The sequence below is a fragment of the Neorhizobium puerariae genome (genome assembly GCF_042429745.1).
Taxonomy (GTDB): Bacteria; Pseudomonadota; Alphaproteobacteria; order Rhizobiales; family Rhizobiaceae; genus Neorhizobium; species Neorhizobium puerariae.
In genome coordinates this window covers 114492-218934 of the sequence record NZ_JBHMAA010000018.1, presented here as the reverse complement: position 1 = coordinate 218934, position 104443 = coordinate 114492, and the positions used below count along the sequence as shown (strand labels likewise).

The 104443-nt window shown below is 63.1% G+C and carries 100 protein-coding genes and 2 pseudogenes (1 of these 102 running past the window's edge); 70 read left to right on the top strand and 32 right to left on the bottom strand.

The window, feature by feature from the left end:
* The 6 genes and pseudogenes from ACFFP0_RS17695 to ACFFP0_RS17670 all read right to left on the bottom strand — a co-directional run.
* A pseudogene (locus ACFFP0_RS17695) lies at positions 1-294 on the bottom strand (sugar phosphate isomerase/epimerase); the annotation flags it as partial.
* Positions 295-343: 49 nt separating this feature from the next.
* Positions 344-1084, bottom strand: a complete 741-nt coding sequence (locus ACFFP0_RS17690) for a TetR/AcrR family transcriptional regulator (protein ID WP_377263318.1) — start codon at positions 1082-1084, stop codon at positions 344-346.
* A gap of 226 nt (positions 1085-1310) precedes the next feature.
* Positions 1311-2507: an ABC transporter ATP-binding protein gene (locus ACFFP0_RS17685; RefSeq protein WP_377263317.1), complete on the bottom strand. Its 1197-nt coding sequence runs from the start codon at positions 2505-2507 to the stop codon at positions 1311-1313.
* A 22-nt stretch (positions 2508-2529) separates the two neighbouring features.
* Positions 2530-3369, bottom strand: a complete 840-nt coding sequence (locus tag ACFFP0_RS17680) for a carbohydrate ABC transporter permease (protein ID WP_377263315.1) — start codon at positions 3367-3369, stop codon at positions 2530-2532.
* Positions 3369-4256 (bottom strand): carbohydrate ABC transporter permease, encoded by an 888-nt coding sequence (locus ACFFP0_RS17675; protein ID WP_377263314.1) that lies wholly within the window; start codon positions 4254-4256, stop codon positions 3369-3371. Before ACFFP0_RS17675 ends, ACFFP0_RS17680 begins: the two co-directional genes overlap by 1 nt.
* Positions 4257-4318: 62 nt before the next feature.
* Positions 4319-5587 carry an ABC transporter substrate-binding protein gene (locus ACFFP0_RS17670; protein ID WP_377263313.1) on the bottom strand — a complete coding sequence of 423 codons (1269 nt, stop codon included), beginning with the start codon at positions 5585-5587 and terminating at the stop codon, positions 4319-4321.
* 152 nt (positions 5588-5739) lie between these two features.
* On the opposite strand from ACFFP0_RS17670, the gene ACFFP0_RS17665 reads away from it, so the two are divergent.
* The 5 genes from ACFFP0_RS17665 to mdlC all read left to right on the top strand — a co-directional run bounded on the left by ACFFP0_RS17665 (position 5740) and on the right by mdlC (position 12148).
* Entirely contained in the window at positions 5740-6243 is a 504-nt protein-coding gene (locus ACFFP0_RS17665; RefSeq protein ID WP_377263312.1) for a C-glycoside deglycosidase beta subunit domain-containing protein, read from the top strand.
* Position 6244: 1 nt separating this feature from the next.
* On the top strand, positions 6245-7240 hold the full coding sequence (locus tag ACFFP0_RS17660; RefSeq protein WP_377263311.1) for a sugar phosphate isomerase/epimerase family protein: 996 nt from the start codon (positions 6245-6247) through the stop codon (positions 7238-7240).
* Positions 7241-7293: 53 nt separating this feature from the next.
* Positions 7294-8919 carry a GMC family oxidoreductase gene (locus ACFFP0_RS17655; protein WP_377263310.1) on the top strand — a complete coding sequence of 542 codons (1626 nt, stop codon included), beginning with the start codon at positions 7294-7296 and terminating at the stop codon, positions 8917-8919.
* Between the two features lie 112 nt (positions 8920-9031).
* Positions 9032-10480 (top strand): aldehyde dehydrogenase, encoded by a 1449-nt coding sequence (locus ACFFP0_RS17650; protein ID WP_377263308.1) that lies wholly within the window; start codon positions 9032-9034, stop codon positions 10478-10480.
* A 36-nt stretch (positions 10481-10516) separates the two neighbouring features.
* Positions 10517-12148, top strand: a complete 1632-nt coding sequence (mdlC, locus tag ACFFP0_RS17645; protein WP_377263307.1) for a benzoylformate decarboxylase — start codon at positions 10517-10519, stop codon at positions 12146-12148.
* A gap of 55 nt (positions 12149-12203) precedes the next feature.
* Here the strand turns inward: mdlC and ACFFP0_RS17640 are convergent, their stop codons facing one another.
* Positions 12204-13358, bottom strand: a complete 1155-nt coding sequence (locus ACFFP0_RS17640) for an ROK family transcriptional regulator (RefSeq protein WP_377263306.1) — start codon at positions 13356-13358, stop codon at positions 12204-12206.
* A 195-nt stretch (positions 13359-13553) separates the two neighbouring features.
* Here ACFFP0_RS17640 and ACFFP0_RS17635 point away from each other — a divergent pair, with 195 nt between their 5' ends.
* The 34 genes from ACFFP0_RS17635 to ACFFP0_RS17470 all read left to right on the top strand — a co-directional run bounded on the left by ACFFP0_RS17635 (position 13554) and on the right by ACFFP0_RS17470 (position 47713).
* Positions 13554-14861, top strand: a complete 1308-nt coding sequence (locus tag ACFFP0_RS17635; protein WP_377263305.1) for an extracellular solute-binding protein — start codon at positions 13554-13556, stop codon at positions 14859-14861.
* A 65-nt stretch (positions 14862-14926) separates the two neighbouring features.
* Positions 14927-15817: a carbohydrate ABC transporter permease gene (locus ACFFP0_RS17630; RefSeq protein WP_377263304.1), complete on the top strand. Its 891-nt coding sequence runs from the start codon at positions 14927-14929 to the stop codon at positions 15815-15817.
* A gap of 3 nt (positions 15818-15820) precedes the next feature.
* Positions 15821-16735, top strand: coding sequence for a carbohydrate ABC transporter permease (locus ACFFP0_RS17625; RefSeq protein ID WP_377263303.1), 915 nt, complete (start codon positions 15821-15823; stop codon positions 16733-16735).
* A gap of 2 nt (positions 16736-16737) precedes the next feature.
* The gene (locus ACFFP0_RS17620; protein ID WP_377263302.1) at positions 16738-17856 is read left to right on the top strand and encodes an ABC transporter ATP-binding protein; all 1119 of its coding nucleotides are present in this window, start codon (positions 16738-16740) and stop codon (positions 17854-17856) included.
* Positions 17853-18713, top strand: coding sequence for a glycerophosphodiester phosphodiesterase family protein (locus ACFFP0_RS17615; protein WP_377263300.1), 861 nt, complete (start codon positions 17853-17855; stop codon positions 18711-18713). Before ACFFP0_RS17620 ends, ACFFP0_RS17615 begins: the two co-directional genes overlap by 4 nt.
* A 35-nt stretch (positions 18714-18748) precedes the next feature.
* Entirely contained in the window at positions 18749-19594 is an 846-nt protein-coding gene (locus ACFFP0_RS17610) for an inositol monophosphatase family protein (RefSeq protein WP_377263299.1), read from the top strand.
* A 59-nt stretch (positions 19595-19653) separates the two neighbouring features.
* The gene (locus ACFFP0_RS17605) at positions 19654-20685 is read left to right on the top strand and encodes an NADH-quinone oxidoreductase subunit B family protein (protein WP_377263298.1); all 1032 of its coding nucleotides are present in this window, start codon (positions 19654-19656) and stop codon (positions 20683-20685) included.
* Positions 20682-22124 carry a nickel-dependent hydrogenase large subunit gene (locus ACFFP0_RS17600; protein ID WP_377263297.1) on the top strand — a complete coding sequence of 481 codons (1443 nt, stop codon included), beginning with the start codon at positions 20682-20684 and terminating at the stop codon, positions 22122-22124. The genes ACFFP0_RS17605 and ACFFP0_RS17600 overlap by 4 nt, the downstream gene beginning before the upstream one ends.
* Before the next feature lie 237 nt (positions 22125-22361).
* The gene (locus ACFFP0_RS17595; protein WP_377263296.1) at positions 22362-23444 is read left to right on the top strand and encodes a hydrogenase small subunit; all 1083 of its coding nucleotides are present in this window, start codon (positions 22362-22364) and stop codon (positions 23442-23444) included.
* A 21-nt stretch (positions 23445-23465) separates the two neighbouring features.
* On the top strand, positions 23466-25256 hold the full coding sequence (locus ACFFP0_RS17590) for a nickel-dependent hydrogenase large subunit (RefSeq protein ID WP_377263294.1): 1791 nt from the start codon (positions 23466-23468) through the stop codon (positions 25254-25256).
* Positions 25257-25266: 10 nt separating this feature from the next.
* Positions 25267-25986, top strand: coding sequence for a Ni/Fe-hydrogenase, b-type cytochrome subunit (gene cybH / locus ACFFP0_RS17585; protein ID WP_377263293.1), 720 nt, complete (start codon positions 25267-25269; stop codon positions 25984-25986).
* Positions 25987-26595: a HyaD/HybD family hydrogenase maturation endopeptidase gene (locus ACFFP0_RS17580; protein WP_377263292.1), complete on the top strand. Its 609-nt coding sequence runs from the start codon at positions 25987-25989 to the stop codon at positions 26593-26595.
* Between the two features lie 11 nt (positions 26596-26606).
* On the top strand, positions 26607-27182 hold the full coding sequence (hupE, locus tag ACFFP0_RS17575) for a nickel permease HupE (protein ID WP_377263291.1): 576 nt from the start codon (positions 26607-26609) through the stop codon (positions 27180-27182).
* Positions 27183-27280: 98 nt separating this feature from the next.
* Positions 27281-27577, top strand: coding sequence for a HypC/HybG/HupF family hydrogenase formation chaperone (gene hypC / locus ACFFP0_RS17570; RefSeq protein ID WP_377263290.1), 297 nt, complete (start codon positions 27281-27283; stop codon positions 27575-27577).
* A gap of 169 nt (positions 27578-27746) precedes the next feature.
* A complete protein-coding gene (locus ACFFP0_RS17565) occupies positions 27747-28196 on the top strand; it encodes a thioredoxin domain-containing protein (RefSeq protein ID WP_377263289.1) in 450 nt (149 codons plus the stop codon).
* Positions 28193-29041, top strand: coding sequence for a hydrogenase expression/formation protein (locus ACFFP0_RS17560; protein WP_377263288.1), 849 nt, complete (start codon positions 28193-28195; stop codon positions 29039-29041). Before ACFFP0_RS17565 ends, ACFFP0_RS17560 begins: the two co-directional genes overlap by 4 nt.
* Positions 29038-29253 carry a rubredoxin gene (locus ACFFP0_RS17555; protein WP_377263286.1) on the top strand — a complete coding sequence of 72 codons (216 nt, stop codon included), beginning with the start codon at positions 29038-29040 and terminating at the stop codon, positions 29251-29253. The genes ACFFP0_RS17560 and ACFFP0_RS17555 overlap by 4 nt, the downstream gene beginning before the upstream one ends.
* Positions 29243-29761: a [NiFe]-hydrogenase assembly chaperone HybE gene (gene hybE / locus ACFFP0_RS17550; protein WP_377263285.1), complete on the top strand. Its 519-nt coding sequence runs from the start codon at positions 29243-29245 to the stop codon at positions 29759-29761. Before ACFFP0_RS17555 ends, hybE begins: the two co-directional genes overlap by 11 nt.
* Positions 29758-30870, top strand: a complete 1113-nt coding sequence (locus tag ACFFP0_RS17545) for a hydrogenase assembly protein HupF (RefSeq protein ID WP_377263284.1) — start codon at positions 29758-29760, stop codon at positions 30868-30870. The genes hybE and ACFFP0_RS17545 overlap by 4 nt, the downstream gene beginning before the upstream one ends.
* A complete protein-coding gene (hypA, locus tag ACFFP0_RS17540; protein ID WP_377263283.1) occupies positions 30863-31204 on the top strand; it encodes a hydrogenase maturation nickel metallochaperone HypA in 342 nt (113 codons plus the stop codon). Before ACFFP0_RS17545 ends, hypA begins: the two co-directional genes overlap by 8 nt.
* On the top strand, positions 31204-32106 hold the full coding sequence (gene hypB, locus ACFFP0_RS17535; RefSeq protein WP_377263282.1) for a hydrogenase nickel incorporation protein HypB: 903 nt from the start codon (positions 31204-31206) through the stop codon (positions 32104-32106). Before hypA ends, hypB begins: the two co-directional genes overlap by 1 nt.
* Before the next feature lie 3 nt (positions 32107-32109).
* Positions 32110-34383 (top strand): carbamoyltransferase HypF, encoded by a 2274-nt coding sequence (gene hypF, locus ACFFP0_RS17530; protein WP_377263281.1) that lies wholly within the window; start codon positions 32110-32112, stop codon positions 34381-34383.
* Entirely contained in the window at positions 34374-34601 is a 228-nt protein-coding gene (locus ACFFP0_RS17525; RefSeq protein WP_377263280.1) for a HypC/HybG/HupF family hydrogenase formation chaperone, read from the top strand. Before hypF ends, ACFFP0_RS17525 begins: the two co-directional genes overlap by 10 nt.
* Positions 34598-35755 carry a hydrogenase formation protein HypD gene (gene hypD / locus ACFFP0_RS17520; RefSeq protein ID WP_377263279.1) on the top strand — a complete coding sequence of 386 codons (1158 nt, stop codon included), beginning with the start codon at positions 34598-34600 and terminating at the stop codon, positions 35753-35755. The genes ACFFP0_RS17525 and hypD overlap by 4 nt, the downstream gene beginning before the upstream one ends.
* A complete protein-coding gene (gene hypE, locus ACFFP0_RS17515; protein ID WP_377263278.1) occupies positions 35752-36804 on the top strand; it encodes a hydrogenase expression/formation protein HypE in 1053 nt (350 codons plus the stop codon). The genes hypD and hypE overlap by 4 nt, the downstream gene beginning before the upstream one ends.
* A gap of 9 nt (positions 36805-36813) precedes the next feature.
* Positions 36814-38496 carry an enoyl-CoA hydratase-related protein gene (locus ACFFP0_RS17510; protein ID WP_377263277.1) on the top strand — a complete coding sequence of 561 codons (1683 nt, stop codon included), beginning with the start codon at positions 36814-36816 and terminating at the stop codon, positions 38494-38496.
* Entirely contained in the window at positions 38496-39950 is a 1455-nt protein-coding gene (locus tag ACFFP0_RS17505) for a sigma-54-dependent transcriptional regulator (RefSeq protein ID WP_377263276.1), read from the top strand. The genes ACFFP0_RS17510 and ACFFP0_RS17505 overlap by 1 nt, the downstream gene beginning before the upstream one ends.
* A complete protein-coding gene (locus ACFFP0_RS17500; protein ID WP_377263274.1) occupies positions 39934-41307 on the top strand; it encodes a sensor histidine kinase in 1374 nt (457 codons plus the stop codon). Before ACFFP0_RS17505 ends, ACFFP0_RS17500 begins: the two co-directional genes overlap by 17 nt.
* Positions 41308-41600: 293 nt before the next feature.
* Entirely contained in the window at positions 41601-43571 is a 1971-nt protein-coding gene (locus ACFFP0_RS17495; RefSeq protein ID WP_377263272.1) for a PhoX family protein, read from the top strand.
* Positions 43572-43979: 408 nt separating this feature from the next.
* Positions 43980-44588: a TetR/AcrR family transcriptional regulator gene (locus ACFFP0_RS17490; RefSeq protein WP_377263270.1), complete on the top strand. Its 609-nt coding sequence runs from the start codon at positions 43980-43982 to the stop codon at positions 44586-44588.
* A 2-nt stretch (positions 44589-44590) separates the two neighbouring features.
* Entirely contained in the window at positions 44591-45391 is an 801-nt protein-coding gene (locus ACFFP0_RS17485; protein ID WP_377263268.1) for an enoyl-CoA hydratase/isomerase family protein, read from the top strand.
* Positions 45392-45427: 36 nt separating this feature from the next.
* Positions 45428-46963, top strand: a complete 1536-nt coding sequence (locus tag ACFFP0_RS17480) for a class I adenylate-forming enzyme family protein (protein ID WP_377263266.1) — start codon at positions 45428-45430, stop codon at positions 46961-46963.
* A gap of 2 nt (positions 46964-46965) precedes the next feature.
* Positions 46966-47364, top strand: a complete 399-nt coding sequence (locus ACFFP0_RS17475) for a MaoC family dehydratase (protein ID WP_377263264.1) — start codon at positions 46966-46968, stop codon at positions 47362-47364.
* Complete coding sequence (locus ACFFP0_RS17470; protein WP_377263262.1) at positions 47345-47713, top strand: hotdog family protein; 369 nt, start codon at positions 47345-47347, stop codon at positions 47711-47713. The genes ACFFP0_RS17475 and ACFFP0_RS17470 overlap by 20 nt, the downstream gene beginning before the upstream one ends.
* Positions 47714-47725: 12 nt before the next feature.
* On the opposite strand, the gene ACFFP0_RS17465 is transcribed toward ACFFP0_RS17470, so the two are convergent.
* The 7 genes from ACFFP0_RS17465 to ACFFP0_RS17435 all read right to left on the bottom strand — a co-directional run bounded on the left by ACFFP0_RS17465 (position 47726) and on the right by ACFFP0_RS17435 (position 54763).
* Positions 47726-48547 carry an alpha/beta fold hydrolase gene (locus tag ACFFP0_RS17465; protein ID WP_377263260.1) on the bottom strand — a complete coding sequence of 274 codons (822 nt, stop codon included), beginning with the start codon at positions 48545-48547 and terminating at the stop codon, positions 47726-47728.
* Entirely contained in the window at positions 48544-49605 is a 1062-nt protein-coding gene (locus ACFFP0_RS17460) for a branched-chain amino acid ABC transporter permease (protein ID WP_377263258.1), read from the bottom strand. Before ACFFP0_RS17460 ends, ACFFP0_RS17465 begins: the two co-directional genes overlap by 4 nt.
* Before the next feature lie 10 nt (positions 49606-49615).
* Positions 49616-50644: a branched-chain amino acid ABC transporter permease gene (locus tag ACFFP0_RS17455; protein ID WP_377263255.1), complete on the bottom strand. Its 1029-nt coding sequence runs from the start codon at positions 50642-50644 to the stop codon at positions 49616-49618.
* Positions 50641-51366, bottom strand: coding sequence for an ABC transporter ATP-binding protein (locus tag ACFFP0_RS17450; RefSeq protein ID WP_377263253.1), 726 nt, complete (start codon positions 51364-51366; stop codon positions 50641-50643). Before ACFFP0_RS17450 ends, ACFFP0_RS17455 begins: the two co-directional genes overlap by 4 nt.
* Positions 51359-52159 (bottom strand): ABC transporter ATP-binding protein, encoded by an 801-nt coding sequence (locus tag ACFFP0_RS17445; RefSeq protein ID WP_377263251.1) that lies wholly within the window; start codon positions 52157-52159, stop codon positions 51359-51361. The genes ACFFP0_RS17450 and ACFFP0_RS17445 overlap by 8 nt, the downstream gene beginning before the upstream one ends.
* 81 nt (positions 52160-52240) lie before the next feature.
* Positions 52241-53425: a substrate-binding domain-containing protein gene (locus ACFFP0_RS17440; protein ID WP_377263327.1), complete on the bottom strand. Its 1185-nt coding sequence runs from the start codon at positions 53423-53425 to the stop codon at positions 52241-52243.
* 387 nt (positions 53426-53812) lie between these two features.
* Positions 53813-54763 carry a LysR family transcriptional regulator gene (locus tag ACFFP0_RS17435; protein ID WP_377263249.1) on the bottom strand — a complete coding sequence of 317 codons (951 nt, stop codon included), beginning with the start codon at positions 54761-54763 and terminating at the stop codon, positions 53813-53815.
* A gap of 155 nt (positions 54764-54918) precedes the next feature.
* Between ACFFP0_RS17435 and ACFFP0_RS17430 the strand changes: the two genes are divergently transcribed.
* From ACFFP0_RS17430 to hpaD (ACFFP0_RS17395), 8 genes are all read left to right on the top strand, one after another.
* Entirely contained in the window at positions 54919-56103 is a 1185-nt protein-coding gene (locus ACFFP0_RS17430; RefSeq protein ID WP_377263247.1) for a cytochrome P450, read from the top strand.
* A 13-nt stretch (positions 56104-56116) separates the two neighbouring features.
* Positions 56117-56434, top strand: coding sequence for a 2Fe-2S iron-sulfur cluster-binding protein (locus ACFFP0_RS17425; protein ID WP_377263245.1), 318 nt, complete (start codon positions 56117-56119; stop codon positions 56432-56434).
* Positions 56435-56436: 2 nt separating this feature from the next.
* Complete coding sequence (locus tag ACFFP0_RS17420; protein WP_377263244.1) at positions 56437-57669, top strand: NAD(P)/FAD-dependent oxidoreductase; 1233 nt, start codon at positions 56437-56439, stop codon at positions 57667-57669.
* A 210-nt stretch (positions 57670-57879) separates the two neighbouring features.
* Entirely contained in the window at positions 57880-59043 is a 1164-nt protein-coding gene (locus ACFFP0_RS17415; protein ID WP_377263243.1) for an ABC transporter substrate-binding protein, read from the top strand.
* A gap of 116 nt (positions 59044-59159) precedes the next feature.
* Positions 59160-60197 (top strand): branched-chain amino acid ABC transporter permease, encoded by a 1038-nt coding sequence (locus ACFFP0_RS17410; protein ID WP_377263242.1) that lies wholly within the window; start codon positions 59160-59162, stop codon positions 60195-60197.
* Positions 60194-61951 carry a branched-chain amino acid ABC transporter ATP-binding protein/permease gene (locus tag ACFFP0_RS17405; protein WP_377263241.1) on the top strand — a complete coding sequence of 586 codons (1758 nt, stop codon included), beginning with the start codon at positions 60194-60196 and terminating at the stop codon, positions 61949-61951. Before ACFFP0_RS17410 ends, ACFFP0_RS17405 begins: the two co-directional genes overlap by 4 nt.
* Positions 61948-62673: an ABC transporter ATP-binding protein gene (locus tag ACFFP0_RS17400; protein ID WP_377263240.1), complete on the top strand. Its 726-nt coding sequence runs from the start codon at positions 61948-61950 to the stop codon at positions 62671-62673. The genes ACFFP0_RS17405 and ACFFP0_RS17400 overlap by 4 nt, the downstream gene beginning before the upstream one ends.
* A 204-nt stretch (positions 62674-62877) precedes the next feature.
* Positions 62878-63729: a 3,4-dihydroxyphenylacetate 2,3-dioxygenase gene (hpaD, locus tag ACFFP0_RS17395; protein ID WP_377263239.1), complete on the top strand. Its 852-nt coding sequence runs from the start codon at positions 62878-62880 to the stop codon at positions 63727-63729.
* A 1-nt stretch (position 63730) separates the two neighbouring features.
* Here hpaD (ACFFP0_RS17395) and hpaR read toward each other — a convergent pair whose 3' ends face one another.
* Both hpaR and ACFFP0_RS17385 read right to left on the bottom strand, forming a co-directional pair.
* Complete coding sequence (hpaR, locus tag ACFFP0_RS17390; protein ID WP_377263326.1) at positions 63731-64213, bottom strand: homoprotocatechuate degradation operon regulator HpaR; 483 nt, start codon at positions 64211-64213, stop codon at positions 63731-63733.
* Between the two features lie 151 nt (positions 64214-64364).
* Positions 64365-65219: a helix-turn-helix domain-containing protein gene (locus ACFFP0_RS17385; RefSeq protein ID WP_377263238.1), complete on the bottom strand. Its 855-nt coding sequence runs from the start codon at positions 65217-65219 to the stop codon at positions 64365-64367.
* 106 nt (positions 65220-65325) lie between these two features.
* Between ACFFP0_RS17385 and ACFFP0_RS17380 the strand changes: the two genes are divergently transcribed.
* The 11 genes from ACFFP0_RS17380 to ACFFP0_RS17330 all read left to right on the top strand — a co-directional run bounded on the left by ACFFP0_RS17380 (position 65326) and on the right by ACFFP0_RS17330 (position 76966).
* Positions 65326-66891 carry a 4-hydroxyphenylacetate 3-hydroxylase N-terminal domain-containing protein gene (locus ACFFP0_RS17380; RefSeq protein ID WP_377263236.1) on the top strand — a complete coding sequence of 522 codons (1566 nt, stop codon included), beginning with the start codon at positions 65326-65328 and terminating at the stop codon, positions 66889-66891.
* 10 nt (positions 66892-66901) lie between these two features.
* A complete protein-coding gene (locus ACFFP0_RS17375; protein WP_377263234.1) occupies positions 66902-67414 on the top strand; it encodes a flavin reductase in 513 nt (170 codons plus the stop codon).
* A gap of 117 nt (positions 67415-67531) precedes the next feature.
* Complete coding sequence (locus tag ACFFP0_RS17370) at positions 67532-67924, top strand: 5-carboxymethyl-2-hydroxymuconate Delta-isomerase (RefSeq protein ID WP_377263232.1); 393 nt, start codon at positions 67532-67534, stop codon at positions 67922-67924.
* Positions 67925-68016: 92 nt separating this feature from the next.
* Positions 68017-69534: a 5-carboxymethyl-2-hydroxymuconate semialdehyde dehydrogenase gene (gene hpaE, locus ACFFP0_RS17365; RefSeq protein ID WP_377263231.1), complete on the top strand. Its 1518-nt coding sequence runs from the start codon at positions 68017-68019 to the stop codon at positions 69532-69534.
* 108 nt (positions 69535-69642) lie between these two features.
* Complete coding sequence (gabD, locus tag ACFFP0_RS17360; RefSeq protein WP_377263230.1) at positions 69643-71094, top strand: NADP-dependent succinate-semialdehyde dehydrogenase; 1452 nt, start codon at positions 69643-69645, stop codon at positions 71092-71094.
* 11 nt (positions 71095-71105) lie between these two features.
* On the top strand, positions 71106-71978 hold the full coding sequence (locus ACFFP0_RS17355; RefSeq protein ID WP_377263229.1) for a fumarylacetoacetate hydrolase family protein: 873 nt from the start codon (positions 71106-71108) through the stop codon (positions 71976-71978).
* A 1-nt stretch (position 71979) separates the two neighbouring features.
* Complete coding sequence (gene hpaH, locus ACFFP0_RS17350) at positions 71980-72783, top strand: 2-oxo-hept-4-ene-1,7-dioate hydratase (protein WP_377263227.1); 804 nt, start codon at positions 71980-71982, stop codon at positions 72781-72783.
* 11 nt (positions 72784-72794) lie between these two features.
* Entirely contained in the window at positions 72795-73601 is an 807-nt protein-coding gene (gene hpaI, locus ACFFP0_RS17345; RefSeq protein WP_377263226.1) for a 4-hydroxy-2-oxoheptanedioate aldolase, read from the top strand.
* A gap of 95 nt (positions 73602-73696) precedes the next feature.
* Positions 73697-74773, top strand: coding sequence for a 3,4-dihydroxyphenylacetate 2,3-dioxygenase (hpaD, locus tag ACFFP0_RS17340; RefSeq protein ID WP_377263224.1), 1077 nt, complete (start codon positions 73697-73699; stop codon positions 74771-74773).
* Positions 74774-75062: 289 nt separating this feature from the next.
* Complete coding sequence (locus tag ACFFP0_RS17335) at positions 75063-76367, top strand: MFS transporter (protein WP_377263223.1); 1305 nt, start codon at positions 75063-75065, stop codon at positions 76365-76367.
* 188 nt (positions 76368-76555) lie between these two features.
* Positions 76556-76966: a DUF1403 family protein gene (locus tag ACFFP0_RS17330; RefSeq protein WP_377263222.1), complete on the top strand. Its 411-nt coding sequence runs from the start codon at positions 76556-76558 to the stop codon at positions 76964-76966.
* Between the two features lie 80 nt (positions 76967-77046).
* Here ACFFP0_RS17330 and ACFFP0_RS17325 read toward each other — a convergent pair whose 3' ends face one another.
* Entirely contained in the window at positions 77047-77262 is a 216-nt protein-coding gene (locus ACFFP0_RS17325; RefSeq protein ID WP_377263221.1) for a hypothetical protein, read from the bottom strand.
* 30 nt (positions 77263-77292) lie between these two features.
* Complete coding sequence (locus ACFFP0_RS17320) at positions 77293-78135, bottom strand: glycoside hydrolase family 3 N-terminal domain-containing protein (protein WP_377263325.1); 843 nt, start codon at positions 78133-78135, stop codon at positions 77293-77295.
* 676 nt (positions 78136-78811) lie between these two features.
* On the opposite strand from ACFFP0_RS17320, the gene ACFFP0_RS17315 reads away from it, so the two are divergent.
* From ACFFP0_RS17315 to ACFFP0_RS17300, 4 genes are read left to right on the top strand one after another with little or no spacing between them, the layout of a single operon-like run.
* Entirely contained in the window at positions 78812-79723 is a 912-nt protein-coding gene (locus ACFFP0_RS17315) for a hypothetical protein (protein WP_377263220.1), read from the top strand.
* Positions 79693-79902 (top strand): hypothetical protein, encoded by a 210-nt coding sequence (locus tag ACFFP0_RS17310; protein WP_377263219.1) that lies wholly within the window; start codon positions 79693-79695, stop codon positions 79900-79902. The genes ACFFP0_RS17315 and ACFFP0_RS17310 overlap by 31 nt, the downstream gene beginning before the upstream one ends.
* Positions 79903-79946: 44 nt before the next feature.
* Positions 79947-80822 carry an ABC transporter transmembrane domain-containing protein gene (locus ACFFP0_RS17305; RefSeq protein WP_377263217.1) on the top strand — a complete coding sequence of 292 codons (876 nt, stop codon included), beginning with the start codon at positions 79947-79949 and terminating at the stop codon, positions 80820-80822.
* Entirely contained in the window at positions 80809-81597 is a 789-nt protein-coding gene (locus ACFFP0_RS17300) for a dienelactone hydrolase family protein (RefSeq protein ID WP_377263216.1), read from the top strand. Before ACFFP0_RS17305 ends, ACFFP0_RS17300 begins: the two co-directional genes overlap by 14 nt.
* A gap of 324 nt (positions 81598-81921) precedes the next feature.
* Here the strand turns inward: ACFFP0_RS17300 and ACFFP0_RS17295 are convergent, their stop codons facing one another.
* The 4 genes from ACFFP0_RS17295 to arcD are packed head-to-tail and all read right to left on the bottom strand — an operon-like array spanning position 81922 to position 86582.
* A complete protein-coding gene (locus tag ACFFP0_RS17295; protein ID WP_377263215.1) occupies positions 81922-82833 on the bottom strand; it encodes a carbamate kinase in 912 nt (303 codons plus the stop codon).
* A gap of 1 nt (position 82834) precedes the next feature.
* On the bottom strand, positions 82835-83836 hold the full coding sequence (argF, locus tag ACFFP0_RS17290) for an ornithine carbamoyltransferase (RefSeq protein WP_377263214.1): 1002 nt from the start codon (positions 83834-83836) through the stop codon (positions 82835-82837).
* A 13-nt stretch (positions 83837-83849) separates the two neighbouring features.
* A complete protein-coding gene (locus tag ACFFP0_RS17285; protein WP_377263213.1) occupies positions 83850-85064 on the bottom strand; it encodes an arginine deiminase in 1215 nt (404 codons plus the stop codon).
* A 30-nt stretch (positions 85065-85094) separates the two neighbouring features.
* The gene (gene arcD, locus ACFFP0_RS17280; RefSeq protein WP_377263212.1) at positions 85095-86582 is read right to left on the bottom strand and encodes an arginine-ornithine antiporter; all 1488 of its coding nucleotides are present in this window, start codon (positions 86580-86582) and stop codon (positions 85095-85097) included.
* Positions 86583-86793: 211 nt separating this feature from the next.
* On the opposite strand from arcD, the gene ACFFP0_RS17275 reads away from it, so the two are divergent.
* The 3 genes and pseudogenes from ACFFP0_RS17275 to ACFFP0_RS17265 form a co-directional block, all read left to right on the top strand.
* A complete protein-coding gene (locus tag ACFFP0_RS17275; RefSeq protein ID WP_377263210.1) occupies positions 86794-87084 on the top strand; it encodes a BON domain-containing protein in 291 nt (96 codons plus the stop codon).
* 51 nt (positions 87085-87135) lie between these two features.
* Complete coding sequence (locus tag ACFFP0_RS17270; protein WP_377263208.1) at positions 87136-87375, top strand: BON domain-containing protein; 240 nt, start codon at positions 87136-87138, stop codon at positions 87373-87375.
* A gap of 647 nt (positions 87376-88022) precedes the next feature.
* Positions 88023-88265, top strand: a pseudogene (locus tag ACFFP0_RS17265) (bifunctional methylenetetrahydrofolate dehydrogenase/methenyltetrahydrofolate cyclohydrolase); the annotation flags it as partial.
* A 544-nt stretch (positions 88266-88809) separates the two neighbouring features.
* On the opposite strand, the gene ACFFP0_RS17260 reads toward ACFFP0_RS17265, so the two are convergent.
* From ACFFP0_RS17260 to ACFFP0_RS17240, 5 genes are all read right to left on the bottom strand, one after another.
* A complete protein-coding gene (locus ACFFP0_RS17260) occupies positions 88810-89409 on the bottom strand; it encodes a histidine phosphatase family protein (RefSeq protein ID WP_377263206.1) in 600 nt (199 codons plus the stop codon).
* Positions 89406-90446, bottom strand: a complete 1041-nt coding sequence (locus ACFFP0_RS17255; RefSeq protein ID WP_377263204.1) for an ABC transporter ATP-binding protein — start codon at positions 90444-90446, stop codon at positions 89406-89408. Before ACFFP0_RS17255 ends, ACFFP0_RS17260 begins: the two co-directional genes overlap by 4 nt.
* 11 nt (positions 90447-90457) lie before the next feature.
* Complete coding sequence (locus ACFFP0_RS17250; protein ID WP_377263201.1) at positions 90458-92188, bottom strand: ABC transporter permease; 1731 nt, start codon at positions 92186-92188, stop codon at positions 90458-90460.
* A gap of 45 nt (positions 92189-92233) precedes the next feature.
* Positions 92234-93346 (bottom strand): ABC transporter substrate-binding protein, encoded by a 1113-nt coding sequence (locus tag ACFFP0_RS17245; protein ID WP_377263199.1) that lies wholly within the window; start codon positions 93344-93346, stop codon positions 92234-92236.
* 80 nt (positions 93347-93426) lie between these two features.
* Positions 93427-94254 carry a MurR/RpiR family transcriptional regulator gene (locus ACFFP0_RS17240; protein WP_377263197.1) on the bottom strand — a complete coding sequence of 276 codons (828 nt, stop codon included), beginning with the start codon at positions 94252-94254 and terminating at the stop codon, positions 93427-93429.
* Between the two features lie 140 nt (positions 94255-94394).
* Between ACFFP0_RS17240 and ACFFP0_RS17235 the strand changes: the two genes are divergently transcribed.
* The gene (locus ACFFP0_RS17235) at positions 94395-94733 is read left to right on the top strand and encodes a hypothetical protein (RefSeq protein WP_377263195.1); all 339 of its coding nucleotides are present in this window, start codon (positions 94395-94397) and stop codon (positions 94731-94733) included.
* A 310-nt stretch (positions 94734-95043) separates the two neighbouring features.
* Here the strand turns inward: ACFFP0_RS17235 and ACFFP0_RS17230 are convergent, their stop codons facing one another.
* The 3 genes from ACFFP0_RS17230 to ACFFP0_RS17220 form a co-directional block, all read right to left on the bottom strand.
* Positions 95044-95760, bottom strand: coding sequence for a DUF6065 family protein (locus tag ACFFP0_RS17230; protein WP_377263193.1), 717 nt, complete (start codon positions 95758-95760; stop codon positions 95044-95046).
* 71 nt (positions 95761-95831) lie between these two features.
* Positions 95832-96584, bottom strand: a complete 753-nt coding sequence (locus ACFFP0_RS17225) for an anti-sigma factor family protein (protein ID WP_377263191.1) — start codon at positions 96582-96584, stop codon at positions 95832-95834.
* Positions 96581-97123 carry an RNA polymerase sigma factor gene (locus ACFFP0_RS17220; protein WP_377263189.1) on the bottom strand — a complete coding sequence of 181 codons (543 nt, stop codon included), beginning with the start codon at positions 97121-97123 and terminating at the stop codon, positions 96581-96583. The genes ACFFP0_RS17225 and ACFFP0_RS17220 overlap by 4 nt, the downstream gene beginning before the upstream one ends.
* A gap of 151 nt (positions 97124-97274) precedes the next feature.
* On the opposite strand from ACFFP0_RS17220, the gene ACFFP0_RS17215 reads away from it, so the two are divergent.
* Complete coding sequence (locus tag ACFFP0_RS17215) at positions 97275-98642, top strand: S8 family serine peptidase (RefSeq protein ID WP_377263323.1); 1368 nt, start codon at positions 97275-97277, stop codon at positions 98640-98642.
* 49 nt (positions 98643-98691) lie between these two features.
* Here ACFFP0_RS17215 and ACFFP0_RS17210 read toward each other — a convergent pair whose 3' ends face one another.
* Both ACFFP0_RS17210 and ACFFP0_RS17205 read right to left on the bottom strand, forming a co-directional pair.
* A complete protein-coding gene (locus ACFFP0_RS17210) occupies positions 98692-99597 on the bottom strand; it encodes a M23 family metallopeptidase (RefSeq protein ID WP_377263187.1) in 906 nt (301 codons plus the stop codon).
* Positions 99598-100076: 479 nt separating this feature from the next.
* Positions 100077-101465: an MmgE/PrpD family protein gene (locus ACFFP0_RS17205; RefSeq protein ID WP_377263185.1), complete on the bottom strand. Its 1389-nt coding sequence runs from the start codon at positions 101463-101465 to the stop codon at positions 100077-100079.
* Between the two features lie 40 nt (positions 101466-101505).
* Here ACFFP0_RS17205 and ACFFP0_RS17200 point away from each other — a divergent pair, with 40 nt between their 5' ends.
* From ACFFP0_RS17200 to ACFFP0_RS17190, 3 genes are all read left to right on the top strand, one after another.
* Positions 101506-102483 (top strand): LysR family transcriptional regulator, encoded by a 978-nt coding sequence (locus ACFFP0_RS17200; protein WP_377263182.1) that lies wholly within the window; start codon positions 101506-101508, stop codon positions 102481-102483.
* Between the two features lie 24 nt (positions 102484-102507).
* Positions 102508-103413: a LysR family transcriptional regulator gene (locus ACFFP0_RS17195; RefSeq protein WP_377263180.1), complete on the top strand. Its 906-nt coding sequence runs from the start codon at positions 102508-102510 to the stop codon at positions 103411-103413.
* 178 nt (positions 103414-103591) lie between these two features.
* Positions 103592-104443, top strand: partial view of an ABC transporter permease gene (locus ACFFP0_RS17190; protein WP_377263178.1) — the 5' portion only. It continues 93 nt past the right edge of the window; only the first 852 of its 945 coding nucleotides appear in the window; the start codon lies at positions 103592-103594; its stop codon lies off the right edge, out of view.

Below are 104443 nucleotides of genomic sequence, written 5' to 3'. Positions count from 1 at the left end.
GTCGAAGGCCTCGTCATAGGCCGGATGCACCGCGACGAGCTGGCCCTGCAGGTGGGTCGAAAGCTCCGTCACCTCGATGCCGTTCCGACGCGCCACGCCGGCGAATTCGTCGCAATAATCCTTCGATGTGGCAGCTTTCTTCAGATCGATGAGCCGGCCCGCCCACGTCGGCACCTGCACCCCGACATACCCCTTCTCCGAAGCCCACCGCGTGATCCCGTCCCAGCTGTCGAACGGTGCCACGTCCCCCGCAAACTGACCCAGAAACAAAGCAGGGCCCTTCATCGTCTTCATAAGTTCAAAATCCCCGCCAGATTGATGAATTGGGTTGCGCCGCGTCCGTTCATTTCTGCCTGTGCCGACGCAGCTCGAAGACTTCGCTCTTCGGATTGAGCCCGTTGAGGACAATCCTTATCTGCTGGGCAAACCGAATCTTCGCGGCGTCAGGATCGGGCTTCGAATGGCCGAGATAGGTGCGCACTTCCGTCTGGTATAGGGCGTAGATGATCGACGTCACGGTCTGGGCGTTATCGGTGGAGGCAATCGCACCGCTGGCCAGATTGCTCTCAACCACCCGGTGAAAAAGCGTGATGAGATTGTCTCTGCTCTTTTTGAAGCGTCCGACCTGCTTACCCGTCGAATAAAAGTACATTTCCCTGAGAGCATAACGGGAGATTTCCGGTCTCCGGGCGAAATGGATGAAGTGGTATTCCGCGATGGACAGAACGTTGTCGAGAAACGACAGGGCCGGGTCGATCCCCTGTTCCGCTTCGATCACCGTTGCTTCGAGCTCGTCGTTGCAGATAAGAAAGAGGAGGTCCCTCTTGTTCTCGGCGTAGTTGAAGATCGTCCCCAGGGCGACGCCCGCAATCTTGGCAATTTCTCTCGTGGTCGCGTCATCGAAGCCCTTCGTCAGAAAGAGGGCCAGCGCGGCGTCCTTTATCCGTTGGAGCGTTTCCGCTTTCTTGCGCTCCCTTTTCGAAACCTGTTCCGTGTGTTTGTTGCCGGCACCGGCAACGATGGCGAGATTGTCTGCGGGTATGCCTGTGGCGCTTACCTCTTCATTTGCTTCATCTCGACTCATTCTGGAATTCGTCCTTCATTCTGGCATGTCGTTCGTCTGAACCGGGGCTCGACGTTCCCTTCAAGGGCTTGCGCTCTGGAAAAAGTGCCGCAGCAGGCGCCAAGTCCCAAAAGGCGGTTTCACGCCGGGTTCCCCGCCCGATCCTCCGGGTTTTGCGATCATCATTCAAGAGCACTGCAGGATTGCCAAGCCGGGAGGCATCCTTCGCTCCGGTTGCGCGGTCGCCTCAACGCAAGACCTCGCCCGTGTCGGCATCGAAGAAGTGCAGATGGGCAACATCGATGGCCCATCGCGTTGTCTCTCCCTCGGCGTAGCGCCTGCCGCTCGGCAGCCTCGCCACCACATTCACCCGATGGTTTTTCGCCTGCAGGTTCAGATCCTGGGCGCTGGTCTTGTCCACGTCCGCGGCGAGCTCCAGCGCCGATGTCGACAATACGGGTTCTGCATCCAGTTCGAGGTGGACGAGCTGTTCGGGTGGCAGCAGCTCAACCAGCCGGGTTCTCGCGGCCAATCCCGGCAGCGACGGATCGGTCTTTTGCGGGTCCAGCAGATGTTCCGGGCGAATGCCGACGACAACCTTCCTGTTCCGATATCCCGCAAGATTTTCTGCTCCAGCCAGACCATCCGCAAGCGGTATCTCCTGGCTGCCGATCTCGCACACAATGCGTCCTTCCGTTTCCGCTATCCGGCCCTGAACGAGATTCATTGCCGGTGATCCGATGAAGGACGCGACGAACAGGTTCGCCGGCCTTTCATAAAGCTCGACCGGTTCACCGACCTGCTGGAGGACACCCTTTCGCATCACGGCTATGCGATGCCCCATCGTCATGGCCTCGACCTGATCGTGGGTGACGTACAGCGTCGTGATACCGAGATCCCGCTGCATGCGGGTTATCTCCGCACGCATTTGAACGCGCAGCTTTGCGTCCAGGTTCGATAGCGGCTCATCCATGAGAAACGCCTTGGGACGGCGCACGATGGCGCGGCCCATGGCGACGCGCTGACGCTGCCCGCCCGAAAGGTGCTTCGGACGACGGTCGAGATGTTCCTCCAATCCAAGCGTGCGAGCGGCGGCGCGCACCCGTTCCTTGATCTCCGCCGCGGGCATGTTCCGGTTCTGCAGCGGAAAGGCGATGTTCTCGAAGATCGTCATGTGCGGGTAGAGCGCGTAGTTCTGGAAGACCATCGCGATGTCGCGGTCGCGCGGTTCGAGATCGTTGACCACCTTGTCGCCGATCAGGAGCTGCCCGTCCGTGATGTCCTCAAGGCCGGCCGCCATCCGCAGCGCGGTCGTCTTGCCGCAACCGGAAGGGCCGACGACGATCATGAACTCGCCTTCCCGGATTTCGAGATCGAGGTTGTCGACCGCCTTGGTGCCGTCTGCATAACGTTTGGTGATGTTCTTGTAGATGATGGAAGCCATAATATTCAGCACCTTGTTTCGGTCAGCTTTTGACGCCGCCGGTAAAGCCTTGGATCAGTTGCCGCTGGGCAACGAGATAGAAGCCGAGGATGGGAACGAGCGACACCAGCACTGCGGCGAACACCATGTTCCACCGGGCCGTGAACTCGCCCACGAAACCGTAGATCGCCACCGGAAGCGTCGGCGACTGGCTTCCCGAAAGGAAGATCAGCTGCATGAAGAAGTCGTTCCAGATCAGCAGACCGGTCATGACCGCGACGGTGGCGGTGATCGGCCGCAATAGCGGGAAGACGATCCGGAAGAAGATCCGCGAACGGCTCGCGCCATCGACTTCCGCGGCTTCCTCGTAGTCGATCGGCAGCGCGCGGACGAAGCCGCTGTAAAGGAATACCGACATGGGCAGGAACAGCCCGGTATAAAGAACGATCAGGCCGATCTGGTTGCCCACGAGGCCCAGGCTGCGCATTGACGAAAAAAGCGGAACGACAGCGAGCTGGTAGGGCAGGATGATGCCGACCACGAAGAAGGTATAGAGCCACCCCGCCAGCCGCTGGCGGTTGCGCGAGATGACATAGGCCGTCAGCGAACCGAAGAAGATCAGCAGGGCTACGCTGCCCACGGTGACAATGATGCTGTTGGCGAGCGCCGTTCCGAGGGAGACGCCCGTCGTGCCCTGCCATGCGCGGCCGAAATTGTCCCAGCGCACTTCGCTCGGAAACGACATCGGCGCCGTGAAGACCTCCAGGTCGGGTTTTACCGAGACGATCGACAGATAATAGAAAGGGACGCACCACAATGCGGCCAGCGCGAGGAGCAGGAGTTCGAGCCCGTAGGTCTTGAGAGTGTATCGATGCGGTCCCATCACAGACGGTTCTCCCTGGCCCTGAGGACGAGAAGCTGGGTGCCGGAAACGGCGAGTACAAGGAAGGTCAGGACGAGCGCGAAAGCCGCGCCGTAGCCGAAGTTTCCGAACACGAAGGTCTGCTTGTAGATCTGCGTCGTGAGCGTTTCCGACGCGTAACCGGGTCCGCCGCGGGTGAGGGACATGACCTGGTCGAAAGCGCGCAGGCCCAGGATCGTCGTGACGCTGATGCTGATCGTGGCGGCAGGGGCCAGCAGCGGGAAGGTGATGCGGCGGAACCGCCGCCAGCTGCTCGCGCCGTCCACCGCCGCCGCCTCGTTCAGTTCGACGGGAATGCTCTGGAGGCCGGCGAGATAGAAAGCCATGCAAAGGCCGGCGAACTGCCAGACCATGACCAGCCAGACGGACCAGAGCGAAAAGGTGGGGTCGGCGGTCCAGACGCGCTGCAGGGACTGGAGCCCCAGAAGACCAAGCAGCGTGTTCAGCGGCCCCCGGGCCTCCAGGATGAATTGCCAGACATAACCGATCGCAAGCGAGCTGATGGCCACGGGCGCGAAGAAAAGGCTTCTCAGGAAAAACCGGCTGCGCAGCTTGGCATTGAGCGCCAGCGCCAGCATCAGTCCGATGACATTGGTCGCGATGACGAAGCCGACGGCCAGCGACAGCGTGTTGACAAGCGCGCCGACCGCATCGGGATTGGTCAGGATGGCGCGGAAGTTCGCCAGGCCGACATAGTTGGGCGTCGTCAGACCGTTCCAGTCTGTGAACGCGTACCAGCCGCCGGCTGCCACAGCGGCATAGTGGAAGAGAAATGCGACGACGACGGCTGGCAGCGCCCAGACAAGCGGAGCGCGCTGTCGCCGCGCTTTGCGCGAAGACGAGGACATGGTTGGCCTTTCAGAGAAAATGCGGGAGAGGCGAGATGGACCGGCCTCTCCCCGGACGGACGTCAGCGCCCGGCGAGGTCCAGATCCTTGAGGACCTGCTCACCGGTCTTCTGGCCGGCGAAAAGGGCATTGCCGCTGGCAATCAGCGCGGCCCGCAACTGCGGTTGCTGCCAGGTGTGATGCGGGATCTGCCGATCCCGGTCGGCGGCGAAGTACGGAGTCATTTCCGCCAGGGCGCCCTCGAACTTGTGAGCCGCCGCATCGGAGGGCGTCGTGCCGCCCGCGATCTTTGCGTAGGTCGCCTGCTGTTCGGGCTTGGACAGCCATTCGAGGAATGCGGTGCTCGCGGCAGCATTCTTCGATTGCGCATTCAGGCTCAGGGCGTCGTTGTAGAAGCCGATCGCCACGGTTTCGTCAGCGCTTTTCGCGGGGAAGGGGCGCATCCTCAGATCGAGCGTGGGGTTCATCGCCACCACGGCGCCCATGAACGTCGTCGGGCCGACCGCCATCAGGGCCTGACCGGAGGCGAGCTGCGCGAAGGCCTGCGGCGAGGTCGTCGCGGCGATGCCCGGGACGAAGCACTTCGCGTCGATCATCTTCTTGATCCGGTCGAAGGCGTCCTTCCAGCCCGCGGATTCGGCGAAGTTCACCTTGCCCTCGGTCCGCTTCTCGTTCCACTGAGGGTCCTTGTTGTATACGGTGCTGACGGCGACCGTTTCGAGGAAGTAGAACGGTGAAGCGCCGGAAATGGTCAGGGCGCTCTTGCCCTTTTTCTGCGCCAGATCGCAAAGGGCGATCAGATCGTCGAACGTTTGCGGTGCAGCGGCGCCGAGGGCGCTCAGTTCCTTGGCGTTGTAGATCAGGCCGACGTTCAGGAGCGCAAGCGGCAATCCGTACAATTTGCCGTCGGCCCAGAATTCGGGAACGACCTTGTCGCTGAAATCCTTGGCGAAGCTTGCCTTGGCCAGGTCGCCAAGCCGTTGCGCCTTCGCAAGCGGCTGCAGCGATTCAGGCGCGCCCCAGCCGCCGTTGGTGAAGATCAGGTCGGCGCCCGCGCCGGCCTGAAGCTGCGTCAGCAGGGCCTGTGCGTAAGCATCTCCTGACGGAAACTGCTGGACGACGACCTGAATGTCCGGATTGACCTTGCCATAGGCCTCGCCGAGAGCCTGGAAAGCCGTGCCCGACCCGCTGGCCGGTGCGAGAACGCGAATGGTGTCTTTCGCGGCGGCCGGAAACGCAGCGAGTGTCACGGCAGCCGCAACGCCCAGTCCCTTGAGGAAGCGGCGGCGCAGGCGACGTAAAGAAAGGGAATTGGCATTCGTGGCTATCATTTTATTTCCTCCCTTAAAATGATGAAATATATGAACACGTTCATTTATTGAAAGTCAAGCGGTGATCAGGGTGGATTGCAGGTATTCGATAACATTCAGCATTTTTTGGACGCCTTGGAAAAATTCTATTGACGATCGCCTGCGATACATAAATGATCATGTTCATTATGGCGAGGAACATGAGGCGCCGTAATGGAGGAAACTTCCGGGCAATTGCGCCCCGTGCGCATCCCGGATCGATTCTGCGCGGCAAGCGCGGACGGAGGGCAATCCGCATGATGTTTGACAAGGTCATAGACCCAGATACGCTCGTATCGACGCCCGAGGGCTTCACCATCGGTATTCGTATCCCGTGGTACAGGGCGCTGCCGCTGTCCACGATCGAAGTCGGTCTTCTCAAGGTGGACGGGAAGGATATCCCCCTTGAAGGGCTGGTGTTCAATCTCAACGGAAAGCGCCGGACGCTGGCCGAACTGGAGTCGATCGTCGATGAAACGTGGTTCATTACCGACACGGCCGTTCTGGAAGTGAAGGGTTTTCCGCTGGAGCGCGGCTCTGAGCATGAAGTCGAGGCCGTCGTTGCCGTGCGCCCCCCTTATCTCAAGGGCGGGATGCGCCGCGTCGGACATATCACCCGGACAATGAGGGCCAACTGACATGGCGCAGGCAGACATCAAGCTCGGCTCGACGCTTTACGCGTTCACAAACGAATTTCATCAGCGGAAGTACGATTTCGAGGGGCTGGTCCGTGAGGTCGCCAAGCGCAATCTCGGTCCCGGCCTCGAAGTTGTGGGCTTTCAGAGCTTTCGCGGCTTTCCCGAGATTTCCGACGATACGGCGGCCCGTTTCAAGGATCTGATCGCCGAGACGGGGCTGACGCCCACCTGCCTCGGGATCAATGCCGACAACTGGATTCGCCGGGACTACACCATGTCCCACGAGGAGTCGGTCGAGTACCAGGCCCGGCAGATCAGGGCCGCAGCCAAGCTCGGTTTTCCGGTGCTTCGCTACCAGTATGCCGCCGGCCCCGAAGCCATCCGCGAGCTCGCGCCGCTTGCCGAGGACCTCGGCGTGAAGCTCGGCCTCGAAGTGCATGCGCCGCACAGCATCAACCATCCGGAAGTCATGGCCTACCGTGAAATGTACGGCCAGGTGAACTCGCCCTATCTCGGGTTCATCCCGGACTTCGGCTCTTCGGCGAGGACGATCCCGCCGATCTACCTCGACTACTTCCGTTCGCGCAACGTGCCGGAAGACGTGATCACGCACGCCGTGGCGATGTGGCACGAGGACAGCGATCGCTTCGCCAAGCGGGTCCGTTTCCTCGAATGGGCGAAGGAAATCAATCTGCCCGATTCGCTGGCGGCCGAAGTGCCGATCATCTTCGGGCTGTTCAGCCAGCAGCCGCTGAGCAACTGGCTGGAAATCATGCCGCAGACCGTTCACGTGCACGGGAAGTTCTATGGCGTGGATGACAGCGGCGAAGACCCGTCCATGGACTACGAAGGCATTATCAAGGTTTTCCTGCAGGGCGGTTATCGTGGCTACATCTCCAGCGAATGGGAAGGTCATCAGGTGAGCGATGAGGACGGATTCGAGAAGGTCGCCCGGCATCACCAGATGCTCTCCCGCATTCTGGCGGAAAACCGCTGAGGCTACAGGGGCGGTGCCGGCGTGCCAGCCTGCCCGCAAGTCGAGAGACGTTCATGAAGACGTATGACTACGTGATCGTGGGGGCCGGTTCGGCGGGCTGCGTGCTCGCCAATCGGCTGTCCGCAGACAGCCGTGCGCAGGTGCTGCTCATCGAGGGCGGGGCGTCCAACGCCCATCCGTTCGTGAGCATGCCGCGCGGCTTCATAAAGCTTTTCGGCAAGCCGGGATTTTTCCGGTCCTTTCCCGTTGCCCCTCAGCTGGGGCGGCCGGCGGAAAACTGGAGTTACGGCAACGGCCTGGGCGGTTCGAGTTCGGTGAATGGGACCTGGTATCTCCGCGGCATGCCGGCCGACTACGATCGCTGGGAGGAGCTCGGCAATCCCGGATGGAACTGGCAGGAAATGCTGAGGGTCTTCAAAGGACTCGAGGACTACCGGGGCGAAGGTGCAGATCCGACGCGCAGCAGGACCGGCGAATTGCAGATCACCGCATCTCCCTATCGCTCTCCCGTGCTTGATGCGGTGCTCAAGGGAGGCGCGGAGATCGGCCTTCCGCTCCTGTCGGACATCAACAGGCCGAATACCGAAGGGATCGGCTATACGCAATCCACCGTTGACCGCCGTGGGCGTAGAGCGTCCAGCTACAAGGCGTTCGTGGAGCCGGTCCGCGGCAGGCCCAACCTGACCGTGCTGACCGGAACGGAAGTCAAGCGGGTCGTCTTCGAAGGCACGCGCGCCGTCGGCGTCGAATGCGACCAGGCCGGCAGCACGGTCACGTTCGGCGCAAAACGGGAGGTGATCGTCTCGGCCGGCGTCTACTCGTCGCCCAAGATACTGCAACTCTCGGGCGTCGGTCCCCGCAGCCTGCTGGCCGGGCTCAACATCCCCGTGGTCAGGGAGCTGGATGCGGTGGGCAAGAACCTGAGCGACCACACCATGATGACGCTCAATTTCCGCCTTCTCGGTCATCCCGGCCTCAACCGCGAATTCTCGACCTGGCGCCTATACCGCCATGTCCTGCAATATTATGTCGCCGGAAAGGGGTTGATGGCGTTCACCGGTCCCCCGGTGACGGCGCTGGTTTCGAGCGACGGTAACCGCCACTGGCCGGATATCCAGATCGGCGTGGCGCCGGTGACGATGAATTCGACCAAGGCCCGCAAGGCCGATCCCGGCCGTGGGCTGCTCGAAGACAAGCCGGGCATCATGTTCAATGCCTTTCAGCTGAGACCGAAGAGCAAAGGCGAGGTGAATATCCGTTCGGCCAGCTTCCGTGACAACCCGGAGGTGGATGCACGATGGTGGTCAGACGAATCCGACCGGAGGCTCGCCATCGAGATCGTCCGGCTCATCCGCAAATTCGCGAAAGCGCCCTCGCTTGCCCGTTTCATCGGCGAGGAAACGGTGCTTGGCGACCAGTACCAGACGGATGACGAGATCGCCCGGGAACTGACCTGGGTCATGAGCCCCGGATTGCATGGAACGGGCAGTTGCTCGATGGGCTCCGACGACAGGACATCGGTTGTGGACGCGCGGCTGCGGGTGCACGGATTGCAGGGGTTGCGGGTCGTGGATTGCTCGATCATGCCAACCCACGTTTCCGCCAACACCAACGGTCCGGCCATGGCAGTGGCCGCACGAGCGTCGGAGTTGATCATCGAAGACTGGGCGACAGTTTGAAACTGCGGCGCCCGATTGTGAATATCACGACCGGTGAACCTCGTCCCGGACAAGGCTCGCCCGCAACAATGAACGCTTTCGATAAGCAAACCGGATAGATGAGGAGGAAATCATGAACGTCAGCCTATTGATCGGTGACGGCCAGCCTGCCGCGAGCAATGGCAAGGTCTTCGCGCGTCTGAACCCGTTGAGCGGCGAGGTCGCGACCCGGGCGCCGGCCGCCACCCTGGACGATGCGGATGCCGCCGTTGCCGCCGCCGCTGCGGCGTTTCCCGCATGGTCGGCGCTCGGCCCGAATGCCAGGCGTGCCCTTCTGTTGAAAGCCGCCGACACGCTCGACGGCATGCGCGAGGATTTCGTCCGCACCATGATCGAAGAGATCGGGACGACCGAAGTCTGGGCCGCGTTCAACGTCAAGCTCGCGGCAGGCATGCTGCGTGAAGCGGCGTCGCTGACCACCCAGATCAGCGGCGAGGTCATTCCTTCGGACAAGCCCGGCTGCGTTGCCATGTCCGTGCGCCAGGCGGCGGGCGTGTCCCTGGGCATCGCTCCCTGGAACGCTCCCATCATTCTCGGCGTGCGGGCCGTCGCCGTGCCTGTCGCCTGCGGCAATACCGCAGTTCTCAAGGCATCGGAACTGTGCCCCGGCACGCACCGTCTCATCGGCGAGGTGTTCCGCCAGGCCGGTTTCCCCGCCGGCGTCGTCAACGTGATCACCAACGCACCCGAGGATGCGCCTGCGATCGTTGAACGTCTCATCGCAAATTCCGCCGTGAAGCGCGTCAACTTTACCGGCTCGACCCGCGTTGGCCGCATCATCGGCGAACTGGCGGCACGGCATCTGAAGCCGGTACTGCTCGAACTGGGCGGCAAGGCTCCGCTGCTCGTCCTGGATGACGCCGACCTCGATGCCGCCGTGGCGGCCGTCGCTTTCGGCGCCTTCATCAATCAGGGCCAGGTCTGCATGTCGACGGAACGCGTGATCGTCGACGAGGCCGTGGCGGACCGTTTCGTGGAAAAGCTCGCCGCCAAGGCTGCGTCCCTGCCGGCCGGCGATCCCCGGTCCGGACCGGTGGTGATCGGTTCGCTGATCGACGAGGCGCCGGCAAAGCGGGTGATGGAGCTGATCGAGGACGCCGTCGCGAAGGGGGCGAAACGGGTCGCCGGCGGAGACCGGTCCGGAACGATCATACCGGCGAGCGTGGTGGATCACGTCACAAGCGAGATGCGCATCTACAGCGAGGAGAGCTTCGGGCCTGTCGTATCGGTGATACGCGCCAACGGTGTCGAGGACGCCATCCGGCTGGCCAACGATACGGAATACGGTCTTTCGGCCGCGGTCTTCGGGCGCGACGTCGCGCGGGCTCTCGGCGTCGCCAGGCGGATCGAATCCGGAATCTGCCACATCAACGGACCGACGGTCCATGACGAGGCGCAAATGCCGTTCGGCGGGGTCAAGGGATCGGGTTACGGCCGTTTCGGCGGGCAGGCCGGGATCGCGGAATTCACCGATTTGCGCTGGATCACCATCGAGACGGAGCCGCAGCACTACCCTTTCTGACCCGGCTTTCGATTGGCTTTGATTGAGGCATTTTAGATGGTGAATCATAAACTTACGGTTCGTGAGGCAACCTTGGGCGTCCTGCGCTCCTTTGGAGTGGATCGGGTGTTTGGAAACCCCGGATCGACCGAGCTCGCGTTCCTGCACGACTGGCCGGACGATATCGAATACGTGCTGGGCCTGCAGGAAGCCTGTGTCGTCGGGATGGCGGATGGATATGCGCAGGCGACCGGGCGGGCGGCCTTCGTCAATCTGCATTCGGCTGCGGGTCTTGGCCATGCGCTCGGCAACCTGTTCACCGCGTTCCGTAACAAGACCCCGCTTGTCGTCACCGCCGGTCAGCAGGCGCGCAGCATCCTGCCGTTGAGGCCCTACCTCTTTTCGGAAGAGGCTGCGCAGTTCCCCAAGCCCTATGTGAAATGGAGCATAGAGCCGGCGCGCGCGGAAGACGTGCCGGCGGCAATCGCACAGGCGTTCCAGATCGCGATGCAGCATCCGCGCGGCCCGACCTTCGTGTCGGTGCCGTCGGACGACTGGGGCCGCCCGGGATCGGCTCCTCCGATCCGACGGATCGCGACGGATTTCGCGCCCGACGCTGCTGCCATCAAGCGTCTGGCCGATGCGATCGGCCAGGCCCGCGCTCCGGTGTTTGTGGTGGGGGCGGACGTCGACCGGAATGGCGCCGTCGACCAGATGGTCGACGTCGCGGAAAGAACCAATGCCGCCGTGTGGGCGAGCCCCATGTCAAGCCGGTCGAGCTTTCCGGAACGCCATCCTCTCTTCGCCGGTTTCCTGCATGCGGCACCCGGCGCGCTGGCGCAGGCATTGCGAGGCACCGATCTGATCGTTGTCTTCGGCGCGCCTGTCTTTACCTTCCATGTCGAAGGTTATTGCGATCTTCTGACGAACGGCACGCCCATCTGGCAAATCACGGATGACCCGACCGATGCCGCCGCGGCCCCGGTGGGCGAGAGCATTATCGGCACCATGAGGACGTCGCTTGACGCGCTCCTGTCCGTGCTGCCTGCAACCACGGGCCGGCGGAGGCCGGATGCCCGGCGGCTGTCGCCCGTTCCACGCGCCGCAAACCCCATTCCGCCCGGCTTCGCACTCCACCGGCTTTCGGAACTGCTGCCCGCTGATGCGATCGTGGTCGAGGAGGCACCGTCGCACCGGCCGGCAATCCAGGAATACCTGCCGCGTCCCGGCGCGGACAGTTTCTACACCATGGCGAGCGGCGGTCTCGGCTACAGCTTGCCGGCTTCGGTCGGCGTGGCTCTCGCGCGGCCTGAGCGGCGCATCGTCTGCCTGATCGGCGACGGGTCGAGCATGTATTGCATCCAGGCGATCTGGACGGCGGTGCAGCTCAAACTTCCGATCACGTTCGTCGTGATGAACAATTCGGGCTACGGGGCGATGCGGTTCTTCAGCCGCATCTTGCAGGCTGAACGCCCGCCTGGAATCGACCTGCCGGGGCTGGATTTCGTTTCGCTGGCGCAGGGCTTTGGCTGCAATGCGGAACGCGTCACCCGACCGGAGGGCCTGGACGAGGCGTTCAGGAAAGCCTTTGCCGGGGTCGGCCCCTCGTTGGTGGATATCGCAGTCGACGATGCCGTCGCGATGCTCTTTGAGGAAGGGGAGAGCAAAAGGGAAAAACACGCGGGATAGTAGCTGTATCTCCAGCATGGTTGGATCGGCGGAGTCTGGCTGGAGAGCGTGAAGGTCAAAAAAAGGTCAGCTTGAATGGCGTGACGGCCGCCCCCATGGCTGCGGCGTCGGTTGGAATTTCCGACACGAGGAGTTTAGGGCTCGCACGCCCGACACCGTACCGGGGCTTGCCGAAGAGCCGTGTCCGCTCGATCATCAGGTGAGCCAGATCCGGCGGAATCTGTCCGCCGAAGACGATCGCCTGGGGATCGTAAACGGCCCAGATCGCATTGATAAGCCGGTTGTACGCCGGCGTTATCTCGTCCAGCCATTCTCGGACCCCCGGCCATCTGGGATCGAAGTGTTTTCGAAGATAGGTGATCGAGGGCACTTCGACGCCGTTCTGGTTCAACCGTTCCATAATCATCTGCAGCGCGGGCCGCCGCGTGATTTCCTCGTCCTCATACATCTGGGAGAATTCGCCGGCATTGCCGTTGCCGCCGTGCAGCAGTTCGCCATTGCTGATCAGACCGCCGCCGAAACCGTAGTTGAAGCTGAGATAGGCGAAATCCTTGATGTAGCGCCCGACGCCGAACATCGATTCGCCGATCGTACCCGTCTTGCCGCCGTTCAGGGCCCAGACGGGCTTCTTGAAATAGCGCGTGAGAAGCGGACCGAGCTCGATCAGCGACCACGCGTGCAGCGGAAGGGACGCGTTGAAGCTGGTGCCGCTCACATGAAACCCGGCGATCCCCAGGCCTACCCCGAAAAATGCCTCGTCCGACAGACCCAGGACCTTCTGCTGCTTGCGCACCCACTCGTGCACGAGTTCAAGCGCCTGATCGACCGTGCGTTCGCGAATCTGCACGTCGGTTTCGCAGAGGACCTGCCCCGCGAAGTCCATGAGGCAGACATCGATGACGTCGGTGTTGACCGACATCCCGCAGGTATAGGCATAGCTCCCCTCGAGCCTCAGGATCGGGCTTGGCTGCCCCTTTCCGAGGCCGGGCTTGGGTGAGCCAAGCTGGACGATCCCGCGCTCCGCCAGCTGGTCGAGCAGCCTATGAATGGTCTGCTGGGCGAGTTCGCTGACACCCGTGAGTTCTGTGCGGGAGATGCCGGGATTGCGCCAGATCAGCCGCAGGATGCTCCGCTCGTTGGAGGAGGCGACCGCGTCGTCGGTCGCCCGGTAAAAGCGCGGGTCAATCAATGGCTCCGGCGAATATCCCATACGCCTTTCTCCTCAATAAGTTACCACGCCAAAGTATCAAAAGCCGATGACGGTTGGCCAGGAGGCATTACTAGCGTTGATTTTTTCCGGCCTCAAGGGCTTGCACTACGTCACATTATTGTTACTCTATCTGAGTAACTAAGACGTCGCCTAAGACGCCGAGGAGGGCTCGGCGATGTCAACGCGGAGGGCACCATGAAATTTTCCACATTAGCGGCCGCGGCCGCACTCCTGGCCGGCACGTGCCCGGCTCAGGCGGCGAATATCGACTTCTGGTACGGCAACACCGGCGCCGTCGAAACGGCCATCAAGGCGCAGTGCGACGCGTTCAACGCCGCTCAATCGGAACACAAGATCACCTGCATCGGGCAGGGCAGTTATGAAATCCTGATGCAGAAGGCGATCGCCAGCTATCGCGCCAAGAACGCTCCCGTCCTTCTCCAGGTTCTGGATGCCGGAACGCTCGACATGATGCTCTCGGACGCAGTCGTGCCGGTGCAGGATGAACTGCCCGACGTGAAGTGGGGCAGCTATATCGCCGGCGCGCGCGCCTATTACGAAACGTCGAAGGGCAAGCTGTTCGCCCAGCCCTATAACGCGTCGACGCTGCTGTTCTATACGAACAAGACCGAGCTGGAAAAAGCGGGCATCGCCAAGACCCCGGAGACGTGGGAGGACGTGATCGACGCCGCTCGCAAGCTGAAGGCTGCGGGCAGCACCTGCCCGTTCGTCACCAATGGCGAACCCTGGATCGTCTTCGAGCAATTCTCCGCCCGCCACGGCCTGCCGATCGCTTCGAAACATAACGGTTATGACGGCCTCGATGCAGAATATGTCTTCAACACGACCCTGGCCGCCAAGCACATGGTCAATCTGGCCGAGTGGCGGAGCGAAGGGCTGGTCAGGCTCGCCGCCGATACGAAGTCCGGCAATCTGAACACCGCTTTCACCTCCGGGGAATGCGCGATGCTGGAATCGTCCTCGGGCTCCTACACGACCTATACCAAGGCTTTCGAGGGCAAATATGAGCTATCCGTCGGCATGGCGCCGATGTACAAGGGCCATGAGCGCCACAACACCTTCGTCGGCGGCGCGTCGCTCTACATCATGAAGGGCCACGGCAAGGAGGAAGTCGAAGGCGCCAAGGCGTTCCTCGACTTCGTTCGCCGGCCGGAACAGCAGATGAGCTTCGCCGCCGCGACCGGTTACGTCCCGGTCACCAACGACGTGCTCGACGCCATCGGCAAGAGCGGCGAGTCGAATTCCCCGAAATACGCCACAGCCGCAATCGGCATCGTCTCGATGAGCGAGCCGGCCACGCCCGATACGCGCGGCATCCGTCTCGGCGCCTATATCCAGTTCCGCCAGATCTGGACCGAAGAGACGCAGAAGGCATTCGCCGGCCAGCAGACGATGCAGGTCGCCTTCGACAATGCCAAGAAGCGCGGCGACGAACTGCTGCGCCGTTTCCAGCAGACCTACAAGGGTGTTGCGCTTCCCTGATCAATTTCCATCCGGCGCGGGGCAGTCTTCGCCCCGCGTCGCTTCCTCAGGTCCCGGGGTGCCCAATGTCCTCAGAATCCTCTGTTTTCAGCAATCGCTGGCTGCCTGCTCTCCTGGTTGCGCCGCTTGTGCTGCTGGTCATGCTTTTCTTCTACGTGCCGATCTTCCAGGCCTTCTATTGGTCCTTCTTTCTGGAGCGGCCGTTCGGCGGCGGCTCCGAGTTCGTCGGCTGGGATAACTTCCTGCGCGTCTTCGCCGATCCCGAATTCTGGAAGGCGAGCTGGCGAACGCTCATCTTCATGGCGATCGGCTCGTCGCTTTCGGTCCTGGTGCCCCTCATCCTCGCGATCGCCGCCGACCGGAAAATCCGGCTGTCGCTGCCGGCGCGCAATGTGCTGGTCTGGCCGAAAGGCATCGCCGGGGTATCGATCGGCCTGGTCTTTTCCTTCATCTTCAATCCGTTCGTCGGGGTTCTGGCGCCTCTCAACAGCCTGGTTCCCGGCATCTGGAATCCGAATTTCGATGGTTTCGACGCCTGGGTGGCGCTGATCGCCGCGCATGTCTGGGGCGGCATCCCGTTCAATTTCGTCGTGCTTCTGGCGGGGCTTCGCGCGGTTCCCCACACCATCTACCAAGCGGCGGCGATGGACGGTGCGGGACCATGGCGGCGCATCTTCGACGTCCAGCTGCCGCTCATCATGCCGCAGCTCTTTGTCACGCTGCTCCTGGAGTTCACCGAGAGCGTGACCTCCGCCTTCTCGCTGATCGACACGATCACCAAGGGCGGCCCCGGCGGTGCCACGACGCTGCTGGTCTACAAGATCTTCCAGGACGGCTTCAGCAGCTACGATCTGTCCGGAGCCTCCACGCAGACGGCGATCCTCATGGTCTTCGTGCTCGCGATCGCCACCGCCCAATTCGCGCTGCTCGGCCGGCGCATCAGTTACGAGCGCTGAGCCATGGTCGAGAACGCACGCTCCGCAAACATCGTCGCGAACCTGGTCCTCCTGGCCGGCATCGCCTATATCCTCGTGCCGCTCTATCTGGCGCTGACGACGGCCTCGCATTCCTACCCGTTCATGCTGCAGAACGGGCTCGTCTGGTCATTCGGCGATCAGTTCCTCGTCAACGTGACGCGCATCTTTACCGAGACCTCGATACCGGTCCAGATGGCCAACAGCCTTGTCGTGGCCGTAGGAAGCGCTGCCGCGACCTGTGTCCTGTCGTTTCTGTCGGCCTATGCGGTCGTCTATTTCCGCATCCGTTGGGCAGGGCCGGTTTTCGCCCTCATCCTCGCAACCGTCATGCTGCCGCTCGACGTCCGCTTCATCACCACCTATCAGGTGGCGTCGAACGTGTTTTCGCCGCTCAACGCCGTCCTCGACGCCACCGGCCTCAACGAGCTGATCGCCGATGTCTTCGGCGCGCCCGGCGCGCTTCAATGGAGCATTCTGGACACCCGTTTCGGGCTGATCGTGCCGATCCTGGCGCACGGCATGGGGACATTCCTCTTCCGGCAGTTCTTCATGACCCTGCCGAAGGACCTGTTCAAGGCGGCGCGCATGGATGGGGCAGGGCCGATCCGGTTCATGGTCGATATCCTGCTGCCGCTGTCGCGCACCACCTTCGCATCCCTGTTCATCCTGATCTTCCTGACCGGATGGACGCAATATCTCTGGCCGCTGGTCGCGACCTCCACGCCGGACATGCAGACCGCGATCGTCGGGCTCGCCAAGCTTGTCCCAGAGGAGACGGCCGTGCCCGACTATCCCTTGCTGATGGCGGGCGCCATCCTTGTTTCAACCGTTCCCGTCCTGATGATCGCGTTCATGCAGCGCTATCTGACGCGGGGCCTGGTTCTTTCGGAGAAATGACAATGAACGCCATCAATCCCGCGATTCATGTCGCGGCCGCCAGCATCAGGCTCGGCGGCGTGACGAAGTCGTACGGCAGGCTGACCGTGATCCCCAGGCTCGACGTCGAGTTCAGGGCAGGCGAGTTCACGGTCGTCCTTGGTCCCTCCGGCTGCGGCAAGTCCACGCTCATGCAGATGATCGCAGGCCTCGAAAGGGTCGGCGGCGGAAGGATCGTCATCGGCGAGCGGGAGGTGCAGGACCTGGAGCCCAAGGAACGCGGCTGCGCCATGGTCTTCCAGAACTACGCGCTCTATCCGCACATGACCGTCTTCGACAACATCGCCTACAGCCTCAGGATCGCCGGAGTGACGAAGGGGGAAAGGCGCACGCGGGTCGAACTGGTCGCCAGGATGCTCGGCCTCACCGACTATCTTGGACGCAAACCCAGCCAGCTCTCCGGCGGGCAGCGCCAGCGGGTGGCGATCGGCCGCGCCATCGTCCGCGAACCCGCCGTCCTTCTCTTCGACGAGCCGCTGTCGAACCTCGACGCGCAATTGCGGCACGATACCCGCGTCGAACTGGCGGAATTGCATCGGCGGATCGGGGCGACCACCGTGTTCGTCACCCATGACCAGGTCGAGGCGATGACGCTCGCCGACCGGATACTGATCCTCAACAAGGGCGAGATCGAGCAATACGATACGCCCAAGGCGATCTATCACAATCCTGCCTCCGTCTTCGTCGCGAAATTCATCGGTTCGCCGCCGATGAACATCCTGGCCGTGAGCGGCGATGGTTCGGTGCTGCGCCTGTCCGATGGTCGGGCGATCGCCAAGTGCGGGCTGAAGGGGGATTTCCAGCTCGGTATCCGGCCCGAAGACGTCGCGGTCGACCATACGGGCGCCGCTTCGGCCCTCAAGGCCCATGTCCGGTATCGCGAGGATCTGGGGTCGCACTCGATCCTCGCCGCCGACCTTGCCGGCGCGACCGTCCGTATCATCACGCCGTTCGGCTCCGAAGCGCCGGAGCGCAGCGAACTCCTCCTCTCATTCCCCTTGCAGCGGCTCCACCTCTTCGACGCGATGACCGGCAAGGCGATCCCCGGCGCGTTCGGCGCCGCAACCAAGGACCAGAAATGAACTATCTCGAATACATGGCCGACCCCGATCGCCAATGCGCGATCGTCGCACATCGCGGCATCTGGAAGGATGCGCCGGAAAACAGCCTGCTTTCCATCCAGCGAGCGATCGATGCGGGATACGACGTCGTGGAGATCGATGTGCGCCGCACCGCCGATGGCGAGTTCGTGCTTCTGCATGACGATACCCTGGAGCGCATGACCGGCGTGAACCACGAGCCGGAGCGGATGACGCTGAAGGAACTGACGTCGCTCGCACTGCGCAACCGCGACGGGGGGACGGGAAATCCCCTGACGGGCGAAAAGCTTCCGGGCCTGCGGGACGTGTTCGAGCTGACGCGCGACAGGATCTTCATTCATCTCGACATCAAGCACCGGCACGTCATCCCTGAAGTCCTGGCTCAGGCAAAGACGATGGGTGTCGACCGGCAGGTCGATTTCTGGGCCGATCTGAAGAGCCATGCCGACCTGGAATGGATCAGAAGCAACATCATCGAGCAAAACGTGCCCTTCATCGCCCGCACGCACCTGGAGGACGCGGACTGGAGGAGGCAGGTGAAGCTCGTGTGTGAGCTGAAGCCGTTCGTGTGTGAAGCCTCGTTCAGGGACCTTTCCCAGGTCGACGCGCTTCAGCACCGTTTCCATGACGCCGGCATCGCACTTTGGGTTAACACGCTCGATTCCGTCGCTTCGCCGGGCTTCACCGACAGCGCGGCGCTCAAGGACCCCGATGCGATCTGGGGACGACTGCTCCAGGCCGGGTTCTCGGCGATCCAGACGGACGAGATGGAGGCACTGCGCTCCTATCTCGACACGAAGAATCCCGGGATTGCGGGCAAGGGCGTGGCAGCGGTGTAGAGGCCGGCCGCCGGACAGGGAAGAGAGGCGTACCGATGCAATTCGATCTTCGCGAGCTTGCTGACAAGCTCCGGCAGGCTGCCTGGCGGGAAATCCTTCCGCGCTTCCGGCAAGTCCGGGAACTGGAGGTCCGGGCAAAGGCGGATGCGACCGATCTGGTCACGGCCGCCGACGAGGCGGCCGAGCGTTTCCTGAGCCAAGAGATCGAAGGCATGATGCCGGACGCGCTGTTCGTCGGAGAAGAGGGCGCCTCGCAGGACCCTCATCTGCTCGATCGCCTCGACCGTGCCGAGACGGCGATCGTGGTCGATCCGCTCGACGGCACGGCGAACTTCGTGGCCGGCATGCCGCTCTTCGGGGTCATGGCCGCTGTCGTTCGCCACGGCAAGCCCGTCGCGGGCGTGATCTATGATCCGATGAGCGACGACTGGGTCATGGCGGAGGCGGGTGGCGGCGCCTTCCAGGTCGGAGCCGACGGAACAGAGAGGCGACTTGCCGTTTCCGATCCCGCGCCATTGTCCGAAATGGTGGGTTATGTCTCAACGGACTTCCTCCCGCCGGCAATCAAGCCTGATATTCTGGCCAGGCTGGCCAAGGCGCGGATGTTCTCAAGTCATCGCTGCGCCGCGCAAATGTATCGCGCCTTTGCAGGCGGCCACGGTCACTTTGTGATGCTGGACCGCCTGACGCCCTGGGATCATCTCGCCGGGGCGCTGATCGCCACCGAGGCCGGAGCCCATGTCGCGTGCCTGGACGGTTCACCTTACGACGCCCGCAAGCGAACCGGCGCACTCCTCGCGGCGACCGACCGGGATAGCTGGCATATCCTTCTGCGCGAGGTGTTCGCACATGGCGGCTGGGGATTTGAGCCGGCGAATTGAAGCCGGGCATAGGCGCTCGTGCTTGTGATTGACCGCCTCGTCCGAAGATGCGAGATTCGATGGCGATGTTTGCCAACTTGACCAGATCCGATCCACCCATGAGTCTGCTCTGGCTTCAGGCCGGCAGTTGCGGCGGCTGTACCATGTCGGTGCTCGAAAACGGTGCGCAGGGGTGGCCCCGGGAACTCAAGGCATTTGGCATCGAACTTCTCTGGCACCCCTCGTTGAGCGAGGATACAGGCGCCGAAGTGATCGAGATCCTGGAGGCCGTGGCGGAGGGCGCCAGGCCGCTCGATTTTCTCTGTATCGAAGGATCGGTCCTGCGCGGGCCGAACGGCACCGGGCTCTTCAACCGTCTGGCGGGCACCGGCCGGACCATGCTCGACTGGATCAGACGGCTTGCACCCCGTGCCAGATACTGTCTTGCGGTCGGCACCTGCGCCTCCTATGGCGGCATCCACGCTGCGGCGCCCGATCCGACGGAGGCGTGTGGGCTGCAATACGAAGGCGCGGAAGCAGGAGGTGCGCTCGGCGGCGACTACCGTTCGCTTTCCGGCCTTCCGGTCATCAATGTGGCGGGCTGCGCCCCGCATCCCGGCTGGATCATGGAGACGATCATCGCATTGCAGATGGGCGATTTCGACGAACGCGACCTCGACCGTCTCGCCCGGCCCAAATTCTATGCCAAGACGCTTGCTCATCACGGTTGCGACCGCAACGAATATTATGAATTCAAGGCAAGCGCCGAAAAGTTTTCCGATCTCGGCTGCATGATGGAGCATCTGGGCTGCAAGGCGACCCAGGCCGCCGGCGACTGCAACCAGCGCGGCTGGAACGGCGGCGGTTCCTGCACCCATGGCGGCTTTTCCTGCGTTGCCTGCACCGAGCCCGCTTTCGAGGATCGTACGGGGTTTCTCGATACGCCGAAGGTCGGCGGAATCCCCGTCGGTCTGCCGCTCGACATGCCCAAGGCCTGGTTCGTGGCGCTGGCCGCCCTGTCCAAATCGGCCACGCCTGACCGCGTGCGCGAAAACGCCACCTCGGACCGCGTCGTTCTCGATCCCGGGCGCAGCAGGAACCCGACCGAATGAGCCGCGTGATTGCCGGGCCGTTCAATCGTGTCGAAGGCGATCTCGAAGTCGCGCTCGATATCAGAGACGGGGTCGTCGAGCGGGCGGAGGTCACGACGACGCTCTATCGCGGCTTCGAGCAGATGCTGAGCGGCCGGCCGGGTCTGGATGCGCTGGTGATCGCGCCGCGCATCTGCGGCATCTGTTCCGTGTCGCAATCGATCGCCGCCGCCACGGCGCTGCGCGATCTCGCCGGCGGGCATGCCGCACCCAACGGCTATATCGCCGCCAATCTGGCGCATGCATCCGAGAACATCGCAGACCATCTTACCCACTTCTACCTGTTCTTCATGCCGGATTTCGCCCGTGACGAATATGTCGGCCGTGCGTGGTTCGGGCCGGCGGTGGAGCGTTTCAAGGCGGTGAGCGGGAGCGGGTCGGCCCAGTTCCTGCCGATGCGCAAACGGCTTCTGGAGGTCATGGGCGTTATCGCCGGCAAGTGGCCCCATTCGCTCGCTTTCCAGCCCGGCGGCACGACGCGCACCATCGATGTCGGCGAACGTGTGCAGCTCGCCAGCCTGCTGGGTGAATTCCAGGTCTTTCTCGAACAGGCGCTCTATGGCGCCTCGCTCGACACGATCCTCTCGATGGAAACGGAGGACGAGCTTGCGGCCTACGCAGCCGGAAGCGGCGGCGACTTCGGGTTCTTCCTCCGGCTGGCGGAGGATCTTGGGCTTTCACGCCTTGGCAAGGGGCCGGGCCGGCTTCTTTCCTACGGCGCCTATCATACGGCCGAGGCATCGTTGCTGCCATCGGGCATCGGCGAGCCGGATGGCACGATCTCGCCTCTCGATGTCGGCGGCATATCGGAGGATGTCGCCCATTCCTGGTTCATGGATACGGGCGACCGGCCCTGGAATGCCGAAACCGTGCCGACAGCCGAAAAGGAGCGCGCCTATTCCTGGGCAAAGGCGCCGCGGCTTTCCGGAACACCGGCGGAGGCTGGTGCGGTTGCCCGGCTTGCGATTGCCGGCCATCCGCTTGTCCAGGCCCTCATCGCGCGGGACGGTGGCACGTCGGTCAGAACCCGGATCGTTGCCCGGCTGATCGAGACCGCGCTCCTCGTTCATTCGATGCGCGGGTGGCTGCGGGATCTCAGGCTCAAGGACGAGTTCTGCAGCCATTTCGCGCTGCCGGAAGAGGCGGCCGGCGCCGGCCTGGTGGAAGCGGCCCGCGGCGCGCTGGGCCACTGGATGAGCATGCGGGAGGGTCGGATAGAGCGTTACCAGATCATCGCCCCCACCACCTGGAATTTCTCGCCTCGCGACGCCGCAGGTGTTCCCGGTCCGCTCGAGGCGGCGCTGGCCGGCCTCGATACCGGCGGACGGGGCGCCAGGTCCGCGGCCCTGCAGCATGTGATCCGATCCTTCGATCCCTGCATGGTCTGCACCGCCCATTGATGGGCCGCTGGCGGCGGTAAGAGAGTTTTCAGTGCCTGCAAGCCGGCTTTTCGGTCGCATCTCGCCGCGATGGCCGGCCGGCAAGAGGTGTCGCTAAAATAGATTAAATATTTCAGCTATATAGATGGAAAATGAGCGCCGGAAACTGAACTGGCCCGCTTCTTGCTGCGGACATTCCTGACGGAGCCCGATTTTCATCCGGGCGATGTGACGGGATGGGATTGCTGGAGGAGCAACATGGCCGCTGCCGAAACCTTTTATGACGTCATTCGCCGCCAGGGGATTACCCGGCGCAGTTTCACCAAGTTCTGCAGCCTGACGGCCGCGAGCCTCGGCTTCGGGCCGGGAGCGGCGACGGCGATGGCCGAGGCGCTGGAAACCAAGGAACGCGTCCCGGTCATCTGGATGCACGGGCTCGAATGCACCTGCTGTTCCGAGAGCTTCATCCGCTCGGCCCATCCGCTGGTCAAGGACGTGGTCCTGTCGATGATCTCGCTCGACTATGACGACACGATCATGGCCGCCGCCGGCCATCAGGCCGAAGCGATCCTCGAAGAGACGAAGGAGAAGTACAAGGGCAAGTACATCCTTGCCGTCGAGGGCAATCCGCCGCTCAACGAGGACGGCATGTTCTGCATCGACGGCGGCCGGCCGTTCGTCGAGAAGCTGAAATGGATGGCGGAGGACGCCTCCGCCATCATCGCCTGGGGCGCCTGTGCATCCTGGGGTTGCGTGCAGGCCGCCAAGCCCAATCCCACCCAGGCCACGCCGATCGACAAGGTGATCCGAGACAAGCCGATCATCAAGGTGCCCGGCTGTCCGCCGATCGCGGAGGTGATGACCGGCGTCGTCACCTTCATCACCACGTTCGGCAGGCTGCCCGAGCTTGACCGGCAGGGCCGCCCGAAGATGTTCTATTCGCAGCGCATTCACGACAAGTGCTACCGGCGCCCGCATTTCGATGCCGGCCAGTTCGTCGAGGAGTGGGACGACGAGGGCGCGCGCAAGGGCTACTGTCTCTACAAGATGGGCTGCAAGGGGCCGACCACCTACAATGCCTGCTCCACCGTGCGCTGGAACGGCGGCGTATCCTTCCCGATCCAGTCCGGCCATGGCTGCATCGGCTGCTCGGAAGACGGCTTCTGGGACAATGGCAGCTTCTACGACCGGCTGACCAACCTCCATCAGTTCGGGGTCGAGGCGAATGCCGACACGGTCGGTTTGACCGCAGCCGGCGTGGTCGGCGGCGCAATCGCGGCCCATGCCGCGGTGACCGCGGTCAAGCGCGTGATCACCAAACGCGAAAAAGCCGACGCCTAATATCCAGGGAGGAACGCCAGCATGACAATTCAAACTCCGAACGGCTTTACGCTCGACAATTCCGGCAAGCGTATCGTCGTCGATCCGGTCACCCGCATCGAGGGCCATATGCGGGTCGAGGTCAATGTCGACGAGAACAATATCATCCGCAACGCCGTGTCGACCGGCACGATGTGGCGCGGCATCGAAGTCATCCTGAGGAACCGCGATCCGCGCGATGCCTGGGCCTTTACCGAGCGCATCTGCGGCGTGTGCACCGGCACGCACGCGCTGACCTCGGTGCGCGCCGTTGAGAACGCGCTCGGCATCACCATTCCGGACAACGCGAACTCCATCCGCAACCTCATGCAGCTGGCGCTTCAGGTGCATGACCACGTGGTGCATTTCTATCATCTGCATGCGCTCGACTGGGTGGATGTGGTCTCGGCGCTATCCGCCGATCCGAAGGCGACCTCGGCGCTGGCGCAATCGGTCTCCGACTGGCCGCTGTCCTCTCCCGGATATTTCAAGGACATCCAGACCCGTCTCAGGAAGTTCGTCGAATCCGGCCAGCTTGGGCCTTTCAAGAACGGCTATTGGGGCAATGCATCCTACAAGCTGCCGCCCGAAGCCAACCTGATGGCGGTGGCGCACTATCTGGAGGCGCTCGACTTCCAGAAGGAGATCGTCAAGATTCACACGATCTTCGGTGGCAAGAACCCGCATCCGAACTGGCTCGTCGGCGGCGTGCCCTGTCCGATCAATATCGACGGCACGGGCGCCGTCGGCGCGATCAACATGGAACGGCTGAACATGGTGACCTCGATCATCGATCAGATCATCGAGTTCAACGACAAGGTCTATGTTCCCGACATCATGGCCATCGGCTCCTTCTACAAGGACTGGCTCTATGGCGGCGGCCTTTCGGGCAAGAACGTGCTTGCCTATGGCGACGTGCCCGAACACGCCAACGACTATTCCGAGGCGAACCTCAAGCTGCCGCGCGGCGCGATCATCAACGGCAACCTCGCGGAGGTGCATCCCGTCGACCATGCCGATCCCCAGCAGATCCAGGAGTTCGTGACCCATTCCTGGTATAAATATCCCGACGAGACCAAGGGCCTGCATCCCTGGGACGGCATCACCGAGCCACATTATGAGCTTGGCCCCAATGCCAAGGGCACCAAGACCAATATCCAGCAACTCGACGAGGCTGCGAAATATTCGTGGATCAAGGCGCCGCGCTGGCGCGGCCATGCCATGGAAGTCGGCCCGCTCGCCCGCTGGGTCGTGGGCTACGCGCAGAACAAGGCGGAGTTCAAGGAGCCGGTCGACAAGGTGCTCACGGATCTCGGATTGCCGGTATCGGCGCTGTTCTCGACACTCGGCCGCACTGCGGCGCGCGCGCTCGAATCGAGCTGGGCCGGTCATCAGATGCGCTACTTCCAGAACAAGCTGATCGCAAATATCAAGGCCGGCGACTCCTCGACCGCCCATGTCGACAAGTGGAAGCCGGAAACCTGGCCGAAGGAGGTCAAGGGCGTGGGCTTCACCGAGGCGCCGCGCGGTGCGCTTGCCCACTGGATAAAGATCAAGGACGGCAAGATCGACAACTATCAGTGCGTCGTGCCGACCACCTGGAACGGCAGCCCGCGCGACCCCGAAGGCAATATCGGCGCTTTCGAAGCATCGCTGATGGATACGCCGATGTCCGATCCGTCACAGCCCCTCGAAATCCTCCGCACCATTCATTCCTTTGATCCGTGCCTGGCCTGCTCGACCCATGTCATGAGTCCGGACGGGCAGGAAATGGCCAGGGTTCAGGTCCGGTGAGGGGGCGGTCATGACCATTCATGAATCCATCGCCGCCGATGCCCATGGCGAAAAGGCGACCGAGCGTCACAGCGTCTATGTCTACGAAGCTCCGGTCCGCATCTGGCACTGGGTCAACGCCTTTTCGATCCTGACGCTCGCGCTGACGGGCTATTTCATCGGGTCGCCGCTGCCCTCCGTGCCCGGCGAGGCGAGCGCCAATTTCCTGATGGGCTATATCCGCTTCGCCCACTTCGCGGCGGGGCAGATCCTCGCCGTCGCCTTGATCCTCCGGGTGTATTGGGCCTTCGTCGGCAATGTGCACGCGCGGCAAATCTTCTACGTGCCTTTCTGGAGCGGCCGTTTCTGGAAGGAATGGCTTCATGAGGTGCGCTGGTACACGTTCCTTGCGAGACAGCCCAAGAAATATGTCGGCCACAATCCCCTGGCGCAGTTCACCATGTTCCTGATGTTCACGCTGCCGCTTTTCTTCATGGTGATCACCGGCTTTGCGCTTTATAGCGAGGGCGCCGGCCGCGACAGCTGGGAATATGCCCTCTTTGGCTGGGTCTTCTCGATCTGGCCGAACAGTCAGGATATCCACACCTTCCATCATCTCGGCATGTGGGTGATCCTCACCTTCGTAATGATCCATATCTATGTCGCCGTCCGCGAGGACATCATGAGCCGGCAGAGCATCATATCCTCGATGATCTCGGGCGAGCGGCTGTTCAAGGACCGGGAGGACTAGATGACGGTCCCTTGCCCTCTCGAATCCGAGCCGACTCCTCGCATTCTCGTGCTCGGCATCGGCAATATCCTCTGGGCCGACGAGGGTTTCGGCGTCCGCGCGGTGGAGGCCTTTCACAAGGCTTACGAAGTGCCTGAGAACGTCACCGTTCTCGATGGCGGGACGCAGGGGCTCTACCTCGTCCAGTTCGTCAACGAGCACGACCGCCTGATCGTTTTCGACGCCATCGACTACGGCCTCGAACCGGGGACGATGAAGATCGTGGAAGATGATGAGGTGCCGAAATTCACGGGCGCCAAGAAGATGAGCCTGCACCAGACCGGTTTCCAGGAAGTGCTGAGCGCTGCCGATCTGATGGGGCATTATCCCGAGCGGCTGGCCCTGATCGGCTGCCAGCCGCTGGATCTCGAGGACTGGGGCGGTTCGCTGACCCAACCCGTCAGGGCGGTGATTCCGGCGGCGATCGGGACCGCCGTGCGGATATTGCGTGACTGGGGCGTCCCGGTGACCGCACGGCCCGAGGGGGCGGTCGCGCCGCCGCTCCTCGAAAACGATATCGACTTCGACAACTATGAGCGCCGTGGCGAGCCGGCTGCACTGAACCTCTGAGGAGAACATCCATGAAATACCAAAGGATCGCGGCGACATTGGCCGCTCTGGCGCTACCGGGCGTCGCGCATGCCCATGTCGGGCTGCATGCGGATGGAGCGCTTGCCGGCCTCGGTCATCCGTTCAGCGGCCTCGACCATATCCTCGCCATGGTCGCGGTCGGTTTCTGGGCGTCGACGCTCGGAGGCAAGGCGCGCTGGATCATTCCCTCCGCCTTCGTGGCCTTGATGGCCGTTGGCGGCGCGATGGGGATCTACGGGCTGCCGCTTCCCATGGTCGAGAGCGGGATCGCGCTGACGGTGGCTGTGCTTGGCCTCCTGGTGGCCTTCGAGGTGAAGGTTCCGACGCCCGTGGCGGCGGCGGTGGTCGGTGTCTGTGCGCTTTTCCATGGCCACGCCCATGGCACCGAACTTCCGGCAATGGCGCATGCAGGCGGTTATGTCGCCGGTTTCCTGGCGGCGACGATAGCACTGCACGCCATCGGTATCGGGCTGGCCTCGCTGAGGTTCGGTAAAGCCGGGCAGGCAGCGATGCGGATCGCCGGCTGGGCTGTGGCCCTTGCCGGCGCGGCCCTGCTTGCCGGCTGAACCATTTCCCAAGGCTGAGGCCTGTCGGGAGCCCTCGGGAAACCCTGCGCCCGGCGGCTCCCGATCTTGTTTGATATCGAGAATTGAGGAAAGGCGTCATGTGCATAGGCATTCCCATGCGGATCATCGAGAGCAACGCGTTCATGGCTCGGTGCGAGCGTCACGGCGAGGTCTTTACGATCTCGCTGATGCTGGTCGGTCCGCAGCCTGCGGGAACATATCTGCTCACGCATCTCGGCTCGGCCATCCGCGTGCTCGATGCCGCGGAGGCGCGCGCGATCGATGACGCGCTTGCGGGCCTGGCCGAGGCGGTCGAGGGAAGGGAGTTCGCGTCCCTGTTCGCCGATCTGATCTCCCGCGAGCCCGAACTGCCGGCGCATCTGCGCGACAACTGAAAAGAATATTTCCGCAATGGAAATTGACTTTCCACTCAGGGATGCTCGATACTGGGCCTCAGGCGAATATTTCCCTTCCAGATCAACGGAATCCAACTTTCCCCGGTCTGGCACGCCGTTTGCACATCATCATTCGGAACGTTTTGCATGGTGATATGTGGAGGAGACAATGCCATCTGCCCTGGTCCGCGCGTTAAGCGAGCGGTCGCGCCTGCCTGTCGTCGATGAGACGAACATCGACGCCTTCCTCGCCCCGGGGGCGAGCGAGCCCGACAATGCCGTGCTGTTCTTCACCGGCGATCCGGGACAGCGCCCCGAGGCGGACGACGTCGCCGTGGTTCTTCCCGAACTCCTGCAGTTCTTCCGCGGCCGTCTGCGCGGCGGGGTGGTCAGCCGCTCCGCGGAGGACAAGCTCAAGAGCCGTTTCAATGTCGTCGTCATGCCAAGCCTCGTCGTGACGCGCCGGGACCAGCCTATCGGCGTGCTCGGCAAGATTCGCGACTGGTCGGAATATGTCGAGAAGGTCGCCGCCTGGCTGGCCCCCGATGCGCCGGTCATGGTGCCCTCGGGCGGGCCGAAGGTCGAAATCACGCATGCCGGCAGGGAGATCGTGCGATGAAGGCTGGTTTCTGGGTCGCCCCCGAGGGTGAAGACGCGGCGATGACCGTCATGCCGATCGGCGCAGAGCCGCCTCTCCGTGCGCGCAAGCTCAATTTCCTTGCCACCAGCAGCGCCGAGGAGATGATCCGCCGATGTCGGCGGACGGCGATGCTCCTGCCGGAGCTCGCCGATGCGCTCGCTGTCCAGAAGGCCGACCAACCGGGCCGGCTGTTCGATATCACGGACTATCCGGACGATGACAGGGAACTGATCACCCAGACCCTCGGCGAGGGCGAAGTCGCGGGCGTTGCAGCGCTTTCGAACGGCATTACCGCCCAGATGCAGGAAGCCGTCATGGCCGGCGTCTGGCGCATCCGCTTTACCGATGCCGACGGCCGGCTCGTCGCCGATTATATCGAGGTGGCAAGCATTCCTGCCGCGGTCCAGCAGGCATGTTCGACCCTGCCTGCAACCATCAGCCACGGACCCGCGCCCGCCGGCGCGATGAACGTCATGCCCGTGCTGACCGAGATCGGCGACCGGATCGGCCGCTACCGGGATGGCGATCCGGCTCATATCATGACGTTCTCCCTTTTCCCCATGAGCCCGGAAGACATGGCCTTCCTGCAGGAGACGCTCGGCGCGGGGCCGGTGCAGCTCACCTCGCGCGGCTACGGCACCTGTCGCGTGGTGGCGACGGGCGCACGCAATGTCTGGTCGGTCCAGTTCTACAACGCCATGGACGCGATCATTCTCGATACGCTTGAGATTTGCGGCATTCCCTCCGTCGCACTGGCGGCCGAGGAGGATTTCCGGGACTCCGAGGCGCGGTTGCGCGAAATCGAGGAGGCTTATTTCAAATGAGCGCCTTTGAGAATTTCGGCAAGCGCGAGACCCTGTCGGACGACGACCGGATGGAATGCGGTATCTGCTGGCATGTCTACGATCCGGCGGAAGGCGATCCGGTCTGGCAGATCCAGCCCGGCACGCCCTTTGCCGATCTTCCGGAAGACTGGCGCTGCCCCAATTGCGATGCGCTTCAATCGAAGTTCATGAGGCTGGGCCATGGAGGCTGAGCGCGCCGGGTCTGATCCTGCCCTTACGCTCGGGCGGCGGCTTGAGGACTGCTACAGGCATATTCACGCCACCGCCATGGCCGACGTGCCGATTTGCAACCCGGCGCTCGGCGTCGCCGCCACCGGCTTCCGGGCCTATGGCGGCCGCGTCTTCGGGATTGTCACGACACCCTGGTTCATGAACCTCGTGGCGCTCCATCTTCCGGATGCGCCGCCCGCCGCGCCCGCTGCGATAGGCACGACCGTCCGGATCGGCCTGCCTGCGGGTGAGGTGGATTTCATCGCCGGAGAGCTTGATACGATCGGGCGTATCGCCTCCTGCTCGCTGTTCTCGCCCGTTTTCGAATTCGCAACCATGGAGACGGCGCTGGAAACCGCCGAGGAGGCCATTCGGGCCTTCTTCGATCCCTCCGCGCTCGAACCGCCGCCGGCCCCTCCGGCTCCCCTCAATCGCCGCGACCTGTTACGCGGCAAGTTCCGCAAGCACGAGGAGGCGATGCCGGAATGACCTATCTCCTCGGTGCAGGCACGATCCGGATCGATGTAACGGTGTCGCGCACGCTCGCCTGCTCGGTCGCCGTCACGGCGAACCGGCCCCGGGGGCTCGCCCGCATGTTCGTCGGCCGCCGGCCGGAGGAAGCGCCGGTTTTGGCGGGACAGGTCTTTTCGCTTTGCGGTTTCGCGCAATCGCTTGCATCCAGGATCGCCGTCCTCAACGCGGCGGGCATGCCGATGAGCGGTGAGGAGCGCATCGCCGCCGGCGCCGGCCTGCTGGCCGAGCGGATCTTCGAAACCCTTCGCGCCCTGATATTGCACTGGCCCACGCCTCTCCCCGGGATGATGGCGGCCGGGGTCGGCCGGCAACTGCGTGAGGCACTCGCGGCCTCGCAGGCGATCGTGTCGCAGGCGCGGAACGGACAGATTGCGAAAGACAGCCTGGGGACCGATGCAGTACGGCTTTCCGCTGCGGCGCATGCCCTGGGTATTCCCCAGGATGGCGATGCGCCGCCGGCCGGTTCCGTCCTTTCTGCAATGCTTGGGGATCTCGGCGATGTCGCGGCTTTCGCGCAATGCAGCCCGGACCCGCTGACGGCGGAAGACGACGCCGAGGTGATCGCCTGTCTCCGCAGTGAACCGGATTACGCCGGCATGCCGCGCCTGCCCGGCCGCGTCTTGGAGACGGGCGCATTCGCCCGCCACGGCGGCGGCGCCTGGTCCCAGGAGCCGCATCTGGCGCGACGCCTGCTTGCCCGCATCGGTGACGTTCGTGATTGCCTCGTCCAGCTCGTGCGCCTCGCGGCATCCGGCGAGCCGGACTGGCCGTCGCTTGCCGCCGGCGGGCCGACGCCGGGCGCGGGCGGTTATGGCGCGGTGGAATGCGCGCGCGGCCGGCTCTACCATCAGGCCGAGATAGGCGGTGACGGCCGGCTTGCCGCCTATCGCATCCTTGCGCCGACCGAGTGGAATTTTCATCCGGCGGGGCCTTTCGTCGAGAGGCTGCTGTCGTCGCGGATCGGTACGGGCGAGGCGGCGGCGCGATCGGTTTCCCTGCTTGCCCTGCTCTTCGATCCATGCGTCTCCTTCGAGGTCGGCATTCGCGAGGCCGCCCATGCATGAGATGTCGTTGATGGAGAGCATGATCGACATCGCCTGCAAGACCGCCCGGCAGCATGGTGCAACCCGCGTCAGGTCGATCAGGCTCGACGTCGGCGTGCTGAGCCATGCCGATCCCGATGCGCTGCTGTTCTGTTATGAGGCGGTGCGGCACGGCACGATTGCGCAAGACGCCACGCTCGAAATCAACCGGGTTCCCGGCGAGGGCTGGTGCCTGGACTGCGAAAGGACGGTGGCGCTGGCCGAACGCTTCGGCGCCTGTCCGGATTGCGGGCGGCACCGGGTTCAGATGACGGCGGGTGACGAATTGAAGATCAGGGACATGGAGGTGATCTGATGTGTACGGTATGCGGCTGCGGAACGTCGGCCATCGAGGGCCACAAGCACGAGGGCGGGGACCATGCCCATGCGCATGGCCACCACCATCATCACGACCATGGGCACGAGCAGCATCACGATCATGACCACGGCCATCACCACCATGGCGACCACCATCATCCCGATGACGGCAGCGTCCATTATGGCCAGGGCATTGCCGGTGTCCATGTTCCCGGCATGAGCCAGGAGCGGATCATCCAGGTCGAGCGCGACATCCTCTCCAAGAACGACGCCTATGCCGCCGAGAACCGGCGCTATTTCGATCGTAACGGCATATTCGCGTTGAACTTCGTGTCCAGTCCCGGTTCGGGCAAGACCAGCCTGCTTGTGCGCACCATCAACGATCTCAAGGGCCGCCTGGCGATCAGCGTCATCGAAGGCGACCAGCAGACTTCGAACGACGCCGCTCGCATCCGCGAGACGGGCGCGCGCGCGATCCAGATCAATACCGGCAAGGGCTGTCACCTCGATGCCCATATGGTCGGCCATGCCGTGGAGGATCTCGCGCCCGAGCACGGTTCGGCGCTGTTCATCGAGAATGTCGGCAATCTCGTCTGTCCCGCCGCCTTCGATCTCGGCGAGGCGCACAAGGTAGTGGTCCTGTCCGTCACCGAAGGCGAGGACAAGCCGCTCAAGTACCCGGATATGTTCGCCGCGGCCGACCTGATGGTCCTCAACAAGGCCGACCTGCTGCCGCATCTCGATTTCAATGTCGGGCTCTGCATCGCCAATGCGCTGCGGGTCAATCCGCGCCTGCAGACGCTGACGGTCTCCGCCAGAACCGGCGAGGGTATGGAAGCGCTCTATGCCTGGCTCCAGGCTTCTGCCGCCAGCCGGGCCTCGCGCTCCAAGGTGGCGTGAGCCATGGCCGGCGCGATCGCACGATCGGTGGCAAACCCCGTCCGCCGGCTCAGGCTGCGGGTTCGCGGCGCCGTACAGGGCGTCGGCTTCCGGCCGTTTGCCTATCGGCTCGCACGCCGGATGCGGCTGTCGGGTTTCGTGCTGAACGACGGTGCCGGCGTGCTGATCGAGATCGAGGGGCCGGATGCGGATCGTTTTCCCGACATGATCCGCAACGAGGCCCCGCCGCTCGCCCGTATCGACTCGATTGACGTTCTGGAACTCGATCCCGCCGGTGGCGAAGGTTTCGATATCCGCGAAAGCCTGGTTGGCCGGAGCGCGACCCGGATCGGTGCCGACGCTGCGACCTGCTCCGAATGCCGTCGGGAACAGACCGATCCGTCGAGCCGGTTCTTCGGATACGCCTTCGTCAACTGCACCCATTGCGGACCGCGTTTTACGATTACCCGTGCGCTGCCCTATGACCGGGCGCAGACGTCGATGGCTTCGTTTCCGATGTGCGCGGCCTGCGCCGCCGACTACGCCGACCCCGAAAACCGGCGCTTCCATGCCGAGCCCGTCGCCTGCCCGGATTGCGGGCCAAGGCTCAGCCACCCGATCGCCGGGGTCGCCGCGAAGATCGCGGAAGGCGGTATCGTCGCGCTGAAGGGGATCGGCGGCTTCCATCTTCTCTGCGATGCCCGCAACGATGCGGCGATCGATCTCCTCAGGACGCGCAAGGCGCGCGACCGGAAGCCTTTCGCCGTGATGGTTCGCGACATTGACGCGGCACGGGCGCTTGCACGGCTGACGGAAGCGGAAGAGGCGCTGCTGGCTTCGTCTGCCAGCCCGATCGTCCTTGTGGAGCCGCGTGCGCATGAACTCTCCGGTCTCATCGCGCCGGGACTTGCGCGAACAGGGATCATGCTGGCCTATTCGCCGCTGCACCATTTGCTGTTCGATGCGCTGGCGGAAAGCTCGCACTGTTTTCCGGCGCTGGTCGCGACCAGCGCCAATCCCGGCGGCCAGCCGCTCGTCGCCGACAACGCGGAAGCGGAGCGCCGTCTCGCCGCGATCGCGGACCTGATCGTGACCCACGACCGTGACATCGCCGTCCGGGCTGACGATTCCGTCATGCAGGTGATCGACGGTGTGCCAGCCTTCATCCGCCGTGCCCGCGGCTTCGTGCCTGAGCCTGTCGATATCGGCACGGACGGCCCTTCGGTGATCGCGGTCGGTGCCGATCTCAAGAACACGATCTGCGTCACGCGCGGCCGCGAGGCATTTCTGTCCCAACACGTTGGCGATCTCGACAATGCCGAGGCGATCCGGTTCCAGCGCGAGGCGGTCAGCCATCTCTGTTCGATCCTCGACGTGAAGCCGGAATTCGCGGCCTGCGACCTCCATCCTGACTTTCGCTCGGTGCGCATAGCGGAGAGCCTGAATCTGGCTGTCGTGCCGGTCCAGCATCATGTCGCCCATATCGCGGCGGTGACGGCGGAGCATCAGCTCTCCGGATTGGTCCTCGGGCTTGCGCTGGACGGTCACGGCTTCGGCGCCGACGGTACGAGCTGGGGCGGCGAAATGCTGGCTCTCGATGGTCATCGCTGGCATCGCGCCGGCTCCCTGGCGCCGCTGCCGCTGCCGGGCGGCGACCGTGCGGCGCGCGAGCCATGGCGCATGGGTGTCGCGGCTCTCCAGGCGGCCGGATGTATCGCCCTCGCACCACAGCTCTGGCCGGGCGACAGCGGCGTTGCGCAGCTCACGGCGATGTTCGAGCGCGGTACGCAGGTTCCGGTTACGAGTAGCCTGGGGCGGCTTTTCGATGCCGCCGCAGCGATAACCGGCGTCCGCCGCGTCCAGAGCTATGAGGGACAGGCGGCGATGGAGTTCGAGGCCCTGGCGCGCAATCCCAGGGTATTGCAGAGTGGTTTCGCGATTAGCGGCGGCAGGCTCGGTTTTCATCCGCTCATCCTGCATCTCGCTCTGCAGGATCAGGACGCCCCCGCCGCAGCCGACCTTTTTCACGGAACCCTGATCGAAGGGCTTGCGGAATGGGCGGCGGAGGGAGCGCGCAACCTCGGCACCCGGCGGATCGCGCTTGGCGGCGGCTGCATGATGAACCGCGTCCTTGCGGCCGGGCTCGCGCGATCGCTCCGGGAGCGCGGCCTCGATCCCTATCTGCCGCGACTGGCGCCGGCCAATGACGGCGGCATCGCACTTGGCCAGGCGGCTTTTGCGCGCCAGGTCATCGTCAACGAATACGCATCAGTGGAGGAGAGCCGGACATGTGCCTAGCCATACCGGTCCAGGTGAAGGAAGTGCTGCCCGACAACATGGCGAAGGTGACGCTCGACGGTGTCTCGAAGATCATCTCGACGGCGCTCGTCGATGACATCGAGGTCGGCGACTATGTCGTGCTCCATGTCGGTTACGCGCTGGCGAAAATCGATCCGGAAGAGGCGGAAAGGACGCTTGCCCTGATCCGCGAAGCTGCGATGGGAGATGCGGCATGAAATATATCGACGAATATCGCGACGGCAGGCTGGCCAGGGATATTGCCCGGCAGATCGCGGCGGTCGCCGACCCGGCGCGTTCCTATCACTTCATGGAATTCTGCGGTGGCCACACGCATGCCATCTCCCGTTATGGCCTGGAGGACCTGCTGCCGCCGAATGTCCGGATGATCCACGGGCCGGGCTGTCCGGTTTGCGTCCTGCCGATCGGCAGGATCGACGCGGCGATCGCGCTTGCCATGCGGCCCGAAGTCACGCTCTGCACCTATGGCGACCTGATGCGCGTTCCAGGCTCCAATGGATCAAGCCTGCTCAAGGCCAAGGCGGCCGGCGCCGATATCCGCATGGTCTATTCGACACTCGATGCGCTGCGGATCGCGGAAGCGGAACCCGGTCGCGAAGTGGTGTTCTTCGCCATCGGTTTCGAGACGACGACGCCGCCCACCGCGCTCGCGCTCAAGGCGGCGATCGCAAGGGGGCTCGGCAATTTCTACATCTTCTGTAACCACGTGCTGACGCCGGCGGCGATCCAGAACATTCTGGAGAGCCCCGACGTCCGCAAGCTCGGCACGATCAAGATCGACGGTTTCATCGGACCCGCTCATGTCTCGACCGTGATCGGCACGGAACCCTACGAATTCTTCGCCGAGGAGTTTCGAAAGCCGGTCGTGGTGGCGGGTTTCGAGCCGCTGGACGTCATCCAGGCGATCCTGATGCTCGTCCAGCAGGTCAATGACGGCAGGCACGAGGTCGAGAATCAATATATCCGCGCCGTCACCACGCTCGGCAACGAGAAGGCTCAGGCCGAGGTGGCGAATTTCTTCGAGCTGCGCGAAAGCTTCGAATGGCGGGGACTGGGACAGGTGCCCTATGGCGCGCTGCGGCTGCGGCCGCAATATGCGGCCTACGATGCGGAGAAACGGTTCTCCATGGTGACGCCGGCGGCGAAGGACAATCCGGCCTGCGAATGCGGCGCCATCCTGCGCGGCGTCAAGAAGCCCGCCGACTGCAAGCTCTTCGGCACCGTCTGCACGCCGGATACGCCGATGGGCTCCTGCATGGTGTCGTCCGAGGGCGCCTGCGCTGCCCACTGGACCTATGGCCGCTTCCGCGAGAAGGTGCGGAAAGAGGATGCAGGGAGGGCCGTCGCATGAACATGGTGGTCAAGGCCTACAAGCGTAAGCTCGACATCGCCAACGGCCGCGTCGATCTCTCGCACGGCGCCGGCGGCCGGGCCATGGGGCAGCTGATCGAGGGCATCTTCCACAAGGCCTTCGACAATGACTGGCTGCGCGCCGGCAACGACCAGTCGGCTTTTTCGGTGCCCGGCGGTCGCATGGTGATGACGACGGACGGCTATGTCGTCTCGCCGCTCTTCTTTCCCGGCGGCAATATCGGAACGCTCGCCGTCCACGGTACGATCAACGACATCGCCATGGCCGGCGCCGTTCCGCTCTATCTCTCGGCAAGCTTCATCATCGAGGAGGGTTTCCCGCTCATCGATCTCGAACGCATCGCCGAAAGCATGGGCTCCGCCTCGCGCGAGGCCGGCGTGCCGATCATCACCGGCGATACCAAGGTGGTCGAGCGCGGCAAGGCCGATGGCGTCTTCATCTCGACGGCCGGCGTCGGCATGGTTCCCGGTAGCCTCGACCTGCGCGCCGACGCCGCTCGGCCGGGTGATGCGGTGATCGTCTCCGGTTCGATCGGCGACCATGGCGTGGCGGTCATGTCGAAGCGCGAAAACCTGGAATTCGACACGGCGATCGTCTCCGACAGCGCGGCGCTGCACGGGCTGGTGGCGACGATGGTCGCGGCCGGCGGCCAGCATATCCGGCTGATGCGCGACCCGACGCGCGGCGGGATCGCCGCGACGCTGAATGAAATCGCCAGCCAGTCGAAGATCGGTTTCCATATCGACGAGGAGGCGATCCCCCTCAAGCCTGAGGTGGCCGCAGCCTGCGAATTCCTGGGACTTGACCCCCTCAACGTCGCCAACGAGGGCAAGCTGGTCGCGGTGGTCGCGCCGGATGGCGCTGACGCCGTGCTGGCGGCGATGCGCGCCCATCCGCTCGGAGCCGAGGCGACGCTTATCGGCCATGCCGTTGCCGACGAAAATTGCTTCGTGCAGATGGCGACCTCGTTCGGCGGCGGCCGCATCGTCGACTGGCTCTCGGGCGAGCAACTGCCCCGGATCTGCTGAGAGGAGCCGATGCGCATCCTGCTGCTCTGTCACAGTTTCAATTCGCTCTCCCAGCGCCTGCATGTCGATCTCAGACATGCGGGACATGAGGTATCGGTCGAACTCGACATCCATGACGACCTCACCCGCGAAGCGATTGCGCTGTTTGCACCCGACCTCATCATCGCCCCCTTCCTCAAGCGGCCGATTCCGGCCGATGTCTGGCGCCGGACGCTCTGTCTGATCGTCCATCCCGGCATACGCGGCGACCGTGGACCGAGCGCGCTCGACTGGGCGATCCTCGAGGGCGAAGCGACCTGGGGCGTGACGCTCATCGAAGCGCGGGAGGAGATCGACGCCGGTCCGGTCTGGGCCTGGGCGGAATTCCCGATGCGGGCCACCCGGAAATCGAGCATCTACCGGCACGAGGTGACCGAGGCCGCAACGGCTTGTGTGTTCAAGGCGCTCGGCCGCATCGAGCGCAGCGAAGGTCCCGTCATGCCGGCGAACTGGGGCAGGGGGCGCGAGCGGCCTGCCTGCCGGAAGTCGGATCGGGTTCTTGATCCCACGGTCCAGTCGGCGGAAGACGCGCTTCGCATCATTCATGCATCCGATGGCGATCCCGGAGCGTCACTGACGATTGGCGGGAACCCCTTTCTGGTGTTCGATGCCGGGCTGGCGGCGGGAGTGTCGGGACCGCCCGGTGCGCTGGTCGCGCGATCGCGGCAGGCGGTGGCCGTCGCATTCCGCGAAGGCGCCCTTTGGATCGGCCAGCTCCGTCGGCCGGAAGCGCGCAGCCTGAAGCTGCCGGCGCTTCACCTCGTTGGCGCGGATGCGGCGACGTTACCCGTCGTCAGCGGTCCCGGGCCATGCCGCTATCACGAGGAGGACGGCGTCGGCTTCCTCGATTTCCGCTTCCACAACGGCGCGATGTCGTCCGGGGATTGCGATCTCCTCCGGGAGGCGATCGTGGCCGCGAAGGCGCGTGCGCCTGGCGTTCTCGTGCTGCGGGGCGACGCCGACTGCTGGTCGAACGGCATCCATCTCGGCGTGATCGAAAGCGCTGACAGCGCAGCCGATGAATCCTGGCGCAACATCAACGCGATGAACGACCTCGTGCGTGAGATCATCGAGACCGACGACCGGCTGGTTGTCGCCGCCGTGACCGGCAATGCCGGGGCGGGAGGCGTCTTCCTGTCGCTGGCGGCCGACGAAGTCTGGATGCGCGACGGCGTCATCCTCAATCCGCATTACAAGGACATGGGCAATCTCTACGGTTCGGAATACTGGACCTATCTCCTGCCCGCCCGGGTCGGCGAGGATCGCGCCCGCCGCGTGACGCAGGCGCGCCTGCCGATGGGGATCGAGGAAGCTATCGATCTCGGATTGGCGACCCGGCGCCTGCCGGGCGATGTCGATGCCGCCGACGGAGAACTGCGTCGCGCCGCCGTCGCACTCGCGGCGTCCCCGGATCTTGCGGGACGCATTGTCGAAAAGCGGGCGCGCCGCGCCCGTGACGAGGCCGAAAAACCCCTCGCCGCCTATCGGGAAGAAGAACTGCGGCGGATGCGGCGAAACTTCTACGGGTTCGATCCGAGCTATCACGTCGCGCGCTACAATTTCATCCGCAAGACGCCGAAATCGCGCACGCCGGTGACCCTCGCAATCCATCGCGCCGGCGACGTGGAGAATGACCGCAGGAGAAGCATGTGATGACCAGCCCGCACGCCACCGTTCTCGTGGTCGACGACGAATTGCGCTCGATCGAGGCGATCCAGCGGGTGCTTTCCGACGAGTTCGAGGTCATCGGCGCCCGCAACGCCAAGGAGGCAGAGGAGGTGCTCGAGGGCGAGATGGTGCAGGTGATCCTGTGCGACCAGCGTATGCCGGGCGAATCCGGCGTCGAATTCCTGAAGCGCGTGCGCGAGCTCTGGCCGGACACGATCCGCATCATCATTTCCGGCTATACCGATTCCGGCGACATCATCGAGGGCGTCAACAACGCGGGTATCTATCAATACATCACCAAGCCCTGGAATCCCGACAAGCTGATCGACTGCGTGCGCGAGAGCGCCAATCTCTGGCGCCTGCAGCACGAAGTCGCCGACATGCGGATCGAGGTGAAGCCGGCGAGCGATGCGCTCAGGAAGGTCATCAGCGATCGTCGCCGCAACCAGGGCCATTCCTTCGGCTTCGACCGCATCGTCCACCAGGGCGACAGTCCGCTGGTCGATTCCATCGCGCTTGCCCGACGCGCTGCGCGCTACGACGTCTCGGTTCTGATCACCGGTGCCTCGGGGACGGGCAAGGAACTTCTCGCCCGCGCGATCCATCAGGAGTCTGGGCGCGTGGACAAGCCATTTGTGGTCGAGAACTGCGGCGCCTTGCCCGACGAACTTCTCGAAAGCGAATTGTTCGGCTGCAAGAAGGGCGCCTATACCGGTGCCTACCAGGACCGCATCGGCCTCTTCGAGCTCGCCGACAGCGGCACCATCTTCCTCGACGAGATTGGCGAGACCTCTCCCGCATTCCAGGTGAAGCTGCTGCGCGTGCTGCAGGAGGGCGAGATCCGCCCGCTCGGGGCGCAGCGGCCGCGCAAGGTCAGCGTCCGGGTGATTTCCGCCACCAACCGTGACCTTCTCGCCGAGGTCGCCGCCGGCCGGTTCCGCCGAGACCTCTATTACCGGCTGGCGGCCTTTCCAATCCACATGCCGGCGCTCAGAGACCGGGCCGGCGACATTCCGGCCATTGCCGCGCGGATGCTCACCCAGATCAACCAGTCGTTCAACCGCCAGGTGCCGGGCTTCCACCCGCGTACCCTCGACCTCATGACGGCCTATGTCTGGCCCGGCAATGTGCGCGAGCTCCACAACGAGATCCAGCGGATGACCGTGTTGTCGGACGACAATTCGCCGCTCCCTCCCGAACTTCTGTCACCCGCCATCCGCGACGGCGAAATGGCGCCGGCTGCGGCATCCGACGGCGCGCGGCGTCAGTTGAAGGATATCGTCGCGGAGATCGAGAGATCGGCGATCGAGGCGGCTCTTGCCCGCCATGACGGCAATATCAGCCGTAGCGCGGACGAACTCGGCTTGTCGCGTGTCGGATTGCGGAGCAAGATCGAGCGCTACGACCTGAGGCGCTATCGCGATGACGAAACTGACTGACAAGACGGAACGCCCGACCAGCGAAAACCTGATCAGCAAGATCTCTCTTCCCGAGGTCTTCGCGCTCGACGGTTCGAGCGAAGGCATGTGGGTCGACGTCATCCACCGTATGGACGAGGTCTATTCCGAGCTGCTGCGCAACGAGACGGATCTCGAGCGCAAGAACGCCGAGCTCGAGGAGGCGAAGACCTTTATCTCCAGCGTCGTGGCGTCCGTCTCCGATATCCTCATCGCCTGCGGCAGCGACGGGGTGATCCGAAAGGTCAATCCGGCGTTTCTAAGCCTGATCGGAAACTCGGAAGCGGCCGTCATCGGCACGCGGATCTTCGATTACGTGGTCGAATCCGACCGCAAGGAGGCCGGGAGGCTGATGAGTGCCGGCCACGAGGGCAGGGTGCTGGAAGGCGATTTGCATTTCCGGGCCGCGGGAGGGCATGAGAAATGCCTGGCGATGCGTTGCTCCGCCTTGTTCGACGGCCGTCGCCGGCGTTTCGGCGCAGTGCTGACCGGGCGACCGATCAGCGAGTTGCGTCAGGCCTATCAGGCGCTCCACCAGGCGCATCTCGAACTGCAGCAGGCGCAACGCGAGCTGGTCGAACAGGAGAAGATGGCAAGCCTCGGCCGACTGGTTGCCGGCGTGGCGCACGAACTCAACAACCCGATCAGTTTCGTCTACGCGAATATCTATACGCTCGACCGCTATCGCAAGAATCTCGTTTCCTATCTCAACGCCATCCATGACGATTCCCGTGGCGAAGACGTCACGGACCTTCGCAAGCGCCTGAAGATCGATGCAATCCTCGCCGATATCGCGCCGCTCCTGGAAGGCACCATAGAAGGCGCCGACCGTGTCAGTGACATCGTCAAGAACCTGCGACGTCTGTCGTTCAGCGAGAGCGGCAAACGTCATGCCGTGGATATTGATCGGGTGCTGCGCAATTCCGCTCAGCTTGCCATCCGCGCAAAGAATTCGCGCGCCAAAGTGACGATCGACAGTGAGCCCGGCTTGTTGGTGGAGGCGCATGAGGGGCAGATTCACCAGGTTGTGGTCAATCTGATCGACAATGCGCTCCACGCGGTCGCCCATCGCCCCGATGGAAAAGTCGACCTCAGCGCGAAATCGCAGGGCGGCATGGTCGAGCTCATCGTCAGCGACAACGGCCGGGGGATACCCGAGGAAGAGCGAGGAAAGATCTTTGAGCCCTTCTTCACGACCAAGGTGGTCGGCGAAGGCACCGGTTTGGGTCTCTGGATAACCTTCAACATCGTTCAGGACTACGGCGGCGAGGTTACTGCCGGCGCCAGCAGGGATGGCGGGGCGGAATTCCATGTGCGCCTGCCCGCCTTGCGGTCGTGAGCAGGGCTGAATCCGATGGGTGGCGCGACCGCGCGAATGTGCTTCGCGCCGGTCGGGGCTTGGACTGGCCATCGTCAATGCGATAGCAGACCATATTGAAGCCGGTCGACGTCGTGTCTCGTTCTGGAAGGAGCGAGGGCGTTGAGGTGCGCGTACGCTTGCCGGTCGCCTGAGAGCCGCGCTCACATGTGTCATTAAAGCTTCAAATGATCTGCCTAAAGCAGGCGTTGCCGGGTATGCGGCGCTTGATCTGCAGCATGCTTTATCGAAACGCATCACAATCAGGAGTCGATATGTCCAACCGTCAGAAGACGAGGCCGCGCCCCAATCCGCGCCGCGCATTCGCAGAAACCTACGGAGAGGTGCTGGCCACCGGCATCGAGCGCCGCAGCGTGCTGACCGGCCTGCTGGCGCTGGCGGGCAGCTCCGTCGCCATGCCGTTCCTTGGCGGCGAAGCCAGGGCCGCCGACACCTCCACGCTCAAGTTCACGGAACTCAAGCGCGTGCGCGACCGCGAGGACCACTGGCCGGAAGGCTATGGCCGCCAGATCCTGGCGCGCTGGGGCGACGCGCTGTTCACGGACAGCCCGGCCTTCGACGTGGCCAAGCTCGACGGCAAGGCCGCCGAACGTCAGTTCGGCTACAACAACGACTTCACCTACTACATGCCGCTGCCGTTCGGCTTAGACAGTTCCGATCACGGCCTCATGATCGTCAGCCACGAATATGCCACGCCCTTCCTGATGTTCCCCGGCCTGAAGGACGAGGACTATCGCGAGAAGCTGACCGACGACCAGATCCGCGCGATCATGGCGGCCGTCGGCATTTCCGTCTTCGAAGTGCGCAAGGCCGGCAACAAATGGGAAATCGTCCTTGACGGCAAGCTCAACCGCCGCATCCACATGGGCACCGAGATGGCGATCTCGGGGCCTGCCGCCGGCGACGACCGCCTGAAGACCAAGGCCGATCCGGCCGGCAGGACGGTGTTCGGCACGATTTCGAACTGCAACGGCGGCATCACACCCTGGGGCACCATGCTTTCCGGCGAGGAAGGCTCTATGGACGTGTTTGCCGGAGACTTCAAGACGCTGGCCAATCAGGAACTCGTTGAGCGCCAGGGCTGGGACGAGGAAGACAACGACATCTACGGGGTCGGCCGGATCGAACCGCGCTTCCGGTTCGAGGAGGAGCCGAACGAGTGGATGCGCTTCGACTGGGTGGTCGAGATCGACCCGCTCGATCCGACGGCAAAGCCGGTGAAGCGCACGGCGCTCGGCCGGTTCACCCATGAGGGTGCGCAGTGCGCCGTGGCTCCCGATGGCCATGTCGTGGTGTTCATGGGCGATGACGACGACTTCGAATATCTCTATCGCTTCGTCAGCCGCGATCCGTGGAACCCGAACGACCGCGCCGCCAACCGGGACCTGCTCGACAACGGCACGCTCTCGGTCGCGAAATTCTCGAGCGACGGCACCATGCAGTGGTTGCCGCTCGTCGCCGGAGAGGGCCCGCTGACGGCGGAAGCCGGCTTCGGGAACCAGGCCGACGTCGTGCTCAACACGCGCGGCGCGGCCGACCTTCTGGGCGCCACTCCCATGGATGCGCCGGAAGGTTTCATTGTGCACCCGAGGACCGGCAAGCTCTACGTCGCCATGACGGAGAACGAGGATCGTCTGGCCGCGGGCGAAGGCGAAGAGAGGGAGCAGGTCAACCCGGCCAACCCGCGCGGCCCGAACCCGCATGGCCATCTGCTGGAACTGATGCCGCCGGGCAGCCCGGACAAGCCGGATTACGCCGCTGCGAGCTTCAAGTGGGACGTCTTTGTGCTCTGCGGCAATCCGGCCGTGCCCGAGGAAGGCGCGATGTTCCATCCGGCCACGTCCGATAACGGCTGGTTCACCGATCCGGACAACCTCTCGGTTGATCCGGCAGGCCGTCTCTGGGTTGCCACCGACGGCCCGCCGCCGGCAGGTATTGCGGACGCCCTGTTCGTGATGGACACCGAAGGCGAGGGCAGAGCGCTGCCGAAGCTGTTCTACGTCGCGCCGGTCGGTTCCGAATGCTGTTCGCCGACATTCACGCCGGATGGCAAGACGGTGTTCGTCTCCATCCAGCATCCCGGCGAACTGCGCTTCGAGGATGACGAGGACGCGACCTCCATCGCCGATGCCGGCACCAACTGGCCGGACTTCAAGGAAGGCCTGCCGGCGCGCCCCGCCCTCGTCGTGCTGAGCCGCGACGACCAGCAGGCGCTCGGCAGCTGACCGGCTTTAGAATCTTTCCTCCTCTGCCGACGAAGGTTCGAGGTAACGCCCGCGTTTACGATCGACGGGTGTTGCAGGGGATCTTCTGGCGGCTGAGAACCGGCGCGCCGTCGGTTGACATTCCAGCGTCCTTAGGCCTTAGACGACCTATGTGAACCGTTTCAACCAATAGCGTCGTGCGGGGGATGGGTCGGGCGAAGAGAATTCTTCGCATCCATCCGACCCGCCTCAATTCGCATCTGGCCACGATCTTGTGAGCCGACGACCTTGTGCAACTCGGATTGCAGGAGCCGCCTTTGGTCGCCTGATTTGATCTAATTTTTCGATCTGCGAAGGGTAACAACGCGTCGGGACTTGCAACTCCGCTTCTTACATGAATACTGATTCATAATTCACAACGAGAATGCGATGATGCGAAACGAGAGCATACCCGCCGCCAAGGAACCGAAAACCGCAAAAGGCGAAGCCACGCGCAGAGCGATATTGGCCGCTGCCGAAATGGTGATCGGGCGTCTTGGCTTCAACGAGGCTTCCATAGGGGAAATCACCCGGGTCGCCAGAGTGGCTCAGGGTACGTTCTACATCTATTTCAAGAGCAAGGACGAGATATTCTCCGAACTCGTCGCGGAGATGGGGCGAAGCCTTCGTCATGAAATCAGCATGGCAACGCATGGGATTGCCGACCGCCTGACGGCCGAACGCGAAGGGCTTCGGGCTTTCCTGACGTTTGTCGCCGCGCATCCCGAGCTGTATCGGATCGTGCAGGAGGCGCAGTTCGTCGATCCGGAAGCATATCGCGCCTATTTCCGGACATTCGCCAACGGCTATCGGCACGGTCTTGCGGAAGCGGTGAAGGTTGGCGAAATACGGCCGGGCGACGCCGAAATCCGCGCGTGGGCGCTTATGGGCATCGCACGGTCTCTCGGAGAGCGGGCAGTCATCTTCGGTGAAAACACGACCATCGATGACGTCGTCCAGAGCGCACACGACCTGATCGTTCATGGCTTGAAGAGGTGACCGTGCCCAGGCTGGAGGAGGACCGTTCGCGGGAGCCGTTGGTCATCGTGGAGGAGGAGGGGGACGTTGCGCGGCTTCGGCTGAACCGGCCGTCACGTACGAACGCCCTGGTGCCGGAACTGCTGGAGGAATTCATCGCGGGCGTGCGGCAGGCATGTGCCGAACGCCCACGGTGTCTCGTGCTGTCCGCCACAGGCAGGGCGTTTTCGACCGGCGGAGACATCGCCGGCTTCCTGGAGCGGGCCGGGAATCTGGAAGCGTTGCTGGCATATTCCGGTCGATTGGTCGGACTGCTCAACGACGCCATCCTGGAATTGCTGGCGTTTCCCAACCCCGTCGTGGCTGTTGTCTCAGGGCCGGTTACCGGTGGGTCTCTGGGCTTCCTGCTTGCGGCGGATCTGGTTCTCATGAGCGAGGACGCGTTTTTGCAGCCCTATTACGTCGATATGGGCTTTGCTCCCGATGGCGGCTGGACGGCCATGCTGCCGGAGCGCATCGGCGCCCGGCGGGCGCTCGAAATCCAGCTTCTGAACCAGCGTATCGATGCGCAGCAGGCGGCTGCCTTGGGACTGGCAAGCTCTGTCGTGCCCGCCGGGGAGCTCGAAGCGAAGCTTCAGGAGCATCTGGCCGTTCTCCGGAAGAAGGAGAGGGAGAGCCTGCGCGCGGCCCGCGCCCTCATCTGGGACGAAAGTCGACGCATGGAGGTGGAAAGGCGATTGTCGGCCGAAAAAAGCAGCTTCCTGAAGCTGGTCGCCCGACATGAAGTGATCGAACGGATGCGGGCATTCATGGAACAGCGCTGAAGGTTGACCGGCTCGCGCCAAACGGAGGAGGATGACATGAAACGGGTCACCGATATGGCGGCCAAGCGGGCGGAGCTGACACCGGAACGGATCGCGTTTCGCGACCACGAAAGCGGTGCGCAATTGACCTTCAGGACCATCAACGAAAGGGCGGATGCCCTTGCCTGGGCGCTCGATTCCGCCGGTCTTTCGAGAGGCGACCGTGTCGCCATTCTCTGCCAGAACCGGCCGGAATTCTTCCTTCTCCTGTTCGCCGCCCAGAAAGCCGGCCTCGTCGTCGTGCCGCTGAACTGGCGCCAGCCGCCCGCCGAACTCGCGCCGGTGATCCGCCGCTCGGGTGCAAGGCTGCTTTTCTTCGATCGGCAAAACGTTGGGACCGCCAGGGAGCTTGCGGAGGAATGCGGCACGGTCCTCGCCGGTATCGAAGCCGGCGGCGATGCGGCCGGCACGATGCATGCGATGATCGAAACTGCGCCTCCCGGCCCCTTCGGGACAGGGCAAGCAGACGCGGAAGCCCCCTGGTATCTGCTTTACACGTCCGGTACGACAGGCGTTCCGAAGGCCGTTATCCAGACGGCTTCGATGGCCTGGGCCAACGCGATCAACTATTCGCAGGCCGTCGATCTCGTCTCCACCGACAAGGCCCTGAATTTCCTGCCGCTGTTTCACTCAGCCGGCATCAATCTCTTCACCTTGCCGCTTTTCCTTGCGGGCGGGACATCGACGATCCTGCGGAAGTTCGATGAAGAGACCGTGCTCGACCTCATCGACGCGAAGCAGGTCACGGCCTTTTTCGGCGTCCCGGCGATCTATCAGGCGCTCGCTCTCAATTCCCGTTTTCCTTCCATCGATTTCTCCGCCGTTCGCTCGCTCGGCTGCGGCGGCGCGCCGATTTCCGCCGCGCTTCTCAAGACATATCAAAAACATGGCCTCACCATCTGCAACGGGATGGGCATGACCGAGACCGGCCCGACCGTCTTTCTGATGGACAAGGAGAATGCGGCCGCGAAGATCGGCTCCGTCGGCAAGGCTCAGATCCTTGCGGAAGTCCGTCTCGTTTCCCCTGACGGAGCTACCATCGGCCACGAAGGTGAGGGCGAGTTGCAGATCCGGGGGCCTGGCATCACGCCGGGCTATTTCGAAGACCCGAAGGCGACCGGTGACTGTTTCGCGGAGGACGGCTGGCTCAGGACCGGGGATGTGGCCCGGCGCGATGCCGACGGGTATTTCTATATCGTCGACCGCATCAAGGACATGTACATCTCGGGCGGGGAAAATGTCTATCCGGCCGAGGTGGAGCGGGTTCTGACGGCCCATGAGGCGATCATCGAGGCCGTCGTCATCGGTGTACCGGACCAGAAATGGGGTGAGGTCGGCGTCGCGTATCTGATCGTCGCACCCGATCGGAAGGTCGATGCCGGTGAACTCACCCTCTGGTGCCGCGAGCGGCTCGCCACCTACAAGGTGCCCAAAGGTTTCCAGGTGGCGACGGAATTGCCGCGAACGGCCGCCGGCAAAGTGCAAAAACACATCCTGAAGCAAACCTATCTGCGGACCGTGGGAGAGACCTGACAATGGCGGATATGGCATTCGAGGCGGAATGGACGCCAAGCCAAACGGATTTCGACCGGTTTGCAAGGATTTCCGGCGACGACAATCCGATCCATGTCGATCCTGATTTTTCAGCGCGCACCCGTTTCGGGCGAACGGTGTCGCACGGCATGCTTCTCTATAGCCGGGTCTGGGCGCTTATCCGGAAGGCCGCACCGGCACAATCGCACGAGATGCAATCCCTGATGTTTCCCAACCCCGCCTATGCCGGGGAAGAGCTGGTGATCCGTGTCGGCAATGCGGAGGAAGCCGGGCCGGGCCGGCTGCAAGTCAGCGTGCGGCGGAAAAGCGACGACGCGGTGGTGCTGCAGGGAGAATGCATGTTGGAAGAAGGAGCAGGCAATGACGCTGGCCGTGGGTGACACCGCTTCCGTCACACGAACCTACAAGGCAGGAGACGCGGCTGATTATGCCGATCTGGCGGGGCTCGACAGCGTGCCGGATCGCGTGCCCGAGCCTCTAGTCGGGGGATTGTTCTCCTATCTTCTCGGCGTCGAGCTGCCGGGCTTCGGGACGAATTATCTGAAGCAGGAAATGCATTTCCTTGCCGCGGCGGCCTATGACGAGCCTCTGACCGCGCGGGTGACCATCACGCGCCTGCGGCCGGAAAAGCATCTGGTCGACCTCGAGACCATCTGCGAGACCGCTGACGGCAGGCGGATTTGCGAAGGGCGCGCCCTGGTATATGTCGAGGATGTCGAGAAGGGGTAGACCGGGCGCGTTTCAGAGGACGCCGGTGGCAAGATCCAGCAGCAGACGGTTGAACTTGCCCGGCTCCTCCAGATGCGGGGCATGTCCCGATGCCTCGAACGTATGGATCGTCGCGTGCCTGATGTGCTCTGCCTGCCATGACGCCACGCGCCGATGGTAAAGCCTGCTGCGCGCGCCCGTTACCAGATGCGCCGGAATGTCGATCCCGGGGAGCAGCGCCCGGAAATCCTGGGCTGTCAGGGAGGCCCACATGGCTCTCAGCAGTTTCGGGTCGGCTGCGCCGATTTGCGTAACGGCGAAGGCCAGCATCTCTGGATCGGTCTCGGCTTCCCTTGCGAATATGCGGTCCGCGATCCGATAGCTCAATTGAGGCCAATGAGATTCGATCGTACCCAGTATCTGCGCGTTTCGGGCGGAATCCGTGCCGTCGCTCGTGCCGAGCTTCCAGCCGTCGTCGTTCAGCACTTTCGCGGTCATGTCCTCGATGACGAGGCATGCCAGTCGTTCCGTTCCATGCCGCTCGACCAGGCTGTAGGCGACATGCGCGCCCATCGACCAGCCGGCAAGCACGGTGTCGTGCAGATCTTTTTCCGAAAGCAGAGCCGCAACCTCGTCGGCAGCTCCCTCTATCGTGAGTTCACTCTTGTCTGCGGTCCTGCCATGGCCCGGCAGGTCGGGTGCGATGACGATCGTTTCCCCGGCAAGAGCGGAAAACTGCGGATCGAAAAATCCGCTGTGGCAGGACCACCCGTGCAGGAGAACGACAGGCTTGCGTCCCGGGCGGATGTTTCCGGCGGACCGCACGGCCAGGCGGCAGGCGCGCTTCTCCATCATCCGCTCCGGCCCCTGAGCCGTCCGACTATGCCCGTGGGAAAGAAATAGACCGACAGGATGAACAGCACTCCGAGCCAGAGCAGCCAGCGCTCCGGCGCCACAAGTATGGGCACCAGCGGCAAACTCTCGGTCGCCTTCGCGGCCACGCTCATCGCATCCTGAAGATAGGTCTGGGCGAGAATGAAAATCGTCGCCCCGATCACCGCGCCATACATGGTGCCCATGCCGCCGATCACGACCATCAGCAGAATGTCGACCATGATTTCCATGGAGAGCGTGGTTGCGGGGCCGGTATACCCCAGCCAGATGGCGAGCAGCGAGCCTGCCAGTGCGGCCATGACCGCCGAAAGGACGGTCGCCGCCGTGCGGTACCAGACCGCGCGGTAGCCGATCGCTTCCGCGCGGAAGCCGTTGTCGCGCACCGCCTGGAGCGTACGCCCGAACGGCGAGTTGACGATCCGCAGCATCACCAGGAACAGGAAGGCCGACAGGAAAAGTATCAGGTAATATGCAAACAGCCGCCCGGTGACCGCCACGCCGAGGATCTTTTCCCTGGTCGGGCGAAAGGCCGGCGTGAGTTCCCGCGGTATGCGATAGGTCAGACCATCCTCGCCGCCCGTGATGCTGGACAGTTGCGACATCAGGACCGCGAAGGCGCCGGCGATGGCAAGCGTCACCATTGCAAAGAAGATCGCCTTCACGCGCAGCGAGAACAGTCCGATGGCAAGCGCGAAAACCGCGGCAACCACGGCCCCGGCGAGCGTGCCAAGGATGATCGCCGTGAAGCCTGGCCCCATGGAGGACAGCGCGAGCGCCGTTCCATATGCGCCGATGCCGAAGAACATGGTGTGGGCGAAGGAGACAATGCCCGTATAGCCGAGAAGCAGGTCGTAGCTTGCCACCAGCACGACGAAGATCGCGATCTTCGCCGCCGTGTCGAGGGATTTCGTGCCGGGATAGAGAAACGGTGCGAAGAGAAGCGATATGCCGATCACCAGCACGATGAGGCTGAGAATGCGGCTGCGGGGATAGTCACCGGAAAGAAGGGTCTTCAGCATCCTGTCCGCCTCACTTTGCCTTCACCACGGGAAACAGGCCCTGCGGGCGCCACATCAGAATCGCGACCATCAGCGCGATCGTCGAGACAAGGGCGATCTTTGGGGCGAGGAAGGCGGTGTAGTTCGACAGGAGACCGACCATCAGCGCGCCGATGAAGCATCCCTCGATGGAGCCGAGGCCGCCGATGATCACGACGATGAAGACCAGCACCAGGATCTCCGATCCCATGTGCGCGGTGATCGTCTCCTGGTAGAGCCCCCACATCACCCCGCCAAGGCCGGCGAGCGCCGAACCCGCGATGAAGACCAGCAGGAACAGACGCTTGATGCGGTAGCCGAGCGCCTCGACCATCTCCCCGTTTTCCACGCCCGCGCGGACCAGCAATCCGATCTTGGTCGAGCGCAGCACGTATCGCATCGCCAGGAAGAGGGCGAAGCCGATGCCGACCGCCATGATGCGGTACTTTTCGATGGCGGCGCCGGCGATGATAATGGAGCCCTGCAGCGTACTCGGCCGGGCCAGATGGATGGCGTCCGGACCCCAGATGACGTGAATGAGCTGCTGCGTGACGATGAGGCCGCCCATCGTCACGAGAATCTGCCTCAGATGATGGCCGTAGACGGGCATCACGATGACGCGTTCGAAGACGTAGCCCATGGCCCCCGTGACGAGGGCCGCCGCGCAGATCGCCAGAAATACCGCCGAAAGGTTGAGAAGGACGCTGGGAGACGCCGTCCAGCCGCCCATCCAGGCCAACGCCGTGAACCCGACGAATGCGCCGACGGAAACGAAGGCCCCATGGCCGAAATTGATGACGTCCATGAGGCCGAAAACCACGGTCAGCCCGGATGCCATGACAAAGATCATCAGGCCCATCGCAAGGCCTGCGACCGTGAGCGTGAGCCAGGTCGTCATGTCGCCGATCGCGGCAAAGCCCAGCGCGGCGAGAACCGGGACGAGAAGGATCGGCAGGGCGGTCTTCAGCCGGTCGGCCACCCCGGTCTGCTCCATCCTCGGTCGAATGGCGGTATCGCTCATTGGTGGGCCTCCAGGCTCAGTCCCATCAGCTTCTCCTGAAGCGTGGTGTCGACCGCCAGCGCTGCCATATCTCCCGCATGGGCGATGCGTCCGTCATCCATCACGGCGACGGTGTCCCCGAGCGCGCGGGCCATGGAGAAATTCTGCTCGACGAGCAGGATGGTGGTCTCGGTTTCCTTCAACTGTTTCAGGGCGCCCGTCATCGACTTGATGATCGCCGGCGCCAGTCCCTTCGTCGGCTCGTCGATCAGGATCAGGTCGCGCGGTTCGATGATCGCCCGGGCCACGGAAAGCATCTGTTTCTGGCCTCCCGACAGCGTACCGGCGGATGAATCCCAGAAAGTGCGGATCGGCGGGAAAAGATCGCAGATCCAGTCGAGACGGCGTTTGTCGGGCGCGCCTCTTGTCGCCGCCAGCGTCATGTTTTCCGCCACCGTGAGATCGGTGAAAATGCCCATGTCCTCCGGAACGAAGGCGATGCCCTTTCGTGAAATGGAAGGCGTGTCGCGCGCGGTGATGTCCTCGCCGCGAAAGCGCACCGCTCCCGTGCTTGCCTTCCACAGCCCCATGATCGTGCGCAGGGTTGTGGTCTTCCCGGCGCCGTTCCTGCCGAGCAGCATCGTCACGCCGCCCTCGGGTACGGCCAGATCGACGCCGTGCAGGATGTGATAGGGCCCGATATGCGTATGGACGCCGTCAAGCGTCAGGATCGGTTCAGGCATCGGCGGCCTCCCTGATCGCCGGCCCGGGTTCTTCCGGGTCCCTGCCAAGATATGCCTGCTGGACGACGGGCGACGCGATGACATCGGCCGGCAGCCCATCGGCCGCCAACGCGCCATTGTGCAGAACGATGATGCGGTCGGCCAGCGACCGGATGACGTCCATCTTGTGCTCGACCAGCAGAATGGTTCTGTCGGCGTCGGCCTTGAGGGTTCGGATGAGATCAAGGATCACGGGAACCTCGTCGACACTCATGCCCGCGGTCGGCTCATCGAACATCAGGACCTGCGGGGCGAGAGCGATCATCAACGCCACCTCGAGCTTGCGCTGGTCGCCGTGCGCAAGGGCTGCAACGGTCAGGTCCGCCTTCTCGATGAGCTTGACCTCGGCCAGGATATGTTCGGTGCGCTCGATCAGCTCGACGTGGTTCCCGGCGATGGAGAAGAAGTCGAACCCCTTGTGCGCCTTCGCCTGGGAAACGAGGCGGACGTTTTCACGCACCGTCAGCGAGGGAAAGAGGTTCGTGAGCTGAAATGCCCGGCCGATGCCCTTTTCCGTCCGGCTCGGCACGGAGGCGCGGGTTATGTCCTCGCCGTTGAGGATCACCTTGCCGGCCGTCGCGCGCAACTGCCCGGAAATCAGATTGAAATAGGTTGTCTTGCCGGCGCCGTTCGGGCCAACGATCGCCGTCAGCGTCCCTCGGTTGAAGGCGCAGGACACACGATCGACGGCGACGTGTCCGCCGAAGCGGATCGTCAGGTCGCGCGTTTCCAGGATCGGATGCTCGCTGGTCAAGGAAGTTCCTCCGTGATCCGGTCGCGGGAGAAAAGTCCGCCGGCGCGGCGCTTGCAGCCGCCGGCGGACTTCCCGGAACGGTCAGTTGCGAATGGGGACGTTCATGTCCTCGATCTTCAATTCGCGGACGAGCTCGGGAATTCCCCACTCGACGTTCGGGTCGACCTTGATCTTGAAGTGGTACATCGACTGGAGCGCCTGATGGTCCTTGGGGCGGAAAATCATCTTGCCCTTCGGCGTATCGAACTCCATGCCCTCCATCGCGGCGATCAGTTTTTCGCTGTCGGTGGAGCCGCCGGTCTTGCGAAGCGCCTCGACGATCGCCATGCCTGCGGACATGCCTCCCGCGGTGAAGAAATCGGGCGGCGAGTTGAAGCGCTTCCGGTGTTCGGCGACGAGCCAGTCGTTCGCCGGATTCTTCGGGATCTCGTAGTAATAATAGGTCGCACCTTCCATGCCCGGCAGGGCCTTGTAGGCCTGCATGGCGCTCAGGATATTGCCCCCGGTGGCGATCTCGACGCCAAAACGCTCGGGTTCCATCGCCTTGATTTTGCCGATCGGGTTGTTGCTGCCGGCCCAGATGACGAAGAGAACCTTGCGCCCCGGCTGGTTCTTCAAGGCATCGAAAATGCGCTGGGCGCTCGCCGTGAAGTCCTGGGTATCGGTCGGAGCGTATTCCTCGAAGACCAGCTTTGCGCCGGTATTCTGCAGCGCTTCCTTGAAGGCTGCGACGCCATCGCGCCCAAAGGCGTAGTCCTGGGCAAGGGTCGCGATGGAAACGCCCTTGCTGCCGAGTGCCACGGCGTTGGCGATGGCGTCCTGCGAGGAATTGCGGCCGGTGCGGAAGATGAAGCGATTCCAGTTCTCGCCCGTCACCGAATCGGCGACCGCCGGTTCGACGATCAGCACTTTTTCGTGTTCCTCGGCGACCGGCAGCATCGCGAGCGCGTCGCCGGAGGAAACCGGCCCGACAGCGATGTCGGCCTCGTCGTCGCCATACGCTTCGGCAAGGACAGTGCGGGCTACATCCGGCTTGAGCTGGGTATCCTTTTCGATAACGACGATTTTCCGGCCCCCGACCTCCATCGTGCCTTTCGTCGCATATTCGAGGCCCATCATCAGGCCATTGTGCGATTGCTTTGCGTAAGCCTCGAGCGCGCCGGTCTTGCTGTAGACATGCGCTATCTTGATATCCTCCGCCATCGCCGGGCCAAGCATGCCCACGGAAAAGGCAACGCTGGCCGCAAACGCGACCCTCTTGATCATTCGGTTCATTGCTGCTCCTCCCTATTTCGCAGCCTGTCGACATCTCCCATGCGCAACGCGGACCGATGTTCGCAGCGCGCATCCACAAATCTTGCACACGCCGGTGACGGTAAAGATTTGCAACCTATATGACGCATGAATCAGTCGTCATGTCAAACTGATCTGAGACCGAAATCCGGACCGCTGGTTTTCGGATTGACGTCGAACTGCGGAAAGGCCGAGTTCGTCACATGCGCGACGGATGCCCCTTCCTGAATCTGTTCGAGATCGGGCGGGGCTCAACGCGCGGACCGTAGACCAGACCGGGCTCGACAGGCATCCTTTCCAGCCTGCAGTCATGGTGGCGCATCTGCTCTTTTCCGTCGCAGATGCGCAGATCGAAACCTTTCATCCCGAAACGTCGACGGCCTGAAGCGGAGTGGCGCTTTCCGGCCCACCTGCAAAGCGGGAAAGGCAGAAGCGGCGCAGTTCCTCGCTGCGCTGCGTCGCGCGCAGGTAGGTGGAGCGGGCCAGCACGACATCGTAGGCGAAATCGAGGCCGGCGATTTCCCGGACGGCCAGCCGCTTCCCCTCATAGCTGAGATCGCCCGGCGGGTGATGTAGCAGCACGGCATAGCCGAAACCGTGGCCGACGAGCGAGCGCACCAGCTCGATGCTCGGCGCGCTCAGCCCCTGCCTCAGGGGCACGCCGAGGGTTTCGAAGATGCGCCGCGTATTACTCAGCGCCGGCTCCACGTCGAACTGCACCAGCGGCTCGCCGGCCATGGCGGCAAGGTCGATTTCCGGGGCGGCGGCCAGCGGATGCTCGGCGGGAAGAACGATGCGCGGCCGCACCCTGTAGAGCGGGTCGCAGGCGGTTGCCGCCGAAAGGTTGAAGTCGTAGACGAGGCCGAAATCCAGATGGCCTTCGTGCAGGCGCTGGCCGATCTCCTCTCCAGAGCCGTAGAACACGTCGAGTTCCACGGAAGGATGATGCGTGCGGAAAGCGCCGATCAGTGCCGGCATGACGAAGGGGGCGAGTGTCATGTAACAGCCGATGGAAACCCGGCCGGCAAGCGCGCTTCCCCGGTTTTCCGCCGCCGCCTGGAACTCCGCTGCCGCCGCCATCAGCGCCCGGGCATGGGCGATCAGTTCCCGCCCGCTGCGGGTGAGCGACACGCCATGCGCCCGGCGGCGGACGAAAAGGCGCACCGCCATCTGCCTTTCCAGCTCGTCCAGCGCCTCCGTCAGCGCCCCTTGGGAGATGGCGAGACGCACCGCCGCCTCGCTGATCGTGCGGGCCTCCGCGACGGCGAGGAAGTAGCGGATCTGGCGAAGCGAGAAGCGGGGCTGGTCCATGACGGCGCCTATAAATTGGATTTTCCGAAAAATAATACGGAAATATCTGTTTTACAAATGAATATGCCCGGCTGAAACTCGCCGCTGGGTTCCAGAGGAGGAGCCCGACGATTTGCCCCCGGTGACCTGACCGTGGGGACCTATGGGAGGAACCGATGACCGTACAATCCGTGACGGTCGGCGAGAACGTGCATCTTGCCGAACTTTTTGCCGATCCTTATCCGACCTATGCAAAGCTGCGCGAGAAGGAGCCGGTGTGCTTCGTGCCGGCCGCCAACCGCTATCTCGTGACGCGTCATGCGGATATCGTCCAGCTGGAGCGCGATCCGGAGACGTTCAGCGCCAACGAGGCGCAGTCGCTGATGAAGCGGGTGATGGGCCATACCATGCTGCGCAAGGACGGCGCGGTCCACAAGCGGGAGCGGGTGGCCTGCGAGGCGGCGCTTCGCCCCAATGTCATCCGCGGCCACTGGATGCCGGTCTTCCAGTCCATCGTCGATGATCTCATCGACCGGATGATCGAGAAGGGCGAAACCGCCGATCTGTTCGACAGCTTCGCCGCGCCCTGCGCCTCGCGTGCGCTCGCAGCCCTTCTCGGCCTTACCAACGTGCCGTGGCAGAACCTCGCCATCTGGTCGCAGGCGATGATGGACGGCACCGGCAATTACGGCAATGACGCGGAAATCTGGCGGCGTAGCGACGAGGCGGCGGCCGGCGTCGATGCGGCGCTGGACGAGATGATCCCCTATCTGCAGAAGAATCCGGACAATTCGATCATCTCCGCCATGCTGCATGCGGCCGACCCGCTGAACCGCGAGGAGATCGCCGCCAATGTGAAGGTCATCATCGGCGGCGGGTTGAACGAGCCACGCGACGCCATCGGCACCGCCGTGGCCGCCCTTCTCGAAAATCCCGACCAGCGGGCACAGGCGGAGGCCGACCCGGCCCAGTGGCGCAACGTCTTCGAGGAAACCGTGCGCTGGGTCTCGCCGATCGGCATGTATCCGCGCCAGACGACGAAGCGCGTCGAGTTGGGCGGCACGGTTCTGGAGGAAGGCGCCAGGATCGGCGTCGTGCTCGCTTCCGGCAACCGCGACGAGGCGGTGTTCGAAAATGCTGAAAAGTTCGACATCAACCGCGAGAAGAAGCCGCATGTGGCCTTCGGCGGCGGCCCGCATTTCTGTCTCGGCACCTGGGCTGCCCGCGTGCAGGTGGGCGAGGTGGCGCTGCCAACGCTCTTCCGCCGGCTGAAGGGGCTGCGGCAGGGCGAGGGGCCGGTGACCTGGGCCGGCTGGGTGTTCCGCGGCCCGACCTCCGTTCCGGTCGCCTGGACGAACTGAGGGAGGCGCGATCATGACGACGATCGTTTTCCGTCAGCCCGACGGTTCCGAACGGCTGATCGAGGCCGAAGCCGGCACGTCCGTGATGCAGGCCGCCATCCTCAACGGTGTCGAGGGTATTGTCGGCGAATGCGGCGGCTCGGCCATGTGCGCCACCTGCCACGTCCATGTCGAGGAGGGGGCCGATGGCCTCGACGCCATCGGCGACACCGAAAGCGAGATGCTCGATTGCACGGCAAGCCCGCGCGATGCCTGCAGCCGGCTGAGTTGCCAGCTCTTCGCCGGCCAGGTCGAGCGCATCGCGGTGCGCGTTCCGGAGCGGCAGGTCTAGCCATGATGCCGGATCGCATCGTCATCGTCGGCGCGGGGCAGGCGGGCTTGCAGGCGGCGGTCTCGCTGCGGGAGGTCGGGCATTCCGGGCCGATCACGCTCATCGGCGACGAGCCGGGCCTGCCCTACCAGCGTCCGCCGCTGTCGAAGGCCTTCCTGCTCGGCAAGATCCCGGCTTCGGGGCTCGACCTGCGCAGCCCGGATTTCCTTGCCGCGCAGCGGATCGATCTCGCCGGGGCCGATCCCGCGCTTGTTCTCGACCGGGCCGGGAAAACCGTCCGGCTGGCCTCGGGCCGGGAACTTGCCTACGACCATCTCGTGCTTGCGACCGGCGCGCGGCGGCGGGAGCTGGCGGCGTCCGGCTCAAACCTGCCGGGCATCCATTATCTGCGCAGCCGTGCCGATGCCGAGGCGCTGAAGGCGCGGCTTGGTGGCGCGGAACGGGCGGTGGTGGTCGGGGCGGGCTTCATCGGGCTCGAATTCGCCGCTGTCGCCGCCGATCTGGGGTTTGCCTGCACGGTCGTCGAGGCGGCTCCCGTGCTTCTCGGCCGCGCAGTGTCGCGGGCGACGGCGGACCATGTCCGGGCGATGCATGAGGCGCGCGGCACGCGTTTCCTGTTCGGCGAGGGCGTTGCCCGTTTCGAGGCGGGCGCGGATGGCCGCGTCGCCAAGGCGGTCACCTCCTCCGGCGACGCGCTCGAAGCGGATCTGGTTCTCGTCGGCGTCGGCGTGATCGCCAATGACGGGCTGGCGGCGGAATCGGGCCTTGCGACGGATGGCGGCATTGTCGTGGATCGGCGGTTACGGACATCCGATCCGGATATCTCGGCCATCGGCGATTGCGCGGTCGCGCCGCATCCGCAGTCGGAAAGGCCGCTCAGGATCGAAAGCGTGCAGAATGCCATCGACCAGGGCCGGCATCTCGCCCGCGTCCTGGCCGGTGCGGACGAGGCTTACGCAGCCTTGCCGTGGTTCTGGAGCGACCAGGGCGGCATCAAGCTGCAGATCGCCGGCCTGATCCATGGCCACGACCGCACGGTGCTGCGCGGCGATCCGCAGAGCGGGCGGTTTTCCGTCTTCTGCTATCGCGGGACGCGCCTGCTCGGCGTCGAAAGCGTCAACCGCCCGGCCGATCATATGGCCGCCCGGCGCTTCGTCGGCACGTCGCTCGCGCCTGTCTTTGCCGAGGCATCCGACGAAAGTCTCGATCTGAAGCGCTTTCTGCCTGCCGCCTGAGGCGGCTTGCCAGTCCTCTTGAATCCAGGGCGTTGAAGGCCGGGAGCCAGTGGTTCCCGGCCTTTTCCGTTTCGTCTTCACGAAACTGGCAAACCACAATCGGGCCGTTGATTTGATAAAATGAACATGTTAAATACTTTTTGCGTCTGGGAGGCGCGGGCGGAATCCAGGAAGGTTCCGTCTGGGGAGATTTCAACTAGGGAGGGATTCATGCGTCGTCTCGCGCATGTGGGGTTCATCGGTGTTCTCGCATCCACCGTCTTCATGGCATCGCAGGCTCTGGCCGAGATCAAGGTCGGCGCCATCCTGTCGCTGACGGGGCCGGCGGCCTCGCTCGGTATTCCGGTCAAGAATACGATCGACATCCTTCCGCGGAAGGTCGGCGGCGAGGAGATTCGCTACATCGTGCTCGATGATGCCAGCGATCCGTCGGCGGCGGTGCGCGCGGCGAAGAAGCTGATCGAGGAAGAGAAGGTCGACATCATCTTCGGGCCGTCCGTCACGCCCACCTCGCTCGCCGTCGTGGAAGTGGCCGGCCCGGGCAAGACGGCGATGGTTTCCGCCGCCGGCTCCGCCGTCATCGCCCGCCCGGTCGAGGGCAACAAGAAGTGGGTCTTCAAGACCGCGCCGGAAGAGCCGGCGATGGCTGCCCGCGTCTATGGCCAGATGGAGAAGGACGGCGACAAGACGGTCGGCTTCATCGGCTTCAACGACGCCTTTGGCGACAGCTTCATCGGCGCCTTCAAGAAGGTCGCCGAGACGAGAGGCGTCAAGGTGGTCGCCGACGAGCGCTATAATTCCAAGGATACGTCGGTGACGGCGCAGGTGCTGAGCGTGATCGCCGCCGCACCGGATGCCGTGGTCATCGGCGCTTCCGGCACGCCGGGCGTCGCGCCGGTGCTCGAATTGCGCAACCAGGGTTATGACGGCGCGATCTACATCAACCAGGGCATGGCCAATCCCGACGTGCTGCGCGTCGGCAAGAGCGGGCTGGACGGCGTCATGCTGGCCGTTCCCCCCGTCCTCGTCGCCGAGCAGCTTGCCGAGAATGATCCGGTCAAGCCCGTCGCGCTCAATTATATCAAGGCCTATGAGGGCAAATACGGCCCCGGCACGCGCTCGCTCTTCGGCGCGACGATCTGGGACGCCTATCTGATCCTCGAAAACGCCATCCCCCGCGCCCTGCCGGCGGGTAAGCCCGGAACGGAAGCGTTCCGCACGGCGCTGCGCGACGCCTACGAAACGACGCCGGAACTGGTCGGGACACAGGCCATCTTCAGCATGAGCCCGACCAACCACAACGGCACGGACGAACGCGCCGAGGTCCTCGCGAGGATCGAAGGCGGCAAGTGGAACTACGTCCCGCAGAAGTGAAATCATTCTGCTGAAGGCCGGGCCGCATGTGCGGCCCGGCGGAATGCCCGGCGCCGGCGGCACGGCGAATTGCCGGAACGGCCGGGTGTGGCTTTCTTTTCCAACGGGTCCAACAGATGAACAGCAATATCGCAGTTCTGCTTGCGCAGGACGCCCTGATCAACGGAGCGATCTATGCCCTGCTGGCGCTGACGCTGGTCATGGTCTTCTCCGTGACGCGGGTCATGCTCATACCGCAGGGTGAGGTCGTGTCGCTCACCGCGCTCAGCCTTGCGGCCATCGAAACGGGCGTCGTTCCGGGAACCGTCTGGCTGCTCTGCGTCGGTGGCGGGCTCGCCGCCCTGATGGAGCTTTATACCTGGCTGCGCGAGCGTGATCGCCGGGCCTTGCGCGCGGCATTTTTCTACATCGCCTATCCGGCGGCGGTCACGGCGCTGGCGCTCGCCACCGTGCCGCTCGCCTCCAGCGCCTGGTATCGCATGTTCCTGACGCTGCTCATCGTCGTGCCGCTTGGCCTGATGATCTATCGCGTCGCTTTCCGGCCGCTGGCGCATGCCTCCGTGTTGGTGCTGCTCATCGTCGCCATGGCGATCCATTTCATCCTGCTCGGCTTCGGCCTCATCGCCTTCGGCGCGGAGGGCGTGCGCACCGCGCCGATCTTTTCCGGCGTCATCCGGCTCGCCGGTTTCCCGATCAAGGCGCAGGCGATCTTCGTGGTGGCGGTGGCGCTTGCCCTCATCGTGGTCATGGCGCTGTTCTTCGGCCGCACGCTGATCGGCAAGGCGCTACGCGCCACCGCCTTCAACCGCACCGGCGCGCGCCTCGTCGGCATCCGCACGGAAAGCTCGGGAACGCTCGCGTTCTTCCTGGCGGGGCTGATCGGGGCGATCTCCGGCCTGCTCATCGCCCCGATGACGACGATCTATTTCGACACCGGCTTCCTGATCGGCCTCAAGGGCTTCATCGCCTCCATCGTCGGCGGGCTTGCCTCCTATCCGCTCGCGGCGGGCAGCGCGCTGCTCATCGGCCTCATCGAGTCCTATTCGTCCTTCTGGGCGAGCGCCTTCAAGGACGTCATCGTTTTCGCACTCATCATTCCCGTCCTGCTGTGGCGCAACTACAGTGCCGCGCATGCCGAGGAGGACGACGAATGAACCCCCGTTACCTGTCCCTGATCCCGGTTGCCGTGGCGGCCGTCGCGCCGCTCGTCCTGCCTGCCTATTACATCACGCTGATGAATTTCATCGGGCTTGCCAGCATCGTCGTCATCGGCCTGGTGCTGCTCACCGGCATCGGCGGGCTCACTTCCTTCGGGCAGGCGGCCTTCGTCGGCGTCGGCGCCTACACCACGGCTTGGCTCACCGCCAATTTCGGCCTGTCGCCCTGGCTCACGATCTTCGCAGCCGTCATCGCCACGGCCATTTCCGGCTGGCTGATCGGGCTTCTGACGCTGAAGCTTTCCGGCCATTACCTGCCGCTTTCGACCATCGCATGGAGCCTCAGCCTGTTCTTCCTGGTCGGCAATATCGCGGCGCTCGGCGGCCATGACGGCATTCCCGGCCTTCCGGGCATTTCGGTCTTCGGCCGGCCGCTTTCCGGCCCCGCCTATACCTGGCTGATCTGGATCTTCGTCGCGCTTGCCTTCCTCTCGGTGCGCAACCTGCTCGACAGCCGTAACGGCCGGGCGGTCCGCTCGCTGCGCGGCCGCACGGTCATGCTGGAGGCCTTCGGCGTCGACACCGCCGGGCTCAAGACGCTGATCTTCGTGCATGCGGCTGTGCTTGCCGGCATTTCCGGCTGGCTCTACGCCCATCTGGTGCAATTCGTGAACGCCACGCCCTTCGGCCTCAACAGCGGCATCGAATACCTGTTCATGGCGGTGATCGGCGGCGCGTCGAGCCTTTGGGGCGGCATTCTCGGCTCCGGCCTTTTTATCCTCATCCGCGACGGTCTCCAGGATATCGTGCCGGGGCTGATCGGCACGTCGGGCGCCGCCGAGAGCGTCGTCTTCGGCCTGCTGATGGTGCTCATCCTGCAAAAGGCGAGCGGCGGCCTGACGCCCTATCTCGCAAGGCTGCTGCCGCCCGCGCCGCCGCGCATCGTGAAGGACGACGCGGCCACCCTGCCGGCTCGACCGAAGCCCGCGGCCGGCACCTCGATCCTGAAGGTGGAGGGTCTCGTCAAGCGCTTCGGCGGCCTGACGGCGGTCAACGGCGTCGGCTTTAACCTTACCGCCGGTCATATCCTCGGTGTCATCGGGCCGAACGGCGCCGGCAAGTCGACGCTCTTCAACCTGCTGACCGGCGTGCTGACCCCGAACGAAGGCGTGATCGAACTTTCGGGCGAGCGCATGGACAGGCGCCCGCAGGCGGCCTTTGCGAAACTGGGCGTCGCCCGCACCTTCCAGCACGTCATGCTGCGCGGCGACATGAGCGTGCTCGAGAATGTCGCGGTCGGAGCGCATCTGCGCGGCCGGCGCGGCGCCTTCTCCGCCATCCTCGGTCTCGACCGTGAGGAGGAGGCGGCGATCTTCGCCAATGCCAGGCGGCAATTGGAGCGTGTCGGCCTCGGAGAATATCTGCATATGCCGGCCGGCAGCCTGGCGCTCGGCCAGCAGCGTATCCTCGAAATCGCCCGGGCGCTCGCCGCCGATCCCGTCGTGTTGCTGCTCGACGAGCCGGCCGCCGGCCTGCGTTATCACGAGAAGCAGAAGCTGGACGAGGTGCTGCGCCAGCTCCGCGAGGAGGGAATGACCATCCTGATCGTAGAGCACGACATGGAATTCGTCATGAACCTCGTCGACCGCCTCGTGGTGGTGGATTTCGGCCAGAAGATCGCCGAGGGCCTGCCGGAGGAAATCCAGGAAAACAGCCGCGTGCAGCAGGCCTATCTCGGAGTGGACGCATGACCGCCCTGCTCGAAGTCAACAACCTTTCCACCGGCTACGGCAAGGCTGAGGTCATTCCGGGCCTGAGCCTTGAAGTGAAGGCGGGCTCCATCGTCACCGTCATCGGGCCGAACGGCGCCGGCAAGACGACGCTGCTCAACGCCATCATGGGCCTGCAACCCTCGAAGGGCGCGGTAACCCTCGGCGGGCGGGACATTTCCGCCACCCCGGTCGAGGAGCGGCTCGTCGCCGGCCTCTGCCTCGTCGCCGAGAAGCGCGAGCTGTTCGGCCAGATGAGCGTTGCCGACAACATGGTGCTCGGCGGCTACAGCCGCCGCAAGGTGCGCGACGACAGCCGCGAACGCGATCTGGAGGAAGCCTACCGGCAGTTCCCGCGCCTTCTGGAGCGCAGGCATCAGGTGGCCAACACGCTTTCCGGCGGTGAGCGGCAGATGCTCGCCATCGCCCGCGCACTGATGTCACGCCCGAAGCTCCTGATGCTGGACGAACCGAGCCTTGGCCTCGCTCCGCTCATCGTCAAGGAGGTGCTGGAGAAGGTGAGCCAGTTGCGCGACACCGGCGTCTCGATCCTGATCGTTGAGCAAAACGCCCGCGCCGCATTGCAGATCGCCGATTACGGTTATGTGCTGGAATCCGGCACTGTCGCCATGGAAGGGCCGGCGGCGGAACTTGCCGGCGACCGGCACATCATCGAGACCTATCTCGGTGCCCGGAAGCACTGAGCGCCGCCCACCCGCTTCAGCCCGCCGGCTTCCACCATGACCGCCTCCGCTCCCTCCGGGACAGGGCGGTTTTGTTGACATCACAATATAATTAACATGTTTATCAGTTGATCTGGATCAAGACCCGCGGCGCGTTTCTGCTTTAATGTCGTAATGCGGGCGGTCCGGGAGAGCGCCTGCATCCCGCCATAGGAGGAGGAAACCATGGGCGAACTGTCGCTTGCCGCCAAGATCACGCATGTCCCGTCGATGTTCATTTCCGAAATGCCCGGCCCGAACCACGGCTGCCGTCAGGAAGCGATCGACGGGCTGAAGGAGATCGGCCGTCGCTGTGATGCGCTGGGCGTCGACACGATCGTCGTCTTCGACACGCACTGGCTGGTGAACACGGCCTATCACATCAATGCCCGCGCGCATTACAAGGGCATCTATACCAGCAACGAGTTCCCGCATTTCATCCAGGATCTCGAATACGACTATCGCGGCGCGCCCGAACTGGGCGACGAGATCGCCCGGCGGGTCTCCGCCGAAGGCATCCGGATGATGTCGCATCATGTCGATACGCTGGAGCTGGAATACGGCACGCTGGTGCCGATGCGCTATATCAACGCCGACGCGCGTTTCCGTGTGCTGTCCATCGCCGCTTGGTGCCCCTGGCACGAGATGGAGGAAAGCTTCCGCATCGGCCGGGCAGTGCGCGAGGTGATTGAGGCGAGCGGGCACAAGGTCGCGATCTTGGCCAGCGGATCGCTGTCGCACCGCATCCATGACAACAACGCCGCGCCGGCGGGCATCCACACGATCTCGGACGAATTCTACAAGCAGGTGGACCTGCGGGTTCTCGACCTTTGGCGTGCCGGCCGCAATGACGAATTCGTCAAGATGCTGCCGCTCTATTCGAAGCTTTGCCACGGCGAGGGCTTCATGCACGACACGGCCATGCTGTTCGGCGCACTCGGCGGCGACCATTACGGCGGCAGGGCGGAAATCCTGACGAACTATTTCACCTCGTCCGGCACGGGGCAGGTCAACGCGGTCTTTCCGCTTGCAGCCTGATTCACTCTTCCAGCAGGGATGAGCCCGCCTCGTTACGCAGAGAGACGAGCTCGTCCAGCATTTCCACGAGGTTATCCATCCGCTCGCGGCCGTAGCGCTCTTCGAGCCATTGATAGATCTTGCGGCTGTCGGGAAGCACTTCGCGAATCATCGCCTGACCGGCCGGCGTGATCTGCAGCAGCACGCGTCGCCCGTCGCCCTTGTCCTTGTGCTTGGAAATGAAGCCGCGCTCCTCGAGCGAGCGGATCATGCGGGTCAGGCTCGGGGCGAGGATGAAGGCGCGTTCGGCCACTTCCGAGGCATCCAGCATGCCGGCTTCGTCCAGCACGCGGATCACCCGCCATTGCTGCTCGGTGACGTCGTGCTGCGCCAGCATCGGGCGGAAATGGCTCATCACCGCCTCTCGGGCGCGCAACAGGGCGATAGGCAGCGACCGGCGCGTGGCGCGCGGCCCGGCGGTGCTTTCCGCCCCGTTGTTGACCATATCCTCTCGCAGCAGTCCGTCCGGCATCTCTCCTCCACGGCTTGGACCGAAACCATTAACACGTTCATTGTCTTATCTTGGAGAAAACTGCAAGATCATATGGAATACAATGCTTTTTTGCAGTTTTCACCCGATCGTGGCGAACGAAGTGTCACGCCGGCCTGTTCGCCTGCCCGGCACGCCATTCGCCGGGCGGCTGGCCGATGCGGGCGCGGAAGAACCGGGAGAAATAGGCCGGATCGCGGAAGCCGATCTCGTAGGCGACGTCCTCGACGGAGCGGACGGTGAAGAGCAGCAGCCGTTTCGCTTCCAGCAGGCGGCGCTCGTCGATGAAGGCCTTGACGGAAAGGCCGTATGCCTCCCGGCAAGCCTTGGCGAGCAGGTGCGGCGTGGTGCCGAGCGCTGCCACATAGTGCTCGACCGGCCAATTCTCGCGATAATGGCCGTCGACCAGACGCCGGAAAGCCTGGGCCAGTTCGTTGCCGCCCCGGGCCGCGCCCGAGCCGGTGCTGGCGAGGTTGGCGATGTCGTTGGTCACGACGGCGACGAGGGCGGAAAGCGACGTCGAGAGACCCTGCCGGTAATCCTCGTGGAGGCGTTCCATGATGTGGCGTAAACGGCTCCAGGCCGGATTTCCGGCCTGCCCTCGGACCATGACCGGCCCGTCGAAACCGAGTGCCGAGAGCATGCGGATCGGCGGCAGGGCGCTGTCGGCGATCGAGGCGACCAGCGCATCCGAGGCATCCGGAGCAACGGAGAAGCCATGCACGACGCCGCTCGGGATGAAGCTCACCGCCGGCGCGATAAAATCCAATCTGCGGTCCTCGATGAAATAGGTGCCGCCGCCGCTGGTCCAGAAGGTGATCTGCGCCATCCGGTCGTGTTTGTGCGCATCCACATGTCCATTGTGAATCTGGCGCCGCTCCATGATTGTTTCCACATGCATGAAGCCGATGTCGAGCGGTTTGTCCGGTTCGCCGTAGATGAAGAAGCTGGGGACTGCCATCAACGCCATTCCGCCGGAAAAAGTACAATCGATTTTGTCATTCTGTCCATGGTTGGCGTCGCTGGCAAGGGTTAGCTTTTGATCATCGTCAAGGGAGGATCAGATCATGAAGGCCGAAGACTTTCGTTCCGACAAGGCACGCCCGTTCACGGGCGCCGAATATATCGAATCGCTGCGCGACGGCCGCGAGGTCTATATAAACGGCGAGCGGGTGAAGGATGTCACCGCGCATCCCTCGATGCGCAATTCCGTACGGTCGCTGGCGCGGCTCTACGATGCGCTGCACGACCCGGCGAAGAAGGATATCCTGACCGCGCCGACCGATACCGGCAATGGCGGTTATACCCACAAGTTCTTCCGCCACGCCCGCTCGGTGGACGATCTCGTCGCCCAGCAGGCGGCCATCACCGAGTGGGCGCGCATGTCCTATGGCTGGATGGGCCGCACGGCGGATTACAAGGCGGCGCTGATGAACACGCTCGCCGTCAATGCCGAGTGGTACGGCGACTATGCCGACAACGCCCGCAACTGGCACAGGCGCACGCAGGAAGCGGCACTCTTCCTCAATCACGCCATCGTCAATCCGCCCATCGATCGCCACAAGCCGGCCGAGCACGTCAAGGACGTCTTCGTCCATGTGACGAAGGAGACTGATGCCGGCGTCTATGTCTCCGGCGCGAAAGTGGTCGCCACCTCCTCGGCCCTGACGCACTACAACCTGCTGGCACAGGCATCGGCGACCGTGACGGAGGACCCGTCGCTGTCGCTCACTTTCATCGCGCCGATGAACGCGCCGGGTATCAAGATGTTCTGCCGCACCTCCTACGAGGAGGCCGCCAACCGTCTCGGCCAGCCCTTCGACTATCCGCTGTCGTCGCGCTTCGACGAGAACGACGCGATCCTTGTGCTCGACAATGTCTTCGTGCCGTGGGAGGACGTGCTGATCTACAAGGATGCCAAGCGCATCCTGTCCTTCACCGTCATGTCCGGCTTTATGCACGGTTATTGCTTCCAGGGCTGCGCCCGCTTCGTGGTGAAGCTGGAATTCCTGGCCGGCCTGCTCGCCAAGGCGTTGCGCGCCACCGGCGGCGACGCCTTCCGCGGCAACCAGGCCATGCTCGGCGAGGTGATCGCGCTGCGCCACAAGTTCAGGTCCTTCTCCGATACGATGGCCCGCCATCCGATCGACTGGGCGGGCGGGGCGAAGCTTCCGAATCTGGAGGCCGCGCTCTGCTATCGCGCCTTCATGTCGGACGCCTATCCGCGCATCATCGATCTCGTTCGACGCGCCATCGCCTCCGGCCTCATCTACCTGCCGTCGTCGGCGAAGGATTTCGCCAATCCGGATATCGACCGTTATCTGGCGCAATATGTCCGCGGCTCCAACGACATGGGCCACAAGGAGCGCATCAAGATCATGAAGCTGCTCTGGGATGCGACGGGAACCGAATTCGGCGGCCGCCACGCGCTCTACGAGCTGAACTATGCCGGCACGCCGGAAGACGTTCGTCTCCAGGTGCTGAAGGGCGCTGAAAAGGGCACGATCCTGCGCGACATGGAAGCGCTCGTCGACACCTGCATGAACGATTACGACGAGCATGGCTGGACCGGCGACACATGGCTTCAGCCGCTCGACAACCGCGCGGAAGGTCTCCGCGACGCTGCGGAATAGGGAGGCGGCCATGACGCAAGCCGTCGTTTCCCGCGCCGAGTTTCGCGACGCCATGGCGCGGGTCTGCGCGCCGGTCAACGTCATCACCACCAACGGACCCGCCGGGCGCGGCGGGTTCACCGCCACCGCCATGTGCTCCGTCACCGACGAGCCGCCGACGCTGCTGGTCTGCATGAACAGCAATTCGGCGCAAACCGGGCTTTTCCTCGAAAACCGCCGCTTCTGCGTCAACGTGCTGACCGGCGATCACAGGGATCTCGCCGGCTATTTTGCCGGAAAGCAGTCCGACATGGCCGCGCGTTATGCTGCCGCCGATTGGGTGGATCTCGCTTCGGGCAACCAGGCGCTCAGCGATGCCATCGTCTCCTTCGACTGCGGTCTGAGGGAGGCCCGGCTTGTCGGCAGCCATAACGTCATGATCGGCGAGGTGGTGGAAATCCGTGCCCGTCGCGACGGGCAGGCGCTCCTCTATTTCGACCGCAATTTCGTCCATGTCCCGACGCCTGCCGCGCTCACCGGCTGAATGACGGCCATACTGCGCTGCAGCATGCATTCTTCCGACATGGCGGCGTATGCCCTCTTGACAGCTTCCTCCATATCGTTAACATGTTAAACATAATTGGATCGTGCGGGAGGAAGCATGCCGCATTTCAACATGGAGTATTCGTCCAACCTGGACGGCAGGGTGGATTTCGACGCCCTTTGCGGGCGCGTTCTCGACGCGCTCGTGGAAACGGGGCTGTTCGAGATCGGGGCCTTGCGCGTGCGCGCTTTCAGGGCGGAAGCTTATGCCATCGCCGACAGGCTGCCGGAAAATGCCTTCGTCGACATGTCGCTGCGCATCGGCGCCGGCCGCAGCGCCGAGGACAAGAAGCGGGCAGGGGAGCGCATTTTCGCGGTGGTGACCGAAGAGCTTTCCGAGCTTTTTTCGACGCCGCATTTCGCGCTTTCGCTGGAAATCCGCGAAATCGATGCGGAACTGAGCTGGAAGAAGAACGCCATCCACCCGCGCTTTCGGCAAAAGGCCGGCTGAGGCGGCGTCCGGACGAATTCACAGGAAGATTGAGCGCGCGACGGGTGGTGGGCCTCCGGCCTTGCCGCTGTCTCGCAAGAAATGGAGATACCATGTCCAAGCTTGAGGAAAACATCCAGAAGGCGAAGGGTTACCTTGCCCGCTTCGCGGAGCGGGGCGTCCTGAACCATATCAACGGCGAGGCGGTTCCGGCGCTCGACGGAGCGACGTTCGAAACCATCTCGCCGGTCGATCTGAAGCCGCTCGCCCAGGTCGCTCACGGCAAGGCCGCCGATATCGATCTCGCCGCCAAGGCCGCCCGCGCCGCGTTTCCCGTCTGGGCGGCGCTGGATGGCGATGCCCGCAAGGCGCTGCTGCACAAGATCGCCGATGCCATCGAGGCCCGCGCCGAGGAGATCGCCTTCGTCGAATGCATGGATACCGGGCAGTCGCTGAAGTTCATGGCCAAGGCGGCTCTGCGCGGCGCGGAAAATTTCCGTTTCTTCGCCGACCGCGCGCCGGAGGCCCGAGACGGCAGGAGCCTGCGCATGAAGGGCCAAGTGAACCTGACGACCCGCGCGCCCATCGGTCCGGTCGGCATCATCACCCCGTGGAACACGCCTTTCATGCTGTCCACCTGGAAGATCGCCCCGGCGCTCGCCGCCGGCTGCACCATCGTCCACAAGCCGGCGGAATTCTCGCCGCTGACGGCCCGCCTGCTGGTGGAGGTCGCCGAGGAAGCCGGCCTTCCCAAGGGCGTGTGGAACCTGGTCAACGGTCTTGGCGAGGATGCCGGCAAGTCGCTGACGGAGCATCCGCTGATCAAGGCGATCGGCTTCGTCGGCGAAAGCCGCACCGGTTCGCTGATCATGAGGCAGGGCGCCGACACGCTGAAGCGCGTTCATTTCGAACTCGGTGGCAAGAACCCGGTGATCGTCTTCGCCGATGCCGATCTGGAGCGGGCGGCCGACGCCGCCGTCTTCATGATCTATTCGCTGAACGGCGAGCGCTGCACCTCGTCCTCGCGCCTTCTGGTCGAGGCCGACATCTACGACAGGTTCACCGCGCTGGTGGCGGAAAAGGCGAAGCGCATCAAGATCGGCCATCCGCTCGATCCGGAAACGGTGATCGGCCCGCTCGTCCATCCGGTGCATGAAGAGAAGGTGCTGGAATATATCGCCATCGGCAAGTCGGAAGGCGCGACGGTTGCCGCCGGCGGCGCGAAGTTCGATGGTCCGGGTGGCGGCTGCTACGTCTCGCCGACGCTGTTCACCGGCGCCAACAACGGCATGCGGATCGCCCAGGAGGAGATTTTCGGCCCGGTCCTGACCGCCATCCCCTTCACCGACGAGGCTGAGGCATTGAAGATCGCCAACGACGTGCAGTACGGCCTGACCGGCTATCTCTGGACTTCCGACGTGACCCGCGCCCTGCGCTTCACCGATGCGCTGGAAGCCGGCATGATCTGGGTGAATTCGGAGAATGTTCGCCATCTGCCGACGCCGTTCGGCGGCGTCAAAAGCTCCGGCATCGGCCGTGACGGCGGCGACTGGTCCTTCGATTTCTACATGGAAACGAAGAACATCGCCTTCGCGACGACGGCGCACGCCATTCCGAAGCTCGGAGGCTGATTGCCCGCAGGGGTTTCCGCCGCGCTGCCCCGGCAGCGCGGCTATCGACTGAACGCAACAGGCATTCGTCGGGTGGTTCGCGCCCGGCTCGCGAGGAGGAGGCGGATCATGCCGCTGAAGGACCCGACATTGCTGCGGCAGGCGGCGCTCGTTGCCGGAGAATGGATCGATGCCGGCGAAGACGGCATCGCGGTGACGAACCCGGCCACCGGTGAAGTGATTGGCCGCGTGCCGAAGCTCGGCGCTGCCGAGACGCACAAGGCCATCGCTGCGGCGGAACTCGCGCAGAGGGAATGGGCCGCCCGCACCGCCAGGGAGCGCAGCGTCGTCCTGCGCCGGTGGTTCGAGCTGATGATGGAAAACCAGGACGACCTCGGCCGCATCCTGACGCTGGAGCAGGGCAAGCCGCTCGCCGAGGCGAAGGGCGAGATTGCCTATGGCGCAAGTTTCATCGAATGGTTCGCGGAAGAAGCGCGCCGCGTCTACGGAGACATCATCCCCGGCCACCAGAGGGACAAGCGTATCCTAGTGATGAAGCAGCCGATCGGGGTGGTGGCGGCGATCACGCCATGGAACTTTCCCAATGCCATGATCACCCGCAAGGCCGGGCCGGCGCTCGCCGCCGGCTGCGCCATGGTGCTGAAACCCGCCGCCCAGACGCCGTTCTCCGCCATTGCGCTCGGCGTTCTCGGCGAACGCGCCGGCCTGCCCAAGGGGCTGTTTTCCGTCGTCACCGGCTCGGCCCGCGAGATCGGCGCGGAGATGACGTCCAATCCCGTCGTCCGCAAGCTGACCTTCACCGGCTCGACCGAAGTGGGTGCCGAGCTTTACCGCCAGTCCGCCCCGACCATCAAGAAGCTCGGGCTGGAACTCGGCGGCAATGCGCCCTTTATCGTCTTCGACGATGCCGATCTGGACGCCGCCGTCGAGGGCGCGCTGATCGCCAAGTTCCGCAATAACGGTCAGACCTGCGTCTGCGCCAACCGGCTCTACGTGCAGGACGGCGTCTACGACGCCTTCGCCGAGAAGCTTTCCAGGGCCGTCGGCACCCTGAAGACCGGCAATGGTTTCGACGAGGGCGTCGTTCTCGGCCCGCTGATCGACGAGCCGGCGCTGAAAAAGGTCGAGGAACATGTCGCCGACGCCCTGTCGAAGGGCGCGACCGTCATCCAGGGCGGCCGGCGCCATGCGCTGGGCGGCACTTTCTACGAGGCGACCGTCCTTGCCAACGTGACGCAGGACATGGCGGTGGCGACGGAAGAGACCTTCGGCCCGGTCGCGCCGCTCTTCCGTTTCAAGGACGAGGCGGATGTGATCGCCAAGGCCAACGACACCGAATTCGGCCTCGCCTCCTATTTCTACGCGAAGGATCTCGCCCGCGTGTTCCGCGTGGCGGAGGCGCTGGAATACGGCATGGTCGGGGTCAATACCGGGCTGATTTCGACGGCGGAAGCGCCTTTCGGCGGCGTCAAGTCTTCCGGGCTCGGCCGCGAGGGCTCGAAATACGGCATCGATGACTTCATCGAGATCAAATACGTCTGCCTCGGCGGCGTGGAATAAGGAGATTGAGGATGTCCCGCCCCAGATTCGCGAGCTTCACCACCGGCAAACGCCAGGGCTACGGCCTGATTGTCGGCGATGGTGTGATCGACCTGTCCGCCCGTTTCGGCGCGCGTTACCCGACCTTGGGAGAAGTGGTCAAGGCCAATGCCTTCAACGAGCTTGTCGAGGCCGTCGCCGACCATCAGCCGGATTTTCCGGTGAGCGACATCGCCTATGAAATCCCGATCCCCGCCCCGGAGAAGATCATCTGCGTCGGCGTGAATTTCCCGGATCGCAACGAGGAATACAAGGACGGACAGGCGGCGCCGTCGAACCCTTCGCTGTTCATCCGTTTCCCGCGCTCCTTCACCGGTCACGACCGGCCGCTGATCCGCCCCCGGGAAAGCCATCAGCTCGATTACGAGGGCGAGATCGTCATCGTCATCGGCAAGGGTGGCCGTCGCATTCCTGAAACCGAGGCGCTTTCGCACATTGCGGCATTGACGCTCAGCAACGAGGGTACGCTGCGCGACTGGGTGCGCCACGCCAAGTTCAACGTCACGCAGGGCAAGAATTTCGACGCCTCCGGCTCGATCGGCCCGTGGCTCGTGCCGTTCACCGACGAGAGCCAGATCGCGGACATCAAGCTGGAAACCCGCGTCAACGGCGAGGTGCGCCAGAGCGACCGCACCAGCCGGATGATCTTCTCCTTCCGCAAGATCATCAATTACATCTCCACCTTCACCACGCTGGTGCCGGGCGACGTGATCGTCTGCGGTACGCCGACCGGGGCCGGTGCGCGCTTCGATCCGCCGATCTGGCTGAAGCCGGGCGATGTCGTGGAAGTCGAGGCCGACGGCATCGGCACCTTGCGCAACACCATTGCCGACGAGGTGATCTGACATGCTGACCGCGGACCAGATCGAAGCCGCCGCCGCCAGCCTGGACGAAGCCGAACGCAGCCGCGTCCAGACCGGGCTCCTGTCGCTGAAGCACCCGGATATCGCCATGGACGACGCCTATGCGATCCAGGGCGCGTGGGTGAAGAAGAAGATCGCCGCCGGCCGCAAGGTGATAGGCTGGAAGATCGGCCTCACTTCCAAGGCGATGCAGTACGCGCTGAACATCGACATCCCGGATTCCGGCGTGCTGTTCGACGACATGGTCTTCGAAGACGGCGCGACCGTGCCGGCGGATCGCTTCATCCAGCCGCGCATCGAGGCGGAAATCGCCTTCGTGATGAAGGCGCCGCTGAAGGGGCCGGGCGTGACCGTGTTCGACGTGCTGAACGCCACTGACTATGTGACGCCGGCGCTGGAAATCCTCGACACGCGCATCCTGCGCGTCGACCCTGAAACGAAGAAGGCGCGCAATGTGTTCGACACGATCTCGGACAATGCCGCCAATGCCGGCATTGTAACCGGCGGCCGAGCTGTTCGTCCGGACCAGATCGACATGCGCTGGATGGGGGCGATCGTCTCCCGCAACGCCGAGGTGGAGGAAACCGGGCTCGGCGCCGGAGTGCTCAACCAGCCGGCGCGCGGCGTCGCCTGGCTCGCCAATCGTCTGGCGCAGTATGGCGACGGCATCGAGGCAGGGCAGGTGGTGCTTGCCGGCTCCTTCATCCGCCCCATCGAGGCGCGCCACGGCGACACCATCGTCGGCGATTTCGGGCCTTACGGCTCGGTCAGCCTCTTTTTCGCGTGAGGAGGAGAACGATGCCGGCTCCGAAGAATACCTTTAAACAAGCCCTGAAGGAAAAGCGCGCCCAGATCGGCTTCTGGCAGGCGCTCGCCAATCCCTACACGGTCGAAATATCGGCGGATGCCGGTTACGACTGGCTGCTGCTCGATGCCGAGCATGCGCCGAACGACATTCCGCTCCTGATGGCGCAATTGCAGGCGATGAAGGGTTCGGCGAGCCATCCGGTCATCCGCCCACCGGTCGGCGACACCGTCATCGTCAAGCAATTGCTGGATATCGGCGCGCAAACGCTGCTGGTCCCGATGGTCGACAGCCGCGAACTGGCCGAGGCCATGGTGAAGGCGGTCCGCTATCCGCCGCACGGCGTCCGCGGCGTCGGTGCGGCGCTCGCCCGCGCCTCCCGCTTCAACCGCATACCGGATTATCTCGAGACGGCAAACGACGAGATCTGCCTCCTGCTGCAGATCGAAAGCCGGGCGGGGCTTGAAGCGCTCGACGGGATCGCCTCGGTCGATGGCGTCGATGGCGTGTTCATCGGTCCGGCCGATCTGGCCGCCGACATGGGCTATCTCGGCAGGCCGGGCGCGCCGGAAGTGCAGGCGGAGGTGGAAAAGGCGCTCCTGAAGATCCAGTCGTATGGCAAGGCGGCCGGCATCCTGATCGGCGACCTGGCGCTTGCCAAACGTTATGTCGAACTGGGCGCGACTTTCGTGGCGATCGGCAACGATGTGACGCTGTTCGCCAATGCGACGACGAAGCTGCTCGCCGATTTCAAGGCTGCGAAAGCCGCCTCCGGCCAAGCTGCGGCGAAGGTTTACTGAGCGGCCGCGGAGGGAGCGATCGCCCCGCGGCGCCCGGCTTCCGTTCCACTTTTAACAAGACCAAGACTTCTGATTGAGTGAGGAGATTCCTGACAATGACCCGCAAGCTCGTTCCCGCACCGGATGTTCCCGTTCCGGACATTCTGCGTTGCGCCTATATGGAAATTCAGGTCACCGACCTGAAGGCGTCGCGCGAATTCTACGTCGACGTTCTCGGCCTGACCGTGACAGCCGAGGATGAGAACACCGTTTATCTGCGCACGCTCGAGGAATTCATCCATCACAACGTCGTGCTGCGCCAGGGGTCGATTGCGGCGGTCGCGGCCTTTTCCTTCCGCGTCCGCGCGCCGGAAGACGTCGACCGCGCCGAAGCCTATTTCAAGGCGCTGGGTTGCCGCACCGAGCGCCGTGCAGAGGGTTTCGTCAAGGGCATCGGCGATTCGGTGCGGGTCGAGGACCCTCTGGGTTTCCCCTACGAATTCTTCCATGATGTCGAGCATGTCGACCGGCTGGCCTGGCGTTACGATCTCTACACGCCCGGCGCGCTCGTGCGTCTGGACCATTTCAACCAGGTCACGCCCGACGTGCCGAGCGCGGTCAAGTATATCGAGGGCCTCGGCTTCCGCGTCACCGAGGATATTCGCGACGGCGACGGCGTGGTCTATGCCGCCTGGATGCGTCGCAAGCCGACCGTGCACGATACGGCGATGACCGGCGGCAACGGTCCGCGCATGCACCATCTCGCTTTCTCCACCCATGAAAAGCACAATATCCTGGCGATCTGCGACAAGCTTGGCGCGCTGCGCAAATCCGACCTGATCGAGCGCGGGCCGGGCCGCCACGGCGTCTCCAACGCCTTCTATCTCTACCTGCGCGACCCCGATGGGCACCGCGTCGAGATTTATACGCAGGATTACTATACCGGCGATCCCGACAATCCGGTGGTGAGCTGGGACGTGCACGACAACCAGCGCCGCGACTGGTGGGGCAATCCGGTCGTGCCGAGCTGGTATACCGAAGCCTCTCTCGTGCTCGACCTGGATGGAAACCCGCAGCCGGTGACCGAGCGTTCGGACCGCAGCGAAATGGCCGCCACCATCGGCGCGGATGGTTTCTCCTACACCCGCAAGGGGGATGCGGAGCAGGGTTTCAAGCTCGGCAACTCGCTTTGAGGTCACACGGGCGGCCCGACATCGGGCACCGCCCCGTGCCCGCATCCCGGAAGGCCGGACCGGCCTTTCCGGCCTGATGCAGGCGCAGGCTTCGCCGCAGCTTCATCGAGATTGCGGCCGGCCGGCTCCAGAATCAAAGAACTGAAGCACGGTTCCCGGTCCTTTGCAGGATGCGGCGATTGCCACCGGCATCGGCAGTGGTGCCTGCGCGGGCCGGCTTCCGGCGAGGTGCCTGAGCCCGCCCGCTTTCCTGTTTTCCTCTCTCTTATTCCTGTGTGCTGATATTGCCATGACAACATCCACCGAACCCCTTTCCACGCAACCTCTCGACAATCAGGTCTTGCGCCGGGTCACCTGGCGGCTCATGCCGCTGCTTCTCGTATGTTACGTCTTCGCCCATCTGGATCGCGTCAATGTCGGCTTCGCCAGGACCACGATGATGGCCGATATCGGCATGTCGAACACCATGTACGGCGCGGGAGCGGGCCTGTTCTTCATCGCCTACATGCTGTTCGGCGTGCCGAGCAACATGCTGCTTGCGCGTTTCGGGCCGAGGCGCTGGATCGCCGTCATCATGGTGCTCTGGGGCTTGCTGTCGGTGAGCACCCTTTTCGTTTCGAACCACTACGAGTTCTACGCCGTCCGCTTCCTTCTCGGCATGGCGGAGGCCGGCTTCTTCCCCGGCATCCTCATCTATATCAACAGCTGGTTTCCGGCGCGCCGCCGCGGCAATGTCACCGCCATGTTCACGCTCGCCGTGCCGCTGGCCAGCGTACTGGGCGCTCCCATATCCGGCTGGATCATCGAGCATACGCATGGCTGGGCCGGTTTTCACGGCTGGCAGTGGATGTTCCTGCTCGAAGGTGCCCCCGTCGTGCTGCTGGGCCTGATCGTGCTGTGGCGGCTGCCCAACCGGTTCACCGACGTGTCCTGGCTGACGGCGGAGGAGAAACGCCGGCTCGGCGCCGAACTGCAGCGGGAAGAGGCGTCCAAGGCCAGCATCTCCTTTGCGAAATTCATCCTCGATCCCAAGCTCCTCCTGCTGTTCGGCATCTATTTCGCCGTGATGCTGGTGATCAACACGCTGAATTTCTGGACGCCGGGCATCATCGCCGACAGCGGCGTCGGCAGCGAGACGACCGTCGGCTTCCTGACCGCCATCCCCTGGCTGCTGTCGTGCTTCTTCATGGTCCTGTGCGGCATGTCCGCCGACCGCATGAACGAGCGCCGCTGGCATCTGGTCGTGCCGTTGCTCATGGCGACCGCCGGTTTCATCGGGACGGGCCTGTTTACCGGCAGCACGGTCATGGTCGTGCTGTTCCTCAGCCTGGCGACGATGGGAGGAGCCACGGCCCTGCCGATGTTCTGGCAGATCCCGCCCATGTTCCTGTCGGGGCGCGACGCAGTCGCCGGTATCGCGCTGGTCAGTTCGCTCGGCAATCTGGCCGGCTTCCTGGCACCCTACCTCATCGGGCTGGTCAAGGACCTGACGGGCGAGCCCAGCACGGGCCTTTACATCCTGGCGGTACTGATCGCGCTCGGTGCATCCCTGGTACTGCTTATCAGGGGTCGGGCCACACCTGCCTCCGGATGAGGGCATGGGGAGGAGGACAACGGCGCGCAGGAGATCGTCAAGCAGTCAGTTATTTCCTGGAGTGAGACAACGTCTCAAAACACGAAGGACCACTGCAAGATTATCGGACGTTTGTACCCGCAGACATGATGTGCGGTTAGGTGCAATTATGTTGGCTTAAACCGCACATATGATTTATGGTCTACGGCATGGATTCGCCCGTCACGCCGTCTCCGATGCCCCTGACCTGGACGCCGCGCCAGCCCGAATGGGCGGCGACGCGCGGACGCGATTTCGCGGAAGCTGACGCCTCCTTTGCCGGCGGCATCGCCTTGAAATCACTTGACGATCTCGTGCGTTCAGATCCGGTCTGGGCCGGCTGCTGGCGATCCCGACAGGCCCTGAAATGCGCTACGGCCGCGGTGCGCCTGATCGGCCGAACCGAGAACGAGACGGCGCTGCGCGACGCTGTGCTGCTCATCGCAGCGAACGACGATCCCGGCCCTGCCGGGAAGGTGTTTTCGGCCTACAAAAGGCTCGCCGTGCGAAAACCCGGGTTTTCGTCGAGATTTGTCGCCGAGCTGGCTGATCTGATGGGCTTCGGTCACCACAGGCCTTAGCTCCGCTGCGAAAATATATTTAGTAAACTAGCGTTCAAGCTGAATGGAAGGCTGGAACAATGACCTCACCCTCGGACAGGTCAGAACAATGCCTCCGCCAGGCCGCAGGTAGGATCGACCGGGCTCTTTCCCGCGAAGGGGATTTCGCCAATCAGCGCCTTCACGAGTGCCTTCTGCACAGGCAGAACGGCGGCATAGCCGTTCACGAAGGTTTTGCATTCCGGCATGTGGTAGAGCAGGAAGGGCGTGCCGAGCGAAACGTATACCGTCGGGAGATAATCCCAGAGCCGCTCCATCGAATGCGGAAAGAATCCGTGCAGATCCTCTCAGTGCGGCCCGAGGTCTTCCTTGGCTGAAACACCTTCCTCGGCAAGAACGTACATGCCGACATCATGGGCCGCCGGATCGATAGCTTCGCTCCTGCGATGGAGCGTCACTTCGAAGCCCCGTTGGCGCAGGAGGTCAGCCACCTGCAACTGCGGTAGCGGACCGGAAGGGCTCTTCCGCCCGTCGAGTTGCGACAGAAGAACGCGCCGGTGCCGGACGGGATCGAGTGGCAGCAGGGCTTGCGTATCCTTGACCAGCGTAATTCCGGCTTGTGCCGCCGAACTGGACCACTCGGCATGTTCAGCGCCACCCAGGAACCGAACGCGGTCCGGCTCTGCAGGCAGGCGGCCTCTCGTCTTGTGGAGCTTGATCGATGCCTTCAGGCCCAATATACGCAGCACGGCTTCATCGACGCGCGCCTGTGTCAGGATGCCTGTTTCGAGGCCTTGCCGGAGATAGCTGATATCATTATCGAGATCGTCCGGCAGAAGCAGGATGTCGCAGCCGGCCGCGATGCAGAGCGGCACGAGTTCGCGCCGCGTCCCGCGGGCATTGAAGCCGACCATGCCGCTTGCGTCGGAAACCACCAAGCCGTTGAAACCGAGCTCATCCCGCAGGAGCGTGGTCGTCAGGTCGAAGTTCAGCGTTGCTGGCATATGCGAGGAACTGCGTGCGGACGATCCGAGTTCGGCGGTATAGGCGGGCAAGGTGATATGCCCGGACATAACCACCTGTACGCCCTTGGCGATGGCTTCGGAATAGATCCGGCCAAAGGTTTCGCGCCATTCGTCCATAGACATGGTATTGTGAGTGGTCGCGAAGTGCTGGTCGCGATCGTCCAGCCCGTCGCCGGGCTACTAGAGGGGACGCCAGCCGAATATCCCATCTAAACAGGCGCATTGAGACGGCGCTGTATGGTGCGACGATTCCGCTCCTGCTTGGCCAGTATTTGACTGATTGTCCCTTGGGAGACCTCGAATTCTTGGGCCAAGTCAGCAAGGGTTGCCCCTCGCGCCGCTTCTTTTCAATCAATATATTTCCGGCTGGCTTTGCTTGCCGTCATTTCATTTCTCTCTATAGCGGTGGTCAGCACACGCGCTATAGCATGTCTGCGTGCGTTCTGCATTTGTTTTTCCGCCTGTAGGCCGGATTCCTCAGAATAACCGGGGCGCGGTCTTGTACGGCCCAGCCAGTCATCAACGATTCGCGACTGCCATTTCGCCTTCTTCCCTCCAGTGGTTTGCTGGGGCGGCGTGCCGGTTAGAACCTAAGAAACCGTGACCGTCGGGCAGTTCGGTGGTTGGAATAATCTTAGCGGGCATGCCGTTATAGTCGCGGCAAGGTAGCTGGAAACCGATATCCACGGTCTCTGTCGCGGAGTGGAGGCGTCCACATCATCACTCCACAAAACCCTCCAGCGTGCCATCATGAAACCTTCATACAAATGCCTATGTGCTGAGCGGAATAAATGTTTGGATTTCACGTTCTTCTGAGGCAGTCAACATAGGAGGCGATCCAATGCTCCCAGAAGATGATGTCCATGATGGACTGTCGAGAAACGACCGCTTGCGTGCTCGGCTTGTGCGCGCCAAACGTGCCTTTACCACGCGTCATGTTCGCGTGGACGACGCTGCCCAGCTCACGCGAGACGGTATTGCACCGAAGCCGGGAGATCTACTGTTGGCGCGCATTACATCGATCGGCCAGCATGAACGACTCGAGAATATGGAGGGTCGTCGCGTCCTCCTCTACGTCGGCGATGAAATCCTGGTTTCCTACGGTCATCGCTACGCGCCCGATCAATTCGAATCTCGCGTTCCTTCCGACCTGAGCGATTGCGCACTCGTTGCCGCTGGTGGCATCGCATCGGAAATGATGTCGAAGCATACCAAGATGAAAGCGCCGACACGGATCGAGCCAATCGGCCTTCTGACCAGGCAAGACGGGACTATTCTGAACCTTGCTGACTATGTTGCTTTTTCACAATGTGAAGCGGTTCGTCCTGCCACTATCATAGCCGTCGTCGGTAGCTCCATGAATGCCGGCAAGACGACGACCGCTGCATCTCTTGTGCGTGGACTAACCAGTGCGGGGTTCCGCGTTGGCGCGGCGAAGCTGACTGGCACTGGTTCCGGCGGAGACCTTTGGACGATGCTCGACGCCGGAGCGATAGCGGCCGTCGATTTTACTGATGCCGGACACGCATCGACAGCCGATCTACATGCCCAACAACTTGAGACCATTGCCCGTCGCCTCATCGGCAAGCTGGGTGAACACGGCGCTGAGATCGGCGTCGTCGAAATCGCTGACGGCTTATTGCAACGCGAAACTGCAGCACTCATCGACGTCGCTCAGACGAGTGGTTGGTTTCGCGGATTGTGTTCGCGGCGGCCGATGCGATGGGCGCCGGTTTCGGTGTCGACTGGCTGAAGGAGCGTAAAATTACCCCTCTGGCTGTGTCGGGCCTCCTTTCGGCTTCCCCTCTTGCCTGCCTGGAAGCCGAACGCTTGATCGGCATGCCCGTTGTCACCAAAGCGGCGCTGAGTGATGCCGTCGAAGTCACGAAAATCGTCTTTGCCGGCAGCCTTAGCCAAGGGGCGGCGGCGTGAGACCGGTTGGCCTCTTCGACCGATCTCGATGGTTGTTGCTAACGTTGACATTGGCCATCGCGATCGCTCAGGCCGCATCGGTGGCCGCCTCCGCAGAGACCATTACTAGAGCGCTGCAAAGTGATGGCCAAACGCTTATCTTATTGGTTTGGCTGATCGTCATCCTGGCGTTTCTCGCAGGCGTAAGCACCTTGGGTGAACGTTGGTCGGGGGAATTGTTGGCGCAATCCTACATTACCGCCATCCGCTCACAGTTGTTTGAGGCGACCATCCATTCCGCAAGGGGCACACCGGAAAGCCGGTGGTTGACATCCTTCGTGAGCGATCTCACAGCCTTGCGGAATTGGGCCACTAACGGCCCAGTCCGGATGTTGACCTCGACAGTAGCACTCGCAATCAGCAGCGCCTGGTTTGTTATCTCATCTCCGCAATTGGCCGCAACTCTGCTTCCGATCGGCCTCGCGATGGTGGCCATCGGAATTCTACATCGCACACTTGGAGAAGCCATCGTCATGCAGCGTCGGGCGAGAGGGCGCCTGACGCGCTTTGTTCTTCGTCGCATCCGCATAGAAGTCGGCGACAACAATCCAGGCGGTCACGGCCGCAAGACGTTTGCGGAACGAAGTGGGCAACTGGCGTCTTGTGCCGTAGCAAGGGCGCGGATCACGGGGTTGATGGACGCTATCGCCATGAGCTCCGGACTGCTGGCCAGTCTCATCTTGGTTACCTTGTCCGCCCAAGGCCAACCTTTCGACACCACGGCTTTGGCTGGAGCGTTGACCTTGCTCGGTTTCCTATCGTCACGCATCGTCGAATTTTCGCGTGCACTACAGGCGTTTGCTGCCGGTCATGTCGCCTTGCACAGAATCCGTCAGCTTCTTGAAGGTGGTAGCCACCCCAACGTCGATGCTGGAGATTGAAATCTTGTCGACCAATCGAACCATAACCTATTGCCCGCCGTCCGGTCCGGCAATACCCGGTTACTTTCTGGCACAAGGCAGTCCAATGGGGCCAGTCCTGCTTGTTATCCATGGCATTTCTCGCAACGCTGCGGAAATGGCCAGCCGCTTCGCTGCGCACCCGGCGTTTCGGGACCACACTATCGTCGCACCGCTGTTTGAGGCGGGAAGGTTCGGTCAGTATCAACAATTGCGGGCAAAGCCTGGACAGATGCGCTCGGATATTGCCCTTGGCAATTTGCTGGAGCACCTGAGCCTGATCTCGGGATTGAATGTCGCGAAGATCTCTCTGTTTGGTTTTTCCGGTGGTGCCCAAATGGCACATCGCTATGCCCTTTTCTACCCGGATCGCGTCTCTTCCGTCCTGGCGGTGGCGGCAGGATGGTACACGATGCCAACGACGGCATTGCGCTACCCTTATGGCATCGGCACCGGCGCACCGGCAACATTCGACGTTGCGGCCGCCATGAATGTCGCGGTCACCGTCGCCGTCGGTAGTCTGGATACGCGGCATGACCAGGCGCTACGGCGATCGAGACTAATCGAAACGTCCCAGGGGCGGACCAGACTTGCGCGGGCTCTGGCTTGGGTCGAAGCTATGCGACAGTCTGCTTCGGTGAATGGTCGCAAGAGGAATGTTAGCTTCGAGTGTCTCGTCGGTGGAACGCACGAGTTCGGACAATGCGTGCGCGAGACGCATCTGATGTCGCTCGCTGTAATGGCGTTTTCCCACTAGGCGGCCGGGAATCCGGGCTGCGAAGTGTCGCAGATGTCTTTTGTGCCAGCCTGACGGCGGCTTTGGGCAAATACCCGTAAATTGGCAAGGGTTCCGATGCCGATACGCACGATAAACCTTTGTAATTACGCGTGCTGATGGGGTTACCTCACGATGCTGATTCACACGTCGGCAGCCTGATGAAATGCACGCGCGCGAAAACCGCTTTCGCCTTGTTGGACGAGAAGGTCGGCATATTCGCGCAGTTTCGCGGCGACAGTCCGATTGACAACGGTTGCTGCCGGCCTTGGAGTATCGCGCCTGTATTTCCCCTTACAAAGCCGTCTAGCGCGGTTCGACGGAAAAGGCTGTTCCCTTCGCGCCCGCCACGATCGCCGTCGCGTCTTCGAGTCGGCCGATCGCGGCGTGCCGCTCGCCGTCTCTCGAAAAACGGGCTGCCGCGGCAATCTTCGGCCGCATCGATCCCGCCGGAAACTGTTCCTCGTTCACGGCGGATGGATCGATATTCGCCAGCGGATGTGCGCTGGGCTTGCCGAAATCCGCATAGACGGCGTCTACGTCCGTCAGCAGAAGCAGCATGTCGGCGTCGAGCTGCTCGGCGAGGAGGGCGCTGGCGGCGTCCTTGTCGATGACGGCTTCGATACCTGTGAGACCTCCGTCCGGCAGATCCACCACCGGGATTCCGCCGCCCCCTGTGCAGATCACCGTTACACCCTCCCTGACGAGGAGGGAAATAACATCCGCTTCCATGATGGCTTGCGGCACCGGCGAGGCTACGACGCGCCGCCACCTCTCCCCATCTGGTGCAATCTTCCAGCCGCGCTCGGTGGCGAGTTTTCGCGCGATCTCAGCGGGATAGACAGGGCCGATGAATTTCGTCGGCTTCTGGAAGGCAGGATCATTGGCGTTCACCTTGACGAGGGTCAGCAGCGTGCCGAAACGACGGCCTTTCATGGTGCCGGCGAGTTCCTGCTCGATCATGTAGCCGATCATGCCTTCTGTCTCGGCGCCAAGGACGTCGAGCGGCAGGCCGGCACCGTCAGGGCCGGCTGTTTCAAGGGCCAGAAGCCCGACCTGCGGACCATTTCCGTGGGTGATGACCAGTGAATGCCCCGCCTTGATCAGTTCGGCCAGCGCTGCCGCTGCCCGTTTGACGTTGGCGCGCTGGTTTTCCGCAGTCAGCGGTTCGCCCCGACGCAGGAGCGCGTTCCCTCCGAGAGCCGCAACGATCAGCATCTCAACCTCCAATCGTCGCCACAAGCAGCGCCTTGATGGAATGCATGCGGTTCTCGGCCTGATCGAAGACGATGGAGGCCCTGGATTCGAAGACTTCGTCCGTGACTTCCATGCAGTCTATGCCGTATTTCTCGGAGATTTGCCTGCCGACCTCCGTGCCGGTATCGTGGAACGCGGGAAGGCAATGCATGAACTTGCTGTACGGATTGCCGGTCGCCTCCATCACCTGGTGCGTCACGCGGAAGGGCGAGAGCAGATCGATACGCTCTTTCCAGGCGCTTTCGTCCTCGCCCATGGACAGCCACACGTCGGTATAGACAAAATCGGCGCCCTTCACGCCCGTAGCGACATCAGATGTGAGTTCGAACCGGCCGCCGGCCTTTGCAGCTTCAGCGTTGACATGTTCGATGAATGTCCGTTCCGGCCAAAGCTCCCGTGGGGAGACGAGCCGGAAATCGATCCCTACCTTGGTGGCACCGAGCGCAAGCGACAGGGCTACATTGTCCTGGCCGTCACCGACGAAGGCCAGGGCCACATCGGAGAGGTGCTTGTGGGTAAACTCCCGCATGGTCATGAAATCCGCGAGTACCTGCGTCGGATGCCATATATCAGTCAGGCCGTTATAGACGGGGACACCGGAATACCGGGCAAGCTCCTCCACGGCGGACTGTTCGAACCCGCGGAACTCGATCGCATCATACATGCGGCCGAGCACGCGCGCCGTATCCTTGACGGATTCCTTGTGACCGATATGGCTGCCGGAAGGGCCTAGATAGGTGACATGGGCGCCTTGGTCGTAGGCAGCCACTTCGAACCCGCTCCGGGTGCGGGTGGAGTCTTTCTCGAAGATCAGCGCGATATTCTTGCGCGTCAGGCGCGGTTTTTCAAAACCGCCCAGCTTGGCGGCCTTGAGGTCCGCGGCCATGCGCAGCAGGAAGCGGATTTCATCGGACGAAATATCGTCGAGCGACAAGACGCTCCTGCCGTGAAGATTGATCGGCATGTCAAAGACCTTTCTAAGCGGCGTCGCGAACGAGAGGGCAGGTCATGCAATGCCCGCCGCCGCGGCCGCGGCTGAGTTCGGCACCTTCGATGGTGATGACTTCAACGCCCTGGCGGCGCAGAAGCGTGTTTGTATAGACGTTGCGGTCGTAACCGATGACGACGCCGGGCTCGATGGCGGCGACATTGTTGCCATCGTCCCATTGCTCCCGTTCGGCCTCATACCGGTCGCCCCCGGTCTGGACGATGCGCAGGCTCCGGAGACCCATTGCCGCGGCCACGACCTCGGTGAACGGCGCATTTTCCTCGCGGATATCCACCACTCCTTCGACTTCCCCCGGGCGCAGGGAGAAGCTGCGCAGGCGATCGACGACCGGCGGATACATGGTCACAAGATCACGGTCGCAGAAGGTGAAGACGGTGTCGAGATGCATAAAGCTGCGATCACGCGGCATAAGCGCCGCGATCACGCGGGTCGCGAGCCCGCCGTCAAACAACCGCGTGGCGAGCGCGCTGACTGCCTGAGGTGTCGTCCGTTCGCCCATGCCAATGAGTACGACACCGTTGCCGACCGGCATGACATCGCCGCCTTCGAGGCTCGGCGCTTCCTTGTTGTCTGCCGAGAAGATCGGGAAGCCGCGGTTCTGGAAGCGCGGGTGGAAGCGATAGACCGCTTCCACATTGGCGGCTTCCGGCCGCCGCGCCTGCCAATACATTGAGTTGACCGATACGCTGCCATAAATCCAGCAGGAACTGTCGCGCGTGAAGAGTTGGTTGGGCAGTGGTGGCAGGATGAAGTCTTCGGGGGCGAGTGTTCTTCCGCTCAACCCCATGGGTTTGAACGGAAGCTCGGCGCGGGAGATGCCGCCGACGAGATAGGTCGAAAGCTGTTCGGACGGCATCTCGTTGAGCCAGGCCTGCAGTTCGACCATCGTGTCTTCGCCGACGGCCGGTGGCTTGATCCGCCGTTCGAGCAGCCATCGCCTTGCGTCGGCATTGTCCATCGTCTCGGCAAGCAGTTCGCCGAACGAATGGACCAGCACGCCTCGCTCTCTCAGCGCATCGACGAACACGTCATGTTCTTGCCGCGCCCGCTTGACCCAAAGCACGTCGTCGAAAAGCAGGGCTTTGCAATTGTCGGGCGTGAGCCGGCGCAGGCTGAGGTCCGGCCGGTGGACCATCACTTCGCGGAGCCGACCGACTTCGGAATGAACGCCTAATGTCATCATTGTTCTGTCTCCTTTAGAAGGGCTGACCGCTTAGAAGGGGCTGACCGCGCCGGTCCACATCTCGTAGGCGGCGAGCAGTCCGACTGCGACGAGAGCGATGGCAAAGAAGGCTTCCACAGGCTTGAAGATTTGCCGGCCGGCCCGGCGGCGGGCCACCGCATAGAAGATGATGCCGGGAGCGTAGAGCACGGCGCACATGAAGAGGTAGGCCGGATCGGCGGCATAGACGAGCCAGAGGCCGTAGACGGTGGCGACAAGGCCGATGATCACCGGCCCGGTGCGGCTTTCATCTGGCTGATAGGCTTCGCCGGTGATTGCAAGCTTTGCCGCATAAGCGCCGGAGAGGATATAGGGCACGAGGATCGCGACCGAGGCGATCGAGAACAGCGCCTGGTAGGTGCTTTGCGCAAACAGGGTGACCAGCAGGAAAGCCTGAACGAGGAGGTTGGTGATCAGCAGCGATGCCGAGGGAACGCCCTTGTTGCTTTCCCTTGCAAAGAAGGCCGGCATGGTGCCGTCCTTGGCCGCCGCATGCGGGATTTCCGCCGCCAGCAGCGTCCAGCTCAGGAACGCGCCTGCAACCGAGACGACCAGTGCGATGTTAATCAGGATCGCACCCCAGGGGCCGACGACCGCTTCAAGGACACCTGCCATCGACGGGTTCTTGAGTGCCGCAAGTTCGGGCTGATTGAGGATGCCGAGCGAAAGCAGCGATACGAGCGCATAGAGCGCCAGGCAAGTCAGGAAACCGGTGATCGTTGCAGTCGCGATGTCCTTGCGGCGTTCCGCGCGGGCTGAATAGACGCTCGCGCCTTCGATACCGATGAAGACCCAGAGCGTGACAAGCATCGTGCTCTTCACCTGAGCGGTAATCGAGCCAAGGCTCGCATTGCCGAGACCAGAAAAATCGGCAGAGAAGATATCGACCTTGAACGCGACGACCGCGACTTCGATGAACAGGACGATGGGAGCAATCTTTGCAATCGTCACGATGAGGTTGACGACTGCGGCTTCGCGAATACCCGCCATGATCAGGACATGCACGAGCCAGAGAAGGACCGATGCCCCGATGACAGCCTGCCAAGTGTTACCTTCGCCGAAGGCGGGAAAGAAATAGGAAAGGGCGCTGAAAACCACGACCGCATAGGATACGTTGCCGATCCAGGCGCTCAGCCAATAACCCCAGGCGCTGTTGAAACCGACGAAGGGACCGAAGCCTGCCTTGGCGTAGGCATATGGACCGGTATTCAGCTCGGGCTTGCGGAGTGCGAGCGACTGATAAATGAAGACGAGGGCCAGCATGCCGACCGCGGTGATCAACCAGCCGATGACGATGGCGAGCGGGCCAGCACCCGAGGCCATGTTCTGCGGAAGGCTGAAGACGCCCGACCCGATCATCGAGCCGATGACGAGAGCCGTCAATGATCCCAGGCGAAGTTTGCCCTTGTTCGTTTCCGATTGGATGACAATCGTTGTCTCGGCACTCGATTCAGCTGATTTCAGTTGAATTGAAGACATGGCTGCATCTCCCTGTGTGAACTTTGGCAAGCTCATCACCAGGCGAGAACAGTGACATTGATCGGGATCAACGAAGGTTGTGGGGCTGGTCTGCAGCACAGCAGGCACTGTGGGCTTGTTTCGCTGGATGCTCCACCGCCGTTGATTTCGCGCAATGCGCGTCCACCTTGGAAGTCCCATCATTTCTCCGCAGGTACAGTAGGAGGAAATGATGAGTGGCCTGCTGATCCGCCAGGACGTCCGGGAATTCGAACCCAGTGTCAATGCGGCCAATATCGGTATTGCCGTCGAGAATGGTGTCGCCACTCTTACCGGACATGTCGAAAGCTATATGGAGAAGGCGGCCGCCGAACATATCGAAATTCGCCACCCCGAAAGAAAAAAGCGGGTCGATGATGAAATCGCCACCCGCGCCTTCGACATCATCACCTGTGACACGGCTCTCCCGGACGGAGCGGTCGATGTTAAGGTTGAGCGGGGATGCGTGATCCTCAGCGGTTAAGTAAGATGGCATTTCCAGCGTCTTGCCGCCGAGGGGTCGTCAAGAAGCTTGGTGGGTAACGGAAGTCGCAATCTCTTGACGATTCGGCCGATTGCGCAAGTGCCCGATGTCAAGGACCGGATAGAGCGAGCCCTGAAGCGTAGCGCCAAAGTGGAGGCGAACGCCATCCGCGTCGAGGTTTCGGGCCGCTGCGCAACGTTGGAAGGTTCGGTTCACTCGGGAAAGGAACGCCAGGCGGCCGAGCAGGCACGTGGTTCGTTCCAAGCGTTACTGCCGTCGACAACCGACTGACCGTGGCGTGAGGCCTTGTCCCGGCAACGCTCATGTTTCGTGGCCTGGCGCTTTGGTTGCCGATCGTGCCGGGCTCGTCGTCACTAGATTGGAGATTGTCCGCAGGACGAGAACGAAAGCCATGGAGGAAGTCCCGACCGGCACGAAGCAGGCCTGATCCTGCAGTTAAGGCGACTGGCTCCGCCGGCATCCAAAGACCACGACAGTATCGAGGAGCAAATCATGTTTACGGATCGCAAGGAGGCTGGGTAAAAGCTGGCACAGGCTCTCAAAGGGTATCGTGAGAACCTGTGCACCATTTTCGCTCTCCCGCGTGGCGGGGTGCCGGTAGCGGCGGAGATCGCCAAGGTGCTGGACGCGCCGCTCACCTTGCTTCTCGTGCACAAAGTAGGCTTGCCTCCTAATCCCGAAGTCGCCATGGGGCCATTGTCGACGGCAGAGAGCTGGTTGTTGTCCGCAACGTGGATGTCATCATGTTCGTGGCCGTTTCTTCCGACGTGTTCGATCAGCGTTGCCGGGAGGAGCTCGATGAGATTCACCGCGTAGGCGAATCTATACAGGCTGCATCCTCGATGAAGACCTCAGTCGGAGGACGGCCATCATCGTCGACGACGGGCTGGCAACGCGTGCTGGTGAAGAGCGTACGCGGCGATGACTTGTCGGGTCTGGCGGCCGTCGTGATTGGCCGCTCCAACCTCTTTGACAAAGCCGATGGGGCAACTCCTGCAGGCTGCCAACGCAACCGTCGCCATGGCGCATTCGCGTACGAAGGACCTCGCCGCGATCTGCTGCAACGTCGATATGCTCGTCGCAGCCGTCGGGAGGCCGGAAACGGTCAAGCCCGATTGGGTAAGCGCGGTGCCGCTGTTATCGACGTCGGCATCAATCGCGGCGGGAAGGGCATTGGTAGGAGGCATCGCTTGGCTGCTCGACTTTTCCCGAATGCGCTTCTTGGGATCGCCGCGGTCATTGCACTGCAAAACACACGTGCGGGAAGGCAGAACGCGGATCTGCCGGTTGGTGCAACCTCTTTGCGGGAGGTTGATGGGGATTGGGTTGTCAGCTGCGCGCTGACAGGCGAAGGACAGAGGCGCGCAAGGTGTGCACCATGTCGTAGTAGCAGCGGGACCGCAAGTCGCCAGCGCGTCATTGCGATGGAGCTCAGGTCTTCTCTGGATGCCGGCACTGCCAGGCTGGTCCTGCCTTTAGGGCTCGATCTTGCTGCCGGTACGGTACGGCGCTACAGATCGACGATCAGCCGCGAGGGCAGCCTTTGTCACCTTTGGGAAGGGCAGACAGGATGCCGCCGGAGCCTGCAAGAGGCTGCTTCCCGTAGCGGTGGTCTACTGGGTAAAGTTACCTGAGTTTGCCATTCGCGCGGTCAGGGAGACCGTATGGTCAGTTTCAAATCCCTTCAATGTCCGCAGGTTGAGGTTAGTCCGGTGCATCGAGGATCGGCGCGAAGGTCGTGGCGTTGAAGACTTCGAGGCGGGCCCTGCCCTTCGGGAAGGCCAGAATGGTCAGGCTGGCCGGGCCGACGGGAATGATGCGGGCGGGGGCAAGCCCCAGCGCTTCGTCGAGTACCGCACGGATGACACCACCATGGCAGACGATGAGCACGGTCTTGGCTGGTGCCGAAAGGGCTTTTTCGGTGGCGGTTGCGATGCGGGTGCGGAAATCGCCCCAGCTCTCGCCGTTCTCTGGCACAAACGTTCCGGCTCGCCAGTCGGCATAGGCCTCCGGGGTCTCGTCCATCAGATGGGCGATCTCGATGCCTGTCCAGACGCCGACATCCTGCTCGCGTAACAATGGTTCCCGGATCGCGTTCGGGAAGCCGAGCAGTTCGGCGGTGTGGACGGCACGTTTCAGGTCCGAGGCGAGAACGAGGTCGGGCCTGTAGGTCGCGACCATGGAACGTAGCGCGTGAGCCTGTCGTTCTCCCCGTTCAGACAGCCCAATATCGGCCTGGCCCTGAAGTCGGCGCAGAGCGTTCCATTCGCTTTCGCCGTGGCGCACCAGAAGAATGCGTTTCATGAAATGCGTTTTCCTTGCTTGTCGAAGATTGCCGCGGGCGCGTCGGGCAGGCGGAAGCGCCGGACGGTTGCCGGTTTGCCGAGGGTGTCCGAAATGGCGGTGATGCGCATGCCGTTGGCGATGCCGGTAATGAGGAAACGGCCGGCCACCGGCACGATTTCGGCCAGCGTCACGCGGAACGTACGGGCGCCGTCGGCATCGGTGAGTTCGATCTGCTCGGCCCTGACCATGGCGTGGCCGGTGCTATTGCGCAGGGCCGGGTCGGGAATGGTGCCGAACCACCGTCCATTGGCGATGGGAATGAGATTGGCGGCAGGCATGCCGACGAAGCCGGCGACGAAGGCCGATGCGGGCTCCGCGAGCAGCCTTTCCGGCGTATCGAATTGCTCGATGCGGCCGTTGTTCATGACCGCCACATGGGTTGCCATGGTCATGGCCTCCATCTGGTCGTGGGTGACGTAGACCGATGTCGCGCGGCTGGCTGCATGCACCTTCAGGAGTTCGAAGCGCATCTCCACTCGCAGCGTCGCATCGAGGTTGGAAAGCGGTTCGTCGAACAGCATCACCTTGGGGCGCGGGGCGATCATCCGGGCGAGCGCCACGCGCTGCTGCTGGCCGCCGGAAATCTCGCCGGGATAGCGGTTGGCGAGCGCGCTAATGCCGAGCATGTCCATGGCTTCCGCAATGCGGGTGCGGCGAGCCTCGGCGGAAAGACCGGCGATCTTCAACGGCCATTCGATATTGCCCGCCACCGTCATATGCGGCCAGAGCGCATAGGATTGGAAGACGAGGCCCGCATCGCGGTTTGCCGGCGGCGCCGAAAGACCCGAAGCACCGTCCGCCACCAGCGTATCGCCGAAGTGGATCTTGCCGGAGGTCGGCTGGTCGAGGCCGGCCAGCATGCGTAGCATGGTGCTCTTGCCGCAGCCGGACGGACCGAGCAGAACCAGGAAGGCACCTTCCGGCACCGAGAAGCTGACGTCGTTGACGGCATTGGTGCCGGCAAAGGATTTTGTGATCTTGTCGAGGGAAATCACGGGGCTTGGCCTCAGGTGAATGGCGTGCGGCGGCGGCGCAGCAGCGTGGCGGCGCCGGCGGCCAGCATGGAGATGATCAGTATGACGAGGGTGACGGCGTTGGCGAACTGGTGGAAGCCGTCGGAGGCATAGCTGTAGGACAGGATAGCCAGAAGCGGAGAGGTCGGCGTGTAGAGAAGGACGGTGATCGCCAGATCGCCGATGACGTTGACAAAGGAGATGAGCAGCCCTGCGCCGACGCCGCGGGCGGCGAGCGGCAGGGTGATTGCGCCGAGCCGTCGGAAGAAGCCGGCGCCGGTCATGCGGGCGGCCTCGTTGAGGTCGCCGGAAATTTGCGCCACAGTCGCGCGGCCTGTCTGCACCGCAAAGGGCATCATGGCGGCGGTCAGCGCCAATCCGAGCAGAAGCTTCGTGCCGTAGAGGGCGGGCAGGGGGCCGATCGGTGCACCGTAAAGCGCGATATAGGCGGCTGCGAAGGCGATGCCTGGAAGCAGCATCGGCAGGAAGCTGAGCTGCGAGACGAGGTTGCTGAGGATCGGTACACGATGACGGGTGAGCGCCACGGCAATCAGGAAGCCGAGAATATTGGCGGCAAGCGCGACGGAAGCCCCAAGCATCAATGTGGTGACAAGCGCGGAAACAAGCTGCGGATTGTGGAAGATGCCGGGCTGTCCGCGGGCGAAGGCCGGATCGGCCTCGCCGATCCAGTAATGCAGCGTCCAGTCGGAGAAGAGCGACAGGGAGGAGGGAGCGAGACTGGCTGCCAGGAGAAGCAGGATCGGCAGGACCGTCGTGATAATGCAGATCATCCAGCCGATGGCCGCAAGCAGCAGCCTTGCGCCGCCGAGGGCGATGCGGCGTGGCCGTGCGCCCTTGCCGCCGATCGTCGAGAAACTGCGCCGGCCGGCGAGGATGCGATTGCCGATGCCCAAGAAAACGGCCGAGATTGCAATCAGCAGGATCGCCAGCACATAGCCGCGCTCGGTCTGGCCGATTTCGATCATGCCGAAGAGCCGTGTCGACACGGTCTGCATCCGCACCGGCAGGCCGAGAAGGGCGGGAGCCGCGAAATTGGAGACCGCGCCGGCAAAGGCAAGCGAGCCGCCGGCGATGATCGCGGGCATGACGACCGGCAGCACGATGCCGAACAGGATGCGCCTGCGCGATGCGCCGGTCATCTGGGCGGCCTCGACGAGATCACCGTTGACAGCGGCGAGCGCCGCGGCGATCACCGTGAAGGCAAGGGCGTAATAATGGGCGATCAGAACCACGATGGTCGGCACCATGCCCCATGAGAGCCAGTCGGGAACGTCGAGGCCGAGTCCTTCCAGGAGGCCGCCTGCGCCTCCGACGCGGCCGTTCCGGAAGATGCTTCCCCAGGCAAGCGCCGTCGCGAAGCTCGGGATCATGAAGGGCAGTGTCGCCATGAAGGCGATCGCCGAGCGACCCGGAGCATCGGTCATCGCCACGAGCCAGGCGAGGAAGCCGCCGAGCAGGACGCAGCCGCCGGCAACGCCGAGGCCTATGACCATGGTGTTGCCCGCCGGTCGCCAGAACAGGTTCCGGGACAGGTGGCTTGCAAGCACGTCGCCCCAGGCGTCAGTGCCCGAGCCGGGTTGCAGGGTCTGGACGAGGATGGTCACGAGGGGGGCTGCGACCAGGATGACAAGGATCAGGGCGGTTGCCACGGTCAGGCCATGGCGTTCGAGAGCCGTCCCGGGGCGGTGAAGCGGCGATATCATGCGGGCTCCGGTGGGGACGGACGGATGGCGCCCGTCCCATCTCTCCTACTGCAGTGCAAGGATGAAATCGGCGACTTCGGCACGGATCTTCGCCGTTTCGGCCGGCACCATCTGCCAGCCCTTGAAGTCGGCCAGCGGGATCGCATCCGGATGCGGCTTGATGTCGGAGCGGGTCGGCCAGTCGCCGGCGACGTAGAAAGGCTTGAAGCCCTCGCCGCCGGTGTCGCTGTCGTCACCCATCATGAAGTCGACGGCGAGACGCGCGGCCGCCGGGTTGGTGGTTTTCGGGTTGAGCGCAAGGAAGGCGGGAAAGACGATGCCGTTCGACGGCTCGACGTCGTTCGCGACCTGCAGCGCCCAGCCTTCGTCCTCGTTGTCGCGACGGTCGGAATAGCTGGTGAAGCCGATCGGTGGATTCTGCTGACCCTTGGCGCCGATCGCCTTGTTGACGTCGTCGGTGGAGCCGACCAGAACGAGGTCGTTGGCGAGGAGGTCGGCAATGAATTGCTGGCCGGCATTCCTGATGCCTTTCGCGAGCACGATCGGCTTGCCGAAAGCCGCCTCGTAGGTCTTGGCCATCTCGTCCGATTTCAGAACGATTTCGGTCATCAGGTCGAGATAATCGCCGCGCTGCAGCGGGTCGACCATGATGACGCGGCCCTTCCATTCCGGCTTGGTGATATCCCAGAGATTCTTCACCGGCGAACCGTTCGGGTGAGCTTCCTCGTTGTACATCAGTACTTTGGTGGAAAGCCGCTGGGCGAGCAGCGGCGACTTGAACCTGTCGTCCACGGTGTTGGCGACACGCGGTGGAACGTAGGGCGAAACGAGATTCTGGCTGACGAGCTCGGTCAGAACGACCGGGGCGTCGGAAATGTAGATCACGTCAGCGCCCGGAAGGCCGGCTTGTGCCTCGCTTTTGATGCGGGCGATCTGCTCGGTCGAGGACATGTCGAACGTGATCATGTCGATGCCTGGATAGGCGGCCTCGAAGGCTTTTTCGACGCGGCCGATACGGCTGGTGAAGGCATAGACGGTGACCTTGCCCTCTTGCCTCGCCTGCGGCAGCAGTTCGGCGGTGGTCTGGTTGTCCAGGTTCTGGGCGAGAGCGGCCGTCGTCATGAAGAACGTGGCTGCGGTGATAAGGATGCGGCGCATGGGAGCTCCTTGGCTGGGTTCTGCGCCCTTGTGTATTGTTTTCCTGCAAATCTTTTATAACATGCAAGTTTTCTTGCATTCTATCGTTCGAACTTTGCAATCAGTTCGCCCAGCCGCTCCAGTTGGGCGAGCGCGTCGTCGCCGCGGCGGGCAGCAAGTGCAAGGATCGTCGCATTGCAGATCGCCATCGGCACGGTGAGCGTCTGAAAACTGTCCGGCATGCCTGTGCGCGGCGCGGAGAGAAGCGCGTCCGGGCTAGGAGCAAGGGAAGGGCCGATCGTGTCGGCAATTACTATGGTTGCAGCTCCTGCATCGGCTGCGACTTGCATCAGGCGGGCATAGTTCGGTGGTTGCCGGCGAAATGCGAAGATCAGCAAAGCATCATCAGAGGTCACCGTCAGCATCTGCTCGGCAAGATCGCGCGGACTTCCCGCCAGCGTGTGGCTGTCGATGCCAAGGCGCCTCAGCCGACGCTCCATTAACACGGACAGGGTCTCGGCATTTCCGTGGCTATGGATAAAAACGCGGCGGCGGTCGAGTTTTTCAGCTGCCGCCAGAATGCGAGCGTCCGTGACATAGTCGGTAATCACGGTTAGCGCCGCCATTTCGCTTGCCACCAGAAGCGGCAGGAAGCCTTGCGTGCGGGCATCGCTCAGCGTCGCGGAAATGCGCTCCGCGGGATCGGTGATCTTGAGAAACTCGCGGCGCAATTCGTCGCGGAATTCCGCGTAGGAGGAAAAGCCAAGCTTGCGGGCGAGACGCGATGTCGTCGCCTCGTGGACGCCGAGCCTGGCGGCGAATTCGCTCGACGTGCCGATCGCCACTTCGCGTGGAGCCTTGAGGAGCTCGGAAATCAACCTTTCTTCGGTTGACGTCAGACTGCCCGCAACGGCCTGGACACGCTCCATCAGTGGCTTTTGAACGCTGTTTTTGGACATACATCACACGAAGCCGGTTGAAGCCACTTTCTCGGCTATCTGCTCACAGATGAAAAATCAACGTAGAGGTTTTCCGGCATCGGCAATGGTTACTCAGGTAAACGAACGGTTTGTTCGGTTTCGATAAGCGGTGCCCCACGCCGTGGGGCGTGGGGCCTGCGAAAGAGGGATTAGCAGAGCGCCATGACCCGCCTTCTCCTCGGTTGCTTTCGAATCAATCGTCGTCGGAAGAAGAATTCGAGCTGGAATTGCTGGAGGAATTGGACGAGCCGTTCGAGCTGGAATTGCTCGACGAGTTCGAATTGCTGTTGGAACTCGAGTTGCTGGATGAATTGGAATTGCTGTTCGAATTCGAATTGCTCGAAGAGTTCGAGGAACTGTTGGAGTTCCGGTTGGAATTGGAATTCGACCAACCCCTCCGTCCGTCATCCCGGTCGCGCCGTGACTGAGCGTAGGTGGCATTGCCGTTGCGGATCGACCGTTCCAGGAAGCGGGTGAGCGGATCGTCGGCGATTGCCGGCGCCGGCGGAACCGCACCCACCGCCAGGAAAGTGCTCAGCATTGCGATGACTTTCTTCATGGTGTTTCTCCTTTATGACCGCAGCCCTTGTCGGCTGCCATGGAGGAACGGCTGGATGCGAGACATATTCCCGAAAATTTCAAAATAATTTCAGTTGATTATCGGTTTTCCGGCGCACGACATCACTGCCGGCGAGGGACGCGTCGGCAGTGATGGAAGACAGATTTGCCAAGTGCGGTTCAGCGCTGGGCGCGGGCGAATTTCCGATACCAGCCGTCTGCGGCGAGCGTTTTGCGGAAGATCGTCTTGCGGGTCACGCTTTCCTCCGCGTTCTCGGCGCGGATATCGGCTTCGAGGTCCGATGTCTCGCGGCGGAAGGGGATGATCTGGACGATCGGCGTGCCACGTTCCAGCACATGCAGCCCGTCCTCGCCGGTGGCGAAGAAGGGGAAATGGATTTCCGACTGATAGGTATCGGTGTCCACCACGCCCGCCACCACTTCGAACACGCCGTTCGGCCGGTTGAGTGGGGCTAAGAAGAGGCAGCTCCAGCCGGGCGGTGTGCGGATCGTCCAATAATTGTGGAACTTGCAGGGTGGTAGCGGCTCGCGGGGATTGCCCGCGACCTGATGGCTGGCGTGGTTGCTGACCAGCGTGCGGTCGAAATCCCAGCCACAGTTCACTGTCTTGCCTGCGTCCGTGATCTCCATACGCACGGTGGCGGCGAGGCCGATCACCCAGCCCGTCGCCATGGCATCGAGAAACGGCATGCAGCGCTTCACCGTCAGGCCACTATCGGTCGGCGAGAGGTGATCCTCACTCACCGGCGGCAGCTTGCGGAACCAGTCAGGCAGGGCGGTCTTGGCGCGCACCGGCGCCGGGATGACACCCTCGTCCTCCTTGCGGCAGAGGAAGGTGATCTTCGGTTGCGGCTTCTTCAAAAGAGAGAGGTGCATTGCAGTCTCCTCACGAATGTCTGTGAGAAGAACGGCGAAGATGGTCCTTTATTCCCGGCTGTCGCGATTTTTCAGCGCAGTCCGGTCAGCGCCGCGCCTTCCTCTTCCGGCATCAGCGGCGCGCCGGCATGGATCGAGGCGAGATAGGCATCGATCGTTTCTTGCGCCGAAGCCGGGGTATACCCCTCGGTTTGCGGTGCCGACAGCGCCAACCGGGTCGTCCAAGCGCCATTCTCCCGGCAGGCGATCGAGATTGTGCTTTCCCTCCGCCGTTTCAACTCGTATTCCCGGCAGAGATCACCACGCCCATCGAGGAAACTCGAAACCACATGCAGGCTGTCGCCGGACGAACCCAAAGCAACGTTGCGCCCCGAGACCTCGCGGTCGAGTGCGGTTGCAAGCGCCGCATCGGCGGCCGGTTTTGCTGGGCCGATTCCCCGGCCGAGCATGAAGCCGCCGACCCCCGCCAAAACGGCCACCAGTGAGGCAGCGACAGGCATGAGCCAAGCTCGCCGTGCTGGCGGCGCAGGCGTGGCCGAATGCTGGCGGAAAGCAACCACGTTGTTGTCCGGTTGGATATCCCCGGCGTCCGCATTCTCTGCCATGCGTCTGACGGAAGCCAGAAGTGCCTTCGGCACAGGTTCGCGGATCAACGGCTTCAGCGCAGAGGCGACGGCGGTGCGGCTGTCAAGGAAGACGGCGAGGCGGGCGGCCAGCGTTTCGTCCTTTTCCAGGGCGGTTTCCAGCCGTGCGGCGGTCGCATCGTCCAATTCGCCATCGGCGAAAGCCACCAGAGTTTCGTCATCGAATTCCTGTTTCGTCATGCCATGTCGCCTTTCTTGCCCGACGAACGTTTTTCCTCGACACCTATTCCCGTCAGCTCTGCAAGATTCTTGCGCGCCCGCGCCAATCGGCTCATGACGGTGCCGATCGGGATCGACAGGATTTCGGCGGTATCGCGATAGCTCAGGTCCTCGACGCAGACGAGGACGAGCACCTCGCGCTGTTCTTCCGGCAGTTTTTTGAGCGCCGCGGTGACCTCAAGCAATTCCATGCGAGCATGTGAGCCGGCCTCGCCGGAGGGGATCGCGACGTCGCGGGCGTCATCGATATCCTCTTGTGGTCCTGCAGTTTTCTGCCGGCGCAGATGGTCGATCCAGAGATTGCGGATGATACGAAACATCCAGGCGTCGAAGCGGCTGCCGGGCAGAAAACTGTCGGCGGCAAGGATCGCGCGCTCGCAGGCGGATTGCACCAGGTCGTCGGCAAGCTCGCGCGAATGGCAAAGCGAAATCGCAAACCGCCGGAGATTCGGCAGAAAGTCGACCAGCCGTTCCGGCACCGTGCGCGTGTCGTCCGTCATGGGAATTCTTTGGCATGATGTGGAATATTCTGTCGAGTCAAACGTCTACTCCGGGTAGCATGAGGAAGAACGGAGGCCAGAAGAGAAGGCTCTTTTCTATCGGAGATGGAGAATGTGGTGTTTGCTTGCAAGACATGCCCGCCGGCTGGCGATGCTTTTCTGTCTCGTCGTTGCGGCGCAATTCCCGTTGCCGGCTCTGCAGTCCGGCGGCTTCCTGCCGGGCAGTTCCGTTGCCCACGCCGATGACGATGATGACGGCGGCGGAGACGACGATGATGATGATGGAGGTGGGGACGATGACGGAGGTCCGGGTGGCTGGGGAGGTGGAGACTATCGCGACGACGACCGGCGTGGCGACATCCGCTCGCTCTTCCGTTGGCGGTGGCAGGAATCGCGTCGCGCCCCACCACGCCGCCAGATGAGAGTGCCAGATCGCGCACCGAACGAGATCGTGGCAATTGGTTTGGATGAGACGTCCATCGTCAGCCTGACGCAGAGCGGCTTTGTAATCGACGAGCGGCTGCAGATGACGTTGACGGGCAGTGAATTGGTGCGGCTGACGATCCCGTCCGGCATGACGCTTGATGCCGCGCGACAGGCGGTTTCGGCCGAGGCGCCATCCGCTGCAGTCGATTTCAACCACTTCTATCAGCCGGAGCAGGAGACATCGAGACCCTGCGGCAACGGCCGTTGTGCCCTGGTGCGCCACATGGTGGGATGGCCGATGGAAGCTGCCGCCAACACCTGCACCACGTCGCAACGGATCGGCCTCATCGATACCGCCATCAATGCGGATCACACAGCACTCGCCGATGCCCGGATCGAGGTCGTCCGCCTGAGCGACGAGAGGCTGCCGCGTTCCGGTGAGCAACACGGCACGGCCGTGGCGGCGCTCCTGGTCGGCTCGCCCGACAGCCGTGCCCCCGGTCTTCTTCCCATGTCGGAACTGGTGGCGGTCGATGCCTTCCGACGCTTCGGCAATGTGGCCGATATCGCGAATGTCTACGATCTGGTGCGCGCCCTCGATCTCTTGACCCAGCGTGGCATCACGGTGATCAACTTGAGCCTTACCGGTCCGCCGAACCTGCTGCTCAAACAGGCTGTGAGCGCCGCAATCGGGCAGGGGACGATCCTGATCGCCGCCGCTGGCAATGAGGGGCCGAACGCCAAACCGGTCTATCCGGCGGCCTACGAAGAGGTGATCGCGGTGACCGCTGTCGATCGGGCGCGCAACTCCTATCGCCGGGCGGTGCGCGGCGTGCATATCGATATCGCCGCGCCAGGCGTCGGTGTATGGACCGCGGCCTCTATTTCCGGCGCACGGCAGAAAAGCGGCACCTCGTTCGCCGCACCCTTCGTCACGGCCGCGGCGGTTGTCATGAAGGCCTCCCGGCCAGAGCTGACCCCGCGCGAGATCGAGGCGGAACTGATGCAAAGCGCCGAGGACATAGGCGCTCCCGGCAAGGACGCGATCTACGGCTGGGGATTACTTAACGTCCGGGCGCTTTGTTCACGTTAGCAAAGGGGGACCCCGATAAACTCTCTTTTCGATTTCCCAAGACCTTCTTCTACCGGCGGAAGTCCGTATTGCGGACGGGAACGACGCCGTCGAAAGCCATCTGCACGCCGGCGCCGGTCTCTGGATCGACGGCATGAAGGTGCAGATGCGGCTCGGTGGTGTTGCCGGAGTTGCCGACCTCTCCGAGCAGTTCGCCAACGCGGACGCGCGCGCCCGGCTCCACCGCGATCGTGCCCCGCCGCAGATGTGCGAGCAGGATATCGAGGCCATGGCAGGACAACACGACATGGTTGCCGGCGAGATTGTCACGATCCCTCGTGGGAGGCCGCAGATCAGGCAGGCCGTCGCTCGCCGCAATGACGGTGCCGGCGCAAGGACTGAGCACTCGCTTGCCGAAGATGACGTAGCGGGCAGGGTCCTCCGGCAGGAGGCCCGAAGCGCGAAACCCAGCGGCGTTCACGGCGGTGATGTCGAGCGCATAACGTTGCGCGCGATGGTGGCTGTGATAGTTCAGCAGACCGATCCCGCCGCCCTGGCTGACGACGAACCGCCCGCTTTCGAGCGGGAAGGCGAGTGGACGGGGATCGTGCTGGATAAACAGTCCGGCTACTAGCACATAGAGGAACACCGTTCCGAACAGCGCCAGAGAGATGAGGGTCGGTATGTGATGGTGCCAGGGCGACATGTTCTCCGCGATGCGCCAAGGCCGTCTGGTGTGACGGTGCAGGGATGAGAGTGCTGCGAATGCAATGATCGCGATGAGCGCGAGACGGGTCCACAAGCCGGACATGTCCCACCGACCCAGGATCATGATCAGAGCAACCCACACGAGGCTGTCGGTGAGGATGATGAGCCAGCCGAGGAAGGTTGGCTCGTCGAGGCACCATAGCCGCCAGGCGAAGCCGAGCGGCAGGACGATGCAGATGACGAGCATGAGGAAGACGAGCGCGGTCATGTTTCTTCTCTCCTGTGCCCGACCTCGTCGGCAGGTCTCGGAAATAGTCCTGCCGGTCCCGTTCGAAAAGGGCCGGCTGCAGGAGAAGGCGCGAGATAGCGCCGCCAATGGTAGCCGCGGACGTTCAGGATCGGTCATGGTAGAATCCGTATCAGTCAGACCGGAGCTGGCGTGCCCCATCAGGGAGGTCCACTGGATAAGCTGGAGTTCCGACGGTTATGGTCGCCGAGATCGGCTGACCTGGGTGGAACGTGGATAATGCTGGCGATTCAGCGATTGACGGCATTCGATCGCTTCGAAGGTTGGCCAGCGGCCTCGAATTCTTGACTCTCCGGTTTCGTAAGTGGTTTGGTGCAAAAGACACTACCGCGCGGACGGTTCGCACCCTTCAAGGTGAAGAAATCAAACAAGTCCCCCCTGCGGCGTGCTCGCTGCGAAAACCTTGTCCCTGTGGCATCTCTCGATCCGAGCTTGCGGGCTCATGGGCTCGTCCTTTCGGGATGCGGGCCGTCTGAAATCAAATTCCAGAATGCGTTGTCGTGAGACAGGGTTTCAAGCTCTGCCAGTGCGCCAAGCCGTTGAAAAGCGCCTTTGGAAGCGTGGCCATTTGCCCAGCGCAAACAATCCATGAACTTAACTTCGCGTTCCTGGCCACTCATTGGTGCTTCGACCGAGCCCTTCGCGTGCAGGCGGGATTTGCTGTAAACGTGGCCGCTGCGCATCGTGACGGTGACGATATGTGGCAGGCGCTCCACGCCTTTTTCTTCTTCGGCCGAATAGGCCTGCATTTCGATGCGCGGCATGAGTTCCCGGATTTCCGGCCGGTCGATCTCCTGTCGCGTAAAGTCTGAAAGGCTGAGGGAGCCTTTCAGGAAGGCGGCGGCCAGGCAATATTGCATCGAGAAGCGGGCCTGCATCTCGTCGGTGGGTTCGGGATAGGCGAGGTTGCGGGCAGCGGATATGCCGACCTTGGTTTCGATCCTGAAGATGTCTTCTGCCGCAAGCGCATGCTCCTGCTTCATATCCAGAAGCGCGTCGATCGCGCGATGGGTCGAAGCGCAGCAGGGGTGGCGCTTGGTCACCAATCCGCGGCTCTCGATGATATGAGTCTCTCCGAATGTCAGGCCTTCCCAGCCGTTGGCCTCATCTCCCCCGAAAAGATCGAGGAAACCTTGCCGCCGTTCGAGAATGTCAGGTCGCCCGCTCATCCCGGCAAGCGCCATGCGCGCCGCATCCACGGCGTTGCGTGCTGCGATGCCCGCGTGCAGCGGCTTGGCGGTGGTGCCGAATTGTCCTTTCGGGCCGCAGGCGAGGCTGGTCGCGAGGCTCATGGCCGTGGCGATGGCCTCCTTGCCGGCGCCGAGAAGCCGCGCCACGCCGGCTGCGGCTCCAATGCTGCCGACTGTCGCAGTCGCATGCCAGCCCCTATTGTAGTGAGAGGGATTGACGCCGAAGCCGACCGCCGCCTGCGCTTCCAGGCCGGCCAGATAGGCTTCGAGAAATCGTCTTCCGCTTACGACCTCTCCATTCGTCAGAACCGCCAGCAGCGCCGGCACCAGCACCGCGGAAGCGTGCGCCCGCGCCGGATGGAAATTGTCATCGAAATCGAGCGCATGAGCCGCCGTTGCGTTGATGAGGGCGGCAAGCGAGGACGAAGCGGAGCCGCCAGTGACAAGCCGCGCCTCGCCGCCCCGGGCGATTTCCCGGCCGAAGGCACGGGTGAGCCCGGCGACGCTTTCATCGTTCCTGCCGGCGATCATACAGCCGATGGTGTCCACCGCGGCATCCCTTGCCCTCTCCATGGCGAGGTCTGAGAACGTCGTTCGGGACAGAACCTGTTCCGCGATCTTCCGGAGGATGGTGGCCATTGACGAAAGTCTTTCCGTAAGTTTGGTTTCTTCGCGGAAAATGTTCAACTTTCTGCAGGCTCGCAATCTTATGCGGTTTGCGGGTAGGGCTATCGGTATCGGAGATAGAATGGCGCGCGACGGCAGTGCGGCGATCAGCTTGAAACATATCGAGGCCTATGACGCCATCGCCGCGACCGGCTCGACGATTGCCGCTGCCGCCGAGCTCGGGATATCGCAATCGAATGCCAGCCGCCTGTTGCAGCAGTTGGAAGACTATCTCGGTGTCCGGCTTTTCGAACGGGAGAAGAACCGGCTTCAACCGACCCGTGAGGGGCTGCAGCTTGGCCCCGAAATCCGCGCTATTTCCGACCGCCTGCGCGCCTTGAAAACTGCAGCGACGGAGCTTGAGAGCGGTCGCTCGCGCGAGATCATGCTGCGGCTTGCTTTCCCGGCCAGTCTCTCATCGACGCGCGTGCCCAAGATGCTGCGCGCATTCCTGGCCGCCAACGGCCCGATGCGTGTCGAGGTTGCGTCCGGAAGTTATCTCGCCATCGAGCGCATGGTCGCAGACGGCGAGGCTGATATCGGTTTCACGCGGCTACCGCTGGTCACGCCCGGCCTCAAGCAGGAACGTGTCATGCCGTCACATGTGACCTGTGCGCTTCACGAGGACCATGCTTTGACGAGGCGCTCCTCTCTTTCGATCGGTGACCTGAAGGGACAAGATCTGATTGTCCTCAATCGCGAGAGGCCCGTCAGACACCAGCTGGAGGCGCTGTTCTATCAGCACGGGCTACGGCAACGCCCGCTTCTGGAGGCGCATTCTGTCGCGAGCGCCTGTGCGCTTGCGGCCGAAGGCCTCGGGATTGCCCTCGTCGGAAACCTCATCGCGCGCGAATATGCCGGCCGGCCGCTCACTTTGATCCCGCTTGAGCCGGACCTGCCAGTGACCTATTGCCTCGTCAGCAGCGAAAGGAATCCGCTTCCAAAGGTTGCGGGATTATTCCTGCAAACGATCGCCGACTGGCCGCAATGACCGATCCCGACGAGGTGCCGTTTCATGAACATCAAACAGCTTGAAGTGCTGCGTACACTGCTCGCCACGGGATCGACCATGTCCGCCGCCAGGACCATGGGGCTCAGCCAGTCCGGTGTAAGCCGCATCCTGCAGCAACTAGAAAAGGATCTTTCGATCACGCTGTTCGTTCGTGACAAGGGCCGGCTGATCGCGACACCCGAGGCGGCCGTCCTTGCGCGCGATGCGGAAAACGTCCTTCTCGCCGTCGATCGGATGGCAGGTCATGCAGAGGATCTGCGCAAGGGGGCATCAGGCCCGGAGATCGTACGGATCGGATTGCCAAGCAGCATGTGGGAAAATTTTGCGCCTGCGATGCTTCTCGATTACGTGCGCGAATTTCCGGGCGTGCGGATCGAGACATTCTTCGAGACGACGACGGCAATCAGCAAGCTGGTCGAGGAACGTGTCATCGATATCGGCTTCCTGCGCATGGAGGGGGAGACGGGACCAGGCATCGAGATCGATCGGGTGGCGAAGGGGGAGAGCGTCTGCGTCGTCCCGAAGGATCATCCGCTGGCGGAACTGGGCGAGATCACCATCAAGAACCTGCGCAACGTACCGCTCGTCCTCATCGGCCGGCAGCGGCCGAACCGGATGGCGCTGGACCAGGAGTTCAAGCGCGCCGGCGTTCCGCAGATGGTCAAGGTCGAGACGCATACCAACAGTTCCGCCTGCGCTTACGTGGCGCACGGCCTGGGTGTCACGATCATCAGCAGCTTTTACGCAAACCTCTATCGCCATCTTCCTGTGATTCACCGGCCGTTCATCCCGAAGGCCAGGCAGGAATTCGGCCTGGCACGCGCTGCAGGCGTTCCGCTGTCGATCGCGGCGCAGGGATTGAGCAACGCGTTGAAGAAGCAGATCGAACTTTCGCAGAAAACAGACTGATTTCATGTCGTTAAGGACAGGAATGAGGGCTGCCATCAAACGCCGGCCTCTCCTCCGACTCTGCATAAACATATGACGATTACGCATAATATTGCGCCTCTTTCGTCAATCGCTCATAGTTCCACCCAACGAAATCGATGGAGCCGACGGAAAAGCGGCTGCCAATCGTGGGGAAACCATGCTGAGATTCATCCTGAGCCGTCTGGTGATGGCGCTTCCGACGATCGTGCTCGTCTCCGTGACGGTTTTTGCACTGATCCGCTTCATTCCGGGCGATCCGGCCGCCCTGATGCTGGGCGACATGGCGCAGCCCGATCAGATCGCCGCGATGCGCACCGAGCTCGGTCTCGACCGGTCGCTGCCGCAGCAATTCCTCATCTGGGCCGGCAATGTCCTGCATGGAGACTTCGGAACGTCGATCGTGAACGGGGAAGCGGTCCTGCCACTGGTCGCGTCGCGTTTTCTGGTCAGCGCCGAGATCGTCGTCGTCGCCGTGCTCCTGGCGAGCCTCATCGCCGTGCCGGCAGGCGTGATCGCTGCATGGCGGCAAAACAGCCTGACGGATCTGGCGCTCGTCGGTGGCGCGACTATCCTCCTGTCGATCCCCACATTCTGGCTGGGGCTGTTGCTCCTCCTGTTCTTCGGCCTGACGCTCGGCTGGCTGCCGGTCCTCGGCTACGTTTCGGTCGGAGACGATCTGGTTGGCGGACTGCTCTATCTGGCCCTGCCGGTCATGACGCTGGTCATTCACGAAATGGGCGTGCTGATCCGCATGGCGCGTGCCTCCACGCTCGAGGTACTGCGTCTCGATTACATCACCCACGCACGCGCCAAGGGGCTGTCTGAAAGTGCCGTCCTGTGGCACCACACGTTCAAGAACGCCTTTGGCCCGACCTGGACGATGATCGGCCTGATCCTCGGCAATCTGCTCGGCGGCATTGCCGTCATCGAGACGGTGTTCACGATTCCCGGTCTTGGCCGGCTGATGGTCGACAGCATATTCGCTCGCGACTATCCGGTCATTCAGGGC

Coding starts and splice junctions, on each gene's coding strand:
- ACFFP0_RS17690 (WP_377263318.1), bottom strand. CDS start 1,084: ATGAGTCGAGATGAAGCAAATGAAGAGGTAAGCGCCACAGGCATACCC.
- ACFFP0_RS17685 (WP_377263317.1), bottom strand. CDS start 2,507: ATGGCTTCCATCATCTACAAGAACATCACCAAACGTTATGCAGACGGC.
- ACFFP0_RS17680 (WP_377263315.1), bottom strand. CDS start 3,369: ATGGGACCGCATCGATACACTCTCAAGACCTACGGGCTCGAACTCCTG.
- ACFFP0_RS17675 (WP_377263314.1), bottom strand. CDS start 4,256: ATGTCCTCGTCTTCGCGCAAAGCGCGGCGACAGCGCGCTCCGCTTGTC.
- ACFFP0_RS17670 (WP_377263313.1), bottom strand. CDS start 5,587: ATGATAGCCACGAATGCCAATTCCCTTTCTTTACGTCGCCTGCGCCGC.
- ACFFP0_RS17665 (WP_377263312.1), top strand. CDS start 5,740: ATGATCATGTTCATTATGGCGAGGAACATGAGGCGCCGTAATGGAGGA.
- ACFFP0_RS17660 (WP_377263311.1), top strand. CDS start 6,245: ATGGCGCAGGCAGACATCAAGCTCGGCTCGACGCTTTACGCGTTCACA.
- ACFFP0_RS17655 (WP_377263310.1), top strand. CDS start 7,294: ATGAAGACGTATGACTACGTGATCGTGGGGGCCGGTTCGGCGGGCTGC.
- ACFFP0_RS17650 (WP_377263308.1), top strand. CDS start 9,032: ATGAACGTCAGCCTATTGATCGGTGACGGCCAGCCTGCCGCGAGCAAT.
- mdlC (WP_377263307.1), top strand. CDS start 10,517: ATGGTGAATCATAAACTTACGGTTCGTGAGGCAACCTTGGGCGTCCTG.
- ACFFP0_RS17640 (WP_377263306.1), bottom strand. CDS start 13,358: ATGGGATATTCGCCGGAGCCATTGATTGACCCGCGCTTTTACCGGGCG.
- ACFFP0_RS17635 (WP_377263305.1), top strand. CDS start 13,554: ATGAAATTTTCCACATTAGCGGCCGCGGCCGCACTCCTGGCCGGCACG.
- ACFFP0_RS17630 (WP_377263304.1), top strand. CDS start 14,927: ATGTCCTCAGAATCCTCTGTTTTCAGCAATCGCTGGCTGCCTGCTCTC.
- ACFFP0_RS17625 (WP_377263303.1), top strand. CDS start 15,821: ATGGTCGAGAACGCACGCTCCGCAAACATCGTCGCGAACCTGGTCCTC.
- ACFFP0_RS17620 (WP_377263302.1), top strand. CDS start 16,738: ATGAACGCCATCAATCCCGCGATTCATGTCGCGGCCGCCAGCATCAGG.
- ACFFP0_RS17615 (WP_377263300.1), top strand. CDS start 17,853: ATGAACTATCTCGAATACATGGCCGACCCCGATCGCCAATGCGCGATC.
- ACFFP0_RS17610 (WP_377263299.1), top strand. CDS start 18,749: ATGCAATTCGATCTTCGCGAGCTTGCTGACAAGCTCCGGCAGGCTGCC.
- ACFFP0_RS17605 (WP_377263298.1), top strand. CDS start 19,654: ATGGCGATGTTTGCCAACTTGACCAGATCCGATCCACCCATGAGTCTG.
- ACFFP0_RS17600 (WP_377263297.1), top strand. CDS start 20,682: ATGAGCCGCGTGATTGCCGGGCCGTTCAATCGTGTCGAAGGCGATCTC.
- ACFFP0_RS17595 (WP_377263296.1), top strand. CDS start 22,362: ATGGCCGCTGCCGAAACCTTTTATGACGTCATTCGCCGCCAGGGGATT.
- ACFFP0_RS17590 (WP_377263294.1), top strand. CDS start 23,466: ATGACAATTCAAACTCCGAACGGCTTTACGCTCGACAATTCCGGCAAG.
- cybH (WP_377263293.1), top strand. CDS start 25,267: ATGACCATTCATGAATCCATCGCCGCCGATGCCCATGGCGAAAAGGCG.
- ACFFP0_RS17580 (WP_377263292.1), top strand. CDS start 25,987: ATGACGGTCCCTTGCCCTCTCGAATCCGAGCCGACTCCTCGCATTCTC.
- hupE (WP_377263291.1), top strand. CDS start 26,607: ATGAAATACCAAAGGATCGCGGCGACATTGGCCGCTCTGGCGCTACCG.
- hypC (WP_377263290.1), top strand. CDS start 27,281: ATGTGCATAGGCATTCCCATGCGGATCATCGAGAGCAACGCGTTCATG.
- ACFFP0_RS17565 (WP_377263289.1), top strand. CDS start 27,747: ATGCCATCTGCCCTGGTCCGCGCGTTAAGCGAGCGGTCGCGCCTGCCT.
- ACFFP0_RS17560 (WP_377263288.1), top strand. CDS start 28,193: ATGAAGGCTGGTTTCTGGGTCGCCCCCGAGGGTGAAGACGCGGCGATG.
- ACFFP0_RS17555 (WP_377263286.1), top strand. CDS start 29,038: ATGAGCGCCTTTGAGAATTTCGGCAAGCGCGAGACCCTGTCGGACGAC.
- hybE (WP_377263285.1), top strand. CDS start 29,243: ATGGAGGCTGAGCGCGCCGGGTCTGATCCTGCCCTTACGCTCGGGCGG.
- ACFFP0_RS17545 (WP_377263284.1), top strand. CDS start 29,758: ATGACCTATCTCCTCGGTGCAGGCACGATCCGGATCGATGTAACGGTG.
- hypA (WP_377263283.1), top strand. CDS start 30,863: ATGCATGAGATGTCGTTGATGGAGAGCATGATCGACATCGCCTGCAAG.
- hypB (WP_377263282.1), top strand. CDS start 31,204: ATGTGTACGGTATGCGGCTGCGGAACGTCGGCCATCGAGGGCCACAAG.
- hypF (WP_377263281.1), top strand. CDS start 32,110: ATGGCCGGCGCGATCGCACGATCGGTGGCAAACCCCGTCCGCCGGCTC.
- ACFFP0_RS17525 (WP_377263280.1), top strand. CDS start 34,374: ATGTGCCTAGCCATACCGGTCCAGGTGAAGGAAGTGCTGCCCGACAAC.
- hypD (WP_377263279.1), top strand. CDS start 34,598: ATGAAATATATCGACGAATATCGCGACGGCAGGCTGGCCAGGGATATT.
- hypE (WP_377263278.1), top strand. CDS start 35,752: ATGAACATGGTGGTCAAGGCCTACAAGCGTAAGCTCGACATCGCCAAC.
- ACFFP0_RS17510 (WP_377263277.1), top strand. CDS start 36,814: ATGCGCATCCTGCTGCTCTGTCACAGTTTCAATTCGCTCTCCCAGCGC.
- ACFFP0_RS17505 (WP_377263276.1), top strand. CDS start 38,496: ATGACCAGCCCGCACGCCACCGTTCTCGTGGTCGACGACGAATTGCGC.
- ACFFP0_RS17500 (WP_377263274.1), top strand. CDS start 39,934: ATGACGAAACTGACTGACAAGACGGAACGCCCGACCAGCGAAAACCTG.
- ACFFP0_RS17495 (WP_377263272.1), top strand. CDS start 41,601: ATGTCCAACCGTCAGAAGACGAGGCCGCGCCCCAATCCGCGCCGCGCA.
- ACFFP0_RS17490 (WP_377263270.1), top strand. CDS start 43,980: ATGATGCGAAACGAGAGCATACCCGCCGCCAAGGAACCGAAAACCGCA.
- ACFFP0_RS17480 (WP_377263266.1), top strand. CDS start 45,428: ATGAAACGGGTCACCGATATGGCGGCCAAGCGGGCGGAGCTGACACCG.
- ACFFP0_RS17475 (WP_377263264.1), top strand. CDS start 46,966: ATGGCGGATATGGCATTCGAGGCGGAATGGACGCCAAGCCAAACGGAT.
- ACFFP0_RS17470 (WP_377263262.1), top strand. CDS start 47,345: ATGACGCTGGCCGTGGGTGACACCGCTTCCGTCACACGAACCTACAAG.
- ACFFP0_RS17465 (WP_377263260.1), bottom strand. CDS start 48,547: ATGATGGAGAAGCGCGCCTGCCGCCTGGCCGTGCGGTCCGCCGGAAAC.
- ACFFP0_RS17460 (WP_377263258.1), bottom strand. CDS start 49,605: ATGCTGAAGACCCTTCTTTCCGGTGACTATCCCCGCAGCCGCATTCTC.
- ACFFP0_RS17455 (WP_377263255.1), bottom strand. CDS start 50,644: ATGAGCGATACCGCCATTCGACCGAGGATGGAGCAGACCGGGGTGGCC.
- ACFFP0_RS17450 (WP_377263253.1), bottom strand. CDS start 51,366: ATGCCTGAACCGATCCTGACGCTTGACGGCGTCCATACGCATATCGGG.
- ACFFP0_RS17440 (WP_377263327.1), bottom strand. CDS start 53,425: ATGATCAAGAGGGTCGCGTTTGCGGCCAGCGTTGCCTTTTCCGTGGGC.
- ACFFP0_RS17435 (WP_377263249.1), bottom strand. CDS start 54,763: ATGGACCAGCCCCGCTTCTCGCTTCGCCAGATCCGCTACTTCCTCGCC.
- ACFFP0_RS17430 (WP_377263247.1), top strand. CDS start 54,919: ATGACCGTACAATCCGTGACGGTCGGCGAGAACGTGCATCTTGCCGAA.
- ACFFP0_RS17425 (WP_377263245.1), top strand. CDS start 56,117: ATGACGACGATCGTTTTCCGTCAGCCCGACGGTTCCGAACGGCTGATC.
- ACFFP0_RS17420 (WP_377263244.1), top strand. CDS start 56,437: ATGATGCCGGATCGCATCGTCATCGTCGGCGCGGGGCAGGCGGGCTTG.
- ACFFP0_RS17415 (WP_377263243.1), top strand. CDS start 57,880: ATGCGTCGTCTCGCGCATGTGGGGTTCATCGGTGTTCTCGCATCCACC.
- ACFFP0_RS17410 (WP_377263242.1), top strand. CDS start 59,160: ATGAACAGCAATATCGCAGTTCTGCTTGCGCAGGACGCCCTGATCAAC.
- ACFFP0_RS17405 (WP_377263241.1), top strand. CDS start 60,194: ATGAACCCCCGTTACCTGTCCCTGATCCCGGTTGCCGTGGCGGCCGTC.
- ACFFP0_RS17400 (WP_377263240.1), top strand. CDS start 61,948: ATGACCGCCCTGCTCGAAGTCAACAACCTTTCCACCGGCTACGGCAAG.
- hpaD (WP_377263239.1), top strand. CDS start 62,878: ATGGGCGAACTGTCGCTTGCCGCCAAGATCACGCATGTCCCGTCGATG.
- hpaR (WP_377263326.1), bottom strand. CDS start 64,213: ATGGTCAACAACGGGGCGGAAAGCACCGCCGGGCCGCGCGCCACGCGC.
- ACFFP0_RS17385 (WP_377263238.1), bottom strand. CDS start 65,219: ATGGCAGTCCCCAGCTTCTTCATCTACGGCGAACCGGACAAACCGCTC.
- ACFFP0_RS17380 (WP_377263236.1), top strand. CDS start 65,326: ATGAAGGCCGAAGACTTTCGTTCCGACAAGGCACGCCCGTTCACGGGC.
- ACFFP0_RS17375 (WP_377263234.1), top strand. CDS start 66,902: ATGACGCAAGCCGTCGTTTCCCGCGCCGAGTTTCGCGACGCCATGGCG.
- ACFFP0_RS17370 (WP_377263232.1), top strand. CDS start 67,532: ATGCCGCATTTCAACATGGAGTATTCGTCCAACCTGGACGGCAGGGTG.
- hpaE (WP_377263231.1), top strand. CDS start 68,017: ATGTCCAAGCTTGAGGAAAACATCCAGAAGGCGAAGGGTTACCTTGCC.
- gabD (WP_377263230.1), top strand. CDS start 69,643: ATGCCGCTGAAGGACCCGACATTGCTGCGGCAGGCGGCGCTCGTTGCC.
- ACFFP0_RS17355 (WP_377263229.1), top strand. CDS start 71,106: ATGTCCCGCCCCAGATTCGCGAGCTTCACCACCGGCAAACGCCAGGGC.
- hpaH (WP_377263227.1), top strand. CDS start 71,980: ATGCTGACCGCGGACCAGATCGAAGCCGCCGCCGCCAGCCTGGACGAA.
- hpaI (WP_377263226.1), top strand. CDS start 72,795: ATGCCGGCTCCGAAGAATACCTTTAAACAAGCCCTGAAGGAAAAGCGC.
- hpaD (WP_377263224.1), top strand. CDS start 73,697: ATGACCCGCAAGCTCGTTCCCGCACCGGATGTTCCCGTTCCGGACATT.
- ACFFP0_RS17335 (WP_377263223.1), top strand. CDS start 75,063: ATGACAACATCCACCGAACCCCTTTCCACGCAACCTCTCGACAATCAG.
- ACFFP0_RS17330 (WP_377263222.1), top strand. CDS start 76,556: ATGGATTCGCCCGTCACGCCGTCTCCGATGCCCCTGACCTGGACGCCG.
- ACFFP0_RS17325 (WP_377263221.1), bottom strand. CDS start 77,262: ATGGAGCGGCTCTGGGATTATCTCCCGACGGTATACGTTTCGCTCGGC.
- ACFFP0_RS17315 (WP_377263220.1), top strand. CDS start 78,812: ATGCTCCCAGAAGATGATGTCCATGATGGACTGTCGAGAAACGACCGC.
- ACFFP0_RS17310 (WP_377263219.1), top strand. CDS start 79,693: ATGGGCGCCGGTTTCGGTGTCGACTGGCTGAAGGAGCGTAAAATTACC.
- ACFFP0_RS17300 (WP_377263216.1), top strand. CDS start 80,809: ATGCTGGAGATTGAAATCTTGTCGACCAATCGAACCATAACCTATTGC.
- ACFFP0_RS17295 (WP_377263215.1), bottom strand. CDS start 82,833: ATGCTGATCGTTGCGGCTCTCGGAGGGAACGCGCTCCTGCGTCGGGGC.
- argF (WP_377263214.1), bottom strand. CDS start 83,836: ATGCCGATCAATCTTCACGGCAGGAGCGTCTTGTCGCTCGACGATATT.
- ACFFP0_RS17285 (WP_377263213.1), bottom strand. CDS start 85,064: ATGATGACATTAGGCGTTCATTCCGAAGTCGGTCGGCTCCGCGAAGTG.
- arcD (WP_377263212.1), bottom strand. CDS start 86,582: ATGTCTTCAATTCAACTGAAATCAGCTGAATCGAGTGCCGAGACAACG.
- ACFFP0_RS17275 (WP_377263210.1), top strand. CDS start 86,794: ATGAGTGGCCTGCTGATCCGCCAGGACGTCCGGGAATTCGAACCCAGT.
- ACFFP0_RS17260 (WP_377263206.1), bottom strand. CDS start 89,409: ATGAAACGCATTCTTCTGGTGCGCCACGGCGAAAGCGAATGGAACGCT.
- ACFFP0_RS17250 (WP_377263201.1), bottom strand. CDS start 92,188: ATGATATCGCCGCTTCACCGCCCCGGGACGGCTCTCGAACGCCATGGC.
- ACFFP0_RS17245 (WP_377263199.1), bottom strand. CDS start 93,346: ATGCGCCGCATCCTTATCACCGCAGCCACGTTCTTCATGACGACGGCC.
- ACFFP0_RS17240 (WP_377263197.1), bottom strand. CDS start 94,254: ATGGAGCGTGTCCAGGCCGTTGCGGGCAGTCTGACGTCAACCGAAGAA.
- ACFFP0_RS17230 (WP_377263193.1), bottom strand. CDS start 95,760: ATGCACCTCTCTCTTTTGAAGAAGCCGCAACCGAAGATCACCTTCCTC.
- ACFFP0_RS17225 (WP_377263191.1), bottom strand. CDS start 96,584: ATGACGAAACAGGAATTCGATGACGAAACTCTGGTGGCTTTCGCCGAT.
- ACFFP0_RS17220 (WP_377263189.1), bottom strand. CDS start 97,123: ATGACGGACGACACGCGCACGGTGCCGGAACGGCTGGTCGACTTTCTG.
- ACFFP0_RS17215 (WP_377263323.1), top strand. CDS start 97,275: ATGCTTTTCTGTCTCGTCGTTGCGGCGCAATTCCCGTTGCCGGCTCTG.
- ACFFP0_RS17210 (WP_377263187.1), bottom strand. CDS start 99,597: ATGACCGCGCTCGTCTTCCTCATGCTCGTCATCTGCATCGTCCTGCCG.
- ACFFP0_RS17205 (WP_377263185.1), bottom strand. CDS start 101,465: ATGGCCACCATCCTCCGGAAGATCGCGGAACAGGTTCTGTCCCGAACG.
- ACFFP0_RS17200 (WP_377263182.1), top strand. CDS start 101,506: ATGTTCAACTTTCTGCAGGCTCGCAATCTTATGCGGTTTGCGGGTAGG.
- ACFFP0_RS17195 (WP_377263180.1), top strand. CDS start 102,508: ATGAACATCAAACAGCTTGAAGTGCTGCGTACACTGCTCGCCACGGGA.